This is a genomic window from Gemmiger qucibialis (assembly GCF_027689445.1).
Classification (GTDB): Bacteria; Bacillota; Clostridia; order Oscillospirales; family Ruminococcaceae; genus Gemmiger; species Gemmiger qucibialis.
This window is the reverse complement of record NZ_JAQFEN010000001.1, coordinates 1-115,343: the sequence shown is the minus strand read 5'-3', so window position 1 is coordinate 115,343 and position 115,343 is coordinate 1. Positions and strand designations below refer to the sequence as shown.

General features: G+C 52.1%; 107 protein-coding genes and 3 pseudogenes (1 of these 110 running past the window's edge). 68 read left to right on the top strand and 42 right to left on the bottom strand.

The window, feature by feature from the left end:
* Positions 1-1,099: the 3' portion of a hypothetical protein gene (locus tag PG062_RS00540; RefSeq protein WP_113999573.1), read on the top strand. The gene continues 71 nt to the left of window position 1, outside the view; 1,099 of the gene's 1,170 nt are visible here — the last part of the coding sequence; the start codon falls outside the window, past its left edge; it ends in the stop codon at positions 1,097-1,099.
* Between the two features lie 356 nt (positions 1,100-1,455).
* Positions 1,456-2,691, top strand: a complete 1,236-nt coding sequence (locus PG062_RS00535) for an aminopeptidase (protein ID WP_270750546.1) — start codon at positions 1,456-1,458, stop codon at positions 2,689-2,691.
* A 144-nt stretch (positions 2,692-2,835) separates the two neighbouring features.
* Here the strand turns inward: PG062_RS00535 and PG062_RS00530 are convergent, their stop codons facing one another.
* Both PG062_RS00530 and PG062_RS00525 read right to left on the bottom strand, forming a co-directional pair.
* A complete protein-coding gene (locus PG062_RS00530; RefSeq protein ID WP_270750545.1) occupies positions 2,836-4,017 on the bottom strand; it encodes a DUF2812 domain-containing protein in 1,182 nt (393 codons plus the stop codon).
* Complete coding sequence (locus PG062_RS00525; RefSeq protein ID WP_113999570.1) at positions 3,962-4,372, bottom strand: PadR family transcriptional regulator; 411 nt, start codon at positions 4,370-4,372, stop codon at positions 3,962-3,964. Before PG062_RS00525 ends, PG062_RS00530 begins: the two co-directional genes overlap by 56 nt.
* A gap of 264 nt (positions 4,373-4,636) precedes the next feature.
* Between PG062_RS00525 and rimP the strand changes: the two genes are divergently transcribed.
* The 18 genes from rimP to PG062_RS00435 all read left to right on the top strand — a co-directional run bounded on the left by rimP (position 4,637) and on the right by PG062_RS00435 (position 21,217).
* On the top strand, positions 4,637-5,131 hold the full coding sequence (gene rimP, locus PG062_RS00520) for a ribosome maturation factor RimP (RefSeq protein WP_113999569.1): 495 nt from the start codon (positions 4,637-4,639) through the stop codon (positions 5,129-5,131).
* Between the two features lie 23 nt (positions 5,132-5,154).
* Positions 5,155-6,291, top strand: coding sequence for a transcription termination factor NusA (nusA, locus tag PG062_RS00515; protein ID WP_270750544.1), 1,137 nt, complete (start codon positions 5,155-5,157; stop codon positions 6,289-6,291).
* Between the two features lie 50 nt (positions 6,292-6,341).
* A complete protein-coding gene (gene rnpM / locus PG062_RS00510; RefSeq protein WP_113999567.1) occupies positions 6,342-6,653 on the top strand; it encodes an RNase P modulator RnpM in 312 nt (103 codons plus the stop codon).
* Positions 6,643-6,978 carry a L7Ae/L30e/S12e/Gadd45 family ribosomal protein gene (locus PG062_RS00505; protein WP_113999566.1) on the top strand — a complete coding sequence of 112 codons (336 nt, stop codon included), beginning with the start codon at positions 6,643-6,645 and terminating at the stop codon, positions 6,976-6,978. The genes rnpM and PG062_RS00505 overlap by 11 nt, the downstream gene beginning before the upstream one ends.
* Positions 6,971-9,499: a translation initiation factor IF-2 gene (gene infB / locus PG062_RS00500; protein ID WP_270750543.1), complete on the top strand. Its 2,529-nt coding sequence runs from the start codon at positions 6,971-6,973 to the stop codon at positions 9,497-9,499. Before PG062_RS00505 ends, infB begins: the two co-directional genes overlap by 8 nt.
* A gap of 63 nt (positions 9,500-9,562) precedes the next feature.
* Entirely contained in the window at positions 9,563-9,946 is a 384-nt protein-coding gene (gene rbfA / locus PG062_RS00495; protein ID WP_113999564.1) for a 30S ribosome-binding factor RbfA, read from the top strand.
* A 145-nt stretch (positions 9,947-10,091) separates the two neighbouring features.
* Positions 10,092-11,081 carry a DHH family phosphoesterase gene (locus PG062_RS00490; protein WP_270750542.1) on the top strand — a complete coding sequence of 330 codons (990 nt, stop codon included), beginning with the start codon at positions 10,092-10,094 and terminating at the stop codon, positions 11,079-11,081.
* A gap of 152 nt (positions 11,082-11,233) precedes the next feature.
* A complete protein-coding gene (gene truB, locus PG062_RS00485) occupies positions 11,234-12,124 on the top strand; it encodes a tRNA pseudouridine(55) synthase TruB (RefSeq protein WP_270750541.1) in 891 nt (296 codons plus the stop codon).
* A 56-nt stretch (positions 12,125-12,180) separates the two neighbouring features.
* On the top strand, positions 12,181-13,122 hold the full coding sequence (gene ribF / locus PG062_RS00480; protein ID WP_270750540.1) for a bifunctional riboflavin kinase/FMN adenylyltransferase: 942 nt from the start codon (positions 12,181-12,183) through the stop codon (positions 13,120-13,122).
* Positions 13,122-13,598 (top strand): pyridoxamine 5'-phosphate oxidase family protein, encoded by a 477-nt coding sequence (locus tag PG062_RS00475; protein WP_113999560.1) that lies wholly within the window; start codon positions 13,122-13,124, stop codon positions 13,596-13,598. The genes ribF and PG062_RS00475 overlap by 1 nt, the downstream gene beginning before the upstream one ends.
* A gap of 51 nt (positions 13,599-13,649) precedes the next feature.
* Positions 13,650-14,927, top strand: coding sequence for a M16 family metallopeptidase (locus tag PG062_RS00470; RefSeq protein WP_270750539.1), 1,278 nt, complete (start codon positions 13,650-13,652; stop codon positions 14,925-14,927).
* Positions 14,924-16,219 carry an EF-P 5-aminopentanol modification-associated protein YfmH gene (gene yfmH, locus PG062_RS00465; RefSeq protein ID WP_270750537.1) on the top strand — a complete coding sequence of 432 codons (1,296 nt, stop codon included), beginning with the start codon at positions 14,924-14,926 and terminating at the stop codon, positions 16,217-16,219. The genes PG062_RS00470 and yfmH overlap by 4 nt, the downstream gene beginning before the upstream one ends.
* A gap of 13 nt (positions 16,220-16,232) precedes the next feature.
* On the top strand, positions 16,233-17,360 hold the full coding sequence (gene lgt, locus PG062_RS00460; RefSeq protein WP_270750535.1) for a prolipoprotein diacylglyceryl transferase: 1,128 nt from the start codon (positions 16,233-16,235) through the stop codon (positions 17,358-17,360).
* Positions 17,361-17,407: 47 nt separating this feature from the next.
* Positions 17,408-18,268 carry a bifunctional methylenetetrahydrofolate dehydrogenase/methenyltetrahydrofolate cyclohydrolase FolD gene (folD, locus tag PG062_RS00455; RefSeq protein ID WP_270750533.1) on the top strand — a complete coding sequence of 287 codons (861 nt, stop codon included), beginning with the start codon at positions 17,408-17,410 and terminating at the stop codon, positions 18,266-18,268.
* A 135-nt stretch (positions 18,269-18,403) separates the two neighbouring features.
* Complete coding sequence (gene rplU, locus PG062_RS00450; protein WP_113999555.1) at positions 18,404-18,715, top strand: 50S ribosomal protein L21; 312 nt, start codon at positions 18,404-18,406, stop codon at positions 18,713-18,715.
* 14 nt (positions 18,716-18,729) lie between these two features.
* The gene (gene rpmA / locus PG062_RS00445) at positions 18,730-18,981 is read left to right on the top strand and encodes a 50S ribosomal protein L27 (protein WP_113999554.1); all 252 of its coding nucleotides are present in this window, start codon (positions 18,730-18,732) and stop codon (positions 18,979-18,981) included.
* A gap of 533 nt (positions 18,982-19,514) precedes the next feature.
* Positions 19,515-20,801, top strand: a complete 1,287-nt coding sequence (obgE, locus tag PG062_RS00440; RefSeq protein ID WP_270750528.1) for a GTPase ObgE — start codon at positions 19,515-19,517, stop codon at positions 20,799-20,801.
* Between the two features lie 8 nt (positions 20,802-20,809).
* A complete protein-coding gene (locus PG062_RS00435; protein WP_113999552.1) occupies positions 20,810-21,217 on the top strand; it encodes a Mini-ribonuclease 3 in 408 nt (135 codons plus the stop codon).
* 241 nt (positions 21,218-21,458) lie between these two features.
* Here PG062_RS00435 and PG062_RS00430 read toward each other — a convergent pair whose 3' ends face one another.
* Positions 21,459-21,623, bottom strand: coding sequence for a hypothetical protein (locus PG062_RS00430; protein ID WP_158538824.1), 165 nt, complete (start codon positions 21,621-21,623; stop codon positions 21,459-21,461).
* A gap of 109 nt (positions 21,624-21,732) precedes the next feature.
* On the opposite strand from PG062_RS00430, the gene PG062_RS00425 reads away from it, so the two are divergent.
* From PG062_RS00425 to PG062_RS00415, 3 genes are all read left to right on the top strand, one after another.
* Entirely contained in the window at positions 21,733-23,136 is a 1,404-nt protein-coding gene (locus PG062_RS00425; protein WP_270750526.1) for an RsmB/NOP family class I SAM-dependent RNA methyltransferase, read from the top strand.
* Between the two features lie 288 nt (positions 23,137-23,424).
* A complete protein-coding gene (locus tag PG062_RS00420) occupies positions 23,425-24,162 on the top strand; it encodes a YebC/PmpR family DNA-binding transcriptional regulator (protein ID WP_113999550.1) in 738 nt (245 codons plus the stop codon).
* A gap of 98 nt (positions 24,163-24,260) precedes the next feature.
* A complete protein-coding gene (locus tag PG062_RS00415; protein WP_270750524.1) occupies positions 24,261-25,925 on the top strand; it encodes a protein kinase domain-containing protein in 1,665 nt (554 codons plus the stop codon).
* Between the two features lie 286 nt (positions 25,926-26,211).
* Here the strand turns inward: PG062_RS00415 and rpsR are convergent, their stop codons facing one another.
* The 6 genes from rpsR to PG062_RS00385 form a co-directional block, all read right to left on the bottom strand.
* On the bottom strand, positions 26,212-26,454 hold the full coding sequence (rpsR, locus tag PG062_RS00410) for a 30S ribosomal protein S18 (protein ID WP_113999548.1): 243 nt from the start codon (positions 26,452-26,454) through the stop codon (positions 26,212-26,214).
* Positions 26,455-26,491: 37 nt separating this feature from the next.
* Entirely contained in the window at positions 26,492-26,977 is a 486-nt protein-coding gene (locus tag PG062_RS00405) for a single-stranded DNA-binding protein (RefSeq protein WP_113999547.1), read from the bottom strand.
* 49 nt (positions 26,978-27,026) lie between these two features.
* A complete protein-coding gene (gene rpsF / locus PG062_RS00400; protein WP_113999546.1) occupies positions 27,027-27,311 on the bottom strand; it encodes a 30S ribosomal protein S6 in 285 nt (94 codons plus the stop codon).
* Positions 27,312-27,479: 168 nt separating this feature from the next.
* Positions 27,480-29,072 (bottom strand): UDP-glucose--hexose-1-phosphate uridylyltransferase, encoded by a 1,593-nt coding sequence (locus PG062_RS00395; RefSeq protein WP_333559361.1) that lies wholly within the window; start codon positions 29,070-29,072, stop codon positions 27,480-27,482.
* A 187-nt stretch (positions 29,073-29,259) separates the two neighbouring features.
* The gene (locus PG062_RS00390) at positions 29,260-30,189 is read right to left on the bottom strand and encodes a nucleotidyltransferase family protein (RefSeq protein ID WP_270750523.1); all 930 of its coding nucleotides are present in this window, start codon (positions 30,187-30,189) and stop codon (positions 29,260-29,262) included.
* A 45-nt stretch (positions 30,190-30,234) separates the two neighbouring features.
* Complete coding sequence (locus PG062_RS00385) at positions 30,235-31,281, bottom strand: RING finger protein (protein WP_270750522.1); 1,047 nt, start codon at positions 31,279-31,281, stop codon at positions 30,235-30,237.
* Positions 31,282-31,648: 367 nt separating this feature from the next.
* Here PG062_RS00385 and prfB point away from each other — a divergent pair, with 367 nt between their 5' ends.
* From prfB to PG062_RS00330, 11 genes are all read left to right on the top strand, one after another.
* A complete protein-coding gene (gene prfB, locus PG062_RS00380; RefSeq protein WP_270750521.1) occupies positions 31,649-32,770 on the top strand; it encodes a peptide chain release factor 2 in 1,122 nt (373 codons plus the stop codon).
* 791 nt (positions 32,771-33,561) lie between these two features.
* The gene (gene trkA, locus PG062_RS00375) at positions 33,562-34,929 is read left to right on the top strand and encodes a Trk system potassium transporter TrkA (protein WP_270750520.1); all 1,368 of its coding nucleotides are present in this window, start codon (positions 33,562-33,564) and stop codon (positions 34,927-34,929) included.
* A 4-nt stretch (positions 34,930-34,933) separates the two neighbouring features.
* A complete protein-coding gene (locus PG062_RS00370) occupies positions 34,934-36,421 on the top strand; it encodes a TrkH family potassium uptake protein (protein ID WP_270750518.1) in 1,488 nt (495 codons plus the stop codon).
* A gap of 366 nt (positions 36,422-36,787) precedes the next feature.
* Positions 36,788-37,618 carry a polysaccharide deacetylase family protein gene (locus tag PG062_RS00365; protein ID WP_270750516.1) on the top strand — a complete coding sequence of 277 codons (831 nt, stop codon included), beginning with the start codon at positions 36,788-36,790 and terminating at the stop codon, positions 37,616-37,618.
* A 134-nt stretch (positions 37,619-37,752) separates the two neighbouring features.
* The gene (locus tag PG062_RS00360; RefSeq protein ID WP_270750514.1) at positions 37,753-38,295 is read left to right on the top strand and encodes a hypothetical protein; all 543 of its coding nucleotides are present in this window, start codon (positions 37,753-37,755) and stop codon (positions 38,293-38,295) included.
* Between the two features lie 208 nt (positions 38,296-38,503).
* Complete coding sequence (locus PG062_RS00355) at positions 38,504-39,823, top strand: alpha-amylase family glycosyl hydrolase (protein ID WP_114001097.1); 1,320 nt, start codon at positions 38,504-38,506, stop codon at positions 39,821-39,823.
* Between the two features lie 321 nt (positions 39,824-40,144).
* Positions 40,145-40,276: a hypothetical protein gene (locus PG062_RS00350; RefSeq protein ID WP_270750512.1), complete on the top strand. Its 132-nt coding sequence runs from the start codon at positions 40,145-40,147 to the stop codon at positions 40,274-40,276.
* 174 nt (positions 40,277-40,450) lie between these two features.
* Positions 40,451-41,959, top strand: coding sequence for an ABC transporter ATP-binding protein (locus tag PG062_RS00345; protein WP_270751260.1), 1,509 nt, complete (start codon positions 40,451-40,453; stop codon positions 41,957-41,959).
* A gap of 3 nt (positions 41,960-41,962) precedes the next feature.
* A complete protein-coding gene (locus tag PG062_RS00340) occupies positions 41,963-43,132 on the top strand; it encodes an ABC transporter permease (protein WP_270750511.1) in 1,170 nt (389 codons plus the stop codon).
* A gap of 1 nt (position 43,133) precedes the next feature.
* Entirely contained in the window at positions 43,134-44,051 is a 918-nt protein-coding gene (locus PG062_RS00335) for an ABC transporter permease (protein WP_114001223.1), read from the top strand.
* Positions 44,052-44,410: 359 nt separating this feature from the next.
* Positions 44,411-45,733 (top strand): pyrimidine-nucleoside phosphorylase, encoded by a 1,323-nt coding sequence (locus PG062_RS00330; protein ID WP_114001201.1) that lies wholly within the window; start codon positions 44,411-44,413, stop codon positions 45,731-45,733.
* 332 nt (positions 45,734-46,065) lie between these two features.
* Here PG062_RS00330 and PG062_RS00325 read toward each other — a convergent pair whose 3' ends face one another.
* Positions 46,066-46,464 (bottom strand): hypothetical protein, encoded by a 399-nt coding sequence (locus PG062_RS00325; protein ID WP_114001200.1) that lies wholly within the window; start codon positions 46,462-46,464, stop codon positions 46,066-46,068.
* Positions 46,465-46,732: 268 nt separating this feature from the next.
* Between PG062_RS00325 and PG062_RS00320 the strand changes: the two are divergent.
* Positions 46,733-46,924 (top strand): annotated as a pseudogene (locus tag PG062_RS00320) (helix-turn-helix domain-containing protein); the annotation flags it as partial.
* A 17-nt stretch (positions 46,925-46,941) separates the two neighbouring features.
* On the opposite strand, the gene PG062_RS00315 reads toward PG062_RS00320, so the two are convergent.
* Both PG062_RS00315 and PG062_RS00310 read right to left on the bottom strand, forming a co-directional pair.
* Positions 46,942-48,084 (bottom strand): sensor histidine kinase, encoded by a 1,143-nt coding sequence (locus PG062_RS00315; protein ID WP_270750505.1) that lies wholly within the window; start codon positions 48,082-48,084, stop codon positions 46,942-46,944.
* Positions 48,081-48,758, bottom strand: coding sequence for a response regulator transcription factor (locus tag PG062_RS00310; RefSeq protein WP_114001197.1), 678 nt, complete (start codon positions 48,756-48,758; stop codon positions 48,081-48,083). The genes PG062_RS00315 and PG062_RS00310 overlap by 4 nt, the downstream gene beginning before the upstream one ends.
* A 473-nt stretch (positions 48,759-49,231) precedes the next feature.
* On the opposite strand from PG062_RS00310, the gene PG062_RS00305 reads away from it, so the two are divergent.
* The 5 genes from PG062_RS00305 to PG062_RS00290 all read left to right on the top strand — a co-directional run bounded on the left by PG062_RS00305 (position 49,232) and on the right by PG062_RS00290 (position 53,472).
* Positions 49,232-49,375, top strand: a complete 144-nt coding sequence (locus PG062_RS00305; RefSeq protein WP_114001286.1) for a CD1871A family CXXC motif-containing protein — start codon at positions 49,232-49,234, stop codon at positions 49,373-49,375.
* Positions 49,368-50,249: a 4Fe-4S binding protein gene (locus tag PG062_RS00300; protein ID WP_270750501.1), complete on the top strand. Its 882-nt coding sequence runs from the start codon at positions 49,368-49,370 to the stop codon at positions 50,247-50,249. Before PG062_RS00305 ends, PG062_RS00300 begins: the two co-directional genes overlap by 8 nt.
* Positions 50,250-50,251: 2 nt before the next feature.
* Positions 50,252-51,166 (top strand): TlpA disulfide reductase family protein, encoded by a 915-nt coding sequence (locus PG062_RS00295; protein ID WP_270750499.1) that lies wholly within the window; start codon positions 50,252-50,254, stop codon positions 51,164-51,166.
* Positions 51,167-51,702: 536 nt separating this feature from the next.
* The gene (locus tag PG062_RS15845) at positions 51,703-51,879 is read left to right on the top strand and encodes an EamA family transporter (protein ID WP_408611375.1); all 177 of its coding nucleotides are present in this window, start codon (positions 51,703-51,705) and stop codon (positions 51,877-51,879) included.
* A 249-nt stretch (positions 51,880-52,128) separates the two neighbouring features.
* Positions 52,129-53,472 (top strand): MATE family efflux transporter, encoded by a 1,344-nt coding sequence (locus tag PG062_RS00290; protein WP_270750497.1) that lies wholly within the window; start codon positions 52,129-52,131, stop codon positions 53,470-53,472.
* 69 nt (positions 53,473-53,541) lie between these two features.
* Here PG062_RS00290 and PG062_RS00285 read toward each other — a convergent pair.
* A pseudogene (locus PG062_RS00285) lies at positions 53,542-53,757 on the bottom strand (phage antirepressor protein); the annotation flags it as partial.
* Positions 53,758-53,950: 193 nt separating this feature from the next.
* On the opposite strand from PG062_RS00285, the gene PG062_RS00280 reads away from it, so the two are divergent.
* From PG062_RS00280 to PG062_RS00195, 18 genes are all read left to right on the top strand, one after another.
* Positions 53,951-54,139: a helix-turn-helix domain-containing protein gene (locus PG062_RS00280; RefSeq protein WP_270750496.1), complete on the top strand. Its 189-nt coding sequence runs from the start codon at positions 53,951-53,953 to the stop codon at positions 54,137-54,139.
* Positions 54,132-54,824, top strand: a complete 693-nt coding sequence (locus PG062_RS00275) for a response regulator transcription factor (protein WP_270750495.1) — start codon at positions 54,132-54,134, stop codon at positions 54,822-54,824. Before PG062_RS00280 ends, PG062_RS00275 begins: the two co-directional genes overlap by 8 nt.
* Before the next feature lie 5 nt (positions 54,825-54,829).
* The gene (locus tag PG062_RS00270) at positions 54,830-55,747 is read left to right on the top strand and encodes a sensor histidine kinase (RefSeq protein WP_270750494.1); all 918 of its coding nucleotides are present in this window, start codon (positions 54,830-54,832) and stop codon (positions 55,745-55,747) included.
* Positions 55,748-55,881: 134 nt separating this feature from the next.
* Positions 55,882-56,808: an ABC transporter ATP-binding protein gene (locus PG062_RS00265; protein WP_117485112.1), complete on the top strand. Its 927-nt coding sequence runs from the start codon at positions 55,882-55,884 to the stop codon at positions 56,806-56,808.
* Positions 56,801-57,586 (top strand): ABC transporter permease, encoded by a 786-nt coding sequence (locus tag PG062_RS00260; protein ID WP_270750493.1) that lies wholly within the window; start codon positions 56,801-56,803, stop codon positions 57,584-57,586. The genes PG062_RS00265 and PG062_RS00260 overlap by 8 nt, the downstream gene beginning before the upstream one ends.
* Before the next feature lie 2 nt (positions 57,587-57,588).
* Positions 57,589-58,368, top strand: coding sequence for an ABC transporter permease (locus tag PG062_RS00255; RefSeq protein ID WP_002594767.1), 780 nt, complete (start codon positions 57,589-57,591; stop codon positions 58,366-58,368).
* Positions 58,369-58,375: 7 nt separating this feature from the next.
* Positions 58,376-58,837, top strand: coding sequence for a hypothetical protein (locus tag PG062_RS00250; protein ID WP_029732360.1), 462 nt, complete (start codon positions 58,376-58,378; stop codon positions 58,835-58,837).
* A 1,113-nt stretch (positions 58,838-59,950) separates the two neighbouring features.
* Positions 59,951-61,006, top strand: a complete 1,056-nt coding sequence (locus PG062_RS00245) for a YqaJ viral recombinase family nuclease (RefSeq protein ID WP_270750492.1) — start codon at positions 59,951-59,953, stop codon at positions 61,004-61,006.
* A gap of 19 nt (positions 61,007-61,025) precedes the next feature.
* A complete protein-coding gene (gene recD2 / locus PG062_RS00240; RefSeq protein ID WP_270750491.1) occupies positions 61,026-63,314 on the top strand; it encodes an SF1B family DNA helicase RecD2 in 2,289 nt (762 codons plus the stop codon).
* Between the two features lie 27 nt (positions 63,315-63,341).
* Positions 63,342-64,325, top strand: a complete 984-nt coding sequence (locus tag PG062_RS00235) for a hypothetical protein (protein ID WP_270750490.1) — start codon at positions 63,342-63,344, stop codon at positions 64,323-64,325.
* 21 nt (positions 64,326-64,346) lie between these two features.
* Positions 64,347-65,474: a DNA primase gene (locus PG062_RS00230; RefSeq protein ID WP_270750489.1), complete on the top strand. Its 1,128-nt coding sequence runs from the start codon at positions 64,347-64,349 to the stop codon at positions 65,472-65,474.
* A gap of 70 nt (positions 65,475-65,544) precedes the next feature.
* Entirely contained in the window at positions 65,545-66,312 is a 768-nt protein-coding gene (locus PG062_RS00225; protein ID WP_270750488.1) for a Cas9 inhibitor AcrIIA9 family protein, read from the top strand.
* Entirely contained in the window at positions 66,309-68,321 is a 2,013-nt protein-coding gene (locus PG062_RS00220; protein WP_270750487.1) for a PcfJ domain-containing protein, read from the top strand. The genes PG062_RS00225 and PG062_RS00220 overlap by 4 nt, the downstream gene beginning before the upstream one ends.
* A gap of 19 nt (positions 68,322-68,340) precedes the next feature.
* On the top strand, positions 68,341-68,541 hold the full coding sequence (locus tag PG062_RS00215) for a hypothetical protein (RefSeq protein ID WP_270750486.1): 201 nt from the start codon (positions 68,341-68,343) through the stop codon (positions 68,539-68,541).
* Complete coding sequence (locus PG062_RS00210) at positions 68,538-68,744, top strand: DNA ligase LigA-related protein (protein ID WP_270750485.1); 207 nt, start codon at positions 68,538-68,540, stop codon at positions 68,742-68,744. Before PG062_RS00215 ends, PG062_RS00210 begins: the two co-directional genes overlap by 4 nt.
* 515 nt (positions 68,745-69,259) lie before the next feature.
* Positions 69,260-70,258 carry a hypothetical protein gene (locus PG062_RS00205; protein WP_270750484.1) on the top strand — a complete coding sequence of 333 codons (999 nt, stop codon included), beginning with the start codon at positions 69,260-69,262 and terminating at the stop codon, positions 70,256-70,258.
* A 49-nt stretch (positions 70,259-70,307) separates the two neighbouring features.
* Complete coding sequence (locus tag PG062_RS00200) at positions 70,308-71,270, top strand: hypothetical protein (RefSeq protein ID WP_270750483.1); 963 nt, start codon at positions 70,308-70,310, stop codon at positions 71,268-71,270.
* Between the two features lie 482 nt (positions 71,271-71,752).
* Positions 71,753-74,155: a zinc-binding metallopeptidase family protein gene (locus PG062_RS00195; protein ID WP_270750482.1), complete on the top strand. Its 2,403-nt coding sequence runs from the start codon at positions 71,753-71,755 to the stop codon at positions 74,153-74,155.
* Positions 74,156-74,237: 82 nt separating this feature from the next.
* Here PG062_RS00195 and PG062_RS00190 read toward each other — a convergent pair whose 3' ends face one another.
* Positions 74,238-74,453 carry a hypothetical protein gene (locus PG062_RS00190; protein WP_078785439.1) on the bottom strand — a complete coding sequence of 72 codons (216 nt, stop codon included), beginning with the start codon at positions 74,451-74,453 and terminating at the stop codon, positions 74,238-74,240.
* A gap of 146 nt (positions 74,454-74,599) precedes the next feature.
* Here PG062_RS00190 and PG062_RS00185 point away from each other — a divergent pair, with 146 nt between their 5' ends.
* Both PG062_RS00185 and PG062_RS00180 read left to right on the top strand, forming a co-directional pair.
* On the top strand, positions 74,600-75,517 hold the full coding sequence (locus tag PG062_RS00185) for a ParM/StbA family protein (protein WP_270750481.1): 918 nt from the start codon (positions 74,600-74,602) through the stop codon (positions 75,515-75,517).
* A gap of 6 nt (positions 75,518-75,523) precedes the next feature.
* Positions 75,524-75,844, top strand: a complete 321-nt coding sequence (locus tag PG062_RS00180) for a hypothetical protein (protein ID WP_270750480.1) — start codon at positions 75,524-75,526, stop codon at positions 75,842-75,844.
* Positions 75,845-75,914: 70 nt separating this feature from the next.
* Here the strand turns inward: PG062_RS00180 and PG062_RS00175 are convergent.
* Positions 75,915-76,433 (bottom strand): annotated as a pseudogene (locus PG062_RS00175) (MFS transporter); the annotation flags it as partial.
* Between the two features lie 287 nt (positions 76,434-76,720).
* Here PG062_RS00175 and PG062_RS00170 point away from each other — a divergent pair.
* Together PG062_RS00170 and PG062_RS00165 are read left to right on the top strand one after the other, a co-directional pair.
* On the top strand, positions 76,721-77,584 hold the full coding sequence (locus tag PG062_RS00170) for a helix-turn-helix domain-containing protein (protein ID WP_270750479.1): 864 nt from the start codon (positions 76,721-76,723) through the stop codon (positions 77,582-77,584).
* Positions 77,585-77,641: 57 nt separating this feature from the next.
* Positions 77,642-79,510, top strand: a complete 1,869-nt coding sequence (locus PG062_RS00165; protein WP_270750478.1) for a P-loop NTPase fold protein — start codon at positions 77,642-77,644, stop codon at positions 79,508-79,510.
* A gap of 128 nt (positions 79,511-79,638) precedes the next feature.
* On the opposite strand, the gene bilS is transcribed toward PG062_RS00165, so the two are convergent.
* From bilS to PG062_RS00115, 10 genes are all read right to left on the bottom strand, one after another.
* The gene (gene bilS, locus PG062_RS00160; RefSeq protein ID WP_270750477.1) at positions 79,639-80,136 is read right to left on the bottom strand and encodes a flavodoxin family protein BilS; all 498 of its coding nucleotides are present in this window, start codon (positions 80,134-80,136) and stop codon (positions 79,639-79,641) included.
* Between the two features lie 47 nt (positions 80,137-80,183).
* Positions 80,184-81,245, bottom strand: a complete 1,062-nt coding sequence (bilR, locus tag PG062_RS00155; protein WP_270750476.1) for a bilirubin reductase — start codon at positions 81,243-81,245, stop codon at positions 80,184-80,186.
* Complete coding sequence (gene bilQ, locus PG062_RS00150) at positions 81,226-81,717, bottom strand: bilirubin utilization transcriptional regulator BilQ (protein ID WP_270750475.1); 492 nt, start codon at positions 81,715-81,717, stop codon at positions 81,226-81,228. Before bilQ ends, bilR begins: the two co-directional genes overlap by 20 nt.
* A 216-nt stretch (positions 81,718-81,933) precedes the next feature.
* Positions 81,934-82,317, bottom strand: a complete 384-nt coding sequence (locus PG062_RS00145) for a hypothetical protein (RefSeq protein ID WP_270750473.1) — start codon at positions 82,315-82,317, stop codon at positions 81,934-81,936.
* Positions 82,318-82,368: 51 nt separating this feature from the next.
* Positions 82,369-89,445, bottom strand: coding sequence for a SpaA isopeptide-forming pilin-related protein (locus PG062_RS00140; protein WP_270750472.1), 7,077 nt, complete (start codon positions 89,443-89,445; stop codon positions 82,369-82,371).
* A gap of 44 nt (positions 89,446-89,489) precedes the next feature.
* A complete protein-coding gene (locus PG062_RS00135) occupies positions 89,490-90,257 on the bottom strand; it encodes a class B sortase (protein WP_270750471.1) in 768 nt (255 codons plus the stop codon).
* Entirely contained in the window at positions 90,254-90,655 is a 402-nt protein-coding gene (locus PG062_RS00130) for a recombinase family protein (protein ID WP_270442270.1), read from the bottom strand. The genes PG062_RS00135 and PG062_RS00130 overlap by 4 nt, the downstream gene beginning before the upstream one ends.
* A 13-nt stretch (positions 90,656-90,668) precedes the next feature.
* A complete protein-coding gene (locus tag PG062_RS00125) occupies positions 90,669-90,809 on the bottom strand; it encodes a hypothetical protein (protein ID WP_270750469.1) in 141 nt (46 codons plus the stop codon).
* Positions 90,793-91,596: a hypothetical protein gene (locus PG062_RS00120; RefSeq protein ID WP_270750468.1), complete on the bottom strand. Its 804-nt coding sequence runs from the start codon at positions 91,594-91,596 to the stop codon at positions 90,793-90,795. Before PG062_RS00120 ends, PG062_RS00125 begins: the two co-directional genes overlap by 17 nt.
* Complete coding sequence (locus PG062_RS00115) at positions 91,596-94,505, bottom strand: VirB4 family type IV secretion system protein (protein WP_270750467.1); 2,910 nt, start codon at positions 94,503-94,505, stop codon at positions 91,596-91,598. Before PG062_RS00115 ends, PG062_RS00120 begins: the two co-directional genes overlap by 1 nt.
* 260 nt (positions 94,506-94,765) lie before the next feature.
* On the opposite strand from PG062_RS00115, the gene PG062_RS00110 reads away from it, so the two are divergent.
* Entirely contained in the window at positions 94,766-95,068 is a 303-nt protein-coding gene (locus PG062_RS00110; RefSeq protein WP_270750465.1) for a type II toxin-antitoxin system RelB/DinJ family antitoxin, read from the top strand.
* Entirely contained in the window at positions 95,065-95,376 is a 312-nt protein-coding gene (locus PG062_RS00105) for a type II toxin-antitoxin system RelE/ParE family toxin (protein ID WP_270750464.1), read from the top strand. The genes PG062_RS00110 and PG062_RS00105 overlap by 4 nt, the downstream gene beginning before the upstream one ends.
* A gap of 52 nt (positions 95,377-95,428) precedes the next feature.
* Here the strand turns inward: PG062_RS00105 and PG062_RS00100 are convergent, their stop codons facing one another.
* The 17 genes from PG062_RS00100 to PG062_RS00020 all read right to left on the bottom strand — a co-directional run bounded on the left by PG062_RS00100 (position 95,429) and on the right by PG062_RS00020 (position 113,440).
* Positions 95,429-96,649, bottom strand: coding sequence for a M23 family metallopeptidase (locus tag PG062_RS00100; RefSeq protein ID WP_270750462.1), 1,221 nt, complete (start codon positions 96,647-96,649; stop codon positions 95,429-95,431).
* Entirely contained in the window at positions 96,650-97,804 is a 1,155-nt protein-coding gene (locus tag PG062_RS00095; protein ID WP_270750461.1) for a hypothetical protein, read from the bottom strand. It abuts the gene before it with no gap.
* Between the two features lie 11 nt (positions 97,805-97,815).
* The gene (locus tag PG062_RS00090; RefSeq protein WP_270750459.1) at positions 97,816-98,526 is read right to left on the bottom strand and encodes a hypothetical protein; all 711 of its coding nucleotides are present in this window, start codon (positions 98,524-98,526) and stop codon (positions 97,816-97,818) included.
* Positions 98,527-98,561: 35 nt separating this feature from the next.
* A complete protein-coding gene (locus tag PG062_RS00085) occupies positions 98,562-98,948 on the bottom strand; it encodes a fimbrial protein (protein ID WP_408611374.1) in 387 nt (128 codons plus the stop codon).
* Between the two features lie 125 nt (positions 98,949-99,073).
* Entirely contained in the window at positions 99,074-99,583 is a 510-nt protein-coding gene (locus PG062_RS00080) for a hypothetical protein (RefSeq protein WP_270750457.1), read from the bottom strand.
* A gap of 315 nt (positions 99,584-99,898) precedes the next feature.
* Positions 99,899-100,216 (bottom strand): hypothetical protein, encoded by a 318-nt coding sequence (locus PG062_RS00075; protein WP_270750455.1) that lies wholly within the window; start codon positions 100,214-100,216, stop codon positions 99,899-99,901.
* A complete protein-coding gene (locus PG062_RS00070) occupies positions 100,197-102,224 on the bottom strand; it encodes a hypothetical protein (RefSeq protein WP_270750454.1) in 2,028 nt (675 codons plus the stop codon). The genes PG062_RS00075 and PG062_RS00070 overlap by 20 nt, the downstream gene beginning before the upstream one ends.
* A gap of 195 nt (positions 102,225-102,419) precedes the next feature.
* On the bottom strand, positions 102,420-103,229 hold the full coding sequence (locus PG062_RS00065) for an NPCBM/NEW2 domain-containing protein (protein ID WP_270750452.1): 810 nt from the start codon (positions 103,227-103,229) through the stop codon (positions 102,420-102,422).
* Positions 103,230-103,422: 193 nt separating this feature from the next.
* Entirely contained in the window at positions 103,423-103,710 is a 288-nt protein-coding gene (locus PG062_RS00060) for a winged helix-turn-helix domain-containing protein (RefSeq protein ID WP_270750451.1), read from the bottom strand.
* Positions 103,697-106,099, bottom strand: coding sequence for a hypothetical protein (locus PG062_RS00055; RefSeq protein WP_270750450.1), 2,403 nt, complete (start codon positions 106,097-106,099; stop codon positions 103,697-103,699). Before PG062_RS00055 ends, PG062_RS00060 begins: the two co-directional genes overlap by 14 nt.
* Positions 106,096-106,860: an ATP-binding cassette domain-containing protein gene (locus PG062_RS00050; protein ID WP_270750449.1), complete on the bottom strand. Its 765-nt coding sequence runs from the start codon at positions 106,858-106,860 to the stop codon at positions 106,096-106,098. The genes PG062_RS00055 and PG062_RS00050 overlap by 4 nt, the downstream gene beginning before the upstream one ends.
* Positions 106,861-106,915: 55 nt before the next feature.
* Complete coding sequence (locus PG062_RS00045; protein WP_270750448.1) at positions 106,916-108,256, bottom strand: hypothetical protein; 1,341 nt, start codon at positions 108,254-108,256, stop codon at positions 106,916-106,918.
* A 320-nt stretch (positions 108,257-108,576) separates the two neighbouring features.
* Complete coding sequence (locus tag PG062_RS00040; RefSeq protein WP_270750447.1) at positions 108,577-109,158, bottom strand: RICIN domain-containing protein; 582 nt, start codon at positions 109,156-109,158, stop codon at positions 108,577-108,579.
* Positions 109,159-109,336: 178 nt separating this feature from the next.
* Complete coding sequence (locus PG062_RS00035) at positions 109,337-109,678, bottom strand: winged helix-turn-helix domain-containing protein (RefSeq protein WP_270750445.1); 342 nt, start codon at positions 109,676-109,678, stop codon at positions 109,337-109,339.
* Between the two features lie 612 nt (positions 109,679-110,290).
* Complete coding sequence (locus PG062_RS00030) at positions 110,291-111,157, bottom strand: hypothetical protein (RefSeq protein ID WP_270750444.1); 867 nt, start codon at positions 111,155-111,157, stop codon at positions 110,291-110,293.
* Positions 111,158-111,398: 241 nt separating this feature from the next.
* Positions 111,399-112,745, bottom strand: a complete 1,347-nt coding sequence (locus tag PG062_RS00025) for a sensor histidine kinase (RefSeq protein WP_270750443.1) — start codon at positions 112,743-112,745, stop codon at positions 111,399-111,401.
* Positions 112,721-113,440, bottom strand: coding sequence for a LytR/AlgR family response regulator transcription factor (locus PG062_RS00020; protein WP_270750442.1), 720 nt, complete (start codon positions 113,438-113,440; stop codon positions 112,721-112,723). Before PG062_RS00020 ends, PG062_RS00025 begins: the two co-directional genes overlap by 25 nt.
* A 191-nt stretch (positions 113,441-113,631) precedes the next feature.
* On the opposite strand from PG062_RS00020, the gene PG062_RS00015 reads away from it, so the two are divergent.
* From PG062_RS00015 to PG062_RS15840, 4 genes are all read left to right on the top strand, one after another.
* Positions 113,632-114,030: a helix-turn-helix domain-containing protein gene (locus PG062_RS00015; protein ID WP_270750440.1), complete on the top strand. Its 399-nt coding sequence runs from the start codon at positions 113,632-113,634 to the stop codon at positions 114,028-114,030.
* A gap of 115 nt (positions 114,031-114,145) precedes the next feature.
* Entirely contained in the window at positions 114,146-114,706 is a 561-nt protein-coding gene (locus tag PG062_RS00010) for an accessory gene regulator B family protein (protein ID WP_270750439.1), read from the top strand.
* A gap of 51 nt (positions 114,707-114,757) precedes the next feature.
* Positions 114,758-114,919: a hypothetical protein gene (locus PG062_RS00005; protein ID WP_270750438.1), complete on the top strand. Its 162-nt coding sequence runs from the start codon at positions 114,758-114,760 to the stop codon at positions 114,917-114,919.
* A gap of 267 nt (positions 114,920-115,186) precedes the next feature.
* A partial coding sequence (locus PG062_RS15840; protein WP_408611387.1) for a helix-turn-helix domain-containing protein occupies positions 115,187-115,343 on the top strand: 157 nt, incomplete at its 3' end.

Below are 115,343 nucleotides of genomic sequence, written 5' to 3'. Positions count from 1 at the left end.
CTATGATGTCATTGAAGTGCGGGCCAATGTGGTGGTGCTGAACGACCGCGCAAAAGAGCTGATTGCTCGTTATCCCGTTACCTTAAAATGTGACCTGGCAACGGACAACCCGAATATTGCCCTGCGCAGTGTGAACGGCGTGGCGGAGGTCACCCCCTGCGATGTACCCGAAGCAGACACAGTGCTGACGGTGAACGGCGAACTGAAAATTGCTTCCGGCTCGGCCGAAGTGCTGGCGCGGTATCTGCAGATTACGGTAAACGGGCAGGTATACTGCCCGCGCAGCCTGAGCGGAAAGCTGGGCAATGTGGCAGTGAACGGGCAGATCATCACCTGGCCGGACGGTGCAGTGCAACTGAAAAACACCGCCGTGCTGGACAGCACTTTTGCCCTGCGGGCCAAACCGGCCCTGTACTGGGCGGCCCGCTGTGTTGTGATGCTGGACCCCGCGCTGGATGTCGCTGCCCTGGCAAAGCAGGGCGTGCGGTTCGATACGCCCAGGGCAATTTTGGCCCAAAGCCTTGCCACACAGGCCGCCCCGCTGTTTGAGGATGATACCGACCTGGAAATTGTGCCGGACGGAACAGCCTACCTCAAGGATGATGCCGAACTGACCGCCGCGCTGATCCGCCGCAAGGGCAACAAACTGTATGTGGATGGCAGGCTGACCCTGACGGCGGAAAGCGCCGCCCTGCTGCCCCAGCTGGAATACTGCAAAGTGACCGGCACCGCCCTGGTGCCCGCCGCACAGGAGAAAGCATTTTCCGCCAGCTGTGTGCAGGCAGAGAAAGTTCAGACAGTGCGTGGCAGACTGTTGCAGGGCCAGGGCAGGGTACAGGTGGACTATTGGATGCTGGAGGCCCCGGACGGCCTTTGCGTAAAAGAGTGCGGCATGGTGGCGCTGACCCCGGAACTGGAACCGGAACTGATTGCCGCAAAGCTGATGCTGTTGGAATGCGGCATGGTACAGTGCACCGCCGCACAAAAAGGTGCTGTGCAGCTGGTAGCCAAAGATGTGGGCGTTATCTCCGACGACAGCGGCAAGCCCACTGAGGACACGAATACTCACAAGGTAAGGGCAGACCGATATGTGATGTGAGGGAGCTGAACAATAAAAAACAATGAATAAAGAATAATGCTTGTGTGACGCCCACCGCGTCACATTTGAATCAGGCCAGTCACTCCGGCAAAAAGCGTTCCGGCCAGAGCAACCCGCCTATTTTCTTTGTGCCGCCTGCAGCGGCGCACTGACATGATTCTTTATTCTCTATTCACTACTGTTTATCACGGGCAAGTACTTTTTTATACGCAAGTAATAACTTTTTTATACGCAAGTAATAACTTTGTTATATCCGGGGGTTTTCAGAACCGGGAAGATGCGGTATACTGGGCACAGAATACAAAACACGCGTGCTTAAAAATCCAAAGCCGCGCCAACAAAAAGGAGAATGCCTTATGAACCAGCATTATCTTCAGCTGTATGCCGATTTTATCGTCAAAGTCGGTGTCAATGTTCAGCCGCGCCAGAATTTTATCATCCGCTGCCCGGTCACCATGCCGGAGTTCGGCCATGCCTGCGTCAAAGCCGGGTATGAAGCCGGTGCTAAAAACTGCATCGTGCGTTGGGAGGATGACAAACTCAGCCGCCTGCATTATGAGTATGCCAAAGAGGAAGACCTGGCTGCCATGAAGCCCTATGAGCTGCGCAGCTACCTGGACTATGCTGAGGACCCGGATGGCTGCTGCACCCTGGCAATCCACGCCGCTGACCCCGAAGCACTGGCCGGGCTGGATGCCGCCAAGATCAACCGCGTCAACCTGGCCCGCCGCAAATTCCTGAAACCCTGGCAGGAATACACGATGAACGACCGTGTACAGTGGTGTGTGGCCGCTGTTCCGGCACCGTCCTGGGCCACAAAAGTGTTCCCCGGCATCCCGGTGGAGGAAGCGATGGAAAAGCTGTGGGCACTCATCTTTGATGTCTGCCGCGTTTCCACCGGCGACCCTGTCAGCGCCTGGAAAGCCCATGTGGCCGAAGGCCGCCGCCACCGCGACCAGCTGAACGCCTGGAACCTGGACCATATCCACATGACCAGCTCCAACGGCACCGACCTGACCGTTGGCCTGGCAGATGATGCCACCTGGGAGGGGGCTTCCAGCAAGGCGGAAAACGGCACCGATTTTATCGCCAACGTGCCCACCGAGGAAGTGTTCTGCGCACCCCACCGTGAGCGGGTAAACGGCATTGTGTACGGCACCAAGCCCTATGTATACAACGGTCAGCTGATTGAGGGCTGGCATGTGACCTTCAAGGACGGCAAAGTTGTTGAGCATGGCGCGGAGAAGAACGCCAGCCTGCTGGCTGAGCTGCTTTCCACCGACGAGAACGCCTGCCGCATTGGCGAAATCGCCCTGGTTCCGGCATCCAGCCCCATCAACCAAAGCGGCGTGCTGTTCTATAACACCTTGTTTGATGAAAATGCCGCCTGCCACATTGCCTTTGGCGCTGGCTATCCCACCAACATCAAGGGCGGCAGCAAGATGAACCGCACCGAGCTGCTGGCCAAGGGCCTGAACGATTCCGCTATCCATGAGGATGTCATGATCGGCGCGCCGGATACCAACGTCATCGGCACCACCAAGGACGGCAAAGAAGTGACCATCTTCACCAACGGTGAATGGGCATTCTGATACGGCAAAGCAGATGCTACAGCCATAACATAAAATTATAACAGCAAAGCGCCGCCGCCCCACGCAGCAAGGTGGGGCGGCGGCGCTGTTTGTTTTGTGTTTTGTATAGAGAAGAAATAAAGAAATTCTGCCGGTTTAGCAGGTTTAAGCGGATTCACCCGATGCAGCAAATCCACTTTTGCAGATCGCTTCAAGCTCCTGCAAGGGAATCTGTTCCTCCTGGTACTGGAACAGCAGCACCCGCAGCACTTTATTGCCGTCCACCAGCGTGCGGCAGTAGATGAAACCATTGGCGGCATCGGCGGCGGTTTCGGGAAAGTTGTGCAGCCCGTTGGTTTTGCCTTCGCGGTACATCGTCTGGGCCAGCTGCGGGGTGATACATTCGTAATACTCTACATATAATGCACCACGCAGCCCATTCGCGCCGGCCTGGCCGTGGGCTTCATATTTGATAAAGGTCGGGGCCAGCGGCAACCGTTGCACCAGCACAAAACTGGCCGCGGGGGCGGCGTCGGCATCCAGCGCGGTGGGCTGCCCGGCGTAATCGTCCAGGGTGGCAAACGGCAGGGGAGCGGTGTAATCTTCCAGCGGAATGCTGCCGTGCCGGCTCTTTTCCATGGCAGAACCGGCAAAGGTCCACACAATGGTCAGCACAAACAGCAGCGCCGCCAGCACCCGCCCAACCAGATACCGCCCGGCACCCTTACGCCAGTTTTTGTGACGCTCCGGCTCCGCACCGCGCGTTAACCGGGCAGAAAACCGGTACAGCAGCACGGTGTTATGTACCACGCTGACCAGCGCGGCGGCCAATAGCCCCAGATAGCAGAAGCTCAGCCAGCCCAGCTCCACAAAGTCGATCACCGGCGTGTGCCAGACGCCCATGGCGTACCGCACCCAAAACGTTACCAGCCAGTAAGCCAGCAGCCCGGCGGGGGCGAATACCTGCCGCTTGGCATAGCGCAGGCTGAGCGCCTGTACCTGTGGGTCGGTGTTCAGCTCCGGCGCATCACTATCCTCGCAGGCGTACAGGAAAAAGTCTCCCACGGCGGTAACATAATACCAGCCGCATTCCTGCGCCAGGGCGCGTTCCTCACCATCCGGGGTGCCGGGGGCAGATTCTAAAAATGTTTCCGGCGCAGGCTTGGCGTTCAGTCGGTAGCGCACGGCTTTGGGCTGACTGCAGCGGAAGCGGGCAAAGTTCTGGCCGATTGTTACAGGCACAAGCCCCTGTGCGGCCATATCGCCCAGCCAGCTTTCCAGCCCCTCAATGTCAGACAGTGGGCAGGGGATGGGCTGCCAAAGGGGGTTGCAGCGTGCTTTGGTCATGGTCGTCAAGCTCCTTCCCCGGCAGGGCGGCGGGGGCAAAAGCGCCCTGCGCCGCCGCGGCCGCGTTTTGCAGGCAGAGCTGCAGCCGGGTACACTCGGCTGTATAGGCGGCTCTGCCTGCGGGGGTGATCTGATAATACCGCTTACAGCCCAGAACGGACGTTTCGGCAATCAGGCCTTCTTTTTCAAACTTGCCCAGCAGGGTATACAGCGTTGCCGGGCCAATCTTGACCCGCCCGGCGGTGATCTCGGCGGCAAATGCGGTGATCTCAGTGCCGCAGCGCTCACCCTGGGTCAAGGCCATCAACAGGTAAAACATAGATTCCGTCAGGCTCTCCAGCGCCTGTTTCGGCATGGCGCAGCACCTCCTTTGGTAGCAAACTGCAATATCGTAACACGATATCTTATAACGATATTATACCGGAAGCACGCTGCGCCGTCAAGAGCCGGGCGCATAAAAGGCGGCCAAAAGGGATATTTTGGTTACAATTTCGCGCAAAATGAGCCAAACCCCTTGCATTTTTTGCCGCGGTATGCTATATTCTTATTGTTCGATGATGATTTTATGGAAAGTGGGCTGTCAAAGGTCCGCTTTCTTTTTATGATAGGGAGATTTTTTATGGCCAAAGGCAAAAACCATCAGCCCGGCGGTGCCGCAGCCGTTGTGGAAGCACTTGTCCGCCCCACGGTCGAAGGGTTCGGCCTGCGCCTGTGGGATGTCCGCTTTGAAAAAGAAGGCCCGGACTGGTTCCTGCGCGTTCTGATCGACCGCGACGAGCCGCTGGACACGGACACCTGCGAGGCGGTTTCCCGCGCCATCGACCCGATTCTGGACGAGGCTGACCCCATTGACCAGAGCTACTACCTTGAAGTCGGCAGCCCCGGCCTGGGCCGCCGACTGACCCGCCCCGAACACTATGAACAGCTGAAAGGCCAGAAATGCGCTGCCCACCTGATCCGCCCGGACGAACAGGGCCGCCGCGATGCGGAGGGCATTCTGGAAGGACTTTCCGCTGACGGCATGGTGACGCTGAAAAGCGATGACGGGGATTATACCTTCCCGGTAAAAGCCGCAGGGTATGTAAAACTGTGTGACGATGAAGATTTGTTTTGAGCGATATTGAACGGAGGACTAACATGGCAACGAATAACAACGAATTTTTTGACGCACTGGCCGCACTGGAAAAGGAACGCGGACTGCCGGCAGACTACCTGATCGATAAGATCAAGGCCGCCATTGTCATTGCTGTCAAAAAGGACTATGAGGTCGAGGACGATAACGTCGTTGTGGATATTGACCCCAACATCGGCGCATTTCGCGCAAGCCTTTTGCAGGACATTGTGGAGGAAGTTGAGAACCCCCACACCCAGGTCAGCCTGGAAGATGCCCAGAAGATCCGCAAGACCTATAAAGTGGGCCAGCGCCTTGTTACCCCCCTCAAGACCAAAGAGTTTGGCCGCATTGCCGCCCAGACCGCAAAGCATGTGATCCGCCAGGGCCTGCGCGAAGGCGAGCGCAGCCTGCAGTGCAGCGAGATGCAGTCCCGTGCACACGAGATCATCACCGGCACCGTTACCGCTGTGGATGCAGAGCGCGGCAACATCGTGCTGGATCTCGGCAAGGGCGGCAGCGCTGTTCTGCCCAAAAACGAGCAGGTGCCCGGCGAACACTTTACCGAAGGCCAGATGGTCCAGGTTTATGTGGTCGATGTTCTGGCAACCGAGCGCGGCCCCCGCGTGACCATCAGCCGCACCCATCCCGGCCTGGTCAAGCGCATGTTTGAACTGGAAGTGCCCGAAATCTATGACGGCACCGTTGAGATCAAGGCCATTGCCCGTGAGGCTGGTGCCCGCACCAAGATGGCTGTGTGGAGCAAGAACCCCGATGTTGACCCCGTCGGTGCCTGCATCGGCGCCCATGGCTCCCGTGTGGAAAAGATCGTGGAAGAGCTGGGCGGCGAAAAGATCGATATCATCCGCTGGAGCGAGGACATCAACGAGTTCATCTCCGCAGCTCTGTCCCCGGCAAAGGTTGTCAAGGTGGAGCTGCTGCCCGGCGAAACCAAGAGCTGCCGCGTGACCGTGCCTGACCACCAGCTGAGCCTTGCCATTGGCAACAAGGGCCAGAATGTGCGCCTGTGCGCCCACCTGACCGGCTATAATATTGACATCCGCCCGGAATCCGGCTACTATGGCGAGGGGGACGAAACCCCGGCTGAACAGCCGGCCGAAGCACCCGCCGCCGAGACCGCCCCGGAAACCGGCAAGGAATAATGAGCACACGCCGTGCAATGCGGCGCTGAGACTGAAAAGAGGTCAGCCATTTGCAACAAAAACCGCAAAAAAAGGTGCCGGTGCGCCGGTGCGTTGGGTGCAACACCCAAAAACCGAAAAAAGAACTGGTGCGCATTGTGCGCAGCCCCGAAGGTGAAGTCAGCGTGGATCTGACCGGCAAGCGCTCCGGCCGCGGCGCATACCTGTGCCCGTCGGCAGCGTGCTTGGCCAAAGCACGCAAGGCCAAGCGGCTGGAACATGCCTTTGGTGTGCCGGTGCCGGATGAGGTGTTTGAGCGCCTGACCGAGGAGATGGCCTGTGCCGAGCAGGCAGTAAAGGAGGCGATGCCCCGTGGCGAATGATAAGGACCCATTGTTGGGTGCATTGGGAATTTGCCGCAAGGCCGGCAAGCTGCTGCACGGTTATGACCGTGTGGAAGAAGCTGTGATGCGGGGCAAGGCATGCCTGGTGCTGCTGGCCTGCGACGCCAGCAAGCGCACCACGCAGCATATGCAGGATACCTGCCGCGGGGTGATCCCCTGCGCGGTGATGCCGCTGAAAGGCGAGGACCTGCGCATGCTTACGCCAAAGCCTGCTGCCGTATTTGCGGTTACGGACGAAAACCTTGCACACCTGTGTGCAGGCTACCTCAAAAAGCAAGTGAAGGAGGATTCAGCCAATGGTTGATTTCAAATACAAAGTTACGGATATTGCAAAAGATTTTGGCATCAGCACCAAAAAGGTTATCGAGACTTTTGCGGAGCTGACCGGCGAGACCCGCAAGACGGGCGCGACCTTTGAAGAAAACGAGGTCAACGCCCTGCTGGAAGCCCTGACCCGCGAAACCGCCGTCAAGGACCTGGGCGAGTATCTGGCATCCGGCAAGGAACCGCAGCCCGTCAAGCAGGAGACCAAAAAGCCCGAAGCAAAGCCCCAGGCAAAAAAAGAAGCGCCGAAGCCGGAGGCCGCTAAGCCCCAGCCCAAGCAGCCCAAGCAGCCGGAAGCCCCCAAGGCAGAGCCGAAAGCGGAGCAGGCCAAGCCCGCCCAGAATGCGCAGCCCAAGGCAGCACAGCCCAAACCGGTCCAGCAGGAAAAGCGCAATGATAAGCGCAATGATAACAAGCAGGCCGAAAAGCGCAGCGAAAAGCGCGTGACCATGCAGGAGCTGGCCAGCGAGACCGGCATCAAGGAGCCCGTCGCCACCGAGCAGGTCAAGGTTGACCGCGCCCAGGTGTCTGTGGATACCCGCACCGTGGATGTGAACGTGGATAAGTTCAGCGCACGCTATGATGACCTGGCCGACAGCCGCAATATGCCCAGCAAGCGCAAGAACGCCCCCACCGGCAAAAAAGAAAAGTTCAACAACCGCAATAACCGCCGCGGCCAGCAGTTTGGCCGCCGCCGTGAAACCGAAGCCGAGCGCCTGCAGCGCATCCAGCTGGAAAAGGCCCGCAACGCCCAGCTCAAAATCTCCATCCCCGATGAGATCACCGTTGGCGAGCTGGCTACCCGCCTGAAGCAGAACGTGGCCAAGGTTGTTGCCAAGTTCATGCAGATGGGCGAAATGCACGCTGCTTCCGATGTGATCGATTTTGATTCCGCCGCCCTGATCGCAGAGGAATTCCACGCAAAGGTGGAGCATGAAGTTCATGTTTCTATCGAAGAGCGCCTGTTCACCCAGGAAGAGGACAGCGCCGATCAGCTGGTCGAACGTCCGCCGGTCGTTGTTGTTATGGGCCACGTTGACCACGGCAAAACTTCCATCCTGGACCGCATCCGTTCCACTAACGTTACCGCAGGCGAAGCCGGCGGCATTACCCAGGCCATCGGCGCTTACCAGGTCAATGTCAACGGCAGCCCCGTTACCTTCCTGGATACGCCGGGCCACGAAGCCTTTACCGCCATGCGTGCCCGCGGCGCGGATATGACCGATATCGCGGTTCTGGTCGTTGCTGCCGATGACGGCATCATGCCCCAGACCATCGAGTCCATCAACCACGCTAAGGCTGCCAACGTCAAGCTGATCGTTGCCATCAACAAGATGGATAAGCCGACCGCTAACCCGGAGCGCGTGAAGGAACAGCTGACCAAGTACGAGATCGTGCCCGAAGACTGGGGCGGCGAAACTGCCTGCATCCCCGTGTCTGCCGCTACTGGCGCAGGCATCCAGGACCTGCTGGAACGCATTGTCCTGGAAGCAGAGGTCATGGAGCTGAAAGCCAACCCCAACCGCCGCGCCAAGGGTGCCGTTGTGGAAGCCCGCCTGGATAAGGGCCAGGGCACCATTGCCACCCTGCTGGTTCAGAACGGCACCCTGCACAAGGGCGACTGTCTGATTGCCGGTACCGCCGTTGGCCGTGTGCGTACCATGCGCAACGATAAGGGCGTTGAGATCGAATCCGCCGGTCCTTCCACCCCTGTGGAGATCACCGGCCTGACTGAAGTGCCCACCGCCGGCGATATCTTCGAGGCTGTTGAGGATGAACGCCTGGCCCGTGAACTGGCTGACAAGCGTACCACCGAAGCCAAAGAAAAGCAGTTTGCTGCTTACACCAAGGTCACCCTGGATAACCTGTTTGACCAGATGGCCCAGAACGATATGAAGGAACTGCCCATTGTTGTCAAGGCTGACGTTCAGGGCAGCGCCGAAGCTGTGAAACAGAGCCTGGAAAAGCTCAGCAACGAGGAAGTGCGCGTGCGCGTCATCCATGCCGGTGTTGGTGCGATTTCCAAGTCCGATGTTTCTCTGGCCGATGCTTCCAACGCCATCATCATCGGCTTTAATGTCCGCCCGGACGCTGTTGCCAAGGCCGAAGCCGAGCAGGCCGGTGTTGAAATGCGTATGTACCGCGTCATTTACGATGCCATCAACGATGTTTCCGACGCTATGAAGGGCATGCTGGCTCCCAAGGTGCGCGAAGTCGCCTTGGGCGAAGCACAGGTTCGCCAGGTCTACAAGATTTCCAGCGTTGGCACTGTTTCCGGCTGCCGTGTTACTTCCGGCAAGATCACCCGCGATGCCCAGCTGCGCCTGGTGCGTGACGGTATCGTCATCTGCGAGGATGCCATTGCATCCCTGAAGCGCTTCAAGGATGACGCCAAGGAAGTGGCCGAAGGCTATGAATGCGGCATCACCCTGCAGAAGTTCTCCGACGTCAAAGAGGGTGACGTATTCGAGTGCTTCAAGCTGGAAGAATACCGCGATTGATCCGGCATTGAGCCGTTCCCGCTTGTTTGACAAGCCCCGCAGGGGGCTTTATGAGGTAAAGTTATGCCAAGCAAAAACCATGGCCGTATGGCACAGGATATGAAACGCGAGCTGATCGCCATTATCGGCGAAATGAAGGACCCCCGCGTTTCGGGTGGTCTGCTGACTGTGACCCGGCTTGATGTTACCCCGGACCTGGATGTCGCCAAGGTGTACATCAGTGTAATGGGGCGCGAAGGCGGCGCCGACCCGGTGGTGAAAGCCCTGAACAAAGCTTCGGGCCATATCCGCACCGAAGTCAGCCGCCGCATGCACATCCGCAAAGCCCCACGCTTTGTGTTTACCAAGGATGACAGCGCTGCTTACGCAGTGCACATTGACCAGCTGCTGCAGGATATTGAAAAAGCACACCCCGCAGCACAGGCAGAACCGGAAGAGCAGGAATAACCTGCCCAGACTGTATCTGAAAAGTCGAAAAAATCGACCAAAACGCGCAGTTGAAATTTACGCTTGCAGCTGCGCCTTCCCAAAGGCCGGAACCAACGGGGGAGAGGGAATAGCCCCCAATCGCGGCCGAGAAAAGAGGAGCCTTATGACCGAATCTGTGGATCGGCAGACAGCCGTGCTGCGTCTGCGCGGCGCGGACGATATCCTGATCCTTTGCCACAAAAACCCCGATGGCGATACCATCGGCTGCGCCGGTGCACTGTATCTTGCGCTCAAGGCGCTGGGCAAAAACGCCGCGATTTTATGCAGCGATACCATCCCCAAAATGTATGATTATATGGAGCTGCGCTGGTTTGACGGCAGCTTTAACCCTGCATTTGTGGTGGCGGTGGATGTTGCCAGCATCCAGCTTTTTGGCGAAAATAACAATGTGCCGCAGTATGCCGCCCATACCAACCTTTGCATTGACCACCATGCCAGCAACAGCGGCTATGCCTATGAAACCCTGCTGGACCCCGGCGCCGCCGCGGCCTGCGAGTTTTTGCTGGATGTGATCGTGGATATGGGCGTGACCATTACGCCGCAGATCGCCAACTGCCTGTATACCGGCATTGCAACCGATACCGGCTGCTTTAAGTTTGCCAGTACCACGCCCCGCACCCATATGGCGGCGGCCCGCGTGATGGAAGCCGGTGCCGATGTGGAAAAACTGAATGCCCGCCTGTTTGAATCCCGCTCCCATGCCCGCATAACTGCGGAACGCATGGCGATGGAAAGCCTGGAATATTATTTCAACGACCTGTGCGCCGTGATCTGCCTGACCTGGGACCAGATCGAATCTTCCGGCGTGGCGGGTGCCGAGCTGGAGGACCTGACCAGCCTGCCGCGCTCCATTGAAGGCGTGGAGGTTGGCCTGACCTACCGCCAGCAGCGGGATGGCAGCTTCCGCATCAGCGTGCGTACATCGGGCAGCATTGATGCCTGCAACATTGCGCGCCGCCTGGGCGGCGGCGGCCATACCCGCGCAGCCGGGTGCGAGATCAGCGGCAACCTGGATAACGCCAAGCATGCCGTGCTGGAGGAAGTCCGCAAGGAGTTGCAGCGCTGCGGCTTGCTGGATCAGGACGCTGGTTGAAGGCCAGCTGCACCACAACGCGCAGCATACGGGGATGCGGCACACGCCTGTAAACCTGCAAGATGGCACCGTCTGCTTGCCGCCGCAAGGCTGGCACCGCAGCTGGGTGCTGCTGCCGAATGCAGCACAATAAACTGAAAAGGAAAACCCCAATGAATACTTGTGCCATTCTCCCAGTTGATAAACCTGCGGGCTGGACCAGCTTTGATGTGCTGGCCAAGCTGCGCGGTGCGCTGGGAACGCGCAGGCTGGGGCACGCGGGCACACTGGATCCTATGGCGACTGGTGTGCTCGCCGTGTTTATCGGCAATGCCACCGCCGCGGCGGACCGCCAGCCTGACCATGATAAAACCTATGAAGCTACCATTCGCCTTGGCCTGCGCACCGATACCGGCGATGTGACCGGCACTGCGCTGGAAACCGCTCCTGTTACGGTGGGTGAAGCAGAGCTGAAAGCCGTTTTGCCGCAGTTTATGGGCCGGCAGATGCAGCTGCCGCCGATGTATTCAGCGGTCAAGATCAACGGCCAGCCGCTGTACAAGGCGGCCCGCAAAGGCCAGACGGTGGAGCGCACCCCGCGCCCCATCACGATTTATGAGATTACCTACCTGGGCAGCCCGGCACCGGGGGATTATACCATCCGAGTCAGCTGCTCCAAGGGCACCTACATCCGCGTTCTGGCGGAGGATATCGGTACAGCTTTGGGCGTGCCCGCCACATTGGCGGCACTGCGCCGCACCCGCGCCGGGGCGTTCAAGATTGAGGAATGCCACACCCTGCCGGAAATCCTGGCCGCTGCCGAAGCAGGTACCCTGCAGCAAAGTGGATGGCTGCTGCCGGTGGAACACGTGTTTGCCTCGCTGCCTGCCCTGACGGTGGACGATGCAGTGAAAAAGCACCTCTTCAACGGCTGCCCCACCAGCCACTACCGCGCACAGGACGGCAAATACCGCGTGTATGATGCCGCAGGTACCTTTTTGGGGCTTGCCAACGTGACGCAGGGTGTGCTGCAGGTGGAAAAGATCTTCTGCGAGCGGGCGTGAACCCCTGCACCCAAACCGCAACGGGCAGAACCGCTGTCCGCTCAACAACAGGAAGTATGCCAACTACCATGAATATTTTGAATACACTGGCCCCGGTGGGCGCACCCAACGGCAGCGCCGTGGCCTTGGGCTATTTTGACGGTGTTCACCTTGGGCACCGCCGTGTGCTGGGGGCAGCGGTGGAATACGCCGCGGCCCACGGCCTGACCCCCGCGGCTTTTACCTTCAGCCTGCCGGGCGGGCAGTCGCTCAAGGGCGGGCGTATCTTGTCCGCTGGGCAAAAGCATGCCCGCGTTGCCGCTTTGGGCATTACCGCCTATATGGAACCCCCGTTTGAATCCTTCCGCAGCTTAAGCCCGGAAGATTTCGTCAACAAAATTCTGGTGGAATGCTTTGCCGCCAAGGCGGTGTTCTGCGGCGATAACTTTACCTTTGGCGCATATGCCGCCGGGAATGTGGACCGCCTGAAGGAGCTGTGCGCCCCGCTGGGCATCGCCGTGACCATTGTGGACATGGCACAATACGGCGGGCAGACGGTTTCCTCCACTCGCATCCGTGCCGCGCTGGAGGAAGGCCGCATCGAGGATGCCAACGCCATGCTGGGGGCGCCCTACGGCATTGACTGGCCGGTGCGCCACGGCAAGGGCATCGGCACCTCCAAGCTGGGCAAACCCACCATCAACCAGAACTATCCTGCAGACGCTTTGCAGCCCTGCACCGGCGTGTACCTGACCCGCATCTGGCTGGATGGCCGCTGGTGGCCATCTGCAACCGGTATTGGCCGCCGCCCCACCGTGGATGCCGCCAACGCCCCTGTTACCTGCGAAACCTATGTGCCGGGCTACCATGGCGATACCTATGGCCAGACGCCGGTGCTGGAATTCCACCACTACCTGTGCGCTGTGCGCAAGTTTGGTACATTGCAGGAGCTGGCAGACCTGATCGAAACCGCTGCCCAGCAAAGCATTGCCTATTTTGCCGCAAAGGAGGAAGCGTAATGCGCCGTAAGGATCGTGAAGTGGCGGACCTGGAGGGCCAACTTGCCATTTTGGAACAGTGCCCCGTCTGCCGCGTTGCCATCAACGACCCGGCATCCGGCGTGCCGTACCTTGTTCCGCTGAACTTTGGTATGGCCGCCGGGCCGCAAAGCCTGACGCTGTATTTCCACTGTGCCCCCGTTGGCACCAAGCTGGACCTGCTGCGCGCTGACCCCAATGTGAGCTTTGAAGCTGACTGCCCCGGCACCGTAAGCGGCGGGGCAACCTCCTGCACTTATGGCATGAACTACCAGAGCGTCATTGGCCGCGGGACCGTCCGCTTTGTGGAAGGCGGGGAAAAGCTGACCGCCCTGCAGGCGCTGATGCAGCATTACCACTGCCCGGACCTGCCCTTTGAGCCGGAAATGGTGGAACACACCACGGTTTTGGCCCTGGACGTTGCCGCCATGACCGGCAAACGCCGCACATCGTTTTAAGGGCGGGACCCATCATCCGAGGAATTCGGATGAAATTCGGAGGATACTGATTTGGAACGTAAAAAACTGGCTCCCGGTGTATTTATCACCACATTGGATGCCGAAAAATTTAACCGCTGCCGCATTACCATCCATCTGCGCTACCCGGCATTGCGCCGCAGCGCAACGGATGCCGCTGTGCTGCCGCTGGTGCTGGAACGCGGCTATGCGGGCTGCCCGGATATGACGGAGCTTTCCCGCAAATTGGCGCGGCTGTACGGTGCCGACCTTGGCGTGGACCAGAGCAGCGCCGGAATTGACCGCGTGCTGACGGTGGACATCTGCGGCATCAAGGATCGCTTTGCCCTTGACGGTGAGAATCTGACCCGTGAATATGCCGATATCGCCTTTGGTACCATCTTTGAGCCGTACCTGATTGATGGTGTGTTTGACCCGGAGGCTGTGCGCATTGAAAAAGAATCCCTGGCCCGCCGCCTGGATGCCGAGTTCAACAATAAGCGCCTGTACTGTGTGCGCCAGGCCCGCCGCAAATTTTACGGCGATTCCCCGGCAGGCATTGAGCTGGGCGGCTACAAAAGTGACCTGCCCAACGTAACGCCCCAGACTCTGAAAGCCGAGTATGACCGCATCCTTTCGCTGGCATCCATTGATGTGATGGTGCAGGGGGCGGATCCCGCCCTGGTGGAAGAGCTGCTGCTGCAAAAGCTGGCTGGCGCTGCCCGCAGCCCCCAGCGCTTTGCCATGCCGCTGGCCATGCCCATTATTGAAACCCAGCACTTCAGCGAGGAAATCCCCGGCCTGACCCAGGCTAAGCTGTGTATGCTGTTTACCCGCGGCACGCCGGAGGACCTGCCCAGCATTACCGTGATGCGGATGGCAATGAGCGTGTTTGGCGGCTCCACCACCAGCCGCCTGTTCCGCAATGTGCGCGAAAAACAGAGCCTTTGCTATTACTGCGGTTCCAGCGCTCTGCGCGCCACCGGTGTGATGATGGTGGATTCCGGCGTGGAGCCGGGCCGCGAAGCCCAAGCCGAAGCTGCGATCCTGAAAGAACTGAACGACTTGTGCACCGGCCCTATCACCGAACAGGAAATGGACGACTGCCGCCGCAGCCTGCTTTCCAGCCTGGATTCGCTGGGGGATTCCCTCGGAGGACTGGAAAGCTGGTACTATGGCCAGATCCTGCGTGACGAAGCGCTGGCCCCGCCGGAGTACGGCAAGGTGCTGACCAACGCCGTTACGGCGGACGAAGTGCGCGAAGTGCTGCAGAGTTACCGTTACTCTGTTGGCTACACGCTGACGGCAAAAGGGGAGGGGGAAAACGCATGATGGAACACGCAGAACACAGCCCGGCTGCCATCCGGGAAAAAGCCGCGGGGGCGGTCAACTGCCAGAGCGTGACCCTGCCCAGCGGCTTGACGGTTTTGTGCCGCACGATGCCGGGCTACAGCTCGGTACACGCCATGTACGCCACCAACTTTGGCTCCGTTGTGCGGGAATTTACCCTTAACGGCAAACGAATCCAGCTGCCCGCCGGTACCGCGCACTTTCTGGAACACAAAATGTTTGAATCCGAGCAGGGCGATGCGTTCGACCTGTATGCCAAAACTGGCGCTGCGGCAAACGCTTTTACCAGCTATGACCGCACCTGCTATATTTTTACCGCAACCGGCATGACGGATGAAAACCTGGATATTCTGCTCAACATGGTCGGTCATCCCTGGTTTACCAAGGAGACCATCGCCAAGGAGCAGGGCATCATCGGGCAGGAAATCAAAATGTATGACGACAGCCCGGATTGGCGGCTGCTGACCGCACTGTTCCGCTGCCTGTATAAAAGCCATCCCATCCGGGACGATATCGCCGGCACCACCCAGAGCATTGCCGAGCTGACGCCCGAACTGCTGTACGCCTGCACCGATGCGTTCTACCGCCCCGGCAACATGGTACTTTCCGTTGCGGGCAACATCACGCTGGATCAGGCTGTGGAAGCCTGCCGCCGCAACGGTGTGTATGACGCAGTGGAACCCCCGCAGGTGGAAACCATCTTCCCGCAGGAAGCCGATACGGTGCAGCACAAAGAAACCACTTTTACCATGCCGGTCAACAAGCCCTGCTTTGCCCTTGGCTACAAGGAAGCCGCCATCAACCGCGGCGATACCCGCATGGAGGTCATCGCAGACCTGCTGCCGGACCTGATCTGCGGCGGGCTGACGAATCTGTACCGCAAGCTGTATGATGAATCGCTGGTCAACCCGGAGTTCAGCGGCGATTATCTTTCCACCGAGGGAGCCTGCATCATCGCTTTTACCGGTGAAAGTGAGACCCCGCGTGAGGTTGCCCAGATGGTGCGGGATGAAATTGCCCGCCTGCGCCAAAACGGCGTAGACCCGGAGCTGTTTACCCTGGTCAAAAACCAGATGTACGGCGAAATGCTGGCTGATGTGGAGAACGTGGACGATGCCGCCGAGGAGATGGGCATGGCCTTCCTGAAAGGCCGCACCCTGGCAGATGAAATTGAAGCGCTGGCCACTTTGACCGTTGACGATGTGAACAAGGCACTGCAAACCATGCTGCTGGAAGAAAACAGCGCCTATATCCAGATCGACCCGAAGGAATGAGGTGTAATGGCAGATGTCTTTTGATGTTCAGTTTCCCGGCCTTGGGCTGGAATTTACCATCAACCGCGTTGCGCTCAGCATTGGCGGTTTCAACATTTACTGGTACGGTGTGATCATCGCCGCGGGCATGGTGCTTGCCATGCTGTTTGCTTTCCGCAATGCGGATGATTTCGGCATCAACTCCGACCGCCTGATCGATGTGATCCTGGTGGGCGCGGTCATGGCAATCGTCTGCGCGCGCATTTATTATATTGTGTTTGCGCCGTTCAAGTATGAAAGCATCTGGCAGATGATCGATATCCGCCAGGGCGGTATTGCCATTTACGGCGCGGTCATCGGCGCATTTGTGTTTGGCGGCTTGATGGCCAAGATCCGCCGCATTCCCATCCTGCCGCTCTTTGATCTGGTTGGGATATGCTTCCTGATTGGTCAGGGCGTGGGCCGCTGGGGCAACTTTGTCAACCAGGAAGCTTTCGGCAGCAACACCACGCTGCCCTGGGGCATGTACAGCGAGGGTACCTATAACTACCTGCTCAGCGTACAGGCCACCCTGGCCGCTGAGGGCGTTACTGTGGACCCCACCCAGCCGATACACCCGACCTTCCTGTACGAGAGCATCTGGTGCCTGGTGGGGTTTGTGCTGCTGGCAAGCCATATCAAAAAGCGCCGCTTTAACGGCGAACTGTTTCTGCTCTACATCATCTGGTACGGCCTGGGCCGCTACTGGATCGAGGGTCTGCGCACCGATGCGCTGATGGTCACTTCCACCCTGCGCACCAGCCAGCTGGTGGCACTGGTGTCTGTGGCCACGGCGGTGGTGCTGCTGGTGGCCGGGTTGCAGCGATTTAAGGGCGCGCAGCTGATGGTGCCGCTGCAGGTGAGCAACCTGAAAAAACTGGATGCCGCCGGAACTTATTTTGTGGTGGATGAACTGCCCGCAAGTGCGTCCCATCGCGAATTTGTTCAGGCCACTGCCGCCATGAACCGCCGCCTGGAGGAATTTGACCTTGACGAAGCGGAAAAAGTGGAAGATAATAGTGACAATGGTGAAGCGATAGAAGAGGGGAATGTGGTAGCCGAACCCCAGCAGCCCGCCGAAGCGCCGGAAGCCCCGGCCCCGGAGGACGAAGCAGGGGAGTAACGTTTAGGTGCATCCTGCACCTGAAAACCACAGGAGGGAATGCAAAGATGAGTGCACAGATCATTGACGGAAAAGCCCTTGCGGCCGCAACCAAAGCCGAAGCTGCCGCCGAAGCAGCGGCCCTGAAAGCCAAGGGCATCGAACCCTGCCTGGCTGTGATTCTGGTGGGCGAAAACCCCGCCAGCCAGGTGTATGTGCGCGGCAAGGTAAAGGACTGCGGCGAATGCGGCATCAAGAGCCTGGAACTGCGCATGCCGGAAACCACCACCCAGGAAGAACTGCTGGCCAAAATTGCAGAGCTGGCAGCCGACAAAACCGTAAACGGCATTCTGGTTCAGCTGCCGCTGCCCAAGCAGATCGATGAGCACGCCGTGATTGACGCCATCCCGCCGGAAAAGGACGTGGACGGTTTTTCCCCTGTCAACGTGGGCCGTATGCAGACCGGCCAGCCCTGCTTTTTGCCCTGCACCCCGGCGGGCTGCATCCGCATGATCGAATCTACCGGCACCAAAATTGACGGCAAAAATGCCGTGGTCATCGGCCGTTCCAACATTGTGGGCAAGCCCGCAGCCCTGTTGCTGCTGGCTAAAAATGCAACCGTTACGGTCTGCCATTCCCACACGGCCAACCTGAAAGAAATCTGCGCCAACGCGGATATTCTGGTTGCCGCCGTTGGCCGCGCTGGTTTTGTGACCGGCGATATGGTCAAGCCCGGCGCCGTGGTGATCGATGTCGGCATCAACCGCGGTGCGGACGGCAAGCTGCACGGCGATGTGAACTTTGAGGAAGCAAGCGCCGTGGCGGGTTACATCACCCCGGTGCCCGGCGGCGTTGGCCCCATGACCCGTGCCATGCTGATGAAGAACACCACCCAGGCTGCCGCCATGCAAAATGGCGTTGCTATTTGAAATTATTTCAAAAAGTATCTTGACGGAACCGGGCGCATGTGGTATGATAATTAGGCCGCATGGCATGGGCTCTGCAAGTGTGTGCATTTGCACGCCGCCCCGCATCCAGCGAGACTTATTGAAAGAGGTTATCACATGTACGCAGTTATTCTGACCGGTGGCAAGCAGTACAGCGTCAAAGTTGGCGACAGCATTTTTGTTGAGAAGCTGAACGCTGAGGCTGACAGCGAAGTCACCTTCGAAAAAGTCCTGGCCGTTGGCGAGGAGGGCGCTGTTAAGGTTGGCGCTCCCGTTGTTGAAGGCGCTACCGTTGTCGGCAAGGTCATCAAGAACGGCAAGGGCAAGAAGCTCAACATCATCACCTATCGTCCCAAGAAGGGCAGCATGGTTCGCAAGGGCCATCGTCAGCCCTACACCAAGGTGGAAATCACCGCGATCAACGGCTAAGGAGGTTAAGCACAATGGCACATAAGAAAGGCGTAGGTTCTACCAAGAACGGCCGTGATTCCGAGTCCAAGCGCCTCGGCGTTAAGCGCGGCGACGGTCAGTTTGTTCTGGCCGGCAACATTCTGGTCCGTCAGCGCGGCACCCACATCCATCCGGGTGAGGGCGTCGGCATCGGCAGCGATGACACCCTGTACGCTCTGGTTGATGGCCGCGTTCATTTCGAGCGCGTTGGCCGTGACCGCAAGCGCTGCACTGTCAAGCAGTAAGTAACCTTTTAAGGGCGGGCCGTGCGGCTCGCTCTTTTCTTTTGCCCAAAGGCGAGAACAGGCGGGGAAACGTGGCAAAAGAGTAGCAAGGTAGAGGGCCGATTGCAAAACCCCGGCAAGTTCTGTAGGGGCCGATGCTCGCATCGTCCCGCGGTACATTACCCTATTTGCTCGCCTCAATCTTTTGCCGCCTATCCCGCCCTACAAACCCTTTGCAATGTTTGCAGCGATAAGCAAGGTTTCTCTACGGCAGGGTGAGGGCATCCTGCTCTACAAATATTTTTAATGTTTGCGGCTAGTCATAAAAAGCGATATAGGGAACGGTCTCGACCGTTCCGACAACTATGCCCAGATGCGTACCCTAAAAAGAAAATATTCCCGCCATTCTGCGTACACACTATATTATAAAATCATAGACTAACCAATCAATCCAATCTTTAATATCCGATTCTGTGCCGCCATTGGCGGTACACCATCATGTTTCATTATTCTCTATTCTTTGTATTTGCAACACCCCCTAAAGGAGGTAACACATGCCCAGTACCAGTAATTTTATTGATGTCGCAACCATCTGGCTGCACGCCGGCAAGGGCGGCGATGGCGCGGTCAGCTTCCATCGCGAAAAGTTCGTCGCGGCTGGCGGCCCGGACGGCGGCGATGGCGGCCGCGGCGGCAATATCGTGTTCCAGGCGGACCCCAACCTGTCCACCTTGATGGACTTCCGCTATAAGCGCAAGTATACCGCCCCCGATGGCGAAAATGGCCGCGGTGCCCGCCAGAAAGGCAAGGATGCCGATGACCTGGTCATCCGCGTGCCCCGCGGCACCGTGCTGAAAGAAGCCGAGACCGGCCTGGTCGTGGCAGATCTTTCCGGCGATGCCCCGGTGGTTGTGGCCAAGGGTGGCCGCGGCGGTTGGGGTAATGCCCGCTTTGCCACCCCCACCCGTCAGATCCCGCGCTTTGCCAAGCCCGGTCTGCCCGGTGAGGATATGCACCTGACTCTGGAATTGAAAGTGATCGCGGATGTTGGCCTGATCGGCTTCCCCAATGTGGGCAAGTCCACCCTGATCAGCACCATCAGCGCGGCACGCCCCAAAATTGCAAACTATCACTTTACCACGCTGACCCCTGTTTTGGGCGTTGTGCGCGTTGGCCCGGAACAGAGCTTTGTCTGCGCCGATATCCCTGGCCTGATCGAAGGTGCTGCCGATGGCGTTGGTCTGGGCCATGACTTCCTGCGCCATGTGGAGCGCTGCCGCCTGCTGCTGCATGTGGTGGATGTTTCCGGCTGCGAGGGCCGCGACCCCAAGGAGGACTTTGAGCAGATCAACCACGAGCTGGAGGGCTTCTCCGCAGATCTGGCTACCCGCCCGCAGATTGTTCTGGGGAACAAGTGTGATATCGCAACCCCCGAACAGGTAGAAGAATTCAAGCAGTTTGTGGAAGCCAAGGGGCTGACCTTTGTGCCCATCTCCGCCGCAACCCGCCAGGGGGTGGATGCCCTGCCTGCCCTGGTGTACAGCCGCCTGAAAGAGCTGCCGCCGGTCAAGGTGTTTGAGGCAGAGTACGTTAAACCCAGCTTGGTCGATGCCCCCACCCGTCCCTTTACCGTGGAGCGCACCGGTGCCCACGAGTTTACCGTGGATGCCCCCTGGCTGGAGCGTATTCTGGCCGGTACCAACGTGGAGGACTATGAAAGCCTGCAGTATTTCCAGACCCAGCTGGGTGATTCCGGCATTCTGGATGAGCTGGTCCGCCAGAACGTGGAAGAGGACGATACTATTAAGATCGGCGAATACGAGTTCGATTACGTTTATTGAGGCACGCCATGTTATTTGAAGCACACCCGGAAATTGATATCCACGAAATGTCGCCGCTGGCCTTGGCTTTTGCGGGGGATGCCGTGCTGGAACTGCTGGTCCGCCAACGTCTGGTGGAAACATCCCGCCTGCAGCCGGGGCGGCTGCACAGCGTGGCAACGCATTATGTATCTGCCCACGCGCAGAACCAGGAGCTTGCCCTTATTGAGCCGATGCTGACCGAGGAAGAGCAGAACATCCTGCGCCGCGGCAAAAATGCCAGCAAAGCCAGCGTGGCCAAGCATGCCACCGCGCAGGAATACCGCGCCTCCACAGGCTTTGAGTGCCTGCTGGGCTGGCTGCACCTGATGGGCCGGGATGACCGGATCGAAGAACTGTTTGAAACGATCTGGAAAAATTATACCCCGGAACAATAAGTGCCTGCGCGCAGAAACACAAGCTGCAACAAAGCCGGTGCCCAGCAAACGGCACCGGCTTTTTGCGTGGCGGCACAATAAAATAGGCAGTGCTGTTGATATAGCACTGCCTTAGACTGCCAAATAGCGCTCCGTAGGGGCAGACATCGTTCGCCCGCGGCCGCTTGCCCTGTGCATAACCTTAAAAATGCGTGTTGAAGCCAAATTTTTCAATATGCATCTGGCTTTTCAGGGCAAAGCATCACTTCTTTTTGCTGCCGTCGTCCTTGCCCTTGGTGCCGCAGCCACAGCCGCAGTCTGTGGTGGAGTTGGTGGTTTTCTGCGTGGTGCTCTGGGTAGCTTTCTGGCTGGCCTTGCGGGTATTGCAGTTCTGGGTCTTGTTCTGTTCGTTGGTGCTGCGTGCCATATGCGGGTACTCCTTTCAAAATCAAAAAAGCAATTTGGGGCCGGGTTTCACCGGCTCTGCCAATAGTCTGCCCAGCCTTGCCGCTGATATGCAAAATGGAGGTTGATCCATGATAATTTCACAACTGCCGGAACTGTTTGTTCAGCGGGAGCGCGCCCTGCTTGGCCCGCGGTTTGATGCAATGTTTTCCTATCCGGGGCAGGGGGCGGTGCGTGGGGCCAGCGTGAATGCCCTGCGCTGCACGCCGCAGCAGTTTGCTGCGCTGGCGGATTTTCCGCTGGAAGCATCGCCGTTTTGCGCGTCCGCTTTTGTGGTGCCGCAGCCGGATTGGAAACCCGGCCGCCACCCCTACCACCATGCGGGAGCCTTTTATGCGCAGGAACCCAGCGCCAGCGCCCCGGCTGCGCTGCTGGATGTGCACCCCGGTATGCGGGTGGCAGACCTGTGCGCCGCGCCGGGCGGCAAAACCAGCCAGCTGGCCGCCGCGCTGGCCGGGCATGGCGTGCTGCTGGCCAACGAGTTTGTGGCTGCCCGCGCCGAAGTTCTGCGCCAGAATCTGGAGCGCATGGGCGTGACCAACGCCATTGTGACCAACGAGGACACTGCCCGCCTGGCCGCGGCATATCCCGGTCAGTTTGACCGCATTCTGGTGGATGCCCCCTGTTCCGGCGAGGGGATGTTCCGCAAGGAAAGCGTTGCCGTGACCCAGTATGACCAGCCCCTGCTGGATCGCTGCGCCGCTTTGGGGGCAGAGATTCTGGAAAACGCCGCGGCCATGCTGGCGCCGGGCGGAATTTTAGTCTATTCCACCTGCACCTTTGCGCCGGGGGAAGATGAAGGGCAGATCGCAGCTTTCCTGGCAAGGCATCCGGAGTTTACCCTGTGTGATCTTTCCGGCTGCGGCTTTGGCCAGCCCGGTGAAGCCAACCGGACAGGGGACTATCCGCTACAGGCAGAATACTGCCGCCGCATCTGGCCCTGTGATGGCGGCGAGGGCCATTTTATGGCCAAACTGCAAAAGGCGGCGGATGCCCCGGCGGTGGAACTGCCGCGCGGCAAAAACGGTAAAGGAAAAGGCGGCAAAACACCCCGTGTGGATGCCAAGGCATTGCAGGCGTGGCAGAGCTTTGCCAAAGAGCTTTTCCCCACATTGGCGGGCCAGCCCATTGCAGTAGTGGGGGACGGCTTTTTGCTGGAGCCGCCCGCCCTGCTGCCCGCGGCAAAGCTGCATGTGCTGCGCGCCGGGGTGCCCGCGGGCCGCGCGGCAAAAGGGCGCTTTGAACCGGCCCACGCGCTGTTTATGGCTTACGGTGCCCAGTGCACCAATTGCGAGGAGCTGACCCTGGCGGATCCGCGCACCGCAGCGTGGCTGCGCGGGGAAGAGATCGAAGCCCAAACCGCCCAGAACGGCTGGTGTGCTGTGCTGGTGGATGGCTTCCCCCTCGGCGGGGGCAAGGCCAGCGGGGGCCGCATCAAAAACCATTACCCCAAAGCCCTGCGCAACCTGAAATGACCGTAAAAATAGTGCAGACATAAAAGCGGAAAGGGAAAGCTGTAACCATAGCCCCGTTTCCGTCAACATGGTTAGCACTTGAAAAAAAGTTCGTTCTGTATTTACAAAACGTTTGCCGCTTTTTGTTTTCAAATACATCCAGAAAAACACCGCCAAAACATTGAAAACGGCATAGAAATGTGCTATACTATACTAATGTAATTTGTCGGTTCGCGCACTTTGCGCAAAGTACGGGAATCTTACCGCCTTCAATGTGCGGTTACACATCAATTTTTTAGGGGGATTTTCATGTCCGGACATAGCAAATGGAATAACATTAAGCGCAAGAAAGAAAAGACCGATGGCGCCCGTGCCAAGGTTTTCACCAAGATCGGCCGCGAGATCGCTGTTGCCGTTAAGGAAGGCGGCGGCAACCCCGCTTCCAACTCCAAGCTGGCAGCCCTGATCGCTAAGGCTAAGGCGAACAGTGTGCCGAATGATAACATTCAGCGCATCATCAAGCGCGCCGAGGGCGGCGATAAGACCGAGTACGAAGCAATTACCTATGAAGGTTACGGCCCCGGCGGCATTGCCGTTATGGTCGAAACCCTGACCGATAACCGCAACCGTACCGCTGCCAACATGCGCCATTACTTTGATAAGTTTGGCGGCAACCTGGGCCAGATGGGCTGCGTTGGCTTCATGTTCACCCAGAAGGGTGTGATCGTGGTTGACCTGGAAGATGCCGACCCCGACCAGCTGATGATGGATGCTCTGGATGCCGGTGCCGAGGACTTTGATGCAGGCGAAGAGGCTGCACAGGTCACCACTGATCCCGATAACTTCACCGCTGTGTGCAACGCACTGGAAGAAAAGGGTTATAAGTTCATTTCTGCCGATGTGGCACAGGTTCCTTCCACCACCACCGCCCTGACCGATCCGGATCAGCTGGTCAACATGGGCAAGCTGCTGGACGCACTGGACGATGACGACGACGTGCAGAACGCATGGACTACCCTGGAGAATGAAGAAGACCTGGACCGCTGATTGGCAGCCAAGGTTTGAGCTTGAATGTTTAAGGAGGCGCGCAAAAGCCGGATATTTCGGTTTTTACGCGCCTTCTTTTTACACAAAGGAGCCATGTTATGAGCCAACTTCCCCTTTGCCCGCACTGCCTGGAACCCGTGCGCAGCGGCTACCATGGCAGCTGCCCCAACTGCGGCAAGTCCCTGGAAAACCATAACCCCGAAGGCGCGCTGCCCCTTGGCACCCAACTGGGCGGGCATTACACCGTGGGTGAATACCAGAGCGCTGACGGCGACGGCCTGTGCTACCGCGGTGTGGATAATGATGAACGTCGGTTTGTGCTGATCAAAGAGTATTTCCCGGTAACGCTGTGCAATGGCCGCAGCCCGGATGGCGACCTGATGCCCAAAGAGGGCCGGGAAGTGCTGTTCAAAACCAGCCGGATGGATTTCAAAGATTTGTACGATGACCTGCACCGCATCACCCCGGCAACCGGCCTTTCGCAGATTCTGGATGTGATGGAAGAAAACAACACCGTGTACGCGGTGGAGGAAACCGAGAAGGGCATGACCCTGACCCATTACCTCAAACTGCGCGCCCGCACCCTGACCCCCGTGGAGGCCCGAACCTTGCTGCAGCCCGTGATGGAGGGGGTGGCCCTGCTTCACAAGGCCGGGCTGATCCACCGCGGCATCTGCCCGGATAACATCCTGCTGCCCATTGACGGTGCCGCCCGGCTGACCGGGTATGGCACGCTGGCCCTGCGCACGGCAGGCAGCGAGCTGAAAAGCCAGCTTTACCCCGGCTATGCGGCACCGGAACAGTATTCAGCGGCGGAATTCTCTGGACGGTACACCGATGTGTACGCTCTGGCGGCGGTCACTTACCGACTGGTAACGGGCCAGGTGCCGGTGGCAGCCCCGCAGCGCAAGGTACGGGACAGTATGGAGAACGCCCACAGCCTGGAATCTGGTGTGCCGACCTATTTTTCTCAGGTGCTGACCTGCGCCATGCGGCTGGACCCCGCCAAGCGGATGCAGACGGTACCGGAGCTGATGAGCGCCTTGACTGATCCCACCGTGGCGAACGCCATGTTTGAAAAAGGCGAAAACCAGGTATCCACCAAAAAGATTCTGGCGGCTTCCATGGTGGTCATCTTTGTGTTGGTGGTGCTGTTGCTGTGGAGTCTGCTGAAAGGCGGCAAGGGGAGCGATACAAAACCGGCAGTTTCCGGTGCGGCATCCACCGGCACATCGGCTTCCAGCACGACCAACAGTGATGTGGAAGTTTACCCGGATCTTGTGGGAAAGAACTATAAGACCGATATCAAAAATAACACGCTGTATACCCATTACCGCATTGCCATGACGGAGGATTTCAGCTCCACTGTACCGGAGGGCTGCGTCATCAGGCAGGAGCCGGTGGCCGGAACGCTGGTCACGGAACAGGCACCCACCATCCAGTTAGTAGTCAGCAAAGGCCCCATGCTGGTGGAAATGCCGGACATCATCGGCTGGACGCAGAACAACGCCAGCAAAAAGCTGGATGAATCCGGCATCAACTATAGCATGCAGATCATTGAAAACGATGGCCAGTACGCAGAGAACTGCGTTGTAAAATGCGATGTGAGCAAAGGCACCAAGTTTGATGCAGATGAGACTGTCGTGACGGTGTATATCGCCGGGGCACGCAACGATGCGTTTGCGGTGGATTCATCGCCCACACCCTCCGAACAACCCAACTGGGCGGACAGCACAGACCCTGCTGCAACAGCAGCACCGTGATAGCAAAAACCTAAGGCCCCGGCATTACAGGAAAGACAACCTGTTGTGCCGGGGCCGCGTTTATTGAATTAAAAAAGAATAAAGAATAATGAATAATGGGAGTGTGACGCCCACGGCGTCACATTTTAATCAGGTCCGCTACTCTGGCAAAAAGCATTCTGGCCAGAGCGGCCCACCTATTTTATTCGCGCCGCCGCGGGCGGCGCACCAACACAAAAATCCCCCGCCGCAGGCTTTGCAGCCTGAGCGGCGGGGGATTGCTGTGCTTATTCAGCAGCCGTTAAAATCAATCGCTGACGTACGGCATAAGAGCCATATGACGAGCACGCTTGATAGCAACGGTCAGCTCGCGCTGATGGAAAGCGCAAGTGCCGGTGACGCGGCGGGGAATGATTTTGGAACGCTCGCTGACGTATTTGCGCAGGCGGGGCAGATCCTTGTAATCAATGCGGTCGATGCGATCAACGCAGAAGCTGCAAACCTTTTTGCGGCCGCGATGCATCGGACGAGAAGAACGATCCATAGCCATGATCCGGTTACCTCCTTGTAAAATTGGTATAATCGATTCAGAACGGCAAATCGCCCTCGTCCTCAATCAGTGCAAAGTCATCGTTGCTGCCAGCCGAATAGGCGGGAGCAGCGGGCTGCGCTGCGGGACGGGAATAATCAGCCGGTGCTGCAGGAATCGGAGCAGACGCCATCGGCGCGCCCATACCAGCAGCGGGATTCTGGGATTTGGGAGTAACAAAATTAATGTTACTGGCCACGATCTCGATCGCAGTGCGGTTGTTGCCGCTCTTATCCTGATAGTTACGGCTCTGCAGACGGCCATCAATGGCAATCATGGAACCTTTCTGGAAATAACGGCAGACAAACTCAGCGGAGCGGTCCCAGGCGACAACATCAAAGAAGTCGGCCTGGTTCTGGCCATTGGCATCGCGGCGCCCACGGTCACAGGCAACGCGGAACGAAGCCACGTTTTTGCCGGTCGTCGTCTGGCGCAGCTGCGGGTCCGCAACAAGGCGGCCCATAAGAACAACCACATTCAGCATAATTCAGTTACTCCTTCCCAACACGCACACCAGGGTGCGTGGCGCTCAATCAGGCTTCCTCGGCAACGATAATGCTGCGGAGAACGCCTTCGGTGATACGGTAGTTACGATCCAGCTCTGCGGGGAAATCCGGCTCGCTGGTGAACTTGATCACGGTATAAACGCCCTCGGTTTCGTCTTCGATAGGGTAGGCGAGACGGCGCTTGCCCCAATCATCGACAGAATCGATCGTACCGTTTGCTTCGATCAGGGACTTGAACTTGCCGATCAGGGCAGCGGAAGCCTCCTCATCCAGAGCAGAACTGGTAACCAACATGGTTTCATACTTAGCCATTTTCTGTGCACCTCCTTTTGGACTTTAGGCCCTTGCCTTTACGCAAGGGCAAGGATGTGTGTCTTGCTTGACACAGCAACTTATTATATCAAGCAGAATCACCTTTTGTCAAGGTGTATTTTGCAGGATATCAAAAATATTTTGCCGCTTTTGGCGGGAACGCGCATTTTATGCCTTACGGTAACCAACGCTTTCCATAAATTTCAGGAAAGCTGCCTGCCCGGCGGCATCCTGCTTGAAGACACCGGCGTTTTCAAGCACATGGCTGAACACAATACCGATCTCATCCCGCAGAACAGCTTCGGCTTTTTCACGCTTCAGGCCGGTGCCGTACTTTTTGATCAGACCATCGATCCAGTCAGCGTGTACAGCCAGCGGGCTGCCAGCTTCGCGGCTGGTGTTGGGGGCGGAACCGGTCAGGATATCGGCAATGGCGGCGCTCTGATCTTTCAGGCGGGCGGGCAGGATGGCCAGGCCCATTACCTCAATCAGGCCGATATTCTCTTTTTTGATGTTGTGGTATTCCTTGTGCGGGTGGAAGATGCCGTCCGGATACTGTTCGGTGGTGCGGTTGTTGCGCAGCGCCAGGTCCAGAATGTAGCCGTCATTCTCATCATAGTGCAGAATGGGGGTGACGGTGTTGTGCGGGGTATCGCCGGTGTGGGCGATGATATCTACGCTGGTATCGCTGTAATCACGCCAGGTGCGCAGGATGTCGTCCGCAGCACTCTGCACTTCCTGGGAACTGCGGCCCACCAGGCGCACGGTGGAAACCGGCCAGTTGACGATACCGGCTTTCACGCCGGTGTAGCGCGCGTTGCGCAGCGGTACGGCGATATGCGCTTTCTGCATGGGGAAGACATAGCACCCGCCCTGGAAATGGCTGTGGCTCAGGATGCTGCCGCCTACAATAGGCAGGTCAGCGTTGGAACCGCAGGTGTAATGAGGGAACTGTGCCACAAAGTCAAAGATTTCAGCCAGGGTATGGCGGTCCATCTCCATGGGCTTGTGGCTGTCGTTCAGCATGATGCAGTGCTCATGGAAATAGGCATAGGGGCTGTATTGCAGATAGAACGTTTCACCGGCCAGGTTCATGGGCACAATGCGATGGGTCTGGCGGGCAGGGAAGTTGATGCGCCCCGCATAGCCGATATTCTCCTTGCACAGCATGCACTTGGGGTAGCTGGCAGCGGGCTGCAGCCGCTCCATGGCAATCACTTTGGGGTCTTTTTCCGGTTTGGTCAGGTTGATGGTAATTTCCAGCTCACCGTAAGGGGTGGCCGTGTTCCACTGGATGTTCTTGGCAATTTGCGCCGTGCGGATGTAGTTGGACACAACGCACAGATCATAGAACCAGTCCGTGGCAGCTTTGGGGCCGCCCTTGGCATACAGTTTGCGGAACTTGCGGCAGACTTCGCTTTCGCGCGGCATCAGGGCACCCATCATGCGGGTTTCAAAGTTGATGCGGTACTGCGGCACACTGCCGTCAAACAGGCCCTTGGCGGCGGCAAGCTCCACCATCTCGTCCAGCAGGGCAGCGGGGGTGTCAAAATCCTCTTTGGGCACCTGTTCCTCGCTGGGCTGGGCCAGACCCAGCAGATCCAGCAGGGTGTTGCGGGCTACAATGGCATCCAGCTCCTTGATGAGCTTGTGTTTGCGGCCAAAGCGCAGCAGGCGCTCCACATCCAGGGCAAGTGCGGCATCACGCTGTTCGGCAGTCATTGCGGAAATGTTCACGGCTTCGATGTTTTGTTTCGGCATCTGTACATCCCTCCTACATTTACGATACCGCATTTTACCCTCACTTTCCATGGTGCAAAATCCCATGCTTTTGCAGTTTTCAATCAAAAGGAGTGAACCCGCGGAAAGATTTCTGTGCGGTTCGCACATTCTCTGGCTCCGGGATTCACCCCTTTGATTTATTTCATACGGTTTGCAACGGGCGGGCTCAGTGCTTCAGGTCGCTGAACAGGTTTTTCTGGTAAACGCCATCGGCCACCAGCTTGGCAAAGCTGTCAATCACGGTCTGCTTGTCCTCTTTATAGGTAACGCCGAACCACTTGTCATGGGTGGGCAGCACCTGAACGGTCACGGCATTCTTTTCCAGCAGCTCGCCAATATAGATGGGCAGCAGGTACTCGGCCTTCAGCGGGTTGGCGGGAACGCTCTTCTCAAAGAACTCCACAAAACCGTCCTCCAGCACCTTCACGAACTCCGGTGTCAGGCCCCAGAAATTCATCGAAACCAGGCTCTCCGGGTCAATGGCCTTGCCCTCAACGGCAGCGCCGTCAGCGGTCTTTTCAATGCCGGAAGTCTCCACAACATCGGTCAGGTAGCCTTCGGCGTTCATCTGGCAGACACCGCGGGTCACAGCGCCGTTGTCGCTCAGGGTGTTCTTCAAAACAAAGCCGGCCATGGACAGGGCGTTCGGTTTGTCCGGGGTGTAGCACTGCAGGAAGTTGTGAATCTGGACAAAAGCTTCCTTGCCATAGTAGTCGTCAGCATTGATAACGGCGAACGGCTCCTTGATGACATTCTTGCAGGCCAGAACTGCCTGGCCGGTGCCCCAGGGCTTGCTGCGCTCAGCGGGAACTTCGTACCCGGCGGGGATGGCGTCCTTCTCCTGGAAAGCATAGGCAATCTCAATGCCCAGGTCGGCACAGGTCTTTTCAATGCGGTTGCCGATGGCTTCCTTGAAAGCCTCCTCAATGTCGTGGCGGATGATAAAGACAATCTTGTCAAACCCGGCTTCGATGGCATCATGGATGGAGTAATCCATGATGATCTCGCCGTTGGGGCCGACAGCGGCCAGCTGCTTGATGCCGCCGCCAAAGCGGGAGCCGATGCCGGCTGCCATAATGACCAATGCTGTTTTCATACGTTTTCCTCCTGAAATATCGCTTATCCTTACTTCTTCATATTTTTACATCGTCAAAAACCGGATTACGGCGTTCAGGTCCGGTCCCATCAGGAAAGATCCCAGAACCCCGGCTGCGATGTAAACACCAAGGTAGATAAAAACGGCTGCCCAGCTGGTGCCGCCGGTTGCGGCCAGGGCATCGCTGCGTTGCGGGCCTTCGGGGCAGCGGTCATAAACGCGGTGAATGCGGCGTTCGCTTTCTTTTTTATACCAGTACACAGCAAACAGGCCGCGAATAGCCATCTGGATAAAGTTCAGCACATAGCATACCTGCATGGCCGTGGGAATTAGCCGCAAAAACGGCATACCCACCATCCACTCCGCACCGGATACCGCCATCAGGCACAGCAGGGAGGGCAGCACCACAATAAAATCCAGCAGCGCAAAAAGAACACCCTGCTTCCACATTTTGCGGTAGAAGAAATAGAAAGGCCCAAGGAAAAAGGCGGAGAACGAGATGACTGCTTTGCGCCGGGTTTCCTGCATGCGGAAGAACTGCATCATATAATAAATGCTGGACGGCCCAACATAGCTGGCCCAGTCCCGCGCCTTGATGCCGTCAATCGGGTCATCGGGGCCGACTTCCTTGCAGGTAAAGCCATCCGGGCCCATGCTGCCTGCACTGAAAAAGTCCTGGTCGGGTGCCTGTTCTTGGCGCGGTGCCTGGCGATACTGCGGGGCACCGCCGGCCTGGTAGCTGCCGTTGGCGTACACCGGGCCGTTGCCGCCGGGGGCGGGGTGATCCTGCTGGTACTGCACGTTATCCGGGTGGTCCGGCAGCGAAACGCCGCAGTGGTTGCAGTATTTTGCGCCCAGCGGGTTATGGGTGCCGCAGTTGGGGCAGACGATATCATCCGGCCGGTCGGAAATCACGTTGTCCGGGGTCCATTCAAACCCGGCGGCGTGGTCTGCCTGATGCACGCAGACACCGACCTTTTTCCAGCATTCGCGGTGGTACGGTGTGCCGCAGTCCGGGCAGACAACGATATCATCTGCTTCTTTGAATTTTTGTTTGCATACGGGGCAGGTATTGCCCTTGTAATCAGCCATGTGTGGTCCTCCGAATTTTTAGGGTGGGGAGTGTTATCCTGCCCATCCATCTTGTTCCGCTGCGGCCAAAAAGGCGCAAACGAAATAATTTAGCCATATTATACACCATATGTCCATGGAAAGCAAAGAACTTTTCGTGAATAAGCGGGCAGAAAGCGGATTTTTGCAGAATATTTGCAGATTTTGGCCTGCCGATAGCTGGTGTATATCAAAAAAGTAGAAGCCGATTTTAATCTGCACGCCTGTAACGTGCAGATCATGCCGTGTGTTTTATACCTCTTTACAAGAAATAAGATTTGCGTTATACTGATAGCATCTTGATTTATGCGTATCTTTATTTTTAATGATTGACCAAGGGGTAGCAAATATGATCACCATTGACGAATTGAAATTTAAGCTCGGCGGGCTGGAAACTGCGGTAAACGACCTGCGCGATGCCCTTTCCATTGAAGCGAGCGAAAAGCGCCTGGCAGAGCTGGAACACCAGATGACGTTGCCCGGTTTTTATGATGACCAGGAAAAAAGCCAGAAAGTCATCAGCGAGATGGGCGAAGTGAAAAATAAGCTGGAGCGCTTCGGCAAACTTTCCACCCAGTACGAGGAAGCCCAGACCCTGCTGGAAATGATTGAGGAAGAAAATGATCCCTCTCTGGCAGCAGAAGGCGAAGAAGCTGTGAACGGCGTGGAGAAATCCATTGACGAACTGCAGCTGATGACCATGCTGAACGGCGAGTACGACCATTCCAACGCTATCCTGACTTTCCATGCAGGCACCGGCGGCACCGAAGCACAGGACTGGGCCGAGATGCTGACCCGTATGTACACCCGCTGGGCCGAAGCCCACGGCTACACCGTGGAAGTTCTGGATGTGCTGGAAGGCGATGAAGCCGGTATCAAGTCCGCTTCTATGATGATTAAGGGTGCCAACGCTTACGGTATGCTGAAAAGTGAAAACGGCGTGCACCGTCTGGTGCGCATCAGCCCGTTTGATGCCAACGCCCGCCGCCAGACTAGCTTTTCCAGCCTGGAGGTTATGCCGGAACTGGATAACAATATTAAAGTCGAGATCAACCCGGCGGATATTGAAATGCAGGTTTACCGTTCTTCCGGTGCAGGCGGCCAGCACATCAACAAAACGTCTTCCGCTGTGCGTTTGATCCACAAGCCCACCGGCATTGTCACTTCCTGCCAGACCCAGCGCAGCCAGCTGCAGAACCGTGAGTACGCCATGGAAATGCTGAAAGCCAAGCTGTACCAGATCGCTCTGCAGCAGCACAAGGATAAGGTGGATGACATCAAGGGTGTGCAGAATGAAATCGCCTGGGGCCACCAGATCCGCAGTTATGTGTTCATGCCGTACACCCTGGTCAAGGACCACCGTACCAACTATGAAAGCGGCAATGTGCAGGCCGTGATGGATGGTGACCTGGACGGTTTCATCTATGCTTACTTGAAAGCATTTTCCCGCGGTGAACTGCAGGATGTATAATTAAAATAGAATAAAGTAAAATAGAATAAAGAAATATCCATCCGGCGCGCATGGCCTGAACAAAGGGCTGTGTGCGCTTTGCTTTTTGGCGGGTAAAAACAGGTGAACCTGCTGCAAAAGCCGCCGCAGTTTTGCATAAAGTGACCAAAGTGTACGGCATACCCGGCGGGACCAGTTGCATTTTTCGGCAAGCCTGCTATAATACATGCAGTATTGCCAGCAAACATTAAAATTGTGTTAATATGGCCTTGGGGTGTATCTGAAAAGTCGAAAATATAGTCTATTTCTAGAAATGCAGCCGGATTTTACGTTAAGGCAATACCGCACAATTCTAAGTGCCGATACGGCGAGCGAGGCACGGCAGCTGCTAAGCCAAAAGCGCAGATAATACTGGATGCTGCAAAGGTGAGCGCCGCCAGTGGCGGAAACAGCGAACCGAAGCAGGGGCAGCGGTCGCAGAGTGCGAGGGGCTTTTGCCCCCGAAGCACGATGCGGGTACCGCAACCCGACATTATCGAGCATTTTGGCAACGCAGATGCCGTGCCGCAGCCGCCGGAGCGGTGCTTAAGCCGTCAGGCGGGAATTGTGCGGTGTTGCCTTAAAAAGCCTTGGAAGCCACAAAGGACTCCAGCGGCTCTTTGCCTTACATCCTGCTTGTGTTTGCGGAATATCTGTCATTTTCTTTGCTTTCAGAAACACCTTGACAGGCTGCTTTGCTGTTTGGCGTCGTCCCTGAACCGATACCGCAGCAGCTGTATGCCATAAGGATCTGGCGGAAAAGAGGAAACCGAATGAAGATCGTGGTTGTGGGCTTGGGCAAAGTGGGCCGCGCGTTGACCCAGCAGCTCAGCGCAGATAAGCACGATATTGTTGTAATTGACCGCAACCCGACCGTTGTGGATGATATCTGCAATATCTGCGATGTGCGCGGCGTGACCGGCAACGGCGGCTGCTATGAAGTGCAGGCCGAAGCGTTTGAAGGCGGCGCCGATTTGCTGATTGCCGCAACGGACAGCGATGAGATCAACATCCTGGCCTGCCTGGTTGCCAAAAAGCTGAACACCCGCCATACCATTGCGCGCATCCGCAACCCGGAATATGAAAAGCAGCTGCGCTTTATGCGCCAGGAACTGGGCCTTTCGATGGTCATTAACCCCGAAAAGGCCACGGCACGCGAGATCGCCCGCGTGCTGCGCTTCCCCAATGCGCTCAAGCTGGAACAGTTCAGCAAGCAGCGCTTTGAACTGGTGGAATACCGACTGACCGAGGGCAACCCCCTGACCGGCCTGCAGCTGAGCGACCTGTACAGCAACATGCGGGTCAAAATGCTGATCTGCGCCGTGGCACGCGGCAAACAGATCACCATCCCCACCGGTAGTTTTACCCTGGAAGAAGGGGATACAATCTACCTGATGGCCACCCCGCAGGAACTGGAACAGTTTTTCCGCCGCCTGGGTATTTTCAAGGAGCGCGCCAACAATGTCATGGTGGTGGGCGCTTCCCGCATGGCGTATTATCTCGTCAAAGAACTGAGCGAGATGAACATGCACGTTACCGTAATTGACAACAATCCCGCCCGCTGCCAGGATATGAGCGAAAAAATCCCCCGTGCGCTCATCATTCAGGGCGATGGCACTGACAGCGAGCTGCTGGCGGAGGAAGGCATTGCCGATATGGATGCCTTTGTGGCGCTGACCGGTCTGGACGAAACCAACATTATTCTGGCAATGTATGCTTCTCAGTTGAACCACTGCAAGGTGGTGGCTAAAATCAACCGCAAATCCTTTGCCGATGTGGTGACAGAGCGCGGCCTGGTGGACAGCCTGGTTTCCACCGGCGCTGTCACCACCGAGCTGATCGTACAGTATGTGCGCGCCATGCAGAACAGCCAGGCTACCAATGTGCGCACCCTGCACCGTCTGGTAGGCGGCAAGGTGGAAGCGCTGGAATTCGGCGTTACCGCCGATGTGCCGTTTGCCGGTGTGCCGCTGCGGGACCTGAACCTGCGCAAAAATATCCTTGTGGCGGGCATTATCCGCGAAAACGGCAAGACGATTATCCCGTCCGGCAACGATTCTTTCTGCGCAGGGGACGATGTGATCATTGTTACCACCAACACCGATCTGACCGATCTGCGCGATATTATGGCAAGGGGGTAACGGAATGAACTACCGCATGCTTGGGTATGTGCTGGGCCGTATTTTTATGGTTGAAGCCGCCCTGCTGCTGCCTCCGTCTATTGTAGCTGTTATTTATGGCGAGTGGAGCTGCCTGTTTGCCTTTGTGGTAACGGCGGTGGGGCTGGCCGTGCTGGGCCTTGTTCTGGGGCTGCGCAGCCCCGCCAACTCAGCGATCTATGCGCGCGAGGGTCTTGTGATCGTGGCACTGGCCTGGGTGCTGATGTCCGTGTTCGGTGCGCTGCCGTTTATCATCAGCGGCGATATCCCGTTTTTTGTGGATGCCTTTTTTGAAACGGTATCCGGCTTTACCACCACCGGCTCTAGCATCCTGCGCGATGTGGAAGCCATGAGTTACAGTATGCTGTTCTGGCGCAGCTTTACCCACTGGGTAGGCGGCATGGGCGTACTGGTGTTTACCATGGTGGTTCTGCCGGTCAGCGATGGCCGCGCCATGCACCTGATGCGCGCCGAATCGCCGGGGCCTTCGGTGGGCAAAATCTCCAGCAAGATCCGCGATACTGCCAAGATCCTGTATGCCATGTACCTGGTGCTTACCGTGGTGCAGACAATTTTGCTGCGCCTGGTCGGTCTGCCCTGGTACGATGCCCTGATTACCGCCTTTGGCGCGGCGGGCACCGGCGGTTTCAGCAACCGTGCGGCCAGCATTGGTGCTTACGGCAGCCCGGCGGTGGAAATGATCACCGCGGTCTTTATGGTGCTGTTCGGCATCAACTTCAATGTGTATTTCTTCCTGCTCATCCGCCATTTTAAGGAAGCGTTTGCCTGCGAGGAAATGCGGGTCTACCTTGGCGTGATTGCAGCTTCCACCCTGGCCGTTGCGGGCAATATCTTCCACTTGTATGGCAATGTGTGGCAGTCCCTGCGCTATTCTTTCTTCCAGGTGGCTTCCATCATTACCACCACGGGTTATGCCACAACAGATTTTAACATGTGGCCCACCTTCTCCAAGGCGGTGCTGGTGCTGCTCATGTTCTTTGGCGCCTGTGCGGGTTCCACCGGCGGCGGCATCAAAATCAGCCGTATCATTATTATGTGCAAAACTGCCAAGCAGGATTTAATGCGGGTGCTGCACCCCCATGCTGTCACTACCGTCCGGTTTGAGGGCAAGCCCCTGGACGATAAAACGGTGTTTGGCGTGCGCACCTACATGAACCTCTACCTGATCATTTTTGTGCTGTCCACCATGGTGGTGGCCATCAACCAGTTTGACCTGGTTACTACTTTTACCGCGGTGGCATCCTGCCTGAACAACATCGGCCCCGGTCTGGAATTGGTCGGCCCTATGGTCAGCTTTGCGGATTTTTCGCCGCTGATCAAGCTGGTGCTCAGCTTTGATATGCTGGTGGGCCGTTTGGAGATCTTCCCCATGCTGGTATTGTTTGCCCCCAGCACCTGGCTGCGCAGCAAAGGCCATCTGGACCGCCGCCTGCGCGCCCGCAACCTGTTCTGAGCCTTACAAAATTATGGCAACACCGCACAATTCCCGCCTTGCGGCTTAAGCACCGCTCCGGCAGCTGCGGCACGGCATCTGCGTTGCCAAAATGCTCGATAATGTCGGGTTGCGGTACCCGCATCGTGCTTCGGGGGCAAAAGCCCCTCGCACTCTGCGACCGCTGCCCCTGCTTCGGTTCGCTGTTTCCGCCACTGGCGGCGCTCACCTTTGCAGCATCCAGTATTATCTGCGCTTTTGGCTTGGCATCTGCCGCACCTCGCTCGCCGTATCGGCACTTAGAATTATGCGGTATTGCCTTATATCTATTTGCGCCCCCTGCTGCATATGTTTGGAACAAAACAGTGCGGCAGGGGGCGTTTGTGTATGCGCAGGGAAACCAACAATGACAGGCAGCAGCGCCTGTTTGTGACTGGGCTGCTCATTTCGGCTGTGGTGGGGGCGCTGATCGGGCTGCTTTGGCCGTTGTGGTTCCCGGCCGATTCTGCCTGCGAAACCACCATTCCCGATGCTTCGTTCTCTGTGCCCACCCTTGCTATGGGCGGCACCCAGCTGCCGGGGGAGGAGGGCGCTGCCATGAAGATCTGCTGCCTGACCTTTGACGATGGCCCCTCCAAATATACCCCGCAGGTGCTGGCTGCGCTGGAAAAATGTGATGCCAAAGCCACCTTTTTTGTCACTGCACAGGACGCGAACCAGGATTATCTGTCGTATCTAACGGATATTGAGGCTGCGGGCCACCAGATTGCCCTGCACAGCGCGTCCCATTCCTATTCCCGCATTTACAGCAGCACCGAAAACTTCTGGCTGGATATCAAAGCTCTGCGCGCCACGCTGGCGAACTATATCGATGTGGATGCTATCCACTGGCTGCGGTTCCCCGGCGGCAGCACCAACACGGTCAGCCATCGATACGGCGGACGGCAGATCATGCAGCAGCTCAAAGCCCAGGCTGAGCAGAAAGGCTATGCCTGGATCGACTGGAACGTGTGCGCCGAGGACGCCACCGCCAGCCACCCCAACGCCGCCCAGATCCTGCGCAATGTCCAGAACGATGCCAAAGACCAGTCGATTTGTGTTGTTTTGATGCACGATACCAATGCCACCCACGAGACAGTCAAGGCATTGCCGGATATCCTTGAATGGTTTGCGGCCAAGGGATACCGCTTTTTTACCGTGCAGCAAATGGCAGAATAGAGCGCTGTGCGGCCAACTATGGCGAACGGGCAGGGAAGGACATTAAAATAAATGCCTTCGTCATGTTGCACATTTTATGCGCGTAGTGTATAATACTTCTTGTGCGGCAAATGCAATACAGGAGGTTTTGACCTTTGCGAAAAACAGAATCTCAAAAAATTGCGCTCTGCGGTGTGCTTAGTGCGCTCTCGGTGGTGGTGCTGCTTGTGGGCAACGTATTGCAGATCGGCACTTACGCCGCGCCCATGCTGGCCAGCTTTCTGCTCATTCCTGTGCTGGAAGATTACGGCAAAAAGTATGCACTGTTGTTGTATGCAGTTGTGTCGTTGCTTTCGCTGTTCCTGGTGCCGGATAAAGAGCTGGTGCTGTTTTATGTTCTGGTGCTGGGGTATTACCCTGTGCTGCGGGTGCGGTTGAACAACATCCGCCGCGGTGTGCTGCGGTGGATGGCCAAGTTTGGCTGCTTCAATGCGGCGGTGGTCGTCATGTATGCGCTGCTGATCGTGGTGCTGGCCCCGCCGGAACTGGTGCAGGAGTTTGCCGCCGAAGGTGCCCCCATGCTGCTGGCTTTGTTGGCGCTGGGCAACCTTTCGTTCTGGCTGTGTGACCGTGCCTTAACGGCCATCACCCCGCTGTACCGCCAGCGCATTGCCCCCAGGCTGAAAAAGAAGTTCTGATGCGAAAGCGAAAAGATGAATAAAAGGCAACACCGCACAATTCCTGCCTGGCGGTTGTGGCACGCCGTCTGCGTTACAAAATGCTCGATAATACACAAAGTATGATCTGTACTTTTTGCTTGGCAGCCGATGCACCTCACTCGTTGTATTGGCACGTGGAATTGCGTGGCATTGCCAAAAGAAAAAACAAAATGGAGGAGTAAAAGTTATGTGGTTTGATGATGCAACAATCTACCAGATCTATCCCCTGGGCCTGTGCGGTGCTCCGCTGCAAAACGATGGTAGCGACCAGACCGGGGAACACCGTATTCTGCGCGTGCTGGACTGGGTGGAACATATAAAAAAATTGGGCGCAACCTGTGTGCTGTTTAATCCTTTGTTTGACAGCGATGCCCACGGCTATGACACCCGCGATTATAATCGCGTTGATCCGCGCCTTGGGACCAAAGAGGATTTCCAGGCTGTCTGCAAAGCCCTGCATGAAGCCGGCATCCGCGTGATGCTGGACGGCGTGTTCAACCATGTGGGCCGCGGATTCTGGGCGTTCCGCGATGTGCAGGAGAAAAAGTGGGACAGCGCCTATAAAGACTGGTTCCATATCAGCTTTGACGGCAACACCGGCTATAATGATGGCTTCTGGTACGAAGCATGGGAAGGCTGCTATGAGCTGGTGAAACTGAACCTGCGCAACCCGGCGGTGAAGGAACACCTGTTTGACGCGGTGCGCGGCTGGGTACGGGACTATGATATCGACGGCCTGCGTTTGGACGTTGCCTACTGCCTGGATCTGGATTTCCTGGCAGAGCTGCGCGGCCTGGCCAACAGCATCAAGCCGGAATTTGCCCTGATGGGCGAGACACTGCACGGCGATTATAACCGCTGGATGAACGACCGTGCCTGCCACGCTGTAACCAACTATGAATGCTACAAGGGCCTGTATTCCAGCTTTAACTCCGCCAATATGCACGAGATCGCCTATAGCCTGAACCGCCAGTTTGGCTCAGAGCAGTGGTGCCTGTACACCGGCCGCCACCTGTTAAGCTTTTTGGACAACCATGATGTCAGCCGTATTGCCACCGTTCTGACGGATAAAGCCATGCTGCGCCCGGCTTACGGCCTGTTGTTTGGTATGCCCGGCGTCCCGGCAGTCTATTATGGCAGCGAGTGGGGCCTGGAGGGCGATAAGAAAAACGGTGATGCCACCCTGCGCCCTGCCATTGAAAAGCCGCAGGAAAACGAACTGACCGAATGGATCTCTGCCTTGGCCAAAGCCCGCGCCGAAAGCCCCGCCCTGCGCTGGGGCAGCTACCACAATGTGATGGTGCAGCCCCGCCAGCTGATTTTTGAACGCCGTGTGGATGGCGAGCGCGTGCTGGTGGCCATCAACGCGGCAGGGGAGACCTACCACGCGGATTTCAACGCCGGCTGTGGCACCGCGGTGGATCTGATCACCGGCCAGCCGCATGACTTTGGCGGCGGCAGCGATCTGCCCCCGTACTCCTGCGCGTTCTGGAGGATGGAACATTGATGCGTGGAAAACAAAATAGAATAAAGGCAATACCGCATAATTCTAAGTGCCGATACGGCGAGCGAGGTGCGGCAGATGCCAAGCCAAAAGCGCAGATAATACTGGATGCTGCAAAGGTGAGCGCCGCCAGTGGCGGAAACAGCGAACCGAAGCAGGGGCAGCGGTCGCAGAGTGCGAGGGGCTTTTGACCCCGAAGCACGATGCGGGTACCGCAACCCGACATTATCGAGCATTTTGGCAACGCAGATGCCGTGCCGCAGCTGCCGGAGCGGTGCTTAAGCCGCAAGGCGGGAATTGTGCGGTGTTGCCTAAAGTAATATTATGAAAAACAAACGCCCTGGCCCTGCTTTTTGCGGCAGCCGGGGCGTTTTTGCAACCATTTGCAAAATAAACCCCGCCCCGGGGCCAAAAATGCAAGATTTTACTTGTGGTTTCAGCAAAAAAACTGTATAATAAAACTAATAAACGCACTGTGCCGGTGCATAAGCTGCACGGTGCGCTGCGGCAGCTTTGCACAAATTTTGCTGTGGGGCCGGGGTTCCAGAGCTATCTTGGCGGCAGGGCAGCCCCAATACTTTGATTCGTGAAAGGAGCGTGAGCGGATTGGCTGAAGATTTTGTCATTGAGATGCTGAATATTACCAAGGAGTTCCCCGGTATCAAGGCAAACGACAACATCACCCTCCAGCTGCGCAAAGGCGAAGTGCATGCCCTGCTGGGCGAAAACGGCGCCGGCAAATCCACCCTCATGAGTGTTCTGTTCGGCCTGTACCAGCCGGAACAGGGCGTCATCAAGAAAAACGGCAAGGAAGTCAAGATCAATAACCCCAACGATGCAAACGACCTTGGCATCGGCATGGTCCACCAGCACTTTAAGCTGGTGGAGTGCTTCTCTGTGCTGGATAACATCATGCTGGGTGTGGAACCCTGCAAAGCGGGATTTCTGCAAAAAGAGGTCGCCCGCAAAAAGGTCGTGGAGCTTTCGGAAAAATACGGCCTGCGTGTAGACCCGGATGCATTGGTCAGCGATATCTCGGTTGGCATGCAGCAGCGCGTTGAGATCCTGAAAATGCTGTACCGTGACAATGAAATTCTGATTTTTGACGAACCCACCGCTGTATTGACTCCGCAGGAAATCGACGAACTGATGGAGATCATGCGCGGTTTTAAGGCTGAGGGCAAGAGCATCCTGTTTATTACCCACAAGCTGAACGAGATCATGGCCGTGGCGGACCGCTGCACGGTTCTGCGCAAGGGCAAGTATATCGGCACCGTGGATATTGCCAACAGCAGCAAGGAAGAGCTTTCCCGCATGATGGTTGGCCGCGATGTTGAGTTTGTGGTGGACAAAAAGCCCGCCCAGCCCGGCAAAACCATCCTGAGCGTGCAGGGCATGACGGTGCCCAGCCGCACCCATAAAAAAGATGCGGTGCGCAATGCCAGCTTTGACGTTCGCGCGGGTGAGATCGTTTGCCTTGCCGGTATTGAGGGCAACGGTCAGACCGAGCTGGTGTACGGCCTGACCGGTCTGGAAAAAATCTCCGGCGGTACGATCACGCTGGATGGACAGGACATCACCCACGCTTCCATCCGCCAGCGCTCCAAGGACGGCATGAGCCATATCCCGGAGGATCGCCATAAGTACGGCCTGGTGCTGGATTACACGCTGGAAAAGAACATGGTGCTGCAGCGCTACTGGCAGCCGCAGTTCCAGCATAATGGCTTTATCAAGGCGGATGAAGTGCGCAAGTATTCTGACCACCTGATTGAGCAGTACGATGTGCGTTCCGGCCAGGGCAGTGTGACCATTGCCCGCAGCATGTCCGGCGGCAACCAGCAGAAAGCCATCATCGCGCGCGAAATCGATAAGGATCCCAAGCTGCTGGTGGCTGTGCAGCCTACCCGCGGCCTGGATGTTGGAGCCATTGAGTATATCCACAAGCAGATTGTTGCCCAGCGCGATGCCGGTAAGGCCGTGTTGCTGGTCAGCCTGGAACTGGATGAGGTTATGAACCTTTCAGACCGCATCCTGGTGATGTACGAAGGCGAGATCGTGGGCGAATTTGATCCCAAGACCACCACCGTGCAGGAACTGGGCCTGTATATGGCCGGTGCAAAAAAGAAGGAGGCAAAGTAAACCATGGCAAAACTAAACAAGCCTTCTTTGGGCACAACCATCCGCCAAAACAGCAGCGGCGTTCTGGCTGCACTCATGTGCATTGTCATCGGTCTGGTCATCGGCTTGATTGCGTTGTTTATCATCAACCCGGAGCACGCCCTGGTGGATGGCTTCTGGCGCATTTTGCAGGGCGGCTTTTATGACTTCCCGTATGGCTGCGGCAAGGTGCTGACCCAGACCGCCCCGCTGATCATGACCGGCCTTTCGGTTGCCTTTGCGTTCAAAACCGGCCTGTTCAACATTGGCGCAGCAGGGCAGTATACGCTGGGCGCTTTCGGCGCTTTGTACTTTGCCATTGTGCTGGGCATGCCCTGGTGGGTGTGCCTGCTGGTGTCCGCTGCGTTCGGCGCGCTGTGGGGGGCCATTCCCGGCATCTTTAAGGCGTACCTGAACATCAACGAAGTTATTACCTCCATCATGTTCAACTGGATCGGTCTGTATCTTGTCAATGAGATCATCTATGGCCGCGGCTCCGGCGTGATGTATGATGCGCATAACACCCGCACCTGGAAGCTGGCCACCAACGCCCCGCAGGCGCAGATCCCTTCCTGCGGGATGAGCGAACTGTTCCACACCAGCAACACCACCATCGCCATCTTTCTGGCCATCATCGTGGCCATTGTGGTGTGGGTCGTGCTGGAAAAAACGACCTTTGGCTATGAGCTGAAAGCCGTTGGCCTGAACAAGAACGCCGCCCGCTATGCCGGTATCAATGAAAAGAAAAACGTCATTCTGTCTATGACGATTGCCGGTGCATTGGCAGGCTTTGGTGCCGGTTTGTTCTATCTGTCCGGCGGTGGTGAGTGGAACCCCCTGAACTCCACCAGCTTGCCTGCTATGGGCTTTAACGGCATTGCAACCGCACTGCTGGCAAACTCGAACCCCATCGGCACCATCTTCTCTTCGCTGTTCATCAGTCATATCAGCGTTGGCGGCGCATATCTGCCCACCAAGTATTTCCCCAGCGAAATTGCCGACCTGATCTCCGGCATTATCATCTACCTGTGTGCATTCTCCATGCTGTTCCGCACGCTGTTTGAGAAAAAGCTGATCCACAAAAAGGACACCGCCAACGCCAATGCCGAACCGGCAGCCAAGGCAGTGACCAAACCGGAAAAGGAGGGCAAGTGATATGCTGCTGCTTATCAAATACACCCTGCTGTATGGCATTGTTCTGATGCTGGTTGCCCTTGGCGGCATGTTCAGCGAGCATTCCGGCGTAATCAACATCGCGCTGGAAGGCATCATGGTTGTCGGCGGCCTGGCAGGCGTGCTGGTTACCGCATCGCTGCCCACCACCATGGCCCCGGCGCTCATCGTTCTGGCTGCCGTTGTGGCAGCAGCGGTCTGCGGCATGCTTTACTCGCTGCTGCTGGCGTTTGCTTCCATCAACTTAAAAGCCGACCAGACCATCGGCGGCACGGCGCTAAACATGCTGGCAACCGCCATTGCCATGATTCTGGCCAAGAACTTTAACGGTTCTACCTCCGCCAAAATCAGCTACACCAACAAGCCGTTCCTGTTCTCCATTGGCGGGCTGGAGCTCAGCATTTTTATCCCGCTGGGCATTGTGTTGCTGGTTGTCAGCTACATTGTTATGTATAAGACCCGCTTTGGCCTGCGCCTGCGCGCCTGCGGCGAGCACCCCCAGGCAGCGGATTCCGTTGGTATCAACGTCTACCGCATGCGCTATGCCGGTGTGCTGATCTCCGGTTTCCTGGGCGGTGTTGGCGGCCTGGCTTACGTTATCCCCAGCGTGCAGACCTGGAACTTTGAAGTCGGCGTTGCCGGTACCGGCTTTTTGGCACTGGCCGTTATGATCTTTGGCCAGTGGAAGCCGTTCAACATTTTTGGCGCGGCCATGTTCTTTGCCGTCTTCAAGAGCCTTGCCAACATTGCGGATTCCACCGTTCTGGCACAGCTTGGCTGGTCCAGCAATATTTATAACATGATGCCGTTCATTGCCTCCATGGTTATTCTTGCCTTTACCAGCAAGAACTCCCAGGCCCCCAAGGCCGAAGGCATCCCTTACGATAAGGGCAGCCGTTAAGCCCCGCAGATAAAACCAGCAATAGTGCCCGCCCCGCAGGCTTGTGCAAGCCGGTCCGGGCGGGCGCTTTGCGTTTTAGGCAACACCGCATAATTCCCGCCTTACGACTTAAGCACCGCTCCGGCGGCTGCGGCACGGCATCTGCGTTGCCAAAATGCTCGATAAGACATCCAGTATTATCTGCGCTTTTGGCTTAGCAGCTGCCGCACCTCGCTCGCCGTATCGGCACTTAGAATTATGCGGTATTGCCTTAACAAAAGTGTACCAGAAGAATCAGTAATTCAGCCGACAGGATAAAACCCTGCCAGCTGCTTTCGCCTTATTTTTCAAGTGCACATAAAAAGATAGGAGAACCCCAAATGCGTATGTATGATATCATCGCCAAAAAGCGCGATGGCGGAACCCTGACGCGGGCAGAGATTGCCTTTGCCGTCAACGGTTATGTGGATGGCAGTGTGCCGGATTACCAGATGTCCGCCCTGCTGATGGCAATTTACCTGCGCGGCATGACCGATGCCGAAACGGCTGAACTGACTGATGTGATGGCACATTCCGGCGATATGGTGGATCTTTCCGCCATTCAGGGCATCAAAGCAGATAAACACTCTACCGGCGGCGTGGGGGATAAAACCACCCTGGTTATTGCCCCCATTGTGGCAGCCTGCGGCGTAAAAATTGCCAAAATGAGCGGCCGCGGCCTGGGCCATACCGGCGGCACCATTGATAAGATGGAGTCCGTCCCCGGCACCCGCACCTCACTGACGCAGGAAGAATTCTTTAAGCAGGTCAATGAGATCGGTATCTCAGTCATTGGCCAGAGCGGCAAAATTGCGGTGGCGGATAAAAAGCTGTACGCCCTGCGGGATGTTACGGCAACGGTAGGCTGCATTCCGCTGATTGCTTCCTCTATCATGAGCAAAAAGCTGGCGGCTGGTTCGGATGCGATCCTGCTGGATGTTACAATGGGCAGCGGTGCGTTCATGAAGAACCTGGACGAAGCCGTGGAGCTTGCCCGCTTGATGGTTTCCATCGGCACGGCACATGGCCGCAAAGTGGCAGCCCTGATTACCGATATGGACACCCCGCTGGGCCATAACATCGGCAACTCGCTGGAAGTGGCTGAGAGCATGGCCGTGCTGCAGGGCAAAGGCCCGGCGGATTTGACCGAAGTCTGCCTGCAGCTGGCCTCCAATATGCTGTATCTGGCGGGTAAGGGGGAGATGGCCGCCTGCCGCGCCATGGCGGAACAGGTGATTGCCGATGGTTCCGCCTTTGAGATTTGCTGCAAAATGTTTGCAGCCCAGGGCGGGGACACCAGCGTTCTGCGGGATGCCTCGCTTTTCCGCAAGGCCAAATATGCCCACGATATCTGTGCCCCGGCGGATGGCTACATCGTGCAGAACGATGTGGAGCGTATCGGCAACGCCAGCGTGCTGCTGGGTGCAGGCCGCATTAAAAAAGAGGACAGCATCGATTTTGCTGCCGGTATCATCATGCACAAAAAGCTGGGCGATGCCGTCAAGGCAGGGGAGCCGATCTGCACCCTGTATGCGGATGATGACACCCTGTTTGCCGCAGCGGAAGAAATGTATGTTGGCGGCCTGACCATCGGTGCCGAAAAGCCGGAAGTTCCGCCGCTGATCTATGCCCGCGTGACCAGCGAGGGTGTGGAGCGCTTTTAATTTGCTAAGGCAACACCGCACAATTCTCGCCTTGCGGCTTAAGCACCGCTCCGGCAGCTGCGGCACGGCATCTGCGTTGCCAAAATGCTCGATAAGACATCCAGTATTATCTGCGCTTTTGGCTTGGCATCTGCCGCACCTCGCTCGCCGTATCGGCACTTAGAATTATGCGGTATTGCCCTAAAGAATGACAGCGCAGAACCCCACCGCTGAATAATCGAATCAATAAAAATTGCCCCCGGATGTGCCGCTTTGCGCGGTACGCCGGGGGCAATTTCGCTTGCTGATAAATGTGAATAGAATAAAAGGGTGCGCAGGAACGCCCGCGCGGCTTAGTGTTTTTTCAGCTTGCGGCGCAGCAGAAAAACTTTGAAACGGCCATATCCGTTGGGCTTGTCCTCGTCAAACTCTTCGGTTTTTACATAGCGCTTGCGCTGGTTGTCCACCTGCAGGGCAGTACCGTTTTCCTGTACATCGGTAATCACACGGGGAATCGCTTTCTGGTCTACCTCAAACTCCGGCTCCTTCACCCACAAAATCTTGCCGGTTTCGTCCAGCCCGTTGGCCCACAGGCTGAACACCAGGCAGGCTGCCTCGCCATAGCAGTAGCGCTCAAACCGAATGCGCCCGTCAATGTAAAACAGCAGACAGTCCCGAAAATGGGTTTCCAGTTCTTTTTCGTACCGGCATCCGCAAAGGGTGCCCGCAAAGTCAACGGCGTTTGCAGCCATGGCAACAGCCCTCCTGATATATGTTTGATTGAATAACAAGATTATACCATGCCAGATAGCATACTTTCAACGTAGAGAAAAATAAAATGTGACAGCGAAAGCGGTACTGTGTAGAATTTCCCACCCGAGCTTCCGCCGAAACCATCGCTGTCGGTATTTGAACCGCTCGAACTGTCGTCCTTGACGGGGTCGCACTTTTCGGTCTCGGTGGTGTGGGTGCAGGTGTCCTCCACCACAGACAGAGCATCGGTACGATCTTACCTCCGCCGAGATGCGCGTGCTCCGCCTGTTGGTGCGCGGGCTTTCCTACAGCGGGAGCGCCAAGGCGCTTTGTGTGGAGCCTTCAACCGTAAAATACCATGTCATCAATATGCTGCAAAAGACCGGGCTGGAAAACAAGCTGCAGCCTGCCATCGCCGCCAGTGAGGCAAAGCCGGTGGTAGAATTGGCAGAGAAATAAGGCACTGCAGACGGCTGTCAAGCTTGTATCGGCAGGGTGACTGTGAAAACCGTCCCATGCCCATCAGCCGGTTCAGCTGTAACGGTGCCGCCATGCAGCAGGGCAATCTCCCGTACAAGCGCAAGCCCAAGGCCTACGCCGCCCATCTCCCGGCTTCTGGATTTATCTACCCGGAAAAAGGGCTGGAACACACTTGTCCGATACTCCTCAGGGATGCCGCAGCCTGTGTCTGCAACACGCAGCACAGCGCTGCTTTCCTTTTGCCGGATCGTGATATGCACAGAACCGCCGGGGGTATTGTATTTGATGCCATTTTCAACCAAATTAAAGAGCAGGCGGTAGATCAGGGTGTCGCTGCCCTTGATGCTGACATCCTCACATTCCTGAAAGAGGGTGATGCTCCGGCGCTGTGCCAGCGGGGTCAGGTCAGCCACGATCTCATCAGCCAACGGGGCCAGCTCGATATGGTCCTCGCGCGGAATCGACTGCAGATCGCTCATTTCCAGCAGTGTGCGGACAAGGCTTGCTAGGCGGGACACCTGATCCGTCTGAAAGCGGAGCAGGTCGGTGATCTCGCTGTCGGTATCGGGGTGTTCTTCAGCGAACATTTCCAGCTTTGCCTGCATGATGGCCAGCGGTGTTTTCAGCTCATGGGCGGCATTGCCGGCAAACTGACGCTGCAGGTCAAAGGAATGCGCCAGCCGGTCCAGCATGTGGTTGACAGACTGGCTCAAGTCGCGAAATTCCGGAATCGTGTTTTCCTCTAAGCGAACCTCCACAAGGCTGTCCTGATCAATGCGTTCGGCCTGCTGTGCAAGCTTTTTCAAGGGCTCCAGAGCCTTGCCGCTGACAAAATAGGCAATCGCCGCGCTCAGCAGCGTTACTGCTGCTGTGATGCACCAGCCCTTGCGGCCGAAAACAGCCTTGGCATCGTAGACCTCCTGCGAAAACTGTATAAGAAAATCCGACATCTGGTCGTCCGGGATTTCAATCATCAGGTTTTCATCATCATTCTGCTGGTATTGCAGGACATACCCGTTCAGGTTGTCCATACCAGTGGCACCAGAGTGGTAGAGCAGCAGATTCAGGCAGATGCAGGCCCCTGCAATCAGTACGGCGGTCATCAGCGTGATCCGCCACTGAAAAGATATGCGGTTCATGGTTCGTTTTCCTCCAACTCATACCCCTCACCGATGCGGTTTCGGATGGGGTCGTACCCCAGTGCGGTGCGCAGTTTTTTTCTCAGTGCAGAGATATGCACGCGAATCGAGTTGCTGAACGCATCGACACTGCTGTCCCAGACATGCTCAATCAGCTCCTCCTGACTGACAGGGCGTCCCTGATGCAGCAGCAGATATTCCAGCACGCCGCTTTCCTTACGGGTCAGCGGAATGGGCTGGCCATCCGCCATGGCAAGGCGGCTCTTGGTGTCGAAGGTCAGCCGCCCGCACCGCAGGCATACATCGCGCTGGATAAACTGCCGCCGGGTCAGGCTGCGCACACGGGCCTCCAGCTCAGCCAGGTGGAACGGCTTGGCCAGATAATCATTGGCACCCGCGTCCAGCCCCTCCACCTTGTCGGAAATTTCGCTGCGGGCGGACAGAATTAGTACCGGCGTTTCAAGGTCGGTCTTGCGCAGCGTGCGCAGAACGGTCATGCCGTTCACCTTCGGCAGATTGAGATCAAGCAGGACAAGATCGTACCGCTCTGCTGCAAGCAGCTCGAGCGCGGTCTCTCCGTCACCGCAGTCATCCATTTCGTAGCCGGAACGGCGCAGTTTTTTAGCCACGCTTTCCCGCAGAGTAGGTTCATCCTCTATCAACAAAAGGCGCATAAGCGATCATCTCCCGCATTTATAAGGGCAACACCGCACAATTCTAAGTGCCGATACGGCGAGCGAGGTGCGGCAGCTGCTAAGCCAAAAGCGCAGATAATACTGGATGCTGCAAAGGTGAGCGCCGCCAGTGGCGGAAACAGCGAACCGAAGCAGGGGCAGCGGTCGCAGAGTGCGAGGGGCTTTTGCCCCCGAAGCACGATGCGGGTACCGCAACCCGACATTATCGAGCATTTTGGCAACGCAGATGCCGTGCCGCAGCCGCCGGAGCGGTGCTTAAGCCGTTAGGCGGGAATTGTGCGGTATTGCCTAAGATGTTTTTTGGCGCTGCACAAGGCAAAAGCACGGCAGCGATACCTCTATAATAGTCATTATAGCAGATTTCGATAAAGTCTGTGCTAATTTTTTCTTAGCAGAAATTTTATATCGGTGGGTGTATACTGTTCTCATCAAGCAGAAAGGGGCAACCGCAAATGATAAACAAAAAAGCAATCGCCCAGTCGGCGCTGCTGTTGGCCGCCGTTTTGATGATCGGCTTCGGCATCTGGCGTGGGGAGGCAGATACGGTGTTGGCAAAGGCTATCCGGTTGTGTATGGAGTGTGTTGGCATTGGATAAGAAAAATGGTTCTTTTCTGGCCCGTTTCCGGGGCTGGTTTCAAGCAGGCGCAGCGCTGCTGACAAACATTCACCTGCCGAATTTTGCCAAGGGTGTTCTGTATCAGGGCAAGGGCAAAACAGTATGTGTGCCGGGGCTGAACTGCTACTCCTGCCCGGGTGCGGCGGGGGCCTGCCCGATCGGCTCGTTTCAGGCAGTGGTCGGCTCGTCAAAATTCCGATTTTCCTATTATATTACCGGCATCCTGATTTTATTGGGGGTGCTGCTGGGACGGTTTATCTGCGGCTTTCTCTGCCCGTTTGGCTGGCTGCAGGAGCTTTTGCATAAGATCCCATCGCCCAAGCGCTCCACCAAGCGTCTGAAGCCGCTGCGATATCTGAAATACGCCGTGCTGCTCATCATGGTGGTGCTGCTGCCTGCGTTTGTTGTCAATGAGATGGGAATGGGTGATCCGTTCTTCTGCAAGTATCTCTGCCCGCAGGGTGTGCTGGAGGGCGCAATCCCCCTCTCGCTGACCAATGCAGGGATACGCGCCGCGCTCGGCAAGCTGTTCAGCTGGAAGCTCTGTATCCTGCTGGCGGTCGTTGTTGCCAGTGTGGTGTTTTACCGCCCATTTTGCAAGTGGCTCTGCCCGCTGGGGGCCTTTTACGCGGTCATGAACCGTGTATCTCTTTTCCAGATGCGGGTGGACACCGATAAGTGCGTATCCTGCGGTGCCTGTGCGCGGGCCTGCAAGATGGATGTGGATATTACCAAGACGCCAAACCACGCGGAGTGTATCCGCTGCGGTATGTGTATAAAATCCTGCCCGACCAAGGCGATACACTATCAGTACGGCTTTGGCGATAAGGCAGATAACAGTAAGGAGATTTGAGTATGAAACGAATTGCAGCAATTTTGACCAGCCTGGTTCTGGTATTTTCCCTCGCCGCCTGCGGCAGCCAGCAGGCAGGCACCTCCGCCGGCAGCGAAGCGGCCTCCACCGCCAGCAGTGAAACAGCCTCCACCGCCGGCAGTGAAGCAGCCTCCGACGCACAGACCAAAACCGAGGAGCAGCTTTTGGCAGAGGAAAACGATATTCTGACCGCGAACGATGAACTGTGGGAAAAGGTTTTTGCCTCGATGGACAAAAATGTGACACAGACCACCCTCAACAACAATTACGGCGATTTCCTTATGGATGCCGTGGATAACGCGAAGGATCAGTTCACCGAGGAAGAGTACGCCTCCCTCAAAGCGGACGCTGATAAGATCCGGGAAATCGAAAATCAGATCACAGCCCTTCCTCAGGATGAAGCCACCAGCCAGAGCGCAGCGGAGAACGGCAGCACCTTCCCACAGTTTGAGGGCAAGGACCTTGATGGCAACAGCGTTGACAGCAGCCTGTTTGCCAACAATGCGTTCACCGTTGTAAACTTCTGGTTCAGCGGCTGCAAGCCCTGCGTGGATGAGATGGATGACCTTGACGCACTCAACCAGCGCATCAAGGAGCAGGGCGGCGAGGTCATCGGCGTCAATACCGAGACGCTGGACGGCAACGCGGACAATATCGCCACCGCTAAGAAAATTCTGGAATCAGCAGGCGCATCCTTCCGCAATATCTACTTTGATCCTGACAGCGAGGCCGGCAAGTTTGCACTGGGCATCATGGCTTTCCCCACAACCTGTGTTGTGGACCGTCAGGGCAACATCGTTGGGGAGCCGATCATGGGCGGCATTGATCAGGAGGCCAATATGGCTACGCTGGAAAAGCTGATTGCCGATGCTGTTGCGAGCGATACCGGCAAATAACAGCCGCCGCACGATAAAAAGAAAAAGACGCCTGAAAAGCAAAAAAATGGCTCGTAACCTGAAAAAGCTCAAGGACAATATTGTAACGATCACGGACGATTCCCAAAACGAATTTGAAAAGTTCTAAGGCAATACCGCATAATTCTAAGTGCCGATACGGCGAGCGAGGTGCGGCAGATGCCAAGCCAAAAGCGCAGATAATACTGGATGTCTTATCGAGCATTTTGGCAACGCAGATGCCGTGCCGCAGCTGCCGGAGCGGTGCTTAAGCCGCAAGGCGGGAATTGTGCGGTGTTGCCCTAACTGCGGGGTTCGCACAACTTCTTTGGAGATTTTCTGCTGTACGAAAATCCATTGACATTTGCTCACACCCATGCTATAATTTCGAAAGTTCGCTCGGAGGGCAAGTTGTTCGTGGAAACAACAGCCGGATAAGGCGCAGACTGAGATGTCTGTCCCTTGTCCGGCTTTTTCACGTACATAGGAGCTTTTGATGGGCTTTTTCACGGGAATATCAAACAAATTTATTTCAGGTTATGCTGATGCATTCTTTGTGTACTGCAGTGTGCCCGTATGCTTTTTATACAGTAGCACTGGATCATATGGAGGCTGGAAAGGCATCCATTCTGTCTTCCTGTGAACCGGTTGCAGCAATGGTATTTGGCTTTTTCTTTTTTATGGCAACACCGCACAATTCCCGCCTGACGGCTTAAGCACCGCTCCGGCGGCTGCGGCACGGCATCTGCGTTGCCAAAATGCTCGATAAGACATCCAGTATTATCTGCGCTTTTGGCTTAGCATCTGCCGCACCTCGCTCGCCGTATCGGCACTTAGAATTATGCGGTATTGCCTTAGAGAAATTCCTACAGTGCTTTCAATTGCAGGACTAATTATTGTATTGATCGCACTTGCTATGCTTGTGCTTTCGGATAAAAAGCAGGAAGTTGTGGAGGAATAGGATCATGTCAAAAGATGAGTATTTGATTACCGATGCGCCGCTGAAAGCGCTGACGGTTTTTGCAATGCCGATGATTCTCGGCAGCTTTTTTCAGCAGGTATACAATATGGCTGACTCCATTATCGTCGGTCAGTTTGTTGGTTCCTCCGCACTGGCGGCGGTCGGTGCCTGTGCAGCCCTGACGAATGTTTTCATTTGTGTGGCACTGGGAGCCGGTGTTGGGGCAGGTGTGCTTGTAAGCCGCTATTTCGGTGCCAAAGAGTATGGCAAAATGAAAACCATTGTGTCTACATCACTGATCAGCTTTTTACTTCTGAGCATCATCCTTGGTGTCTTTGGCTTTGACTTTTCTCATGCGATGATGAGCGGATTACAGACCCCTGCCGATATTCTGGAGGAAGCGGTACTGTACCTGCGGGTCTATTTTGTGGGCTTTCCGTTTCTGTTCATGTACAATATTCTCTCTACCATGTTCACTTCCATCGGTGAATCAAAAATTCCGCTGGGACTGCTGATCTTTTCATCCATCCTGAATATTGTGATGGATCTTTGGATGGTAGCCGGTCTGGGGCTTGGCGTGTTTGGCGCAGCACTGGCAACCCTGATTGCCCAGGGGATTTCCGCTGTGTTTTCACTATTGATTTTCCTCTATCGGATGCGGCGGTATAAGAGTGCATTTGCCTGGTTTGACGGGCGGGAGTTGCGCTCGATGCTTCAGATTGCTGTTCCATCGGTTCTCCAGCAGTCTACCGTGTCTATCGGTATGATGATCGTACAGGCGGTGGTAAATCCTTTCGGCACACAGGCTCTTGCAGGATATGCGGCGACGATGCGGGTGGAGAATGTCTTTTCTCTGATTTTTGTGTCCATCGGCAATGCAGTTTCGCCGTATGTTTCCCAAAACCTTGGGGCGGGCAAACCCCAGCGCATCAAAAAAGGCTACCACGCAGCATTGGTGTTGGATGTGTGCTTTGCGGCGCTTGCCTTCCTTGTCATTGAAACGCTGCACATGCAGATTTCTTCGCTGTTCCTTGGAAAAGACGGAACCGCCCTGGCCTATCAGGTGTCTGGAGATTATATGAGATGGCTCGGTTACTTCTTTATCTTTATGGGAATTAAAATGGCGACCGATGGAGTTCTGCGCGGACTCGGAATCATGCGGCCATTCCTCATTGCCAACATGGTAAACCTTGCGATTCGCCTGTCCGTGGCACTGATCTGCGCACCGCGTTTTGGCATTGATTTTGTTTGGCTTGCTGTGCCGGCAGGATGGTTTGCCAACTTCTTGGTTTCCTATGCGGCACTCAGAAAATCCTGGCCAATGGATAAAGCGGTACGCGCTCGCTAATATCCGGTTTGTCAAGTTATACTAGCGATTTTACGGCGGGCCTTGGTCCGCCGTTTCTTTTTGCTTTATATATTCTTTGCCCTGCTGTACGCCTCGCTCCTGCCATTCAGCGGTAAGCTCATTACGGACACGGATAGAAAGCAGCCGCTGATGAATCCAGTCTGTATCATATCCCTTTTTCTGGTAGGTCTCTAATGCGCGGTCGATTGCCTGTTCCGGGTCAATCGTTTCTTCGATGCGTTCACGGCCGACCTGCGCAAGCCAGAGTTTGAATGGTTCAGCCTTTACATCTGCACCGAAGGTTTCAAAGCCAGGGCAGTCTTCAACTTTCGCCATTCAACATCACCCACATACATTCTATATTTCATAGTTTGTGTATGAAATGATGTGACATCCGTTTTACTTACATTTTATAATTCATATCTTAAACCTTGTATTCTTCGAGATAACGAAATATAATATGTTTGGGAGGTGCGGAATGAACTACATGACATTAAAAGAAGTAAGCCAGAAATGGAATGTTACACCTCGTCAGGTAAATTATTTGTGCGCTGCTGGGCGCATCCCCGGCGCTGTGAAGATGGCTGGTGTTTGGCTGATCCCAAAGAACGCAGAAAAGCCGATTGACGGAAGGACAAAACAAGGGAAGGAGTTGCGCCATGAATAAAATCCTGATTATAGATGATGACAGAGAACTGTGTGCTTTGATTAAACGCAGCGTACAAGCAGAAAACATAGAAGCTGATTTTTGTAATACCGGAAAAGAGGGTTTACAGAAATTAAAAGAGCAGGAATACCAGCTTGTAGTGCTGGATGTGATGATGCCTGGTATGGATGGCTTTGAAACGCTGGAAGAAATCCGCAAAGAGAACAGTCTGCCGATTTTGATGTTCACATCTAAAAATGACAGCATTTCTAAAGTACGGGGCTTACGAGCCGGGGCGGACGATTATCTGACAAAACCGTTTGATATGGACGAACTGATTGCCCGTATTGCGTCCCTCATTCGCCGCTACACCCGTTTTAATCATCAAGCCGGAGCTGTGCAAAAACTGGATTTTGATGGATTGCAAATTGACCTTGAAAATCGTTCTGTTACGACGGCAAACGGCACTTTTGAACTTCCGCCAAAGGAATTTGATTTGCTCCTGTACTGTGCAAAGCATCAAGGAAAAATTTTGACCAAACAGCAGATTTATGAGGAAGTATGGGGTGAAGAATATTTCTATGATGACAGTAACATTATGGCGATCATCAGTCGGCTTCGTAAAAAATTAGAAGTCAATCCTTCAAGCCCAAAGTATATCCAAACGGTCAAAGGGATTGGCTACCGGTTTAATAAGGAGGTATAGCTGGTATGGAAATCATCGTTTCCTTGTCCATTGTGATTGCTGTTGTGGCTGTATTGACTTCCATCGTTCTCGTTCGGCGCGTAAAAAAACAAATCGCAGAAATGACCGATGTGCTGGTTGATGTGAAAAACGGAAATGGCAACCGGCGTATTCTGTCTGCAACAAATGAACTGACAGCACCTCTTGCCTATGAAATCAATGAGATCGTTGTGGCCTATGAAAGCAGACTTTCAACTGTACGGCAGACAGAAGAAACCAACCGCCAACTTATGACGAGCCTTTCCCATGATGTCCGGACGCCCCTTACCACTCTGATCGGCTATCTTGACGCCGCACACAAAGGACTGGTCACAGGAAAAGACTGGGATGATTATATTGAAACCGCCCGTCGGAAAGCCCATGATCTGAAAGAATACATTGATGTACTCTTTGACTGGTTCAAGTTAAATTCAAACGAGTTTGCTTTGGAGATCCAGAGCGTTGAGGTTGCAGAGCTGACAAGAAATATTCTGATCGACTGGATACCGATTTTTGAGGATAAACAGGTTGATTATGACATTGATATTCCCGAACAGCCTGTCCGGGTAAGATTGGATATGGACAGCTATATGAGGATTGTCAATAATCTCATTCAAAATGTAATCGCTCACAGCCATGCAGACAAAATCAAAATTGCCCTGTCAAAGAAGGAAAATAACATGGAGCTGCTGCTGGCGGATAATGGAGTGGGAATTGAGAAGGAAGATTTGAAACACATTTTTGAACGGCTTTATAAGTGTGACAAAGGACGGTCTGAAAAAGGAAGCGGTCTTGGTCTTTCTATTGTCCATCAGCTTGTAGAAAAGATGGATGGGAATATAACAGTTGAAAGTTTGCCGGGAAAAGGAACTGAATTTATGTTGCTTTTTCCTTTGGAGAGTTAAGCGGGTTCCCGTCTTTATGGCGGGAGCCTTTGTCATTTTACTGGATTTCAAATTGCAAGGTTAATGCAAGGTTGCGGCAAGGTTAATGCAAGGTTGGCATGATAGAATACCTTACAGAACAGGAGGTTTTGAATATGGATACAAATTATATCATTGAAACAAAAAATCTGACGAAGCAATACGGCTCACAAAAGAGTGTGGCTGACTTAAATATTCATGTGAAGCGTGGGAGAATTTACGGTCTGCTGGGCAGAAACGGAGCCGGAAAAACCACTACCATGAAAATGCTGTTGGGCTTAACGAAGCCGACTTCCGGGGAGGTCAAAATCTGGGGAAAGTCTTTGCAAGGGAATGAAAAGAAGCTGTTGCCCCGTATCGGAAGCCTGATTGAGTCCCCCGGTTTTTATCCCAATCTGACCGGCACAGAGAACCTGCGTATCTTTGCTACTCTGCGGGGCGTACCAAACAATCATGCCATCAAAGATGCTCTGGATCTGGTAGGACTGCCCTACAAAGATAAAAAGCTCTTTTCACAGTATTCTCTTGGTATGAAGCAGCGGCTTGCCATCGCCCTTGCCGTTATGCACGATCCGGAGCTTTTGATTTTGGATGAGCCGATCAACGGCCTCGATCCCATCGGTATTGCAGAAGTACGTTCCTTTATTCGTGAGCTTTGTGACGCGCGAGGAAAAACCATTTTGATTTCCAGTCACATTCTTTCGGAGATTTCCTTGCTGGCTGACGATATTGGAATTATCGACCACGGCGCATTGCTGGAAGAAGAAAGCCTTGCTGAGCTGGAGCAAAAAAGCAGTAAGCATATCCGTTTTACGCTTTCGGATACTGCACAGGCGGCAAGAATTTTGGAACGCAATTTCCATGAAACCCATTTTTCCATACAAGACGACCACAATCTGCGTCTACACAATATGGAGCTACCCGTGGGGAAAATTGTAACTGCCTTTGTAGAAAACGGATTGGAGGTATCAGAAGCACATACCTGTGAAGAAAGTCTTGAAGATTACTTCAAGCGTGTGACAGGGGGCGAAGGAATTGCTTAAACTAATCAAATGCGAATTTTTGAAATTGAAACGGAAGAAATTTATTCCGCTGATTATTTTGGCTGCGTTCCTGTTTCCAATCCCGCTGACTTATCTGATGACAACGCCCTCTATGATGGAGCGATATACGGATCGGGCAGATGCTTTCGACGGACTATTTAACATGGTGTTGGGATATGGTATCCAGTTTTTACTGCCCTGCATTATCGGAGTGATTGCCGCTATTCTGTTCTTTATGGAACGCGACAACGATACATTCAAAAATCTGCGTACAATTCCCATAACCAGCACGCAAATGGTGCTTGCAAAGATTATTGTCCTCTTTCTTTTTGGAATTGTTTTTTGTGTGGCTTCTACCATTGCAACAATTCTTTGCGGAATTGGAACATTAGAAGTTTATGGAATTGGTTATAAGCTGTTTTTGGCGGTTGAAACGGGGATCTTCATTACGGCAGGAACACTCCCGTTGATTGTCCTTGTTGTCTTTTTCAGTAAGACCTATGTTTTTTCCATTTTGTTGTGTGTCTTTTACAGCGTTCTGAACATGAGTGCTACGGCATTGTTTGACACGCTGCCTAAAACCATGTTATGGCTTCTGCCCACGCCACTGACTACATTTTGGAGTGCGGGAGATATGGCGGCTCATGGAATAAAAATGGACTTGGAGCAAATGACAGGGCTAATTCCCTCAACATTTCAAGTTGTATTCATTCTTGGGATCATGGCATTCGTTTCGTTCTTACTGATTGACAGATTATATAAGCAGAGGGGGGAATAAACATGGTTCGCATTGTAAAAACAGAATTTTATAAATTGAAAAGGTATCATATCCTTTGGGCGGGCGTTGCACTCATGCTCCTATCCGTCCTGCTGACCTTGTTTACCTCTATGGCGAATGATGGTTCCGTTTGGGATTTTGCCTATCTTACAGAACAGGTCATCAAAAACAATATGTCCATGATTTTTCCGATGTGTATCAGCCTAATTGCTGGATATATGATTTCTCGTGAGCAGACGGATGACACATTGAAAAATATTCTGACTGTGCCGATCTCTTTTAAGAAACTGTTGACCGGAAAATTGATTGTGTGCGGCGTATTGTCTATTATTTTCGGGCTGATATGCAGTCTGTTTACAATCATAGCAGAAATGATTGTGGGATTTCCCGGCTTTGAGATTTCCTTAGCTCTAAAAGCAGCCTTGCAGATTACTGCGGTTAATTTCTTTTTATATCTTGCGGTTCTGCCGATTATCGCTCTTACTTGTCGGAGGGCAGGTAGCTTTTTAGTCGGTGTAATCATTGCTTTTGTCTATGGATATGGAGGGATGTTTGCCGCAGGAAATATGACATTAGCAAACCTTTATCCGATTACCGCAAGTCTCGGAATGGTAGGCTACCGCAGCTATGATACCGCAGTCAACTGGAATATCGGAACCTGTTCTTGCAGTCTTGCGCTTGCTGTCGTTATTTCTGCCATCTTGATTTTGTGCATGAAAGAACGAGAAGCAACCCAAACAAAGAAAAAGGCCAAAAAGGTAGCTCCAAAGAAAGGCTGGTGATGATTTTATGAAGAAAATAGTTTTAGCATTAACATTCGTCCTTGTGGGAAGTTTTATGCTTGCTGGCTGTTCAAAAGATGAAATTCTCAATCATTACAATAACATTGTTCAATCTGCGGGCTCCATAGAACTGACAGGGAAATCGTCACTGCAAGGGGAAAAAGAAAAAGGAATTGATGATTATACAGGGACTTATACGGCTGATTATGCGAACTTTTCAGGTACAGAGTATTTGTTCGGAGGAACTTCCATAAAGAGAGAAGCCGGTAAGGAGCTGTCCATTGATTGCACCTTGGAGATTACGGAAGGTACTGCAAAAGTATTTTGGATTTCTGGATCTGATGAAGCAGTCACGTTGATTGAAGCAACCGGAACTTATAGTGACACAATTACACTTCCTGATGGTGGAAATTATATTGGCATTGAATGTGAGAATTTCACTGGAAACATTGAATTAAATATTGAATAATACTCTGCCGGACGACGGCAAAAGAAAAAAAGCCGTCGTAGAGCAGACAATTTGACACGCCCATTTGAAACGGCGGCTTTGATTTTCAGAGCCGCCGTTTCTTTGCGTTTGCACAAACCAATGACGACTTGCAGGGACACGGTAGCTGATTGGAGGTTAATTTACCGTGTCCTTCTTCTTATTTCGCAGTATCCATGATCTGCACCAATTAAAAAAAGCATAGCCCCTCCATCGAAGCAGTCCAGCTTTGGATATGAACTATACCATGTAAGCAATCTTCTTCATAGCAAATATACATCATGCGGCGTATAAAAATCTCCCGGTAACGGAAGTGAAATTACCAGGAGAAGGAGAAACAAAAAAACGCTGCAAACCCCGAAAAAGGCTTGCAGCGGTGCTTTCTGGCGTCCCAGAGAGGATTTGAACCTCCGGCCCCACGCTTAGGAGTATGGCTTACCGCTTTGTACGCCGTTTTGAACCATGTTGTCTGATGCTGAATTTTCAACGAAACAGCGATATTATTTATCGACATATATCTTGCGTGATACCTTGGAGTACTGTGTGAGTTTCCATGGTTTTGGGTCGTCCAATTAGCAAATTCTTAGCAAATAACGAGTCCCATATAATGGACAGATATTCTTGTTGCACAGAACTCCAATGCCTTGACAGAGAAAGGGGACTTGTGCTATACTCCACCTGTAAATGATTTTTGTGCCTTGCGCACACGTTGTTTTAGTTTGCAATTCGTGCCAGCAGCCTTGTCCTGCCCATATCGGGCGGACGCTGCCGGCACTTTTCTTTTTATACGGGGTGAATACACCCAACCATAGCGAGAATGATCGTGGTTCACGGTTCGCCGTGAACATCAGGCATTGCCTGCGGTCATTCTCGCTTTTTTATTTTGTTTCAAGGCCAATCGACTTTGAGAAATACATTTTATATAGGAAAGGCGGAACACAAAATGAACGAACAGGCAAGACCCAAGGTAATCGCGCGGCGCATTACACGCCCGCGCAAGGCAAGACCCATCCCGCGCAATTTGCAGTATCGGCTGTACAATGTGCGCACCCGGCCCAAGCGCCCCTATCGCCAGCGCGAGAGGAGGGGCTGAGGATGCCGGAGCACATACGGCAGGAACCCAAGGTGCTGGTCAGCACCGAAAACCTCACCGAGCAGGAATGGCTGGCATACCGCAGGCAGGGGATAGGCGGCAGCGATGTCGCCGCAATCCTCGGCATTTCTCCGTTCCGCACCGCCCGCGACCTGTACGATGACAAGCTGAACATTGCTTCGGCTGTCGATGATACAGGCAACTGGGTGGCGCTGGAAATGGGGCATCTGCTGGAACCGCTGGTCGCGCAGATATTCACCAAGAAAACCGGGCTGGAAGTATTCCAAATCAAAAAGATGTTCCAGCACCCGCAGTATCCTTTCATGCTGGCAGATGTGGACTACTTTGTACGTCTGCCAAATGGGGAAATTGCGCTGCTGGAGATAAAAACGACCAACTACAACGCGAAAGACCACTGGTGGAAGGACGGCGAGGAATATGTTCCCGTCTATTACGAAACACAGGGACGCCATTACATGGCTGTCATGGACATGGACGAAATCTTCTATTGCTGTCTCTATGGCAACAATGAGGACGAAGCCATCATCCGCCACCTGTACCGTGATCGGGAGTACGAGCAGGAGATGGTTTATCTGGAACGCGAGTTCTGGCACGACCACATCCTGACCCGCATCCCGCCGCCCTACACCGAGGACGGCAGCCTGATCCTCGAAAGTCTGCGCCGCCGCTTAGGTGCTGCGGATAAGACGGTTCCTGCTATCCAGCTGGACAACGACCTGTCTACCACCATGCTGCGGTATCTCCGCTTACAGGAGCAAAAACAGCAGGTAGAAGCGCGGGTCAAAACGCTGGACACAGAAATGCAGCGGCTGAAAGGCCAAATGGTTGCCAAACTCAACGGCAGCTGCATGGCGATGGGGGAGTACGGCGGTACACAGTACACCATCAGCTACAATCCCGTCAGCAGGACAGGCATCACGAAAGATAATCTCCAAAAGCTGAAGCTGCTGCACCCGGATATTTACGACGAATACGTCACGGTATCGGAATCGCGGCGGTTCAGCATCAAGGCAAAAGCGGCGGACGAAGCCGCCTGACAAAGAAGGGAGCGTGCCTATGCACGACAGTGAACAGGAACACCGCGGCATTACCGGCTGCCGTGTCACCTACGAATCTACGATTTTTTACAATGAAGCAAACAAATTCTCCATCATCGTTGTCAAGACCAGCGACCCGCGCATCCCGCCACAGGCTTGCAACGGCCGTTATTACGGCGACCGCATGCTGCGCTTTACGGCGGTGGGGTACGAACTGCCCCGCACCAAGGCGGTGGAGCTGGAACTGGACGGCGAATGGGTGGAGAACAAGTACGGCTATCAGCTGCAAGTCGAGCAGTGGCAGGAAATCGTTCCGCAGACAGCGGACGGCCTGCTGGCGTATCTTGGCTCCGGGCTTATCAAGGGCATCGGCCCCAAGACGGCAGAGGACATTGTCGCCACGTTCGGCCCGGATACCTTGAATATCCTTGATAACTCGCCGGAGAAGCTGCTGCAAATCCGCGGCATCACCGAGGGAAAACTCAAGGATATTGAGGAATCCTACGCCGAGAGCCGCGTTCTGCGCAATCTTATGAGTCTTTTGGGACCGTTCAAGATCACGCCCGCCACGGCGCTGAAAATTTATCAGCACTTCGGCCCGGCGTGTGTGGACATCCTCAAAAAATGCCCGTATGACCTGTGCCAGATCTCCGGCTTCGGCTTCAAGCGTGTGGACGGCATCGTCCGCAAGACAGACAACCGCCTGCACAGCACCGAACGTATCAAAGGCGCAGTGCTGTACACGCTGGAAGATGCCCGCAGCAAATCGGGGCATCTGTTCTTGCCTGCTGAAGACCTGACGAAAGAAACTCTCTTGCTGCTCAACGCGCCCATTCCCATCCCGGAACAGCGCGTCCGCACCGAGGAAGTACAGGAGACCTTACAGCAGATGATTCTGCACGGCGCAGTGGTCGCCTACAAGCAGTACCTGTACAGTCCGCGCGTGTTCGGGCAGGAGGACGATACCGCTCGCATGATTGCCGAGCGGCTTGCCTATATCAGCGTGGCCGAGAACATCGAATCCTCGCTGGAATCGGTGCGCGAAAGTCTGGGCATCACGCTTTCCCAAAAGCAGGAACAGGCGGTGCGCACAGCGTTCCAGCATGGGCTGACGATTATCACCGGCTCGCCCGGTACCGGCAAGACCACCGTGTTAAAAGCCATTATCGAAGTGTTTAAGAACCTGCACCCGAAAGGAAAGTTTGCGCTCATGGCTCCCACAGGCCGTGCCAGCCGCCGCATGGCGGAAAGTACCGGCGTGGACGAAGCCCGCACGCTGCATAGCGCACTGGGCCTCGGTACGGGGGAAGAAATCGGAGACGGCGACCGTGTCAGAACCGTGGATGCCGACCTCATCATCGTGGACGAGTTTTCTATGGTGGATATGTGGCTGGCACAGCAGTTTTTCAAGCGCATCAGTCAGCACACGCGAGTTGTTCTTGTGGGCGACCCGAACCAGCTGCCCAGCGTGGGTGCCGGCAATGTGTTCTATGAGCTGATTCACAGCGGAATGGTACCTGTTACCGTGCTGGATTGGATCTTCCGCCAGTCGAAAGACGGCCTGATTGCCTACAATGCGAAGTTCATCAACGAGGGCAGCACCAAGCTGTACTATGGCAATGACTTTGTGTTTGTTGACAGCCCGACGCAGATTGAGTCGGCAAAACGAATTCAGGACATTTATTGCAAAGAAGCCGCCGAGCGTGGCATCGAGAATGTGCAGATCCTTTCGCCGTTCCGTGAGAAAGGCGAGGCAGCGTCCGAGCAGCTTAACCGTGCCATTCGGGAACGGGTCAATCCGTTCCGTTCCGCCGAGGAAGAAGTGAAGATCGGTAACCGCACGTTTCGCGTCCATGACCGCATTATGCAGACAAAGAACACCGAGAAAGTGTCCAACGGTGACCTCGGTTTTATTACCGGCATCACCACCAGCAGCAAAGGCGAACGACTCGTGCAGATGGATTTTGGCGGCGACCGCAAGTTGACTTACACGCCGGAACAACTGGCGCATGTTGACCTTGCCTACGCTACTACGATTCATAAAGCAATGGGATCGGAGTTCGAAACGGTCATTATCCCCATCGTCAAGGCACACACAATCATGCTGTATCGTAATTTATTGTATACAGCCGTGACCCGCGCCAAGAAAAAAGTCATCCTTGTGGGGCATAAGCCGATCCTGTTTATGGCAGTCCATCGTGCCGACATCAGCAAGCGCAATACCATGCTGGGCGAGCGCATCCGCCTGTACTGCAAGGCCTACCACACCGAACGAAATGTACTGCCGGAACTGCAACAGGCCGGCTGAATGTAATAATGAAGGGAGAAATTACCCATGAAAGGGAATCAAGAACCTATGCTGTACACCACCAACGCCACTGTGGCCGCGCTGAATCATGTACCCGGCTTTGATCCGCTGAAATTCCTGCGTCGCACAATTTCCCGCAAGACAGGGGAGGACGTGATGCGTCTGGATCTGCGGTACAAAAAGCTGTGGTTCCGGCTGGCATGCCCCACGGGGCGGCTGAAGCTCAACGCCCTGCGCATCACCGAGAAGATGGCGATTTTTGAAGCCAAGGTCTACCGTGACCGTGAGGATGCCGAGCCGTTGAGCAGCTATGTCGCCAACTGCACGCTGGATGCAACGCCCGGTGGGCTGTATGTGGAGGCCGCGCAGGAGGAAGCACTGGATACGGCGCTCTCCAATGCAGGCTTCGGCATCCAGTTTGCCGATGTGGGCAGTGAATCAGAGGAATACGGCAGTGAAGTGCCGGTGGGAGCGAAAGTAGAGATTGCAAAGCCTGTTCAGGTAAAAACGGCAGATGCCAAGCCTGTGCAGACGAAAGTAGAAGTCGCAGAACCTGTGCAGAAGCAGCCAGAAACTGTGAAGACAGCCCCGCAGGAGCCTGTCAAGGCTGACCCGCTGGATGCCATCATGGCAGACGATATGCCCGTTCCCGAACAGGTCACGGCAGAAGTTGTGGAAAAGCCCAAGACTGTTGTGCGGGAATCCGTACAGCCTGCGCAGACCCCGGCAGAGCAGCCGCAGAATGTCATTGTGCTGGAGCAGGAACCTCCCGCCGCTGCATATACTCAAAGCAGCCCTATGGAGGAGATCCGCCGGCAGATGACCTACGAGCAGGCGCAGAACGTCATCGTTGACTGCGGTACTTGCAAGGGTTGGACGCTGGCACAGGTGGCTGACCGTCGTGCCGCCAGCCTGCGCTGGTATGTGAAAGGCTATCAGGGCGAGAACAACATTCTTCGCGCGGCGGCCGCCATCATATGGGACAGCTTGCAGGAGAAACAGGCAGGATAACCGGGAAGGAGGCCGTTTTGCATGACCTCATCTTCCGATACGTTTCCGTTTGGCATTGCCGATGTGGTAGAACTTCTGGGGCTTACCGTCCGCCGCCGTCTGCCGTCGAGCCTGTACCTGAACTGCCCCTTTTGCGGAGACCAGCGCGGGCGGCTCAACGTCAACACAGACAAAAACGTCTGGCGCTGCAATCGCTGCGGCGCGGCGGGCGGTATGCTGGCACTGTATGCCCACTATTACTGCACCAGCAATGCCGATGCCTACCGCGAGATATGCGAGGCACTGGGGCGGTACACACCCCGGCCAAGGGTGAATGACTACATCGGGATAAAGCCGGAGCAAAATGCCCGCGCTACCCCGCAGGAGATACACCAGACCTACTCGCTGCTGCTCTCCATGCTGCCGCTGACACCCACGCACAAAGCGCATCTGCTGTCACCGCGGCGCGGGTTGACCGAATACCAGATTGCAAGGTTCGGACTCAAATCAACCCCGCCTGCGTTTCTGTGCCGCGGCTATGCCGAGCGCCTGCGGCGGCAGGGCTGTACCTTACAGGGCGTACCGGGCTTCTATCAAGACGATGCCGGGCGGTGGACGATCAACTTCGGCAGCCGCACGGCGGGCATCTTGCTCCCGGCTGTCGGTTTAGATGGTCTGATCTGCGGTATGCAGATACGGCTGGACACACCGCTGCGCCGCAGGGATGACCCACCGGGTAAAAGCGGGGCTAAGTATATCTGGTTGTCCTCAATCGGTAAGCCGCATGGTGTGACCTCCGGCAGCCCGCTGCATTTTGTGGGCGAGCCGTTTGCCAAGACCGTGTATGTGACGGAAGGGCTGCTCAAAGCCGATATTGCTCACTGCCTGACAGGACGCTCATTTATCGCTGTGGCAGGGGTGAACAGTCTGAACGGCTTGGAATCCGCGCTGCGCTGCATGGCGCAGAACGGCACCAAGCTGGTCGTGGAAGCCTACGACATGGACAAGTTAGAAAATGAGTATGTGGCATCTGCGGCCGAAAAGGTCCAGCAGATCGCCCATGCGGCCGGGCTGCAAAGCACAAGCCTTGTCTGGAATACTGCCTACAAGGGTATAGATGACTGGCAGCTTGCTTTGCGGCAGGAAGAAGCAAAAGAAAATGCGGCCTAAAGCCGCGCAAAAGTTATGGCAGAGAGCTACCGTATGGCGGCTCTCTGCCTTTTTTAGAAAGGATAGGACAATGGGTATATTATCTGAAATTGATATGATGAACCGCGATGCCGAGGATGATGCTTTCGAGGTGTCCTCGGACAGTGAAACCGTAGATTCTTTCAGCGAAGAATTTGAGCCGGTTGAACCCCCGAAGCCGAAACCGCAAGAGGAGGAAGCAGAAGAAGCCCGCAAAAAGGCTGAATTTGATGCCGCCGAAGCCAAGCGCAAAGCTGAATGGGAGGCAAAACAGGCGCAGAAGAAACTGCGGGAACAGCAGGAGCTGGACCGACTTGCCGCCATGTCGGATGACGACGTGATGCAGGCATCCATGAACCGCGTCTCGCAGGACACCGAGCGCCTGACCCGCCGCAACATGAAGCTCTGCGTTATGGAGGATGTGCAGACCGAGTGTCTGACTGACCCCGCCTTTGCCCGGCTTGTGATGAACCCTAAGAAAAAGATAGTAAACTGCTTCCACTACATCAACCGCAAGGCGCGGGAGTATCTGGAACAGGAAATGAAGGACAACGATGAGAAGCCTATGGGCGGCGGTTTCGGCGGTGATGTGCCGGACGAACTCTGCTACCAGTGGGCGCGGGAGTATTTCCGCGATGCCGATGTCAAAGAGGATGCAGAGCCCGAAGAAAAGTTTGTACCTAAGACCTACAATGGGAAAGCGTCCAAAACCGGCAAAAAAGAGAAGCCCAAAAAGGCAGCACCTAAGCCTGCCCCGAAACCCGCAGATGAAGAACAGCTCACCTTTGGTGACTTCGGCACAGAGGAGGCAGCAGGATGAAACTGGACAAACGAGCCTGCCGCCATGCGGCCAATGTCCCGCTGCACATCAGCCTGAATGCCGGTGTGCTGTACACAGAACGGGTGAAATACCTTGTCACTGCCGCAGTCAAGCTGCTCGGTGGGCATAGAGTGCTGGCAGTTTACTTTTATGAATGTGAACGCCTGAAAGCAAATGACCGTATGCCAAAGTGGGTTGTGTTTCAGGGCAAGGATACCTTTGCCACGCTGGAACGCGATGCCGAAGGCAATGTCAAGTGGCGGGATGCTATGGTGCAGCACCTAACAGACTATTACATGGGAGATTTTTTGCAATCCTGCGTGTTTTATAAAAAGGCTGGATGCCATACGATTGCCAGGTATATCGGAGCAAAAAGTGATCCCACGAAAGTTCTGTGGGAACTGAATTGGTACCAGCAGGATATTCGTGACCAACAGACAAAAATCCGCCGCTACAAGCGGGATACTGTAGTTCTGAACAAAATGAGCAGTGTGCCACAAACGCCCGCCAACTTGAAGCGCTGGGCAGATAAGCACATAATGCCGCACTATCTGTTCTATGACTACAATAACGGCCGAGTCAAAACACAGGTGTACTGCACCTATTGCGAGAAGTTTTCTGTAATAAAAAGGCCCAAAAACAACGATGTTTTGCGCTGCCCAAAATGTGACCAGAAGGTCATAGCCAAGGCGCAGGGGAGAAGGGCTGCCTACTATGAAGACAGGGAAACTTGTCAGGTAGTCCAGCAAATCAGCCCGCATGAGCTTGTGGTGCGCATCTATAAGCTGTACTGGTCTTACGTCAAAGGAAAGGATACCACCAGAAAATCCGCGTATGAAGTCATGCGTATATTTGTTTGCGGCGATGATGGCAAAAAGGCGACCATTGAGCCCTACTATTATAGTAGAGACTATGATAGTGTGACCCATTGGCGGCACGGCCATCATCCGGGAGCCTTGTTCGGTATAGAGTGCTTTATTTCTGAAGAAATCGGTGCAATATATCTGCCGGGACTTGAAAAAGTGCTGTATGGCACGCTTTGGGAATACTGCGCACTGCGGCAGTTCTATGAGCAGACATATAACCCGATGCAGGTCAGCTACTACCTGAAAATGTACTTACAGCACCCGCTTTTGATCGAACGACTGACGAAAGTGGGCTTTAGGGACATTGTGTCAGACGTTGTCTACCGCGACGGGTTCAGTGATGCATTGGATGAAACGCAAACCAAAACGCATCGTATTCTGCGCGTGCAGAAAGAAGATGTGTCTTTTCTGCTGGAGAAAAATGCAACCATGGCGATGCTGAAAAAGTATCAACCCTATGTGGCAATCAACCTGTGCAGCAGGAAAGCGCTATTTCAATGGAAAATCGACAACAAAGTGGCGGAAATTCCTACGGATGTGTTCCGGTACATGACGGCGGAAAAGTTCATGCGCTACATGGAGGCGCAATTCCCAATTTATTGTGAAACACGCCCGCTCAACAGATACCGTGATTTGACAATAGGAACGCTGGTGACAACCTATGTGGACTACCTGCATATGTGCCGCAGGCAGGCCTATGACATGAAAGATAAATCGGTATTGTTCCCGAAAAACTGCGCAGCGGCGCATGACCGAGAAGCAGAGCGTATCCAAAAGATCAACGATGCACAGAAAAACAAGGCATTCTGCATGGCCTACGCGGGCTTTGCGCGGAAAGCGGCTCTTTCCAATAAAGAACTGCAAATCGTCTGCCCACAACGAGCCAACGACCTTGTTGACGAGGGAAAAGCGCTGCACCACTGTGTTGGCGGATATATTGACAACGTGGCAGAGGGCAGATGCTTAATTGTATTTGTTCGCCGCGTGGAAGAGCCGAAAAAGCCGTATGTGACCGTAGAAGTGCGCGATGGCAAAATCGCACAGATCCACGGCGATCATAACAGCAAACCAACAGAAGAAGTACAGAAATTCATTGACCTGTGGAGCCGTAAGGTGCTGCCTATGGCTTTACAGGCTGCGTAAGAAAGGAAGTGCTTACATTATGAAGCAAATCGGAAATCTCGCCATCGTCTGCGCCCGGCGCAAGGATGTGACCCTGCGCATTGAGCAGGGGAGAGTAATGGTCCTACTGGACGGCACTTATGCGCCGACAGCGTTTTCCGCCGACTGGGATGACGATGAAACCATCCTGTCGGTGATCCACGAGTTGAATTTCGGCCGCTGCGCCCCCAAAAGCCAATGAGAACCGAAGAATGGCAGGAAAAAGCCGCTTTTATCGACAAGCTGCGGGAACTGACAGACCACCTGAACCGCTGCCGCGCGGCGTATGAAGCCCATACGCCGCTGGTAAGCGATGAGGTTTACGACATTCTGTTTAGCGATTTGCAGACACTGGAAAGTTGGCTGGGGTTGAGGATGAAAAACTCACCAACGAAGAAATCATAAAACAGAAAAGTCTCTCATTTACAATGATGATGTAAGTGGGAGACTTTTACTTTACGAATAAGTTATTCTACTATAACTAGAAATCAAAAAAGATGAGTTGTATCTCAAAGAAGAATTGTATTTATCAAGCGTGCTATTAACAAAATTAATAATAAAACCGACGGACTTCACTAAAAGAGAAAATACTCCAATTGAATATCAGAATTGGAGTATTCGAGGATTTCAAAAGGTCTTCGATCAAAAAACGATTCATTCTATTCACTTGTTAATGGAGCTAATCAATTTGGGATGTAAGTGAACATCTCATACAAATTGCGTCTGGAAATATTGTGGGATTTGCTATATTGCAAAAAAATCCTTGTTGTCTATAATTCTATTGAGATACTATTGATTTCGAAGATATGGATATTTATTCGATACATTTCGGCATGTTTAATTATGCATTGTATGCTGCTTTTTCTGTTGCTCAAAGAAAGCTTTTGCGTTATTATGGATAATACAGGAGGCCACTCTCTATGAAAAAGAAATCCAAATCTATTCCGCCTCTCTTATCATGTAGCAATGATATTCTTCGCCGTGCCGTTGTTGCTATCCGAGATTCTAGAGGAGAAGTAAACACTCAAACGCAACTTGTTCTTTCTCTACGCAACAATTTGCAAAAACAGTTAAATAATCGTATCAATACACTGAATCAGGTGTGCGGTGCAGTTATTCCGCAGATACGAATCGAGTTGCTTCCTAATCCTGCCGACATCGCTGAATCAGGAGATCTTCGCATTATCGTTTCTACAAATGCAGCTGCGTCTTACATTATCACGGCGGAATACTTTGATTCGGCTAAAATTTCTCATATTGTGGAAGTTGACCTTGTTCATTATGAGGCCACAGTGAGAGCCAAGCAAAATGTCAATGCGGTTTATGCAGTTCCTAGCATTAAGGCGGTTGAATCGATTTGTGTTGATATTCTTACGGATATTGCGATGTACCATTCTTGGGGAAGTTTTACTTCCCCGAAAAATGATCTTGCGTTCCGTAGAGAATTTTCACAGAAGAAATTGGCTTATGCCTACGAACATAATCTGACCGTTCCGGATGAAGCGAAACAAGTTTGCTTGGATAGCATAAGTTATTACTCTTTTGCGTTTTCGTGTCACGATATCGGAGTAGATAATTTTGACTGCAAGAAGTATGAGGCCATTTGGATTGACTTTTTGAAACCTTACATTTTAGTTGAACCCTCCCTTGAACAACAATTATTATACTTTACTAAGGAAAAACAGCTTTCTCGGCAGAAAGTTCAAAAGGAGTACAAAAAGATTCCAAACCCAGGCCCTTACATTATGTTAGTGATGAACCGTCGTCCAAAACGTCATAAGGAGGCCCAAAAGATTCTGGATTTTTTTGGGCGAAAGAGTTGGAAAAATGGGACAGTAAAGATTGTCCCGCTCTCGATGTATGAAAGAGTTGCTCGTTATTATCCATACCTTGCTTTTTTCAAGATTATTCGGCGGTGATTTTACATCTAATAGTGTAGTCGAGTGACTTATGCTATGGGGGGATTTTATGAGCTATATTGCCTTTCTAGACTTGCTCGGAACCAAAAATCTATCCACTGATGATGCTACTTCGTACAGCAAAAGTATTTCTATTTTCACAAATTGCCTGCAACGTAGCCTTGTTGAAGGATGCGAGGCCTATGCTTTTAGTGACTGCGCTTACCTCGAGGCTTCAACACTGTCACAGATTGTTTCTACGCTGTATACCTTGCGTGCTGAATTACTTATGCAGCAACGCTTTTTTGTAGCAGCAGTAGCATGTGGAACGTTGAATGCTTCTGTTGTTGATAAAAAAAACTTGTACTGTCAAAACTTTTCAGGGGCGGATATTAGCAGGGTATATGTGGCACAAAATGTTCTTAAGGGAATAGGAATCTCGATTGATTCGACAATTATTAGTAAACAGAAGCGAAAGGGACATAAAATTCCACGCACAGACTGCTTCTGGATAAAGAGCTTCTTTGTGGCAGATATCGATAAAATCTCAGAGATTACGACATTCTTTGATTTGCAAATTAGCCAAGATGAGAATGATTTGACTGCTTATTTAGATTACACTCTTCGGGAATACCGCAAGGCAAATATTAAATCGAAGCGGTATGGAAGGTACTATATTTCTTTGCTCATCAATATTTTGTCTGCGGCAACATTAAATCCGCCAGAAGATGAGAATCTTTTTTCGTCACCGCTCTTATGCCGAATTTATAATATATGCAAAAACGATGTGTACTTTGGTTCGAATGCACCAGGGTTTAGTTATATATTTCTTTACTTGTTGGATCGACTCTACACAGAAAATGAGCGAAGTGACTTTACTAAAGATTTTTTGAAGAAAATTTTATCGCTTAATATCGTTAATTGTTACATTTCGGATTTTTCTAAAATTCCAACAGGTTTAGTGTCGCGTTCTGCTTTAAATGCGCTGGCGGAAGATTATTACTTGATTATTTCATCTGACGACACATACTAAATGAGCACGTAATTTGAATAAAAAGCGAAGTAAGACCGAGGACGAAGAAAACGTCCAAACCGCTATAATGCTTTGTACCTGTTTTAGTTGGTGCTATTGCCAGATAATCTTTTTACAATATTTTGATTATTGATGTCTTTCAAATTGATTTTTTGAATTTGGTGTATGAGGGTGTAAAGATAAAAAGAGAATTGACGTTTACCCTCAAGTGTGTTATCATACTAATGTAAATAATTTATGTGTCCTGTAAAGCAATTTGCACTGACACACGTTGTTATTTTTGTACTTTGTGCCTGCAATGCCGCTGACCGTCTGGTCTGTGCAATGCGGGCATTTTTTATCCGCCGGGAGGATGCCCCGCATAAAGCGAGAATGACTTTTGTGCTGCGATTGGCAGCGAAGAAAAGTTATTCTCGCTTTTTTTGTTTTGGTTTAGCGCCGCCCGGCGTTAAAAATAAAAAATCAAGAAAGGCGAGATTACAATGATGGACGAACTCAAACAGCAATTTTACGAGGTCATGCACAAGTATCAGAAGCCGTTTTCGGAGGAAGGTGTCACAGCAAACCTTACACAATGGAGTGAACAGAAGCAGGGGCTTTTGCAGCTTCTGCGCAGGCATCCGATATGGAACGAGAAAGAACTGGCAATCGTGTTCCGCGTGGAGGAGCGCCGGGAAATTGACCGCATCACGGTAGATGAAACGCGCGCCGCCATCCTTGAACTGGGCCGCAGGGCCTGCACGGATGATACAGTGTACGAGAACTTTGAAACAGCCCTGCGTGCGGCAACCGCAGACTATGCCAGGATACCAAACGAGTACCGCTTGGACACGATTCGACAGTACGGCGGCATCAAGTGTGCACCGGGGCAAAAGGCGAGTCGCATTATCAATCGTCTCTGCCTGAAATTTCATCTCGACCAAATCGAGGAAGAAGCGGAGGCCGGCGAGCCGGACAACCGCTATATGCGCACGGTCAAACCTTACAATGCACTGTTTGCGCGGCTGGCCGATGCCCTGAACCCGGCGCATATAGAGAAAACCGCTGTGTTATCTATCCACCCCTGCGATTTTCTCGAAATGTCTAACCGCGACAACACTTGGAGTTCCTGCCACTGCTTAGAGAGGGGCAGTTATCACGGCGGCTGCCAGTCCTATATGGGCGATGCCGTCAGTATGATTTTCTTCACGGTCAGTGACGAGTACACGCAGGACTTCCATACAGCCCCGCGCATTACGCGAGAAATTTTCTGCTATAAGGATAATGTTTTGCTGCAATCACGCCTGTATCCTACAGATTTGGAAGACCAGAAAACTCTGTATCGAGGCATCGTCCAACAGGCTATCGCAACATGCCTTGACAAGCCGAATCTGTGGTCGATCAAGCGCGGAAAAGACACCGAACCTTACTGCGAATCTGCGGCGGACAGCAATCATTATCCCGACTATGAGTATGGGTATGCGGTAGTATCTCTGCTGAAAGGGGAGACCGACTATGGCAAAATGACGATTGGCTCGGTGGCCCGCTGTGTCTGCTGCGGCGGGGAACAGAAAGACCACCGCTCGATACGCTGTGCAGAATGCGGTAGTATGTTTGTCTGCAAAGGCTGCGGTAAAACGGTGCATGGATATGGGCGATATATTGATAACCACTTTTACTGTAAGGAATGCAGTTATCGCTGCACTGCCTGCGGAGAGGAGTTTATCGGTATGCCGCGCATCGGAATTACCCGTTCCGGCGAGCAGCGTGGGATTTGCCCTGCCTGCTATGAGCAAGTGATAAGCGTATGCAGAAACTGCGCAATCCATAAGCGGCTGCCTTCCCATCGGTGCCAATCGTTTCTGCCCAAATCAGATGAACGGCCTTGCCGCATAAAGGAGGAATCCATGCAAGAATTGACGTTTGAAACCATTCTGCGCCTGCCGCAGATGGAATTGAAAAAGACGCTGAAAGCCGAACTGAAAAGCAGGGGTTACCCCATCACCGATAAGCCCGGCTATCTGTATGCAGAGGGAACAATCCCCGTGCTGCTGGTGGCCCACATGGACACGGTTCACCGCCAACCTGTCGAGCAGATATGCTATTCGGCAGATGGGGCAGTAGCCATGTCACCGCAGGGCATCGGCGGTGATGACCGATGCGGAGTCTGGATGATTTTGCAGATCCTGCGCACAACAAACTGTCATGTGCTTTTCTGTGAGGATGAGGAAGTCGGCTGTATAGGGGCAAAGAAATTCACAGGAGGTTCTTTGCGGCCGCAGGTAAACTACATCGTAGAACTTGACCGCCGGGGCAACAATGATGCCGTGTTTTACCGCTGCGATAACCCAGAGTTTGAGGACTTCGTTACCTCGTTCGGATTTGAAACAGCAGGCGGTTCGTGCAGTGATATATCCTATATTGCGCCGTATCTGGAAACCGCGGCGGTCAATATCAGCTGCGGGTACTACTGCGAGCATCAACGGCATGAGTATATCCATTTAGAGGAGATAGAACTGAATGCCGACCGTGTGGCGCAGATGGTAACGCAGCAGACAGAACACTTTGAATATATGGAACAGCAGGACAGCTTCTTTGGCGGGCGAGCATACCAGTATTCTATGTGGGATACTGCTTCTGAGCGCGATACCTACAAGTGGCTTTCACCGCTGCCGAAAGAAGCAAAAATCAAACTGGGAACGGCGGAACTTATTCTGCCTCACGCCAAGATTGACCGGCAGGGAAAGGTACACCGATATGTTCCCAAATTGAAAGCTGCTGTCCTGACAGAAAATGCCATAGCAGTAATGCCAGATGGTAAGAAAGCAAGATATGATTTCCAAAAGGCAAAATGCCAGAAAGTTATGCCCCTGTCAAGGGCGTTGGAAATACTGAATACAATATAAATATAGCCCCTTCCGCTGATGCAATTTCAGCAGAAGGGGCTGCCATTTTATCTATATAAATTTCCCCGGCGGGTCACACAAATTACCGATTCCAGATGTTGTTTTCAAGATCGACAAGCCGCTTCTTATATTCTGCCATACGCTGATCGGCTTTGCCGTCATCATCGGGAAAGCTGACGAGGTAGCCGGTGTCCGTATCATGGAAGCCGATTTCGCCGGTAAGACCGCATATATCGGAAACTTTCAGCAAGGTATGAAAATCATACTGCATAGCACTGATTTCAAGCGTTTTGTTCATGGCAGACTCCTGTGTTTTTACTTACCTTGCCCATTATAGCGCACCCGCCGGGGAAATGCAAACAAATAAATAATGCGTAAATTTGTTGGGAAATGACGTATTCAAAACGTATAAGGTAAATATAAGCATCGAAGGGAGTTGATGTTATGCTTATTGCTATCGACCACGGCAACAAACAGGTCAAAACCGTCCACGGAAACGCCATTGTTTCCGGTGTACAGAAAAGCAAAACCAGACCTTACGGCAGGGACGTACTGAAATACGGCGGCAGCTACTATACACTGTCCGCGCAGCGCATCCCGTACCAGAAGGACAAAACCACAGACGAGCGCTTCTTTATCCTGTCGCTGTTTGCCATCGCGGAGGAAATCGAAGCGCAGGGCGCTTATACCTCCGGGCTGATGCCCATTGACCTTGCCATCGGACTGCCGCCCGCACACTTTGGTGCGCAGAACAAAGCGTTCGTGCGCTACTTCAAGCGCAAGGAACCTATCTACTTTTCCTACCGTGACAAGCTGTACAGCATTCTGATCCGCAATGTGCAGTGCTATCCGCAGGCATTTGCGGCAGCAGCCATGATGTTGGGCGAGCTGGCAACGGTACCGCGCGCGCTGATTCTGGATGTGGGCGGCTTCACAGCGGACTATCTGCTGCTGAAGAACGGCCGCGCCGACCTGTCTACCTGTGACTCACTGGAAAACGGCGTGATTCTGCTGTACAACCGCATCCGCTCTAAAGCCAGCTCCGATTTGGACATTCTGTTAGAGGAAACAGATGTGGATGCCATTCTCTTGCAGGGGCAGGGGAGCAGCTACGGGGAAGAAGTCGCCGCGCTGGTAGAATATCAGGCGCAGGAGTTTGTCAACGATATGTTGGGCGCACTGCGCGAGCGGCAGCTTGACCTGCGCACAGGGCGTGTGATCTTCGTGGGCGGCGGAGCCTGCCTGCTGCGGCGGCAAATCGAAACATCCGGCAAGGTGGCACACCCCGTCTTTGTGGAGGACGTGAATGCCAACGCCAAGGGCTTTGAGTATCTTTACCGCTGCACAGTGACAGGGGCGTGATGAACCATGAAGCTGAAAAAAGACCGGGGACGATTTACGGTTCGCTTTGACATGGAAAACCCAGACCATGTGTGCGCCGTAGAATACTTGGAACGGCAGCGCGACAGGGGTAAGGCACAGTATCTTGCCGATGCAATTTTGTGCTATGAAAAGGCAGAGACGAAGTCTTTCCCGCAGACAGACCGCGCCTGGATTGAGCAAATCGTGCAGGAATACTTAGAAAAGCAGAGCATGGGGCATACCCCGAATTTGCAGAAAGAGGAGCCATCTATATCTTCGCCGCCAATAGATTTAATAGCCAGTGCTTTGGCCGATTTTAGAGGGTAAAGCACTATACAGAAAAAGGGCTTCCGCCAGCAGATGCGGAAGCCCTTTTTGAGAAGGAGAATAGTGAATATCAGTTTTTCATTTCGGCGCGAATCTTATCGTTGGCTTCCTCGACCTTCACGCGAGAGAGGATAACGGTAATGATGGCATCCAGCACAAAGGGAATCACGAGGTACATGAGTTTCAGCATATTGATGCAGGAATCCGGCTGCACGGCCAGCGCCTTATCATAGTTGCTGAACGCCAGCAGCCAGCCGGTGATGGCGGTGCCGAGGCCGCCGCCCATCTTGACACCGAGCGAGGTGCAGGAATACATCGTGCCGTCCACGCGCTTGTGCTTCGTCAGCCAAGTGTACTCAGAGCAGGAGGCGATAACGGCGTTCATGTCGCCTTGCCACGGGCCCTGACCCAGTGCAGCAATGGCCGTGAAGAGCAGCATCATCTTGACATCGCCGGAACCCGTATAGCCGGCTACGGCAACGAGCGCACGGGCTACGGTAGCAAGGGCATAGCTGCCAACGTTCAGTTTGTACATGCCGTGCATCTTGGTAACAAGGGTCGGGGTAAAGACCAGTGCGATAATCAAAGGAAAGCATCGCTGCGCCGGGATGCCGGAATGTAGTAGGCACGATTCGGCATGGTACCCACATGCAGTGTGTGCGGGTCCTCGTAATAGTGCGGAATAATCATCCATTCTCCGCCTGTGATTTATACAGTTCGGCTTGCGTTTCGTCTGAAATTATTATACAATTTCTATATACAATAAAACATAAACGGTATTGCACTAAACATGCACAAAATCAATGGCTTTTTGTAAAGTGAAGGTAAAATGGACGAAGCACCTCGCAATATTCACAAAAACAGGAGGGGGTTTTTGTGAATATTAACTCTGGCTATCTGAACAATTCCCGTACAGATTTCAAAGACAACTCCACGCCGTTGGTGGTAGGCAGCTGTGGTACTTATCGGCTGAAAACACGCCCCAAATTACCGACCTACTGGCAAAAAGGGCGCAGGGATTACCAGATTCTATATGTGGCAAACGGCAAGACGCATTTCTGGTTTGACGGCAAGGAAGAAATCGTCAGCGCGGGCCATATGGTGCTGTACAAGCCGGAAGAAATTCAAAAATATGTATATTATCTGGAAGATAACCCGGAAGTTTTCTGGATTCACTTCACAGGCAGTGATGTAAAAAACATATTGGCATATCACGGTATCTCGCTTGATGAGCATGTATTCTACTGCGGGGTGCTGCCGGACTACAAAGCGCTGTTCCGTAAAATCATTCAGGAGTTGCAGCTGTGCCGCTATGGGTACGAGGACTATATCGCATCGCTGTTCAACGATATTCTGCTGTTGGTTGATCGCCAGCAGCATGAACAGAAAAAAGCCACCGGCAACGTCCAAGAGCAGATTGAACGCGCGACAGCTTACTTCAATGAGAACTATAATACAAAGATCAGCATAGATGATTACGCGGAATCCCTGCACATCAGCACCAACTGGTTTATACACAATTTCAAACAGTACGCTGGTATGTCCCCGGCCCAATACATCCTCTCCCTGCGCATGGTCAACGCACAAAGTCTGCTGGAGCGGACAACCTACAACATCAAGGAAATTTCCGAAATCGTAGGGTATGAGAACCCGCTGTATTTCAGCAGGGTGGTTAAGAAGGAGATAGGGAAGTCACCGGTGCAGTATAGGAAAGAGCGGACAACGGAGGAAACTGCGTGAGAAGTCTAGACTAAAAGCACTTGTAGTTTCTGAAATGATATGGGAGGAATGATTTCTGTGAAAACAATAGAAGAAATTGAAAATTATATAAAAGAGCAGGAACAGAATGGTGCACTGCTCGTTACTGGAAAATGGGGTAGCGGGAAGACATATCTAATGCGCCAAATAGAAAGGAAATTGAATCAGGGCCCCCAATATTTGATGGCGGTTGTGTCGCTATTCGGAATTGAGGATACAAATACATTAACCAAAAAGGTAAAGGAAGCTGTGGTATATGCCCAGACATTCAATAAGGCAGAAAAATCGGGGAAAGGACATATTGCAAAAGGTGTGAATGTCGTAAAACAGCTTTCAGAAAAGGTAGCGGCTTTTGGCGAATTGTTCGACTTTGGAAAAATCAAAAAAATAGCAAAAAGTGCGAATATGTTGCTGTCCATTGATGTCTATGATTTTTTACCGATTGAAAAAGAAGTCTATTGTATAGTTGCAGGGGAAGAGCAACCTGTAAAAAAGAAATTAGTTTTAGTATTTGACGATTTTGAACGATGCAAAATTGGCGTAATTGATTTATTGGGAATTATAAACACCTATGTAGAAGACAAAGGAATTAAGACGGTAATAATTGCATCAGAGGATAATATAAAAGACGAGGAAAATTACAAAACTTTTAAGGAAAAAGTTGTAGAACGAACAGTCAAGTTGGATGTGGAATATCGAAGAATCCAACAGGAAATGATTGGAAACTACAAGGCGAAAACAAGTGAATACACGGAATTTTTGAAAACGGAAAGCCCAAAGCTATTCCAAGTATTCGAAGAAAGCGAGACCCGTAATCTCAGAACATTCAAATCATGTTTGATAGATTTTGAACGTGTGTATGAATTATGGTGTCGCCTGAAACTTCCTACTGATGGTATGGGCGGTGCGCTATATGTGTTTGCTGCATACCTTTTCGAAGTGAAAGGCGGAAACTACAAAAAATTGAACGAATATGATGAATACACTTTCAACTTTTTGGAAAGAACGTCAGAGGATAAAAAACGGAAATCCCCGCCATGGCAGACAATACAAGATGATGAAAATAGTAAGTATAAAAGATATAACGCACAATATCGAATTCAACCGCTTATTCGTTGGATGATTGAAGGCGAGTGGGATGAACAGCGGATAAAAACTGCTTTGAGACAACGCTTTTCCGTAAAGGAAACTGCTCCGGAGAGGGAAGTCCTCGATAAAGCTTTCTGGGAGTTGAGCCAAGAGATTATCGATCGGGGGCTGCCACAAGTATTACAGCAGGCATATGATGGAAAGCTAACAACGGATGATTATGTGGCTCTTTTAGGAAGACTTGATGATTTCCGCAAAATAGGTGTTCCTATACAGTGTGACGTTGATGATGCAAGAATGATTCAAGGCTTCCATAATAGAAAAGCTAAAATTATAAAGGGAGATATTTGTGAAGAACGTGGACACCGAAGACTCATGAGAGACGAGGAGGAAACTAGACTGACACCACAAGAGCAAACGCTCAATAAGGAAATAGAAAAGTTTCAAGATCAGTGGCCATACTTAATGAATGAAATTTTCTTTATGGATTACTTAAAGAACCCAACATACGAAAAAGGTCTTGCAGCAAAATCTATAGTACTTGTATGCTTTGATGACGAACTACTTACTGCATTTGTCTCTGCGTACAAAGAAGCAAATATATCGGAACAGCAAGAAATGCTAACCACATTAAAAGAAATATCTTTTAGGGGTGGCGTAGTAGAACGTGACGAGACGGATATAGAAACCACAAGGAAAAACTTTGAGGAATTGGAAAACGCTCTGCATTCAGAGGCTGAGCACGCAAACGATGCCGTAAAAAAGTTTTATGCAAATAGACACTTGGAGGTTGTAAAGCAGATAAGGCAGAAACTCTGAACACCAAAGAAGCGTAACAAAAAGAAATTTCAATAAAAAGGGAAAGAATCTGCTCATTTTGGAGCGAATTCTTTCCCTTTAAAATGCTGCTAATAAATAAAATAGAAGCCGTTTTGCATTAACACTTTTTAGACTTGTGTGATGGAACCCTTTAAGCGGTCTATGTCCTCATAATCCGGATGCGAAATGGCTTTATCAAAGTTTTCAATCATCTTGTCGATGTTCGGGATAGGCAGGGGACTGTTCTTCATTTTCACATAGCGCTCACGCACAGATGCAGGCATTTTGCCCTGGCACATGAAAGTGCCAATTACAGTATTGCTACGGTCGATGTGCTTCTGAACAGAGTCAAGAATTTTATCGAAATATTCTTGGCTACCACCGAACCCGGCGGTACCAAACAGGAAAATTTCTTTGCCCTTTACGCCTTTCAAAAAAGTTGAAATCTCTTTATTACAATGCCCCTTGTCCGTCCAAAAACCAACATAGAGGCGGTCTGCTTCAAGCGCGATTTCGGCCGGAGGTCCAAAATAGCGTAAGTTTTCTTGCGGAAGGACGGAGAGGATGGCATCGGCCAATTGGCGAGTATTGCCGGTTACGCTGCTAAATACGATAGAGTATTTCATTTCCTTCACCCTTTTTCATAAATACAATGAGTGCCTTGATGCTGCTGCTAGCCGCCAAGGCACTTTTTGTTACAACGGACACAGCGATGAATATCTTTGATTTGTCCTGCTGCAACTTTGTTCGGCCATTCGGGATCAGCTAAAAGCTGACGGCTCATGGCGGCACAGCTAATACGCCCACTGGCTAATTGCTGCTCTACAAAATCCGGCTGCGTCAGCCCGCCAACACCGGTGATGGGCTTATCAGTATACTGTCGAACTTCATCGCAGAATTTCAAGAAGCACCCCTGCTCCTTGAAATAAGGATGGTTTGCAGGAGGAATTGTATCTTCCAAACTGGAATGGTTCGCCAAAGTTACATGAAAACTGGTGACACCGGCACCAACGAGCATTGGCACAAAAATTTCCAGTTCCGATTCGACCACACCAGCGTTACCATAGTGAGGCTCCTCTTGTCGGACTGCCAGTTTATAATCAATAGGAAGTTCCGGCAACCGGCTGCGAACTGCACGGACAGATTCTACGGCAAACCGAGCACGATTTTCTGCGCTGCCGCCGTACTCATCGGTGCGGTGATTGAAAACGGATGAGCTGAAACTGCCACACATACGATCTCCATGGATTTGAACCATGTCGAACCCGGCACGAACGGCAAGGACAGCAGCCTCTCCAAAACCATTGATGATTTTATGAATCTTGTGGACTGACAATTTGGTAATGTAAGGAGCAACTTCGGCATTCAGCAGAGGTCGAAGTTCTTGCATGGAGATTTTCTTTGTCAGTACACCGGGCACATATTTCAGCATAGCCAGCATGTTAGAGTCAGACTGATGCAACTGTGCGCAGATGCGACAGTTATAGCTATGGACAATCTCAGCCAATTTCTGATAATATGCGAACCCTTTTTTATCAAACAGAGATTTTTCAAATTGGCTCTTGCCAACAGGAACATCTCCGATAATAATCATCGCGCATCCGCCGGCAGCGATTTTGCGGATTTTTTCAAAATACGCATCATCTGAAAGTCCGAACGTCGTAGGAGCAAAGATGATTCTATTCTTTAGTTCAAGCCCGCCATAATTGATTGGACTATTGATCGTTTCGTACATGATGAGGAATCCTTTCTGCTGCTTTTTCCAGTAAAGCCAGCAACTGTGCCTTTTCCTTTGGGGTTAGTCCTGTCATAAAGGCAGCATCCCAGTCGAAGAATACCTGGTGAGCGATAGTAAATGCTTGTTGCCCGCGTTCTGTCAGATTCAACATGTAATGACGACCGTTTTTTTCTTTGGTAATAAGGCCATCATCTACAAGGCGGTTGATACATCTTTGACTGTGGCCCCAGTCAAGAGATAGTTCTTTTGTCAATTCCGATGGGGTGCAGTTCGGCCTTTTCCCAATGTACACAATAAAAAACAAAAGCCCGAAATTCAGCCCGACTTCTTGCAGCTTATCACCTGTGAAGCCTGCGAAACTGCGGTACAGCATAGTGATGTAATAGGATAGTGTCTTTTGATACATGGCAGATGGAGCATCTCCTTTCGATGAATGAGTATAGTCTTTACGCTTGACTTTGTCAAACATAAAATGATGATATACAATCGAAAAGACAAAATATGTTTTATAGAAGAAGCGAGCTTCAAGCCTAAATGTGGGGGATTATACGCTGATTGTAGCGAAGTCGCAACGCAGATTTTTGCAAATATTCAAATTGATGGAAGTAAAATTGGAAACAGATAACGCAAACAACACCCCAAAATGGCTAAGAGTCACTTTGGGGTGTTGTTATTTAGTGCCTATTTACCGGTTCAGAAAAATCCTCGCCGCGCAAGGATCGGGAATCTCCCAGTTGACATACAAATCATTCAGCGGGCAGGCGTGAGGGTCGCGGATGTGCTCATCGATCCAACCTTTGTACAGCTCACAGAAATTGGCTTTCGTGAGGATGGCGCGGCACTCGGACTTGTCCACAGTGGTGCTGAACAGGTACTCTACGTCATGCACTGGCACGATTACCGGCGTACCGGCCGTGTCAAAGGCACAGAGCAGATTCTTGCAACTGCGGCTCACGGCGCGCTGGCAGTCGCCACACTCGATGTAGATTGTATTGCGCCAATCGCGGCCTGTGGTGCGCAGGAACTTGCAGAGATGCGAATTGGTGGAAGTAAAACAGGAAACGGACAAAAAATCACTCCTATCTCAAATTGTGCGCAGCGTAACAACTTGGCACAGTTTTTATAAAATGCTGCCGGTCTGCGGGAAAGTTTTCACAAGGGGAACGGGCGTATCGGTGCGCTCATCATACATGGCAAGATACCCCTCGGAAGATTTCTGCCAGCCGCCATCCTGCCAAACGAACACAACAAGGGCATCGTTCATCTGCATGACCTTGAACGTAATGCTCTCGGCAACGAGATAGCCGTCCGGGGCCAGTTCTTCCACCATCGTGTAGACGTGTTCGCTGGTGTCGTCAGATAAAAGCAGCAGATTTTTGCGCGGGTCTTTGGCGGCAGAACGCTCCGGCAGTACGCGGATGGCATGGTCGCCGTCTGTGGTCGTCCAACGGTCAATGGTCGTGCCGTAGGCATTGCGGATCGTTAAGCGGGCATCTACCAGCTTTGCATTGGTGGCAATATCTCGCTTCGTGAAAATCAGCGAATGCGCCGGGGCATCGTACATCGTAACTTTCTGAATTTCCCCGGTCTCCTGCACGGTGAAGTGTACTTCCTCGCTGAGCAGATACCCGGCCGGGGCAGCCGTCTCGGTCAGCGTGTACTCACCGGGCTTCAGGCGCTCGATGCGGTGGGGCTGGCCGTTGGTCTCCCACTCGGCAATGGAGCTTCCGTTGGCATCGGTGATTTTCAGCTTCGCACCGGGCAGCTCACGGCCATCCGTCATGTCAGCCTTGGAGATTTCAACCTTGGTAAAGTCGTCTTTCATCTCCACGCGCTGAATATCCCCCGTAGGGCCAACCTCAAAGGTAACGCTCTCGGCGCGGACATAGCCTTGCTCAGTGGGAGCCATCGTCTCAGTCAGGGTGTACGTACCCATCGGGATGCGCTCCATATAGTGGGGTGTGCCGTCCGTGACCCATTCGGCAACCGTCTTGCCGTCTGCGTCCGTGATTTTTAGCTTTGCACCGCTGATTTCCGTGCCGGTGGCAATGTCGGTTTTGGAAATCTGCACTTTCGTGTAGTCATCCTGCATAAAAACGTGCTGAACCTTGCCGTCATCCTCGACCGTGAACTGAATGGAATTGGCAGGCACATACCCAGAATTATCAGGCACAAGGGTTTCCTCCAGCGTATACGTCTCGCCCGCAACCAGCACGGCCTCCATGTAGTGCGGCGTGTCCTCGGACACCCACTCGTCCACAACATTGCCGCCCTTATCCAGCACACGCAGCGTGGCACCGGGGATTTCTTCGTGAGTCGTAATATCGGCCTTGCTGATTTTTACGTGGGTGGGCGCATCCAGCATCGTCACAGTCTGGCTGAACCCATCGGAATCCTTCAGCAGAATCCAGCTTGCAGAGTAGGTGATTTCGGCATCGGCGGGCTTTTCTGCAACCTGCTTATCGGCAAAGAACGCGGGAGCTGCCGCGTCGTTCAGATAGACCGTATCAAACGTCAAATCGGAGAAATCGCTCTCCCGCAGGCACTTGGCAAAGGCGCGGTCATTAGCGGCATCGGTGAAATTCACCACCAGCGTGCCGTTCACGCAGTACCAGTTGGCAATGACAACGCCGTCTGCATCGGGATTCTTGCCCATTAGATTATCCCAGAATGCGCGCAGCTTGGCGGGAATCGTAGCCACAGTATCATCGGAGAATGCGGTGGGGGAGATAATGCTGCCGGATTGGTACTCGGAATCTTTGGATTCGCGCAGCACCCAGACCGCTGTTTCCTGCAAGTAGCCATTGTCGTCCGTGGCCTGCTCCAAGCGGAACTGAATCGAGCGGGCGGTGACGTAGCCGTCTGCCGGGCGGGTCTCCGTCAGGGTATAGATTTTGGTGGTATCGCGGTTCCCGGCAAAGTCGTGGGAAAGATGCAGCTCACGAATCACATGGGCCGTGTCGCCGCACTCCCAGCTATCCACCACATTGCCGTTCCAATCGGTCACGGTCAAAGTGGCACCGGGCAGGGCAAAGGTATCGTTGGAATCGGCGGTGAAAGCACGCTTGTCGATCTCTACGGTGGTCTGCTTGTCGGAGTGCAGGCAGTCAACAATCTGGCATGCGATAAATTGGTTTTCGTAGGTGAACTCAACAGGAATCACGCTTTGCTCGATCAAGTAACCGTCCGGCACGCTGACCTCACGCAGATAGTAGCGGCCGCTGTTGGTCGTCCAGTCGTGGGCATCGCTGCTGCCGTAATGTTCGCCGCGCAGGGGAACATCCACGTCAAAATAGGCGAGACCGTTTTCATCGGTAGTGGCTGTCCCCAGCAGCGTATCGGCGGCTGCCAGCAGCTCACCGGAAATACTGTAAATGTCGTCTGCGGTATACAGCTCATAGACAGCCCCCGCGACCATCTTGGCATCAGCCGGAATGTCAGCACGGTTGCTGCTACCGTTCAAGAGGGAGGCGCGGGTCTTGCAGCCATCTGCATAGGGCTTTTCATCAGTCAAGTCGCAGGTGTCGCGGTCTAGCTTGTACAGACCAACGCCGACTTTGCCCTCCTCGACAACCGGCAGCACGCGGGAATTTTCAAAGACAAGAACCTGTTTTTCAATTTGCTCGGCGCTGGCGTTGCCTGCATTTATAATAGAGTAATTGTACACAACATCGCCGTCCTGCGTGTGGTCGATGATAGTCTTCGCAAGGACCAGATCGTTGTACTGGTTATCCCAGTCCAGCACCACAGTATAGGTGTGGTCGGTATGGACATATCCGTAAGGAGCCTGTACTTCGGAAATTGTGTAAGTACCCAGCGGCAGGGTAATGGCAACTTCGCCTTTCGTGCCATCGTGGGTCACTTTTAAGAAATCATAGGTGGCGGTTGTCCGCGTGGGACTGAACTGAACCTCGTCCACCTGTCCATCTGTGGTAACGGTGGCAACAAGGTCACCGTCTGCATACCAGAGCGTGCCTTGATTGTCCGGCGTAGGAATATCGCCCTGCGCGTGGATCTCATAGGTGGCATTGGCAAGATTGTCCGTCTCGTACACGAACTGCCCGTTCTCGTATCCGGTCAGCACGTTGCCGATTTTGCGAATCTTGATTTGCCCCAAAGTCTCATGGTTATAGTAGTTTTCGGTGATGACATAGTCATCCATGCCGTCGGCACTGCCGCCGCTGACCTGATACACACGATCTGAGGTCAACTCAAACACGACATTGTACTGGCGGTCGTTGAAATACCCGTGCGGGCCTTCGACCTCAACGATGCGGTACTTGCCCAGCGGCAGTTTTTCCGGGGTCTTCATTTCGCTGTTGGAGTCTGTATAGAAAGTGCTGGTCTTTGCCCATGCATTACCAGATTTCGGGTCGTTCATCTCCACAAGGGTTTCACGGCCGTCCTCGGCAATGTAGTAAAGGTTGAACGCGGTGTCGGCAATTTTGACAGGCTTGCCCGTCTCAATGTCGATTTTGACAAGCTGCAAGTAGCCCTCCAACTCTTCGTCCAGAATGTTGTAGGTCATGTAGCTGCCGCTGGGCGTTGTGATGCTGCCGGCGGGCACAGTAAAGCTGCTCTGCGGGCTGGACGCATTGACGGTGACAAGGAACGGTTCGGCCTGAAAAACATCTTTTGGCACCGTCGTTTCCATGACGATGTACTGGCCGTAGGGAAGTCCCTGCACACGCAGGATACCTTCCTCGTTAGTGAAGATTTCGGATAAGCGGTATTCCTGCGCGTTGTTGGTCGGCACCCAGCCGAGACCCTGCCCATTGGCAAAATCGCCGTCTGCGGTCAAGGTGGCATTGTAGCGGTTGACGGCGGCGGTGTCGCTCTCGTACATCGTGGCGACAGCCTGTTCTTCGGCGGAAAAATCAAATTTCAGGGTGTCCTGATCGTAGCTGGATTTACGGTAGGCATCCAGAATGCTGGCGGCATCGTAGCTGCCATCGGTATTTTGGGTAAACTGGTCTGCCTTGCTCAGCAGCGATATACGGTACACCTTAAACCCGGCACCACCCAGCTTGATGGCGGGCGAGGGCTGCCCGGTGGTGGACACCAGTTTTTGCAGGGAAAATCCGGATTTCAGCACTTCATCCTGCGTTTCGTCTCCAGCGCGGATAACGTAAGTGGATTCATCTGCATAAGTAAGGGATTGGTAGTGGTTGACTTCATCACAGAGATAGCCTTTCGCAAAGGACAAGTAGTAGCCGTCATAGGTCTTACTGCCGTCTAAGGCGCGGCTTTCGGCAACAGCAGAATACTGGTTGCGGTAGACATAGTCGGTGTACTCCGCTCCGTTGCTGGCGAGGGCGGCATAGCTGCCGGTGGGCTCCAACTTTTTGTTGAGCAGGGGATACTGGCCGGAAAGGTAATACTGCTCGTTGGAATCCATCGGGATCACGATGCCGGTGGCGCGCTCCACAAGGTAGTATCGGCCCAGGTAGAGATTAGAAAATGCCAACTTGCCGTCATTGATGGCGGCGGAGGCAACAAGGTGGTCTTTTTTCAGCACCGGGAGATAATCGGATTTCCATGCGCCGTTGGTAAGCACAGTGGTATGCCAGATAGGGGTGCCGCTGGCATCTGTGATTTTGGAGTAATCGACGATGCCAGAAACGCCGTCCGGGTGGTGAATGTCCTCGGCGGCGTACAGGTCGTACACGGCGCCTTCGAGTGTGCTGTCACCGTTGCTGCTCGCAACCAGATACCGGGCAGCATCCAAGTCTACTTTGGAGAGCGTGATGCTGCCGAGAACGCGGTCGTTCTGCATGGTGGCGGAATCAGCGCGCATGGTATAGGACTTCTCATTGCTGGCAATTCCGGTAGGATCAGTGCTATAGGATTTGTCTCCGCTGCGCTCATCGAAACTAATAGTAACGATTCCTTCGCCGGTGTCGATAAGAGTGCCGCCGCTGTTGGCCGTGGTGATGTCGGCGTTATAATCCGCGTTACCCAGCCATATGGTCTGACCGTCCAGTGCCTTGGTGATTTCAAAGGAGTAGGCGCGTTTGCCCAGCACGGAACCAGCCGTGCCGGGATTGGTCACATCCGTCCAATCACCGTAGTACCCGCTGGGAGCGCGGCGCTCGACAATGACAAAACGACCTTCGTTGCGCTGAGTGTAATAAATATTGTCTGACCCGCCTGCGTAATCGCTATGGTTGATGACTTTGTAGGTGCCATCTGCTTGACGTTCAACCTTGTACTGGTTATACCCGCCAGTGGGGATATACCGTTGCAGAACAGTATCCCACTCGAAAATGGCAAACTCTGCGTCCCCGCAAATCTGCTGCTTGGTCTCGCTGTCAATCTTATCAATCGACACCTTTACAGACCATTCATCGTTCTGCATCTGGTAGTCGTTGCTACTGTTGGCAGGAACAGTAATCGTCTGGTGGCTACCCAAAGCGCCGGGCGTGGTATCGAAGCCGTGCGGAATGGTGATTTCATCGTAGCTAAACATAATATTTGCAAGCTGTGCCCGCGCCGAGGCGATGGCAGCATCTACCATACCTTGTGCTTCGTTTTTCAGTTGGTTGATGGCTGCATTTTTGGCAGCCTCGGCAGCGGCATCCGCTTCAGCCTGGCTGGTGAACGGTCCTTCCTGCCCGCTGAGTGTGCTGGTGCTGGTCTTGGACACCTCATAATGTACTGCCCATGTAGCAGAACCATCGCCGCCATTGAGGTGGAAGCTATCATCCTGCGTGTGGCCGCATGTGGTAATGGTCTGCGCTCCGGCAGGGGTCATCTTCCAACTGCCGCCGTCCACGCTGCCGCTGGTCTGACTGGGCGTGATAGTAATGACTGCGCCATCCACTTTTTCCAGCGTGTTCAGCTGGTATTTGTCGGCGTTGACGGTGAACGTCAGATCAAAGCTGCCGCTGGCGCTCTGTGCAGGAGCGGTCCAAGAAGCAGAATAATACTGCGGCTCAGGAGCAGTCGGTACGTCCGGGATTTCGGTACCGCCAGCAATTTCCTCACCAACCAGTGCTACAATCTGCCATGCGTAGCCAGCAGGCGGATTATAAATGTAAGTGTAATAACCGTTTTCGCCGGACTGAACTGCCGTGCCGTTTGCCAATTCTTCAGCGGCAGCGACATAGGTCTGTGCAGCATAACTATCAGGATAGTTGGCAATGATCCACTGCTGGGTTTCATCGTAGATTTCGCTGATGAGGGCGGTCTGTTCATTGTCTGCGCTCATAACAGCGGGCTTGCTGTCCAGCATATCGAGACTCAACTGACCGAGGCCACCCCAAATGTTGATTTGGTTCGCATAATGGTTGCCGGGGGTGTACTGACCGGGCTCAAGGCGAGACACATGGTCAAAAGCGTAGGTCGGACAGCCATTGGGCTGACCGTTCAGACCATGGCTGCAACAATAGGCTTCTTGGCCGTTGAACCAAATAAGCCAAGTGCCGCCCTCTTTGGCGATGCTGGTGATTTTGCCGGTGGCATAGGGCGGGGTAGGACCGGCTGCGAGGGTTGCAACACCATTATCGGTATAAAGCTGCGTAGGAGTTGCTTCATCCGACAATTGTACATGAATAGATTTCTGTAAAGTTGTGCCGTCCGGGCTGGCGTAAACAAACTGCGCTGTGAAGTCAGAAAAAGCCTTTACATAAAAGCCGGTTGCAGCCGCAGATTGCTCGGCGTAAGTCTGATACAGAATTTTGGACTGCTCGGCATCGCCGGCAGGAATGAGGTCTGCATCAGTAGATGCGTAGCTGAGAACCTCCACTCCCTCTGGCAGTACAACTTCTGCTGTTGCGCCATTTGCCGGGTACTCGGTCTGAACCAGAAGAGGAATGATTGCATAATTTGCATCGAGATTTTTGCCGATAGTGATGGTTGTTTCATCCTCGTTCAATGCATCGGCATCTATGTGGGCATCGGCACCATCATACAGGTCAGACACCCATGCCGAGATGCTGATTTTCGTCTCACCGGTTGCCACAGGCAGACCCATGCTGCCGAGGTAACTGCCGGTAGGTGCATGCGGCAAATCGTTGTACAGATTTTCGGTGATCTGCGAAATATCCGGTGCCGCGCTGTCAGTAACTTCGGGAACAGCCGTATCTGCTGTCTCCGGCGTTGCAATCTCATCGGCCGAGGCAGCGGGGATCATCGTGCAGCACATGGCTCCTGCCATGAGTGCCGCAGATAAGCGGTGTTTGAGTTTGTATTGCATTTGCATAACTCCTTCGTATTATTCTTTACATCAAATGCGAAAAACTACGATGCTACATCTACACCACCTCCATCAATCAGCTTGGCAACGACCAACAGGCGGCTGTTGGGGTCAGCCGTGCAGGTGGAAAGTGTCAGGATATGGTCATCGGTCATCACGTCCACACCGTAGTCGAACGCACAGCCGGCAACAGCCTTGTCCAAAATCTGCTGAAATGCTGCATCGTCCGGGTCAGCCTGAATACAATCGGTATCGGCATTTGCATCGCAGACCCATACGCTGAAAATCTGATACGTCAGTTTTTCATCCGCCAGCGAAACATAAATGTACGGGTTCTCCTGCCCGAACTCAAACACGCGGTACTTGTGCAGATCCTCAAACCCACTGGTATAATCTTCGTCGGTAAAGGTGTGGCCGTAAAAAATCAGATTGCGAGAAACTTTTACGCTGCTGTCCATACGGCAGGCGTAGTCGGCATAAAGGCAGCCGTGGTAATCCTCGGCCCCCTTTTCATCACGGCGCAGATAGTAGTCATTGTCGCCGTACTGCTGCACAGGAGCGTCGATGTTCGTGCCGGGAATCGTGATCCACGCCACAGTGTCCGGGTTTTCTTTCTGTGCGACTGTAAGGCGTTCGTCAGGCGGTTCCACGTGCTCGGTCTGTACCCATGCAGGCAGGATAGAAGCACCCTCATCGGAACGCCCGAAAAGCAGGAACCCGACCAACAGTAGCCCGACCAAAACAAAAATAATAACGAGCCGCAGCAAATCGGGATTGGCGGTATCGCAAAAGTGTTTGAATTTTTCTCTCACTGCGGCACCTCCGCAACATCATCCTCCTGCCACGGCAGGCGGGGCAGGGGCGCGTAGTGACGGCCGTTCGGTTCGACCCAGCTGCCCTGACCGCCGGCAAAAATGTGGATGTTGAACGAGTTCAGCACGGTCAAAAAGCTCTCCATGTCAGCGGCATCACAGCAGAGAGAATCCCGGTTTCCGATCAGCAGCACATCAAAGCGGTGCTGTTCGGCATCCTGTAAAATCTCCTTGACGGCGGGGCGCATGAGCAGCGGCACAGGCTCGTTTGTCTCGGAAATGCGCTCTTTCTGCACACCCCACTGCAATTTGCGGGCGGCGCGCTGACAAGCAAGACGCTGCCTGCCCATGCTGGCAAGATTCTTCGGGTCGGACTGGTAAAGGCATTGTGCAATCATGGTGTTTTCCTCCTTAATGGTGTGGTTTATGGTAGACTTCTTTGTGCAGCGCCACCGCATGGCGGCGCTCATGCCATAGGAACAGGTAGTGCAGAACCATTCCGCTGCCGACCAGCGGCAGCAGAGCTTTTGCCCAATCAGAGATTTTCTTCATCGTCATCCTCATTTCTGCCGCCGAGGACAATATCCCCGGACGGCACATAGACTTTCGGTGCAGGGGCGGTCTTTGCGGGCTCAACCGCGTGAGCAGGCTCTTTGCGCAGAAGATGGGTGATAATCAGCAGCACCGCGATAAAGAGCAGCGCGCACGCAATGCCCATAATCAGCAAGGCCGGAGTAATCCCACTTTCTGCCGCAGCAACAACCACAGGCACAGAAATCGGCGCGTACAGTAGTGTGTAATGCACGGTTCCAGCCTCGGTGCGGGTGACCGTTCCGGCGTAGTGCGCGGTTGCCATGTAGGTGCTGTCGGCCTGCAAAGTTTCGCCAATCGTAATGTCCTGCAAGGTCAGAGAGCCGGAGAAGCCATACTCATCGTCGTAGGCCACAGACTCTTTCACGTCATTGCGGGCGGTTTCGGCATCGGCGCTCCGCACGGACAATTCAAAATCCTGTGTGACCTCTTTTTCTTCGGTCACACCGCCCTCCACAGACTGTGTAACACCCCATAAGGTGTAATCGGAACCGCCCCACTGCATACCGCTTTCGGTCAAGTCGGCAACGACTGTGCCATACGGTACGCTGTACTGCTTGACGACAAGCAGCTGCCCGCCGTCCTCCTGCCATGAGATGCTGTCCGGGTAAAACTGCGGCGCGGGATCTTCCGGCGACAGTTCCACCAGTTCCGGGGCGGGGGTGGGTGTGGGCTCCTCGGCAAAGGCTGCGGTGCCGGTGCCCAGTGCCAGCAGGCAGCACAGGGCGACGATAACAGGTTTCTTCATTAGGATTCCTCCGTTTCGGTTTGATTTTGCATTTTACGTTCTACAATGCGGCGCAGCTCGTCCCGGTCTGTGGTGATCAGGTCCTTTTCTTCCTCGCTGCAACGCATATCGACGGTGACATTGTTGGAATTTGTGACGATCAACGCGCTGCCGCGCTCGAAGCGGGTGATGTTGTCGATCTCGGCATCGGTCAGCTTCAAGACGCTCTGCACGCGCTGTGCTTCCTCTTCCTCCAGGTTCAGAATGATTTTGATTTTGCAGTTGTTCAGGATGCCGCGGCCGTATTTTCCATCTTCCAAGGAAAAGAAGTCGTTCAGATCCTGCGTGGCAACCAGTACACCACCGCCGTAGCCGCGAATCGTCTTGACGGCCTCGAATACATAGTTGGCAGCCAGCGCATTGGACGATGCACCGATGATCTGCCAAACCTCATCTATAAAAATCTGTTTACGGCGGGTCAAATCTTCTTTCGCCTTATCCCACATATAGTCCAGCCCGATGTACATTCCCACGGTCAGCAGATCGCCGGACAGCTCGCTGATGTCGATGACGACATAGCTGTTGTCGAGGTTCACGTTTGTCTGGCGGTTGAAGCTGGAGGCCGAGCCGTGTACAAGGCGGTTTAGGATGTTGGCAATGCGCCGTGTTTCCGGGGTGGCCGATAAAACCGCGTGCAGGTCGCCCAAAATCGGCATTTCGCGGTACTGGCCGGGGTGTGCCGGGTCATCCAGACTGGCATTGTCGTAGGTGATGCCCTTATTGCGGTAGGTCGTAACGATGGCTTCATCCAACAGCTGGCGTTCCTCGTTGCTCAAATCGGGAATCAGCAGCGAGAAGAAAATGTGCAGCTTCTGGATTTTGGCGGCCAGTTCCGACTGCTCCGGCATAGGGCCGTCCAGCAGTTCGCTGCTTGTGTGGTCGATTTTGCGAATCTCCATGACGTTGATGCAATCCGGGCTGCCCGGCACGATGCGGATGATGGTGCCGTTCAACGCCTTGGCCTGCCGGTAAAACTCGTGACCCTTCAGCGGTGCAATGATGTAAACGGGTGTTCCTGCCAGCCGCATACGCCGGGCGATAAGCTGCATAGTGAATGTTTTGCCTGCGCCGGAGGTGCCGAGAATCGCCATATTCGCATTTTTATAGATGCGGGTATTGAAGTTGTCCAGGCTGACAAGGAAGTTATTGTACTTGTTCACGCCCAGCAGTACGCCGTTGGTATCGCACAACTCAAAGCTGACGAACGGATAAAAGCTGGCTGCGGTGGAGGTAAGAATATTGCGGCGGTATTTCTTGAACAGCGCCGTATCCGGGGCGCAAAGCGGCAGGGAAGAGAGAAAGGCTGCCTCCTGCCGGAAACTGCACAGCTGCAAATTCATATCCTGCGAGACCATGAGCTTGCGTATCTCCCCGATGCGCCACTCTAAATCTTTGACGCTGGCAGCCGTGACCGTTACGAGGATGGCGGCATAGTAGAAATCTTCGTTGTTGGCAAGGCCGTCTTTCAGGTAGTAGCCGGAACGGATGGCGTTGGAGAGGTCATCGAAATCCGAGTTTGTGTCGCTGGTGTCCTTGATTTTGCTGCGGTTGATGCGGATCTGCTGCCCGATTTTCTGCATCATGCGCTCTTTGGGCTGTCGTTCCAGAAACAGATCCACATCAATGCCATCGCCGGCGTTCACCAGCAGCGCCATCCATCCGGCTATGACCTGTGCGCGGTAGCCGTCGGCAGGAATCATCAGGTAGGCGTGATAGATACCGTCCATGTAGAGATATCTGCCGTGCTTCAGGTCCAGCGAGGGCGGAATCATAAAGGCGGCGGGTGGTATCTTGTCCAGCGCCGTGGCATCGTTTTGGGCAAGATAGCTGGCAAGCACGTCTTGTATGCGTTCCTGCAACGGCACCTGTACCGCCGTCCGCCTATTTAATAAGGTATAGAAAACATCGGTAATGAACTCGTCCTCGTTCTCATGTTCCACGATGGCATTGCCGCACTGCGCCAGATAGGTGCGGAAATTGCGGGCTGTGGTTTCGAGCGTGGAGACGATTTCGGCATAGGAGATGTTTCGCTCGTTCGTGGGCGCTTCATACTGGAAAATCACGAAGAAACGGCGGCTGACGGCATCGCGGGAGCCGAGCCGCTTTACAAAGCGGATATAGCTCATGTGGCGCTTGCGCACCGCCGCGTCCGGCTCGTTGGCGGCATCCCGCCGCAGCTTGTCCAGATAGGCATTGACGTCCGCCTTGCGGGAGAATGACTTGAATTGCAGCCGCACCGGACTGACTTTCAAAAGGCTGGCGAACGAGTAGATGACGCTGCGCTGCTCGCGCGGGGAGCGAAGCAGGAAGTTGATGGGCTCGATTTCCAGAATCTTGATATAGCGGTCATCTGTGGTGTGCAAGATGCCGTTCTCGATTTTCTCGATAGGCAGTAGGTCGTAGAGCGTCTGCCGCTTTACCAGCTTTCCGTGGCGGTCCGCCTTACGCTGCAAAACTTGTGCGTTGTGGGGCAGGGTATCCGAATCGTCGTAGTAGACAACACGATACCGTTTGCTGATGAGCCGCAGATGCCGGTGTCGGTTGGCTTCGAGATTGCCCTGTGGCGTGGGCGTGACGATGCGGCGGCGCTTCATAAAGCGGAACCAGTGCGCCACAAACTGTGTCAGGCTGTCACCGCCGATACCAACCACACCGAAAACACCCAACGGCACCGATACCGCAATAACGATCATCAGGCGGATGTTAAACGCCATCGGCAGATAAAACAGCGGTATCGCACTGCCTACGGCAAGCACAGCCGCCTCTACTGCATTGCGCAGCTTGACCGTGCCGCCGAGAATCGTGCCGGTGTCCACAAAATTCTGCGGAATAAGGTAAGCATCCCGCTCTTCGCGTGAAATTTCGACCACCTCCGATAAACGAAAAGAGCGCCCTCAAAAAAGGCGCTCTTGCGTTTCTGTTCAATTTTGACGATACTATTATAGCAGAGTCATATTGCAGCAAAAAAGACTTTTGCTGTGCGGATGTTGTGCCGATTTACTGCATTTCGGCAGATAAATTTTCAAATGTAGCTTTGTGGCATCAATGTGGCTACATGAATTGACAACCGGATGCTGTGAACGTATAATGGAGATAAGAAGAAAACTACGGCATGAAGGGAGTTTATTTTATGGAGAACATTGTTTCGGCGGCTAAAACGGATGTATTTCGCGTTCGTATCAACCCGGAAATTAAGCAGGAACTGGAATCTGTGTATGCAAAGAACGGTCTTACTCTGACCGATGCTATCAATGTGTTTTTCCAGCAGTCGCTGAACGCGGGCGGTTTTCCCTTTTCTGTGACCGAGGACAACGCGGAGATCATCAAGGCAAAGGCACTTTCCCGCCTGACAAAGCAGTTGCAGGAAGCGCAGGACGATCCGGTTTCTTACTCCGAGGATGAAGTGTATAAAATGTTCGGAGTAGAGAAATGAGGGTAAGCTATAAGAGAGCCGCGGTCAAAGACATGGAGGCGACCCGCGACTATATTGCCGGGCAGCTGAAGAACCCGAAAGCGGCCAAAAAGCTGATGACAGCGCTGCTGAAAGCAATATCCTTGCTGGCAGATAATCCTTATATGGGCGCGGCACTGGCAGAAAAGTTTGAAATCGCCACAGATGTGCGCTATTTCGTGGTGTCAAAGCAGCTGATTTTCTACCGTGTGGACGGGGAAAACGACACTGTAGAAATTCTCCGTGTGCTGGACGGCAGAACTGATTACTTGTCGGTATTGTTCGGATAAATAAAAATAAGAGGGCCGCTCCTGCGTATTGGCAGAAGCAGCCCCCTTTGTTTTAGTGCAGATACCCTTTTGGGTTGACGTAGACACCGTCGATAATGACGCAGATATGCAGATGATTTCCGGTTACATCGCCGGTAGCACCAACCTTGGCAATGGTGTCGTACTTGTTCACCGTATCGCCAACCTGCGCCAAAAGCTGGCTGCAATGGGCATAGAGCGTACAATACCCACCGCCATGATTGATGACCAGATAATTTCCGTAGCTGACATGATACCCCGCTTTGATGACTGTGCCAGCCTCCACCGCAAGAATCGGCGTGCCGTAGGGATAGGCAATGTCCAAACCATTGTGGTTGGTGGTATCCTTGCCGGGAATACCGACATCCTCGCGTTTGCCAAAGAAAGAAGTGATGTGCTGCTCCCAGTTTGGGTCATTGAACGGATTGCCGAACCCGCCGCTGGGGGCAGGAGAATTATCATCAATAAGAGAATCGTTGATCTGCCCCAGAATCGTAATGCCTTCACGTTCTTCTATTTCGTGGAGATAGACGGTCAGGTTATGCGCATAGGCATCGGCATAGCTTTTCTGCTTGTCATCAAGCTGCCAGACCGTGTCGGCAAAGTAGTCATCGCCTACATAAGAAAGCGTGAAAATGGTGTAGGTGTGATCTTCCTGTACAGTTATGGTCTGCCCGCGCACCTCTTTCTGCACCGGCTCGGTGCGGACTTCCTCGGAGATGGTGTAGGTATAATATTCTGTCCGGTGAGCCTGTATCTGTTCAGAAAGGTTGGACAGACTGATTTTGGTATAGTCATCCTCACCTTGATAGGCGCAGTACATGGAAATGAGCTGAAAGGCGTTGTAGGAGACATGACCGCCCACGGAATCATCAATGTCGCTGTAGGTGCGGCTTGCACGCTCGGATTCTATTTCGGCAAGGGTATCCTCGTAGGCTTCCTGCAAAATATCCGATACGGCATTGCGAAGCTGGATTACATTGGCTGCAATTTCCAAATCATCATTGACCGCAGTGCTGGGCTGTGTTAGCGTACCGAAAATCGCGCCGGGCAGCATGATCAGAACCAGAACCGGCAACAGCATGACTGCAATGGCAACGACCAATACTTCCTTGCGATACTGCACCGCAGCTTCGGCAGCAGCCCCGGCGGGGCCGCCCTGCACTCCTGCCTGTGCGATTTTGGCAAGTTTGGGCGCGTTACGAACTGCTGCTGAGGCCGCCTGCTGGGAATTTTGATTATCATTTTCAATCATTTAATGTCTCCGCGCCGGGGCTTTTGGCATAGTAGCAACCTTGCGCTCATCATACTGCATACGCCCGCGTTCGTCTTGAACGGTGGGCGTTTTTTCTACGCGGGTCGTGGCGTAGACCTTGTACCACTTTTCGCCGTCGCGGGAAGTCTGCTCGGTAAAATGCCCCTCCGGCTTTTCGTACTGGCGGGCATTGTACATGGCAAACTGAATCTGTCCGCGGCCGGGGACGATCTCGCGCCCCTGAATCTTGCCGCCGCCAATTTCCACATCTGTGACGCTGTTGCCCATCTGTCCCAGCAGCACGCGGTTCATAGCTGCCTGTTGGATAGAGGACGAAGTGGGAATGGTGGACTGTTCCGTAACGGCAGGACTACCGCCAGCACGCATGGCAATTTCACTGTCTCTTGTCGGGGAAACATCAACCGTGCTATCGCCCTCCAGCGCCAGCGGTGTGGCGGGGATAGGAGAGTCAATCACGGCATCGTTTTCAGCGGTTGCCATTGCAGTGGGGATATTTTCGCCGGTGGCAGGAATGGGCATGGCCTCCGCATCGCTGGTGCCTGCAAAATAACCATTGAGCGCTTCTACAGCGCTGTCGCCTGTAATACTGCCGCCGGTCTGCCCGGTGGCAATAGACCCGATGACCTTACTGGCAAACCCACCATCTTTGCCAAGGCTATTGTGGTACATGGCACTGCCCAAGGATGCTCCGATGCCGCCGGACTGCCCACTGATGGAACTTGCGGCGCTTTGCTGCACATGACGACTTACCATGCCGGAAAGCCCGCCTGCAAAGGTATTGCTGGGGGCGGTTTTCGTATTAGTAGTGGTAGCAGCAGCTTTTGCAGCGCCCAGCCCCATAAAGGCTTTGCCGATTTCAAAACCACGAAAAGCCAGCAACGCTTCGGACAGCATTGAGCCGGGCGAACGCGAAACGCCGATGCCCAATGAATGCAGAATACCGTCCAGTTTGGTGCTGACTTTTAGAAAAGCGATAGCGCACAGCAGCCACAGGAACAGATTGCCGGATACGGCATCCTTGCCCTGTGCGCCCACGGCCGCAGCAGCCTCATCCTCGGTCAAGGCAAGAGCGGCGGGGCAGTACAGGAGGGCAAAGCTAATAGCGGTGAATAGGGTAAACAGAGTTTTTTTCATGCAAAAATCTCCTATAAGGACAGTGGATTGGCGAGAAACTCACCGACCATGTTGACGAACAGCTTTAGGCACCATGCGTTCATAATCAGCAGCAGAAGCTGTCCGCCGAACATCCGGCACCAGCTTTTGAAAATATTGTTTGTGCCGCGAGCCGCGCCCATGGCAAAGGCAAGTGGCGCGGTGAAAACCAGAACCCCCAGCACAACATATCGCTCGGCAGCTTCCAAAAGCAGCTTTAAGTAGTTCCATGCAAGAACCATAACAAGGATCAGGGCAATCAAGGCCACAGAACCGTTGGCAATTACGCCAATAATGACAAGCAGCACGGAATTGAAGTCTCCGAACTGCACGCCGGGCAAGTTGCTATCCAGAATCCAGTTGTAGGGTGTGCCGCCAATCTGCAAGGCGAGGTTGACGATGTCATCGCAGTACCAAATCAGCAACAGGAAAATTACAGAGCGCACCACCAGATTGATGGGATTCTCGGTATCAATGTCAAACCCGGCACCGTAGCAGCGGTAAAGCTGCCACACAAGGTTCAGCAGCACCAGCCCGATAGCCGTCCAGATGAAAATCTCATACATGGCCGAGGCAGCAGGAAAGTATCTCTTGAACGTGTCCATATTACAGTCCAGCGCACCGAGTACCGATGTGGATGCCAGATCCAGCAGATTCATCACCTGCGTTGCCAACCAATCCACAATGCCGTCTAAAATGCCCAAAGGCGTTCACCTCCTTGTTGCAATTCCGCGCAGGCTTACGGATTCCAAGTGCCGCCCTGGAAGAACGGGGTGACGTAGGCCATAATGAAGCCAAGACCGTTCAGAATCGCCCAAGTGATGGCAATGCGCTTGAGCCACGCGCGGGAGTCATCCACGGTCTTGCCGTTCTTGGAAAAGTTCATCAGCAGCAGGGCAACGGCGGCACAGACAACAGCTGTGACGGTGGAGATGGAGATGATTTGCGAGTAGACATCCTGCATGATCTCGCTGGCTTTCGTCCAGACGGTGGTGCCGGTTGTGGCTGCGGCATTATTTCCGTTAGTTGCGAAAGCAGGCATCGCGGTCAGTGCGCTGCACATGGCAGCGCAAAGGGCTGCTTTTATGCGCTTATGAGAGCAAGAACGTGTGTTTTTCTTAGTCATTGAAACCTCCTGTGTGCAAAAATGCTTTAAGAATCGCCAAAAGTAGGCCATTACCATGATATCAAATTGGCTGTGCAGGAAAAAAGGGTTTGGCTATGCGGATTTATTGCGGATGTTGTGCAGGGTCAATCAGGAGTCAGCAGATTGGTGATTTTCTCGCAATCCTGGGAAGTGTAGCCCCACAAAATCGAACTGAGAACTTCGATGGCTTCATCCCGGTGGACATAGTAGGTGCGCAGAGAAATAGAGATTCCCTTGGTTTCAAGCGACTGCAAAATTGCACCCGCATTCTCGCACTGCTGCGGGGAGAGGTAGGCGTAGTACAAAATCCAGTAATAAAACTCGCCTTTCTTGTGCTTGCGCCGCATCAGGTCAATCGCGGTGTCGATGATCTGCATCATCCTCTTGCTGCGCTCCAAGGCACGGGCATAGTTTTCCAGCCGGTTGCCGCCCTTGTTGACTTCGTTATCCACAAACAGGGCGTCCGTGGACAGTCCATACTCGGCCTTGAATTCCTCCTGCAAATCGAGATCGGATACTTCCAAATTCCACATGACATCCCGGTACTTCCTCAAAAGCGTCCGTGTGTCGTGGTAATGCGGGGATATGTTGGATTTCTGTCTTTTGAATGGCATAAAAATACTCCCTGTTTTAGTTTTGTCGAAAGAATTCTTTCAATTACTAAACAGAGAGAAATTAACGATTTTGATGCACTTTCAGAAAAAATGTGTGTTTTTACAATATAAACTTTGTAATGATATACTTTTAAGACGGCGTGGCCATTAAAGCTATATTTCTGCCAACAACTGTGTGATGCAATTTTATTTATTAAAAAGCGGAAGTTCTTGTAATAGCAGACGGAAAGTCAAATGATAAATGTTTATTACAAGTAAAAGACTCGCAACAGCGGGATATTTTAACGTCCTCGATTGGTACGAGTCTTTTTATACTTACTTGTCTTCAGAAAGCTCAGAAGAGTACTTATTTATCGCAGTTCGATAAAGATTTACCTTTTCATCCTCGAAACTTACCCTATGCAATCTAATATCTTCAAATTTCTGATAGATATTTTTGTAAATAATTTGGTGTGCTGCATTATGAACAGATTCGGTGCTGTAGGGATCCATTTCAAAGGATTCTTCAGAAATTGCTATTTTCAAAAGGGTAAGCAAATCGTCCTTGCTAATCTGATCGATTGGATTTTTGCTTGCTGCACTCCCATCCAAAGAATAGAATACCCTTCCATTATCAACCATTAAGTATTTCATAAGAATTCCTCCGATCCATATAGGCTGCTTCACCAGCCTCAAGGCAATCCAACAAAACAGATTTTCGTGATATATGATTGCCTTTTAAATCAACCAAGTCCTCGCTTGAGGGATAACCCGAATACAAGTGATATTCAAGTTTTCCATCACTTAAGACCTCTTTGCAGGCATAAACGATGTAATCTGGGTGAACAGAAACACCAATTGTATTATTGTGCGTTGCAATAATTACCGGAATAGTTTTTGATATGTCTTTAAGCAGGCTATCTACTCCATCTCTAAGGAATATGTTGTCAAACGAAGACTCTGGTTCATCAAGAATCAAAATGCTGTTTTTCACTCCATCTGACAGTTCTTGAAGCAAATTATACTCGGAACGTTCTCCACCGGACGCAGGACTTCCATACTGGTTAAATACTTCATAGGTAATGTTAACGAAGTACTTATAATACTCCGATGCAGGAATATCCTTCCCTTTCAAAACTTGTAGGAATTTGTACGGATCATTGTACTCCTTAAATGCATCGGAGAAGACGGTCTTGCTTCGACTAACTTTCTGCATCGCCAGTGCACCCGAAAACGGACTACTTTGGGCAACTACTCTGTAAGAATACAAATTCTGCGCTTGAATAACACGAGGCTTCTTTATCATTTTCACCACATCATGGAAGACCTGTACCTTGTGCTGATTCATGAGGATTTGGTACAAGTCTATATCTGGCACAGCGGTTGTAGAAGAGCGGACACTTAGTTCTTTCTTTACCGATGTGATAAGACTATTTACATATTCTTTGTGCAACGAATCTGTCTTTTCTTGAATATATTGCTCTCTTAATGCAATCGCTAAACGCAGAAGCGAACGCCTACCAACATACTTTTCAACCAACTCCTTGTATTCAATTGAGCCCAGTAAAGTCTCTACGGCTTCAATCATTTCGACAAGGGAGGATAAATTTTTGATGCTAAAATTTGATTCTTGATAGAGATTTGCCTTTGAGAAGATGTCTTGCCGCTGTGCATCTTCTCCGGCCTTCTTCAGCGTCTCTAAATATTCGTCTATTTCCTTCGCATCTTGCTCAAGATTGACGGATTGCACATCATCAACAACCGCTTTGAACGGCCCCAAATAGCTTTCTGTTACAGAATTTCCCCTATTTTTTAATGCTGCCTCGAATTTTCGCTGAGATTGCTCATCATCCGTCGATAACAACGAAAATTGTTTGATATATTTTCCGCCGGGAAATTGCGCATTGATTTGATCGAGCGTGTAGGTCTTGCCAGACGAACGCTTTCCTAAAAGTACAGTTAATCCAGTTGAGATTTGCAAACCATTGTCGAGAATTTGGAATAGAGAGTTTCCATCTTCCGGCTTCAGTGATACTTTCGCCTTATCGGTTAATGCATATTTAAGTGACATCATATTAACGTCATCTATATCGATATAGGTTTGCCTTCCTAAAGGAAACTGAGCTTTTTCTTCAACTCTCCAATCACTAAATAGTACAGGAACTAATTTTTCGCTTCTGGACTGCATATAGATGAATTTCTTTGCGCTGCATGCCTCCCCACACTTAATATATGGGCTGATTTGAGGAACCCTCTCGAGCGGGAATTTTGGCTCCTTCTCGTAATGAGGAATCAGGATATATTTTCCAAGATCATTAAATATTTCCATAAATTGTGCTTCGGAAATATATGAATCTTCACTTGTTCCGTTAAGGCGATAAACTTTCGCGCATTTTTCTGTGAAATCATCTATGTCAGATGGATCGGTAATGACAATCAGGTGGCCGCCTTCTATATCTACTTCGATGCCAGGAAAGACTTTAAGGGGTAGGGCATTCGTGATATCGCTGAATTGCTGGGCATCAAATAGATTGTGATTTGTTATCGCAATCAAATCTACTTTTTCCTGTATGACATAGCCTTTTAGCTTTTCTATCGAAAACGCAAATGGTTTGTCCCTTTTGGTGGAAACTGTATGGATATGAAGATCCATCTTTTTCATGTTTAACATCTCCAATCTTTTCCGTGCTGGTTTGGGACGATCTTCTGCTAATAATTAGGTATCCAATCAATCTTTAGTGTAATTATAGCAACTCTATTCCTTTATTGCCAATATTTGCGGCCACTTTAGTTTTAGCTCGTTTATTAAACGAGCTAAAACAGAATACTATTTCCGTATTATTGAAAAATCGAATAGTTACTGCAACACAGACAGTGAGGTGTCGCAAATATAAGCATAACTGCTATAATAGGAATTTGTACGGATGACCTTTATCATTAAAACATTGCCGCCATTTACACTGACACTAATTGGGCGAACATGTTCATCTCGTACAACATCGTCAACTCGCCCAACAAGGACATCATCGAGGTAGATTTCCACGCTCATATTTGCATCGCGATTTGTATCTTCCGATGTAACAATATTTGCCGAGAAGGTATCATATTGTCCGTCCAACTTGAACTTGGCCCATGCGGTGTCAGACGCGTCAAAACGATACGATACACTGTGAGTGGTTCCATACAAATCTTTAACAGAGGGAACTTGCTCACAATGAACACTGTCCAGGCATTCCAAATTATCTAGGCGCTTAGAAATATCCCTTTTTAATCCGCCTTGCTCGATTACGCTATTGATTTCGTCTGAGGAATATGTATTTAATAGTGTTCCCTTAAGTATTTGAATTTGATTTTTCAAGTCGTCATTTTCGTTTTGCAGACTTTGGACTTGTCCCTGCAACGTTGATTGATTTGCCTGATACTGACTGTTCTCGTCAAGAACCTTTCTGTATGCGGAGATTAGCTCATCAGTTGAGTCTGTTAAATCAGTGCCGGCGGATACATAGCTGCCGGTTTCCCCTAAAATTTGAATGACATTTCCATTTACTGTTTGGGAGATGTTCTGCACATTATAAAGTTGAAAAGCGCTTCCTCCTGCTACAATAGCGGAAATGGCGGTAACTACTGCACAAATAATTTTGGTGCGGTTTTTCTCTTTCGTAATCATTTTACACTTTTCCTTTCTAGTTGAGCAGGTAAATCGTTCTAATTGTGTATTTTCCAGAAGCTCTTGTAGTCTAAACACGAGAGCTTCCTTTAAGGAAGCAAGGGAGATCCAATTCTAAAATAATCTCTAATATAGATGATATACTTTATGTGACTTTCAAAATGTATTTCACCCATTTGTCAGGCATCGCACATTATCCAGAAAGCGCATACCCCCGTCCCATTACGGTTTTCAAATCATCCGGGCCTAGATCCAGTTTCTTTCGCAGCTTTGCGATATGTACATCGACCGTCCGTGTCTGAATTGGTACTGTGATATTCCATGCAGATGCCAACAGAAAATTTCGGGAGCAGATGTGCCCAGAATGGTCGAGCAGCGTAATGAATAGTTGATATTCTGTGGTTGTCAGGTGAATGCGGCAACCTTGCCTTTGAACGGAGTAATCATTTTCATCGATGGACAGACTTTTATAATACTTCATCTGGAACACCTATCATATCATAGTCATCAATAAGGGCCTGACCAATAGCCCATGCGAGGAAGAATGCGGCACATACCAGAAAAATCGGAATCCACATTGCATTATAGCTTTCGCCGTCAGCGGTATACCCTTGGTTTTGCCAAAGGGCCGCAGCATGGAATAGTGGATAGAACCCCAGCCACTCAATCCCGTTTCTCATTCCGGAGAGGCTAAGCAACGCAGGCAGACAATACGAAACAGCGCTGATAAAAAGTGCGGGCAGCAGATTTCCTAATTTCTGTCCCAGCCATAAGGTAATTCGGCTCATGCACAGGCAGGCGGCAAAGCGACAAATCAGCCAAAAGAGCAGCAAATCCGATAAAGTTATAAACTTCGGGACAGCCTGCAAGTCGGAAATACTCATTGCCGGTCCCAGCAAAGAGGGAAGGCCATAGTCGCGCAGAACCTGCCATAGATGAGGCAAAACCGTTCCAAATGCTATTACTGACGCAACCGCTGTGCTTTGCCGCAGTTTTGCTTTCACAGTGTATTTCCGGCCCAAAGGAGTGGATGCCAGAATTTCATCCATGCCGCCCTTGCGCTCCATTGCAAATAGTTCGCTGAAGCATAGGGCACATAGCAATCCTGCTAAAAGTGTATCTTGTACATCACTTGTACCGGTAAAGCCGAACAGCTTCTTGTATCCGGTCTCATAAACAAGCCACGCACCGGGATTCTCCTTGAGGTAGTAACTAATGTTGGATTGAAGAACACGCTGATAGGCAGAATATTTTTGCTGTAAAGAATTGTAGGCCAGTAGTGCTTCGCTGCTCAATTCGCCACGGTTGACGCGTTTCTGTGCTTCCAACATGGGAGCAAACTCGTTACGCTGCTCTTTCAGCCAGTCGCGGCTTTCTTCGCTCCACGGCCCGGAAATATGTTTCATATAATAGGCATAGTAGATTTCGTCCGCGTCTATGTAGCTTTCTGCCGTTACGCCTTGATAGATGCCGAATGCCAGAAATGCAGCTAAGAATACCGCTGCACCATTCATCAGTAACAGCTTTCTGCCTTCTTCACGAGTGACAGACGTTGCGTGTGTTTTATGGCGGAAGGGAAGCGCCAGACTACGTTTGGCAGCTGGCAGCAGCTGTGCCTTTGCAAAAACCGTACAAAATGCCACCGACAAGATGCTGCCTAAAGCAGCGGCAGTTACCCACTCTACCATTGGGAGACTGATGGGGCTGCCGAACCAGAACAGATTTCGATAATTCCCCAGCAACTCATTGATTTGCAGCAGACTTACCATATTGGCATACTTTATGACATTCAAATGGCTCGTGGCAGGAATCGCGGCACGGATACCGTACATCGCTAAAGGAAGCGCCAACGCACCGATCCATCCGGCCGCAGCGCGTTTGGCGATAAGGGCGGCCAGCATGACCCACAGCCCCATCACAAACGCACCGGCCCATTTTGCAAGCAAAAACCGAAGCAGATATTGCCCAACTGTGATCTGCATTGTGCAGCGCATCAATGCAGGAACACTTTGAATCGTGCGATTCATAGGCCCCAAGCTGAACGATGCCGAGCAATATGCGAGATTGACCCCATACAGTACCATTAGAACGACCAATAAGCTGGCAGCAAATGCCGCCAGCTTTGCAATGGCCGTTTTCAGTCGCCCACCGGGAAGACTACGAATCAAACTCAACAAGCCACTGTCGCGCTCTTGGCGCACAAGAATCAACGCAAGCAAGAGCATAGATGCCAACAGGATAAGGTCGGTGAACGCATAGCTGATGGCTGTGTACAGACCTTTTTGCGGGTAATAGTCTATGGGTGTCTCCGTTAGTCCGGCATAAACCTGTGCGGTCAATTCGATGTTTTTCAAATCGTACCCGGTACGGTCATTTTGAAAAATCGAGATGCCGGACAGTTGGGATGCCTTGGTCTGAACGCTATCCAGAAAGTCGCTGTAGGCCGCCACGGTGTCATATTCGCTTTGCAACTGACTGAACAGGCGGTACTCTGTGTTCAAGTTATCCGTAAATAGAGTATAGGTCTTATCTGTGTACTCTTGTTCATAGGCATCGAACATAGCGGCATTGTCCTGCCGATACTGAGTGAGTCCATAGCCGCCGTAAGCCTGTTCCCGATAATACTGCCCGATTTTCACAAGGCTTTCTATCTCAGTGTATTTGTCGTGAAGATAGGTCCCTTTTTCTTCCATGGTTTTATCGGAAAGCTCGGCACCTACTGCACGATAGGCTGATGCAGGAGGCTGTTTGGCTGTGGGGCGGGTACCCATCCACAGCAGTAGGAGATTGGCAGCCGCCAGTATAGCCAGCAGGGCAGGGAACACTCTGCCGCCCCAAACTTTGCGGAGTTCAGCAAAAAACAGGCTCATTTACCGTCTCCCTCACCAAACACGTTCAGGTATACATCTTCCAGCCCTTGACCGGGAGCATATTTTTTAATAAGTTCCGGCACGGGCGCGGCATCCACAATCTTGCCAGCACGCAACAGGATAACTTTGGTTGCCACCGTTTCTACATCCGAAACGACATGCGTTGCCACAAGGATGATTCGATCCTTAGCCATATCTGCCAGTAGTTCGCGTAGCCGAACGCGCTCTTTAGGGTCAAGACCTGCCGTTGGTTCGTCTAAAATCAACAACTTCGGATCCCCAAGCAGGGCGGATGCCAACAGCAGGCGCTGCTTCATGCCGCCGGAATAAGCAGAAAGACGCTTGTCCAACTCGGCGGTCAAATTTACGGCGGCTGCTACGCGATCTACCTCGGCTGCAACAGCTTTTCGAGGAATTTCTTTCAGGGCAGCCATGTAGGCAAGAAAGCGTCGCCCGGTATAGCTGTCGTACAGTCCCTGCTGCTGCGGCATATAGCCAAGAATGCGGCGGAAGCCTATACCCATTGCTGGCTTGCCGCACCAGAGAACCTCTCCGGAATCTGGGGCAAGACTACCAGTTATGATATGGATTAAGGTGGATTTTCCCGCACCATTGGGGCCGAGGAGACCGTAAAGACCCGAATTAAGTTCAATCGAAATTCCAGCTAACGCTTTCTTGTTGATTGAGCGGCTTTTAGGATGGGATAGTTTTGTGGGCGTGAAGAATGTCTTCCTTAGATCGCTGATTTTTAACGAAACCATACAGCTCCTTGGTATTACAAATCATTAAAAACGGAAATAATGGTACATGAGTTTTTTACAAAGCGTCATTGATAGGGGTATAAGCCGAGACACCATTCCAATAATCGCTTTTTTGAATAAGAGCATATTGAGGGATAGAAGCCATTAAGCTACTGGGTACACCGGTGTTGTCAACAACGGTAATTTCTTTCTCTTCTACCCCATTACGGACAAGAAAAGCATCGCTTGTTTCAGCTAAAATATAGACATTTTTTTCATCGCCGTCAACAGTATACTGAAGGGTATTAGTGACGCAGTCACCAGTTGACAGGTCAATATTATATTGTATATGTGAAATGTTTGATGTGTCCCGAGTGTCAGAAGTCTCAATGATGGCATGATTATCAAAGAAACCAGATAAGTTTGTCGAATCAGTGTTGTATATAACTATATTGGAAGCAATGCATTTTTCCACGCCGGTATCTAAATCTATGCTGAATAGAGAAAATAGATCTTCATGATCATAGCGAAGACTATATACATATTTGCTATTTACAAGTTCGGTTCGCGTCTCATCATTATAGTTATAAGAGTATATGGGGGCGCTTTTCTGCTTTGTAATGACATCGAGAGTATAGTAGCTTCTATTAGTATCGGTGACCTCCTCTATAACGAGATTGTTAGCGTAAGCACCAAAAATGCGCTCTCCATATTGGTCAGTTGTATAGATAACACTGGATTCACCGTTGCTAAGGTCGAGACAACGTACTTCCCAATGACTTGAACTCGTGTTTGAATCAACCACTTGGATACTTACATATAATTTTTCGCCATCCGAGGCAGCTGTACCATAAAATTCTTCATTACTCTGCAATCGATATAGTACTTTTCTATTTGCACCATTTGCATCGAATTGGTAAATCGTTCCATAATTTTGCTCATCAGAAATGGAACCAGCATTGTCCGCATATCCAGTTGTAACAAGATAAATTTTGGAGCCATCAGCAGATGTGAAGGGATAAGCGCTTCCTAAAAAAGAAAACCAACTGGTGCATGTATCGCTATTATGTGTGCAATCTGGATCAGCACATAAATATGTACGAATATCAGTAGCATAGTCGGTGTAAAGAATATTGAGAGAGTTATTCTGAGCACTCATTATTTCATAATAACCAAATGACGTTCCTGCTCCATTACGGAAAATTCCTCCATATGGATCTGTGATTAGGGACAAATTACCCCCCTGTTGCGATTCGGCAGCTGGAAGAGTCTCGCTTTCAGAAATGGGGGAGGAAGTAACAGAATCATCTTTTGGTGAAACGCTATTTTGTGAGGAAGAACAAGCACCAAGTGATAATGCCAGTGCTAGCAATAAAATGGTGACAGTGATTTTTGATGCCTTATTAAATGTATTCATGAGAGTGGAATGTCCTTTCTACAGCAATTTGTTCTCCTTTGTTTTGATGAGAAATATAGAGGATGAGCAATTTAATCATAGTAGATGGGCGAAATAAGTGAAATGCAATGGGAAAAAGCCATACCAAAAGATCAATCCCAAAATCATTTCAAAAAACGATTTGCAGCAGGGCAAAAAAGTTCGGCTTCTGCTAGCGGAGGTAGTTGATAATTTGATATGGCATCGCTTTAGGGTGGCTTCTATTTACGATATTATAGAAGCACTATTGCTTTTCGAACGGAAATAAGAATGCTTTTACCATAAATAGAAGTTGTGATAGATTAGCGATTAGTAAAAATGCGCCACAACTGTTTGGTCTCCCCAGTGGAGGACTGCCAGTTTACGTTGCTACCATTAGTAAATCCGGTAGGTGTTAAGCACAACGCGTATGCAGGAAGGACAATACCAAAGCGACTACTACCCTCATCAACACATTTAATTGTGCAGTCATCAGCACTGTTGTTTGCAAAGGGGAACAAATCACAGTTATTGTTTACGCGATAGATGTTTAGGGCATATTGGGTATTGGCGTAATTGCGGATGTAGCAGAGGTTTTTGGTGGTGTCAATAGCACGCAAATCCCAACGTTGGGTGTCGGAATTGGTGTTTGACCACATGGTGACGTTTGTATGGTCGGTCGGCTGAGACTCACAGGCTGCATTCAAGTTGGGCATTGAATTTTCGCAGTTGTAAATCCAAACACGCGCGCTGTAAGGAGGTGATGCCGCGAACGTGGGCAGCGCCATTGCCACCATCATTGCGAGAGCGAGCAGGAACATGGGGATGCGTTTCTTCATCGTTGACATTTGATAAGCCAATCTAATGGATTTAATAGAGTTGATGTTCGGACGATATTTCAGCATCTGCGCGCCGATGCCTAATACGGAGTAGGAAACGATTGTAACTTGTGCGTTATCTTGGCATCAAAATAGCACAGTTTTCTACAAAAGTCCACTAAACCTGCGTATACGCAAAAAAATGTGCATGAATGCAAAAATCCCCTTGTGCGAGTTGTCCTGCACAGAGGATTAAAGGCCATTGTCAGCGATCAGAATAAAGTGACTCTCCTAATGAACGACTTGTTCCACAGCTTTTTTGCATAGAAAGCGTATACCCTCGTCCCATTACGGTCTTCAAATCATCCGGGCCTAAATCCAACTTCTCCCGCAGTTTTGCGATATGCACATCGACCGTCCTCGTCTGGATCGGCACTGTGATATGCCATGCAGATGCTAGTAGAAAGTTTCGGGAGCAGATGTACCCGGAATGGTCAAGCAGCGTAAGGAATAGTTGGTATTCTATGGCTGTCAGATGAATGCAGCGGCCTTGCTTTTGAACGGAGAAATCACTTTCATTGATGGACAGATTTTTATAATACTTCATCCGGAACACCTATCGTTAATAGAATAACTTGGTGGCCAAGAAATTTCGGGAGCAACAAGGATAAATAGTTTGGCCTCTGCAGACGATGGGAAAGCGATTGTAACTGATTCTGGCCATGTGGGAGTGCCTAAATAGCAAGGTATGCCATTGATCGTGAATGATTCGACAGCCTCGCCAAAGATTTCTCCATAATACAAATATAGTGGTTGGGTTGTTCGATAATCATCAGCAGATGGAAAGAGCGTCATTGTAAGGTATACCGGTAACTGTTCATCGCGCCCAGCATCTGGATTAGGCCACGGTTTGTGTGGACCTTCCGATTTTACAATTGTGTACCAAACCAAATTAGATATGGAGGTCCTCTTTAGGATATGGCAAAATATATTACCAACCTTATCACAGGTGAATGCAATTACATATTGGTGATAGTTATACTGGTAGATAATGTCACCTTGCGATATGTTCGACAATGCGCGATCAGGTGTGCAATGCATCTCATATGCCACAAACATGCGATAGGCGATACAGATAGCTACCAGTATGAATAAGAATATAATTGCATTCTTCACAATCTTTTTTGTTATGCGCATGAAAATTGATAACGTCTTTTAGTTAGTAGGGAATGCCATACAGCCGAACGGAAAGCGGCCATTGATTGGCAACATTACTAATCGAAATTCCTGCACCACTAGCGGATATACTGCCGGTAACATTATAACTTTGATATGTATGGATATAGGTGAAATACAACTCAGTAGTGTTTCCGTTTCCAGTTAAACTGCTTTTTGACATATTGAGATTAAAAAAGACATTTTTGATATATTTAAAAGCCTCTTTCTCAGTGAAATACCAAGCAATCGCTTCGTTAGAGGTCCCACCAGCAAGAGTTACCGTTGCAGAAGAATTGTCACCATATTCACCTCGAGCGGTAGTCTCACCGGTGCTAATATTTCCACCCCAATGAAAACCAGCTACATCTGCACCACTGGAAGGACAGGCTGACGGATCTGATCCAGTGCCACTCCAATTGCCCATTGCGGAAAAAAATGCCGTTAGGGAATTGCCAGATGTAGAATAGGAACCATCCATGCGAATCGTCAACTTACCTCTAGTGTTGGACACTTCTCTTGTTAGGGATGGAGCACCTTCGTCAAAGTTTTCTTTCCCGATGGCATTAACTTCATCTTCAGATAGTAAGCGACTGTCAGTAATAAACAAATTACCCTGAGAGTCATACTTGTAATGCTCTTCATAATAAACGGTTACAGAGGCACCGCTCAAATGAGTCGTTCCGTCTCGAGCCATAAGTGTGGTGCCGTTTTCAATTTCAATGTAAGCCTGCGGGAAAGCTTCAGATTCCGCACTTATCTGCATCGGAGTATATGATTGGGTGTCGTCCGCAAATGTAGGCAACGCTACGGCTGTTACCATTGCAAGGGAGAGCAGGATCGCAGAAATACGTTTTCTCAGTATTGACATTTAATAAGCCTCCAATCTAATGGATTTAATAGGGTTGATGTTCGGACGATATTTCAGCATCTGCGCGCCGATGCCTAATACGGAGTAGGAAACGATTGTAACTTGTGCGTTATCTTGGCATCAAAATAGCACAGTTTTCTACAAAAGTCCACTAAACCTGCGTATACGCAAAAAAATGTGCATGAATGCAAAAATCCTCTGTGCGAGTTGTTCTGCACAGAGGATTAAAAAGCAATATTGGTTATGAGAGAATTGATGTGTTCGCAGATGGTTCAGCTATATCAGGCCAGTCTGCGCTAAAAATAAATCGTCCGTCATCATAAGTGAAAAGGTACTCGGCATGATACTTTTCTAAAATGTCTTTAACGTTTCCAATGCCGAAGCCATGAAGCAAAGGGTCTTGTTTGGTTGTAGGAATGTGGCCATCGTTGATCTGAACGATATTACTGGGATTGATAATTAAAATAGAAAGCATATTCTCGCTGTAAAGGATCTGAATACTGACCCAGCGGTTTGGATCGGACAAGCCTGCACAAGCTTCCATGGCATTATCAATCAAATTGCCCAGCACAATAGTCACATCTACACGAGGAAGCCTCAGCGCGGAAAGATCATTGACACGAAACCGCATATCAATGCCTTGCTTCTTCCCAATATATCCCTTTTGGTTTAGAACCGCATCAATAGCAGCATTATGGCTGTTGACAAGCAAAATCCGCTCACTTTGGCGCACATTCAACTCGGAAAGGAATTCCTTGGCATCGTCAACACGTTCACTTTCCAACAATTCAGATAAAGTCGAAAGGTTGGCTCGGAAGTCGTGCGTCATTTTTCTTTGCCCTGCATACGCCTGACTCAAAGCCTGAATGTTTTCGTCCTGAACGTGGGCGCGTTCGTTGGCAGCAATCAGCTTCTCGCGATTTTCCGCGTTTTCTTCAAGATAGTCCAATAAAATCAATGCAGCAATATCAACAAGATCGAGAATCAATAAACAAATCTGCCATACACGTTGCTCTTCCGGGTAGGTATATACCTGCCTGAGCACAAGCAGTGTGCAAACAGGGAAGACAGCCGATAAGGGAACCCAAGTGCTTGCACGAGTCCTTGCGTGTAGAGGATGATGATATTTTTTAATAATCAGTGCAACAAATATGGAAATAAACCCGCGAACGAAGAATAGCACGGAGTATAGAGGAACATTCCATATATATTCTTCGTAGTCCAAATTTCCAGCATATAGGCAAAAGGACTCAAACCAGTGACTGTAGGAGAATAAAACAGAATAAACAGTTACGACAATAAAGAAGCGTCGATCCCAACGGCTTTGATATAGAAAAACACATAACACATATATTAGCGCAATCTCTTGTAACATTTTGAATGTATATCCGAGTTTTGTGCCAATGAGGATAGAGAGAGATGTAAAAATCAGGCAAAATAGTAAAATATATGACCAACGCTTTTTTCTATTATCGTTGTGAGGGAAAAAAGCATCAAATACAAGAATATCTACGGCTATCGCAAAAACATTGCCCCAAAGGCTAAGTATATTACCCCAGACTACTACCATAGTTGCTGCGCCTGCCATCTTACAAATTTTTGCTTATTGTCGCGATAACTACGAGCCCCCACAGGAAGTGTTTGACCGATTGTGAGAACGGCACTTGTACTTTGAAAAGACTGCAAATACGCCATATTTACAAGATAACTTTTGTGGATACGTAAAAACCCATGAGGAACAAGCAAATCCTCAAGCTGTGCCATAGTTAATCGGGTAATTAGCTGCTCACGGCATCCGCCTACCAAATGGAGATACTGCTCGCGTCCCTGACTTTCTATCCATGCAAGAGATTGGACCGGGATAGGCACACTCTCACCCTCACAGAGAATCTCTACTTTTCGCTGACGGGTGCGGCACATTGCCAGTGCATCTTCAAAATATGTAGGCAGCTTCTTTTCCAACTCGGATTTGGCAAGATAGCGAAAGGCATCCACTTCATACCCTTCAGGGGCATATTCGCTGAAATTTGTCACGAAAATCAATACAGCTTCCGGATTCATCTTGCGCATCTTTCTTGCAAGATCAATCCCGCTTTCTTTACCGAGGTCGATATCGAGAAATAGAATATCATATTGTGCGATAGTGTTAGCACTCATTTCAGCAATATCAGTTAAGCAACTCAATTTCATGGATTTGCTGGAATAGGCCGGCAATGATAGGATCCTTTTGAACATTGACTGCGCGAATGTAGGATCATCGTCACAAATAAGAATCTTGACCATACTCTCTCCTATATAGGCTCGACTGCCAATCCTTTGTTTGGGGTATGTTTTCAAAATAACGAATCCTCCGGGTTTTGTCAATAGATTTCTTTTTATATACCACGTTTGTGGAATTCAATCAAGCAGATTCCATAATTAAAACGGCGCCGAATTGTAAAATATTTATATTGTGCAAGGAGGGTAAAACGCTTATGTTGTATGATTTCGGGCCACGCCTGTTAAAACTGCGAAAAGACAAAAATCTTACGCAGCAGATGGTGGTTGAACGTGCAAAAGGGTTTGATCCGAACCTGCGACTTTCAGATTCAGTGCTGGGGAAATACGAAAGTGATCTTGCCGTTCCGCGATTGACGGAGGCAGCTGCACTGGCAGACGTTCTAAATGTTTCGTTGGATTATTTGACAAGCGGTGAGAAATGTAATGCCCTATCGCTTAAGGAATTAAGCCCAGAGCAGGTGCAATTGCTTATGGACTTGACCGCGTACATTCGAACCAAGAAAAGAAGATCTCAAGGACACAAAAATGTTCCGAAACCAACAACCGAGGAAACGGAATTGATAACTCGGCTGATTGCTGAGATTTTGTACTGAGTGCTTCTCCATCTTTCAAATTTTGCGTTTATGTCATATTTTTTGCGTTTGTGACATTTTTGTGGCGGGAATCATTTTCTGCTGATAAAATGAGCAGCGTAAGGAGTTGACGTAAATGGAAGCATTGGCGGCAGGGATAGCGGCTTTTTGTTTACAAAAGCACTATATCGAACCAAATCAGATTGCTTGGCTGCAATATGGTTTGATGCGCCGCCTAATGGGAATGGTTACATTTCTTCTTCTGCTTCCAGTAGGTGCATTTTTTGACGGATGGGGGAGCACTTTCCTTTTTCTGCTAGTCTTCCGCCTCATTCGTATGCGGACAGGTGGATACCATGCTAAAACGCCGACAGGATGCCTTTTGGGTTCAACATTTACAATGATCGTATCACTAGAGTTTGCAAAGCGATTGCATCCTGTATCGAATCTGATTTGTCTCACTGTTGCTTCTGTCTTAATTTTAAGATTAGCACCAGCAAATAATGCTGCCCTTCATTTGAGCGAGGATGAACTTGTTGCAGTATGCAAAGAAGTGAAATTAAGATTAGCAATCGCTATGCTTTCGGCGTGCTTATTGCTATTTTTTAGAGAACCGATAGCATATAGAGTGACTTCTGCGATTTTGGCTGTTGCGGTCACGCTATTGATTTCTAAGCTCGGCTTTGGAATGCAATAATGCATTCTATTGATAAAAATTTTAAATATAAGGACGAAAGGGGTAATAATTATGGCATCAAAAGAAACCTTTACACAGCATCTTGCCCATGAAGTGGTACAGGCAGTTGTTCATCGTGAACGCTATGGCTGGCCGCCGGATTCGCAGTGGGGTATGTTTCAGCCTACTCGTCCGGAAGAAACTGAAAAGGCTGCCGTGAAAGAAGACAGGTAAAAGCATTCACATAATCTGTATGCCAAGTGGTTAGGTATTCGCTTTTGATGAACGGTTTGTCGGCCACAAGAATCTTTTGCGAAAATATTCTGCTGTAAATGGAGTGTTTGACGAGAATCTGTATCAAGAACAGCGTTTATTGTCTGCACACTGTATTGTGATTTTTGATGTGAAGCAGGAAAATGAAAAGTCTCCACAGCCGTGAGTGAACTGCACCCCATTTGTTAGACAGTATGATATACTATCTAACAAGTGGGGTGTTTTGCTATGCCAAAAGGAGTACCAAACAAGCGATATACGCCAGAATTCAAAAAACTGGTGATTGAAACCATGCAGAAAGAGAAATTGAGTTACAGCGAAACCTGTCGTAGATTTGGGGTAAACAGCAGAGATCGGATCAAATCATGGGAGCGAATCTATCTGG

Excerpts from the sequence above, each read along its gene's own strand:
- PG062_RS00325 (WP_114001200.1), bottom strand. The coding sequence starts at position 46,464 with ATGGCTGCAAACGCCGTTGACTTTGCGGGCACCCTTTGCGGATGCCGG.
- PG062_RS00195 (WP_270750482.1), top strand. The coding sequence starts at position 71,753 with ATGATGGACGAACTCAAACAGCAATTTTACGAGGTCATGCACAAGTAT.
- PG062_RS00220 (WP_270750487.1), top strand. The coding sequence starts at position 66,309 with ATGAAACTGGACAAACGAGCCTGCCGCCATGCGGCCAATGTCCCGCTG.
- PG062_RS00370 (WP_270750518.1), top strand. The coding sequence starts at position 34,934 with ATGAACTACCGCATGCTTGGGTATGTGCTGGGCCGTATTTTTATGGTT.
- PG062_RS00490 (WP_270750542.1), top strand. The coding sequence starts at position 10,092 with ATGACCGAATCTGTGGATCGGCAGACAGCCGTGCTGCGTCTGCGCGGC.
- PG062_RS00425 (WP_270750526.1), top strand. The coding sequence starts at position 21,733 with ATGATAATTTCACAACTGCCGGAACTGTTTGTTCAGCGGGAGCGCGCC.
- rpsF (WP_113999546.1), bottom strand. The coding sequence starts at position 27,311 with ATGGCTAAGTATGAAACCATGTTGGTTACCAGTTCTGCTCTGGATGAG.
- PG062_RS00205 (WP_270750484.1), top strand. The coding sequence starts at position 69,260 with ATGAAAAAGAAATCCAAATCTATTCCGCCTCTCTTATCATGTAGCAAT.
- bilR (WP_270750476.1), bottom strand. The coding sequence starts at position 81,245 with ATGTACGAAACGATCAATAGTCCAATCAATTATGGCGGGCTTGAACTA.
- PG062_RS00295 (WP_270750499.1), top strand. The coding sequence starts at position 50,252 with ATGAAACGAATTGCAGCAATTTTGACCAGCCTGGTTCTGGTATTTTCC.
- infB (WP_270750543.1), top strand. The coding sequence starts at position 6,971 with ATGGTTGATTTCAAATACAAAGTTACGGATATTGCAAAAGATTTTGGC.
- PG062_RS00235 (WP_270750490.1), top strand. The coding sequence starts at position 63,342 with ATGAAAGGGAATCAAGAACCTATGCTGTACACCACCAACGCCACTGTG.
- PG062_RS00415 (WP_270750524.1), top strand. The coding sequence starts at position 24,261 with ATGAGCCAACTTCCCCTTTGCCCGCACTGCCTGGAACCCGTGCGCAGC.
- PG062_RS00265 (WP_117485112.1), top strand. The coding sequence starts at position 55,882 with ATGGATACAAATTATATCATTGAAACAAAAAATCTGACGAAGCAATAC.
- bilS (WP_270750477.1), bottom strand. The coding sequence starts at position 80,136 with ATGAAATACTCTATCGTATTTAGCAGCGTAACCGGCAATACTCGCCAA.
- PG062_RS00040 (WP_270750447.1), bottom strand. The coding sequence starts at position 109,158 with ATGCTGAAATATCGTCCGAACATCAACTCTATTAAATCCATTAGATTG.
- rpmA (WP_113999554.1), top strand. The coding sequence starts at position 18,730 with ATGGCACATAAGAAAGGCGTAGGTTCTACCAAGAACGGCCGTGATTCC.
- PG062_RS00395 (WP_333559361.1), bottom strand. The coding sequence starts at position 29,072 with ATGCCGAAACAAAACATCGAAGCCGTGAACATTTCCGCAATGACTGCC.
- PG062_RS00045 (WP_270750448.1), bottom strand. The coding sequence starts at position 108,256 with ATGAATACATTTAATAAGGCATCAAAAATCACTGTCACCATTTTATTG.
- PG062_RS00290 (WP_270750497.1), top strand. The coding sequence starts at position 52,129 with ATGTCAAAAGATGAGTATTTGATTACCGATGCGCCGCTGAAAGCGCTG.
- PG062_RS00120 (WP_270750468.1), bottom strand. The coding sequence starts at position 91,596 with ATGAAGAAACCTGTTATCGTCGCCCTGTGCTGCCTGCTGGCACTGGGC.
- PG062_RS00010 (WP_270750439.1), top strand. The coding sequence starts at position 114,146 with ATGGAAGCATTGGCGGCAGGGATAGCGGCTTTTTGTTTACAAAAGCAC.
- PG062_RS00125 (WP_270750469.1), bottom strand. The coding sequence starts at position 90,809 with ATGAAGAAAATCTCTGATTGGGCAAAAGCTCTGCTGCCGCTGGTCGGC.
- PG062_RS00305 (WP_114001286.1), top strand. The coding sequence starts at position 49,232 with ATGATAAACAAAAAAGCAATCGCCCAGTCGGCGCTGCTGTTGGCCGCC.
- PG062_RS00390 (WP_270750523.1), bottom strand. The coding sequence starts at position 30,189 with ATGAAAACAGCATTGGTCATTATGGCAGCCGGCATCGGCTCCCGCTTT.
- PG062_RS00085 (WP_408611374.1), bottom strand. The coding sequence starts at position 98,948 with ATGACTAAGAAAAACACACGTTCTTGCTCTCATAAGCGCATAAAAGCA.
- PG062_RS00430 (WP_158538824.1), bottom strand. The coding sequence starts at position 21,623 with ATGGCACGCAGCACCAACGAACAGAACAAGACCCAGAACTGCAATACC.
- PG062_RS00420 (WP_113999550.1), top strand. The coding sequence starts at position 23,425 with ATGTCCGGACATAGCAAATGGAATAACATTAAGCGCAAGAAAGAAAAG.
- PG062_RS00100 (WP_270750462.1), bottom strand. The coding sequence starts at position 96,649 with ATGATTGAAAATGATAATCAAAATTCCCAGCAGGCGGCCTCAGCAGCA.
- PG062_RS00200 (WP_270750483.1), top strand. The coding sequence starts at position 70,308 with ATGAGCTATATTGCCTTTCTAGACTTGCTCGGAACCAAAAATCTATCC.
- PG062_RS00275 (WP_270750495.1), top strand. The coding sequence starts at position 54,132 with ATGAATAAAATCCTGATTATAGATGATGACAGAGAACTGTGTGCTTTG.
- obgE (WP_270750528.1), top strand. The coding sequence starts at position 19,515 with ATGCCCAGTACCAGTAATTTTATTGATGTCGCAACCATCTGGCTGCAC.
- PG062_RS00015 (WP_270750440.1), top strand. The coding sequence starts at position 113,632 with ATGTTGTATGATTTCGGGCCACGCCTGTTAAAACTGCGAAAAGACAAA.
- PG062_RS00255 (WP_002594767.1), top strand. The coding sequence starts at position 57,589 with ATGGTTCGCATTGTAAAAACAGAATTTTATAAATTGAAAAGGTATCAT.
- PG062_RS00315 (WP_270750505.1), bottom strand. The coding sequence starts at position 48,084 with ATGAACCGCATATCTTTTCAGTGGCGGATCACGCTGATGACCGCCGTA.
- rplU (WP_113999555.1), top strand. The coding sequence starts at position 18,404 with ATGTACGCAGTTATTCTGACCGGTGGCAAGCAGTACAGCGTCAAAGTT.
- PG062_RS00385 (WP_270750522.1), bottom strand. The coding sequence starts at position 31,281 with ATGGCTGATTACAAGGGCAATACCTGCCCCGTATGCAAACAAAAATTC.
- PG062_RS00180 (WP_270750480.1), top strand. The coding sequence starts at position 75,524 with ATGAAGCTGAAAAAAGACCGGGGACGATTTACGGTTCGCTTTGACATG.
- PG062_RS00095 (WP_270750461.1), bottom strand. The coding sequence starts at position 97,804 with ATGAAAAAAACTCTGTTTACCCTATTCACCGCTATTAGCTTTGCCCTC.
- PG062_RS00530 (WP_270750545.1), bottom strand. The coding sequence starts at position 4,017 with ATGACCAAAGCACGCTGCAACCCCCTTTGGCAGCCCATCCCCTGCCCA.
- PG062_RS00355 (WP_114001097.1), top strand. The coding sequence starts at position 38,504 with ATGTGGTTTGATGATGCAACAATCTACCAGATCTATCCCCTGGGCCTG.
- PG062_RS00185 (WP_270750481.1), top strand. The coding sequence starts at position 74,600 with ATGCTTATTGCTATCGACCACGGCAACAAACAGGTCAAAACCGTCCAC.
- folD (WP_270750533.1), top strand. The coding sequence starts at position 17,408 with ATGAGTGCACAGATCATTGACGGAAAAGCCCTTGCGGCCGCAACCAAA.
- PG062_RS00405 (WP_113999547.1), bottom strand. The coding sequence starts at position 26,977 with ATGCTGAATGTGGTTGTTCTTATGGGCCGCCTTGTTGCGGACCCGCAG.
- PG062_RS00080 (WP_270750457.1), bottom strand. The coding sequence starts at position 99,583 with ATGCCATTCAAAAGACAGAAATCCAACATATCCCCGCATTACCACGAC.
- PG062_RS00475 (WP_113999560.1), top strand. The coding sequence starts at position 13,122 with ATGCGCCGTAAGGATCGTGAAGTGGCGGACCTGGAGGGCCAACTTGCC.
- PG062_RS00345 (WP_270751260.1), top strand. The coding sequence starts at position 40,451 with ATGCTGAATATTACCAAGGAGTTCCCCGGTATCAAGGCAAACGACAAC.
- lgt (WP_270750535.1), top strand. The coding sequence starts at position 16,233 with ATGTCTTTTGATGTTCAGTTTCCCGGCCTTGGGCTGGAATTTACCATC.
- PG062_RS00280 (WP_270750496.1), top strand. The coding sequence starts at position 53,951 with ATGAACTACATGACATTAAAAGAAGTAAGCCAGAAATGGAATGTTACA.
- PG062_RS00030 (WP_270750444.1), bottom strand. The coding sequence starts at position 111,157 with ATGTCAATACTGAGAAAACGTATTTCTGCGATCCTGCTCTCCCTTGCA.
- PG062_RS00330 (WP_114001201.1), top strand. The coding sequence starts at position 44,411 with ATGCGTATGTATGATATCATCGCCAAAAAGCGCGATGGCGGAACCCTG.
- PG062_RS00110 (WP_270750465.1), top strand. The coding sequence starts at position 94,766 with ATGGAGAACATTGTTTCGGCGGCTAAAACGGATGTATTTCGCGTTCGT.
- PG062_RS00365 (WP_270750516.1), top strand. The coding sequence starts at position 36,788 with ATGCGCAGGGAAACCAACAATGACAGGCAGCAGCGCCTGTTTGTGACT.
- PG062_RS00065 (WP_270750452.1), bottom strand. The coding sequence starts at position 103,229 with ATGATTACGAAAGAGAAAAACCGCACCAAAATTATTTGTGCAGTAGTT.
- PG062_RS00070 (WP_270750454.1), bottom strand. The coding sequence starts at position 102,224 with ATGAAAAAGATGGATCTTCATATCCATACAGTTTCCACCAAAAGGGAC.
- PG062_RS00250 (WP_029732360.1), top strand. The coding sequence starts at position 58,376 with ATGAAGAAAATAGTTTTAGCATTAACATTCGTCCTTGTGGGAAGTTTT.
- PG062_RS00105 (WP_270750464.1), top strand. The coding sequence starts at position 95,065 with ATGAGGGTAAGCTATAAGAGAGCCGCGGTCAAAGACATGGAGGCGACC.
- PG062_RS00270 (WP_270750494.1), top strand. The coding sequence starts at position 54,830 with ATGGAAATCATCGTTTCCTTGTCCATTGTGATTGCTGTTGTGGCTGTA.
- PG062_RS00525 (WP_113999570.1), bottom strand. The coding sequence starts at position 4,372 with ATGCCGAAACAGGCGCTGGAGAGCCTGACGGAATCTATGTTTTACCTG.
- PG062_RS00130 (WP_270442270.1), bottom strand. The coding sequence starts at position 90,655 with ATGATTGCACAATGCCTTTACCAGTCCGACCCGAAGAATCTTGCCAGC.
- yfmH (WP_270750537.1), top strand. The coding sequence starts at position 14,924 with ATGATGGAACACGCAGAACACAGCCCGGCTGCCATCCGGGAAAAAGCC.
- PG062_RS00020 (WP_270750442.1), bottom strand. The coding sequence starts at position 113,440 with ATGGTCAAGATTCTTATTTGTGACGATGATCCTACATTCGCGCAGTCA.
- prfB (WP_270750521.1), top strand. The coding sequence starts at position 31,649 with ATGATCACCATTGACGAATTGAAATTTAAGCTCGGCGGGCTGGAAACT.
- PG062_RS00005 (WP_270750438.1), top strand. The coding sequence starts at position 114,758 with ATGGCATCAAAAGAAACCTTTACACAGCATCTTGCCCATGAAGTGGTA.
- PG062_RS00140 (WP_270750472.1), bottom strand. The coding sequence starts at position 89,445 with ATGCAATACAAACTCAAACACCGCTTATCTGCGGCACTCATGGCAGGA.
- PG062_RS00190 (WP_078785439.1), bottom strand. The coding sequence starts at position 74,453 with ATGAACAAAACGCTTGAAATCAGTGCTATGCAGTATGATTTTCATACC.
- PG062_RS00340 (WP_270750511.1), top strand. The coding sequence starts at position 41,963 with ATGGCAAAACTAAACAAGCCTTCTTTGGGCACAACCATCCGCCAAAAC.
- PG062_RS00055 (WP_270750450.1), bottom strand. The coding sequence starts at position 106,099 with ATGAGCCTGTTTTTTGCTGAACTCCGCAAAGTTTGGGGCGGCAGAGTG.
- rpsR (WP_113999548.1), bottom strand. The coding sequence starts at position 26,454 with ATGGCTATGGATCGTTCTTCTCGTCCGATGCATCGCGGCCGCAAAAAG.
- PG062_RS00025 (WP_270750443.1), bottom strand. The coding sequence starts at position 112,745 with ATGGCAGGCGCAGCAACTATGGTAGTAGTCTGGGGTAATATACTTAGC.
- PG062_RS00245 (WP_270750492.1), top strand. The coding sequence starts at position 59,951 with ATGCCGGAGCACATACGGCAGGAACCCAAGGTGCTGGTCAGCACCGAA.
- truB (WP_270750541.1), top strand. The coding sequence starts at position 11,234 with ATGAATACTTGTGCCATTCTCCCAGTTGATAAACCTGCGGGCTGGACC.
- PG062_RS00350 (WP_270750512.1), top strand. The coding sequence starts at position 40,145 with ATGAAAAACAAACGCCCTGGCCCTGCTTTTTGCGGCAGCCGGGGCGTT.
- PG062_RS00230 (WP_270750489.1), top strand. The coding sequence starts at position 64,347 with ATGACCTCATCTTCCGATACGTTTCCGTTTGGCATTGCCGATGTGGTA.
- PG062_RS00050 (WP_270750449.1), bottom strand. The coding sequence starts at position 106,860 with ATGGTTTCGTTAAAAATCAGCGATCTAAGGAAGACATTCTTCACGCCC.
- PG062_RS00215 (WP_270750486.1), top strand. The coding sequence starts at position 68,341 with ATGAAGCAAATCGGAAATCTCGCCATCGTCTGCGCCCGGCGCAAGGAT.
- PG062_RS00060 (WP_270750451.1), bottom strand. The coding sequence starts at position 103,710 with ATGAAGTATTATAAAAGTCTGTCCATCGATGAAAATGATTACTCCGTT.
- recD2 (WP_270750491.1), top strand. The coding sequence starts at position 61,026 with ATGCACGACAGTGAACAGGAACACCGCGGCATTACCGGCTGCCGTGTC.
- PG062_RS00335 (WP_114001223.1), top strand. The coding sequence starts at position 43,134 with ATGCTGCTGCTTATCAAATACACCCTGCTGTATGGCATTGTTCTGATG.
- trkA (WP_270750520.1), top strand. The coding sequence starts at position 33,562 with ATGAAGATCGTGGTTGTGGGCTTGGGCAAAGTGGGCCGCGCGTTGACC.
- ribF (WP_270750540.1), top strand. The coding sequence starts at position 12,181 with ATGCCAACTACCATGAATATTTTGAATACACTGGCCCCGGTGGGCGCA.
- bilQ (WP_270750475.1), bottom strand. The coding sequence starts at position 81,717 with ATGTTTGACAAAGTCAAGCGTAAAGACTATACTCATTCATCGAAAGGA.
- nusA (WP_270750544.1), top strand. The coding sequence starts at position 5,155 with ATGGCAACGAATAACAACGAATTTTTTGACGCACTGGCCGCACTGGAA.
- rimP (WP_113999569.1), top strand. The coding sequence starts at position 4,637 with ATGGCCAAAGGCAAAAACCATCAGCCCGGCGGTGCCGCAGCCGTTGTG.
- rbfA (WP_113999564.1), top strand. The coding sequence starts at position 9,563 with ATGCCAAGCAAAAACCATGGCCGTATGGCACAGGATATGAAACGCGAG.
- PG062_RS00035 (WP_270750445.1), bottom strand. The coding sequence starts at position 109,678 with ATGAAGTATTATAAAAATCTGTCCATCAATGAAAGTGATTTCTCCGTT.
- PG062_RS00435 (WP_113999552.1), top strand. The coding sequence starts at position 20,810 with ATGTTATTTGAAGCACACCCGGAAATTGATATCCACGAAATGTCGCCG.
- PG062_RS00310 (WP_114001197.1), bottom strand. The coding sequence starts at position 48,758 with ATGCGCCTTTTGTTGATAGAGGATGAACCTACTCTGCGGGAAAGCGTG.
- PG062_RS00210 (WP_270750485.1), top strand. The coding sequence starts at position 68,538 with ATGAGAACCGAAGAATGGCAGGAAAAAGCCGCTTTTATCGACAAGCTG.
- PG062_RS00225 (WP_270750488.1), top strand. The coding sequence starts at position 65,545 with ATGGGTATATTATCTGAAATTGATATGATGAACCGCGATGCCGAGGAT.
- PG062_RS15845 (WP_408611375.1), top strand. The coding sequence starts at position 51,703 with ATGCTGATGCATTCTTTGTGTACTGCAGTGTGCCCGTATGCTTTTTAT.
- PG062_RS00535 (WP_270750546.1), top strand. The coding sequence starts at position 1,456 with ATGAACCAGCATTATCTTCAGCTGTATGCCGATTTTATCGTCAAAGTC.
- PG062_RS00075 (WP_270750455.1), bottom strand. The coding sequence starts at position 100,216 with ATGAAATACTTAATGGTTGATAATGGAAGGGTATTCTATTCTTTGGAT.